The organism is Pseudomonas sp. TWR1-1-4 (assembly GCF_049897165.1).
Taxonomy (GTDB): Bacteria; Pseudomonadota; Gammaproteobacteria; order Pseudomonadales; family Pseudomonadaceae; genus Aquipseudomonas; species Aquipseudomonas canadensis.
The window spans coordinates 1-113,193 of sequence record NZ_JAFCVS010000002.1 but is presented as its reverse complement, the minus strand read 5'-3'; the positions used below and the strand labels follow the sequence as shown (position 1 = coordinate 113,193).

At 59.0% G+C, this 113,193-nt stretch carries 102 protein-coding genes and 8 pseudogenes (1 of these 110 only partly in view); 58 read left to right on the top strand and 52 right to left on the bottom strand.

The features are described 5' to 3' along the window. Positions 1-514 carry the end of an alpha/beta fold hydrolase gene (locus tag ACP7C6_RS05180; protein ID WP_122684907.1) on the top strand. 521 nt of this gene lie to the left of the window's left edge, so 514 of the gene's 1,035 nt are visible here — the last part of the coding sequence; the start codon falls outside the window, past its left edge; the stop codon is at positions 512-514. On the opposite strand, the gene ACP7C6_RS05175 is transcribed toward ACP7C6_RS05180, so the two are convergent. Both ACP7C6_RS05175 and ACP7C6_RS05170 read right to left on the bottom strand, forming a co-directional pair. Then, positions 492-1,919 carry an amino acid permease gene (locus ACP7C6_RS05175; protein ID WP_028616301.1) on the bottom strand — a complete coding sequence of 476 codons (1,428 nt, stop codon included), beginning with the start codon at positions 1,917-1,919 and terminating at the stop codon, positions 492-494. The two genes, ACP7C6_RS05180 and ACP7C6_RS05175, sit on opposite strands and share 23 nt — an antisense overlap. Positions 1,920-1,990: 71 nt before the next feature. Further along, the gene (locus tag ACP7C6_RS05170; RefSeq protein WP_426108366.1) at positions 1,991-3,025 is read right to left on the bottom strand and encodes a histone deacetylase family protein; all 1,035 of its coding nucleotides are present in this window, start codon (positions 3,023-3,025) and stop codon (positions 1,991-1,993) included. Positions 3,026-3,146: 121 nt separating this feature from the next. Between ACP7C6_RS05170 and ACP7C6_RS05165 the strand changes: the two genes are divergently transcribed. From ACP7C6_RS05165 to ACP7C6_RS05150, 4 genes are all read left to right on the top strand, one after another. Continuing rightward, on the top strand, positions 3,147-3,638 hold the full coding sequence (locus tag ACP7C6_RS05165) for an Lrp/AsnC family transcriptional regulator (protein WP_028616303.1): 492 nt from the start codon (positions 3,147-3,149) through the stop codon (positions 3,636-3,638). 183 nt (positions 3,639-3,821) lie between these two features. Further along, positions 3,822-5,975 (top strand): TonB-dependent siderophore receptor, encoded by a 2,154-nt coding sequence (locus ACP7C6_RS05160; protein ID WP_028616304.1) that lies wholly within the window; start codon positions 3,822-3,824, stop codon positions 5,973-5,975. 166 nt (positions 5,976-6,141) lie between these two features. Continuing rightward, a complete protein-coding gene (locus tag ACP7C6_RS05155; RefSeq protein WP_311892560.1) occupies positions 6,142-7,635 on the top strand; it encodes a methyl-accepting chemotaxis protein in 1,494 nt (497 codons plus the stop codon). A 185-nt stretch (positions 7,636-7,820) separates the two neighbouring features. Further along, positions 7,821-8,633, top strand: a complete 813-nt coding sequence (locus tag ACP7C6_RS05150) for a hypothetical protein (protein ID WP_426108365.1) — start codon at positions 7,821-7,823, stop codon at positions 8,631-8,633. Between the two features lie 110 nt (positions 8,634-8,743). Here the strand turns inward: ACP7C6_RS05150 and ACP7C6_RS05145 are convergent, their stop codons facing one another. Next, a complete protein-coding gene (locus tag ACP7C6_RS05145; RefSeq protein ID WP_305385556.1) occupies positions 8,744-9,409 on the bottom strand; it encodes a TIGR02466 family protein in 666 nt (221 codons plus the stop codon). 244 nt (positions 9,410-9,653) lie between these two features. On the opposite strand from ACP7C6_RS05145, the gene ACP7C6_RS05140 reads away from it, so the two are divergent. Further along, the gene (locus ACP7C6_RS05140; protein ID WP_426108364.1) at positions 9,654-11,000 is read left to right on the top strand and encodes an MFS transporter; all 1,347 of its coding nucleotides are present in this window, start codon (positions 9,654-9,656) and stop codon (positions 10,998-11,000) included. Between the two features lie 34 nt (positions 11,001-11,034). Then, complete coding sequence (locus tag ACP7C6_RS05135) at positions 11,035-11,487, top strand: thiol-disulfide oxidoreductase DCC family protein (protein WP_028616310.1); 453 nt, start codon at positions 11,035-11,037, stop codon at positions 11,485-11,487. A gap of 19 nt (positions 11,488-11,506) precedes the next feature. Here ACP7C6_RS05135 and ACP7C6_RS05130 read toward each other — a convergent pair whose 3' ends face one another. After that, positions 11,507-12,673, bottom strand: coding sequence for an MFS transporter (locus tag ACP7C6_RS05130; RefSeq protein WP_426108363.1), 1,167 nt, complete (start codon positions 12,671-12,673; stop codon positions 11,507-11,509). 94 nt (positions 12,674-12,767) lie between these two features. Here ACP7C6_RS05130 and ACP7C6_RS05125 point away from each other — a divergent pair, with 94 nt between their 5' ends. Next, positions 12,768-13,661: a LysR family transcriptional regulator gene (locus ACP7C6_RS05125; protein WP_028616312.1), complete on the top strand. Its 894-nt coding sequence runs from the start codon at positions 12,768-12,770 to the stop codon at positions 13,659-13,661. Here ACP7C6_RS05125 and ACP7C6_RS05120 read toward each other — a convergent pair. After that, the gene (locus ACP7C6_RS05120; RefSeq protein ID WP_068932887.1) at positions 13,656-14,429 is read right to left on the bottom strand and encodes an NAD(P)-binding domain-containing protein; all 774 of its coding nucleotides are present in this window, start codon (positions 14,427-14,429) and stop codon (positions 13,656-13,658) included. The two genes, ACP7C6_RS05125 and ACP7C6_RS05120, sit on opposite strands and share 6 nt — an antisense overlap. Before the next feature lie 116 nt (positions 14,430-14,545). Between ACP7C6_RS05120 and ACP7C6_RS05115 the strand changes: the two genes are divergently transcribed. The 5 genes and pseudogenes from ACP7C6_RS05115 (at position 14,546) to ACP7C6_RS05095 (ending at position 17,583) form a co-directional block, all read left to right on the top strand. Beyond that, on the top strand, positions 14,546-14,902 hold the full coding sequence (locus tag ACP7C6_RS05115) for a VOC family protein (protein ID WP_426108362.1): 357 nt from the start codon (positions 14,546-14,548) through the stop codon (positions 14,900-14,902). A gap of 77 nt (positions 14,903-14,979) precedes the next feature. Further along, entirely contained in the window at positions 14,980-15,618 is a 639-nt protein-coding gene (locus tag ACP7C6_RS05110) for a hypothetical protein (RefSeq protein WP_122684895.1), read from the top strand. A gap of 83 nt (positions 15,619-15,701) precedes the next feature. Further along, a complete protein-coding gene (locus ACP7C6_RS05105; protein WP_426108361.1) occupies positions 15,702-16,250 on the top strand; it encodes an adenylate kinase in 549 nt (182 codons plus the stop codon). 66 nt (positions 16,251-16,316) lie between these two features. Next, a pseudogene (locus ACP7C6_RS05100) lies at positions 16,317-16,685 on the top strand (LysE family translocator); the annotation flags it as partial. A 655-nt stretch (positions 16,686-17,340) separates the two neighbouring features. Next, entirely contained in the window at positions 17,341-17,583 is a 243-nt protein-coding gene (locus tag ACP7C6_RS05095; protein ID WP_426108360.1) for a hypothetical protein, read from the top strand. A gap of 536 nt (positions 17,584-18,119) precedes the next feature. Here ACP7C6_RS05095 and ACP7C6_RS05090 read toward each other — a convergent pair. The 3 genes from ACP7C6_RS05090 to ACP7C6_RS05080 all read right to left on the bottom strand — a co-directional run bounded on the left by ACP7C6_RS05090 (position 18,120) and on the right by ACP7C6_RS05080 (position 21,917). Continuing rightward, entirely contained in the window at positions 18,120-18,380 is a 261-nt protein-coding gene (locus tag ACP7C6_RS05090; RefSeq protein ID WP_426108359.1) for a hypothetical protein, read from the bottom strand. A 390-nt stretch (positions 18,381-18,770) separates the two neighbouring features. Continuing rightward, on the bottom strand, positions 18,771-20,123 hold the full coding sequence (locus tag ACP7C6_RS05085) for a hypothetical protein (protein ID WP_426108358.1): 1,353 nt from the start codon (positions 20,121-20,123) through the stop codon (positions 18,771-18,773). Between the two features lie 252 nt (positions 20,124-20,375). Continuing rightward, positions 20,376-21,917, bottom strand: coding sequence for an AAA family ATPase (locus ACP7C6_RS05080; protein WP_426108357.1), 1,542 nt, complete (start codon positions 21,915-21,917; stop codon positions 20,376-20,378). 339 nt (positions 21,918-22,256) lie between these two features. Between ACP7C6_RS05080 and ACP7C6_RS05075 the strand changes: the two are divergent. From ACP7C6_RS05075 to ACP7C6_RS05065, 3 genes and pseudogenes are all read left to right on the top strand, one after another. After that, positions 22,257-22,876: pseudogene (locus tag ACP7C6_RS05075) on the top strand (LysE family translocator). Positions 22,877-22,905: 29 nt separating this feature from the next. Continuing rightward, on the top strand, positions 22,906-23,625 hold the full coding sequence (locus tag ACP7C6_RS05070) for an SDR family NAD(P)-dependent oxidoreductase (protein WP_426108356.1): 720 nt from the start codon (positions 22,906-22,908) through the stop codon (positions 23,623-23,625). 77 nt (positions 23,626-23,702) lie between these two features. Further along, entirely contained in the window at positions 23,703-24,185 is a 483-nt protein-coding gene (locus ACP7C6_RS05065) for a VOC family protein (RefSeq protein ID WP_068932877.1), read from the top strand. On the opposite strand, the gene ACP7C6_RS05060 is transcribed toward ACP7C6_RS05065, so the two are convergent. Continuing rightward, positions 24,182-25,078 (bottom strand): SGNH/GDSL hydrolase family protein, encoded by an 897-nt coding sequence (locus ACP7C6_RS05060; protein ID WP_426108355.1) that lies wholly within the window; start codon positions 25,076-25,078, stop codon positions 24,182-24,184. The genes ACP7C6_RS05065 and ACP7C6_RS05060 overlap by 4 nt on opposite strands. 208 nt (positions 25,079-25,286) lie before the next feature. Here ACP7C6_RS05060 and ACP7C6_RS05055 point away from each other — a divergent pair, with 208 nt between their 5' ends. The 4 genes from ACP7C6_RS05055 to ACP7C6_RS05040 all read left to right on the top strand — a co-directional run bounded on the left by ACP7C6_RS05055 (position 25,287) and on the right by ACP7C6_RS05040 (position 30,490). Further along, positions 25,287-26,678 (top strand): hypothetical protein, encoded by a 1,392-nt coding sequence (locus ACP7C6_RS05055; protein ID WP_426108354.1) that lies wholly within the window; start codon positions 25,287-25,289, stop codon positions 26,676-26,678. 292 nt (positions 26,679-26,970) lie between these two features. Continuing rightward, positions 26,971-27,834, top strand: coding sequence for a 4-hydroxy-tetrahydrodipicolinate synthase (gene dapA / locus ACP7C6_RS05050; protein ID WP_236321030.1), 864 nt, complete (start codon positions 26,971-26,973; stop codon positions 27,832-27,834). Between the two features lie 116 nt (positions 27,835-27,950). Then, positions 27,951-29,327 (top strand): pyridoxal-phosphate dependent enzyme, encoded by a 1,377-nt coding sequence (locus tag ACP7C6_RS05045; RefSeq protein WP_028616323.1) that lies wholly within the window; start codon positions 27,951-27,953, stop codon positions 29,325-29,327. Continuing rightward, positions 29,324-30,490: a cystathionine gamma-synthase gene (locus tag ACP7C6_RS05040; protein ID WP_426108353.1), complete on the top strand. Its 1,167-nt coding sequence runs from the start codon at positions 29,324-29,326 to the stop codon at positions 30,488-30,490. Before ACP7C6_RS05045 ends, ACP7C6_RS05040 begins: the two co-directional genes overlap by 4 nt. A 247-nt stretch (positions 30,491-30,737) precedes the next feature. Here the strand turns inward: ACP7C6_RS05040 and ACP7C6_RS05035 are convergent, their stop codons facing one another. Beyond that, positions 30,738-32,936, bottom strand: a complete 2,199-nt coding sequence (locus ACP7C6_RS05035; RefSeq protein WP_236320888.1) for an OsmC domain/YcaO domain-containing protein — start codon at positions 32,934-32,936, stop codon at positions 30,738-30,740. Between the two features lie 162 nt (positions 32,937-33,098). On the opposite strand from ACP7C6_RS05035, the pseudogene ACP7C6_RS05030 reads away from it, so the two are divergent. The 3 pseudogenes from ACP7C6_RS05030 to ACP7C6_RS05020 form a co-directional block, all read left to right on the top strand. Further along, positions 33,099-33,371: pseudogene (locus tag ACP7C6_RS05030) on the top strand (PAS domain-containing protein); the annotation flags it as partial. A 348-nt stretch (positions 33,372-33,719) separates the two neighbouring features. Beyond that, positions 33,720-34,664 (top strand): annotated as a pseudogene (locus ACP7C6_RS05025) (methyl-accepting chemotaxis protein); the annotation flags it as partial. Between the two features lie 309 nt (positions 34,665-34,973). After that, a pseudogene (locus ACP7C6_RS05020) lies at positions 34,974-35,117 on the top strand (LysE family translocator); the annotation flags it as partial. A gap of 8 nt (positions 35,118-35,125) precedes the next feature. Here ACP7C6_RS05020 and ACP7C6_RS05015 read toward each other — a convergent pair. Beyond that, positions 35,126-35,782 carry an O-methyltransferase gene (locus ACP7C6_RS05015; protein WP_068932864.1) on the bottom strand — a complete coding sequence of 219 codons (657 nt, stop codon included), beginning with the start codon at positions 35,780-35,782 and terminating at the stop codon, positions 35,126-35,128. 111 nt (positions 35,783-35,893) lie between these two features. Between ACP7C6_RS05015 and ACP7C6_RS05010 the strand changes: the two genes are divergently transcribed. Then, positions 35,894-36,559 carry a TetR family transcriptional regulator gene (locus ACP7C6_RS05010; RefSeq protein ID WP_028616329.1) on the top strand — a complete coding sequence of 222 codons (666 nt, stop codon included), beginning with the start codon at positions 35,894-35,896 and terminating at the stop codon, positions 36,557-36,559. Here the strand turns inward: ACP7C6_RS05010 and ACP7C6_RS05005 are convergent. Continuing rightward, positions 36,513-37,034 carry a GNAT family N-acetyltransferase gene (locus ACP7C6_RS05005; RefSeq protein ID WP_028616330.1) on the bottom strand — a complete coding sequence of 174 codons (522 nt, stop codon included), beginning with the start codon at positions 37,032-37,034 and terminating at the stop codon, positions 36,513-36,515. The two genes, ACP7C6_RS05010 and ACP7C6_RS05005, sit on opposite strands and share 47 nt — an antisense overlap. Before the next feature lie 102 nt (positions 37,035-37,136). Here ACP7C6_RS05005 and ACP7C6_RS05000 point away from each other — a divergent pair, with 102 nt between their 5' ends. Then, positions 37,137-37,697 carry a cysteine hydrolase family protein gene (locus ACP7C6_RS05000; RefSeq protein ID WP_311892574.1) on the top strand — a complete coding sequence of 187 codons (561 nt, stop codon included), beginning with the start codon at positions 37,137-37,139 and terminating at the stop codon, positions 37,695-37,697. Positions 37,698-37,706: 9 nt separating this feature from the next. Here the strand turns inward: ACP7C6_RS05000 and ACP7C6_RS04995 are convergent, their stop codons facing one another. The 4 genes from ACP7C6_RS04995 to nirB form a co-directional block, all read right to left on the bottom strand. Continuing rightward, entirely contained in the window at positions 37,707-38,168 is a 462-nt protein-coding gene (locus tag ACP7C6_RS04995) for an NUDIX hydrolase (protein ID WP_426108352.1), read from the bottom strand. 16 nt (positions 38,169-38,184) lie between these two features. After that, positions 38,185-38,628, bottom strand: coding sequence for an HIT domain-containing protein (locus tag ACP7C6_RS04990; protein WP_122684871.1), 444 nt, complete (start codon positions 38,626-38,628; stop codon positions 38,185-38,187). A 256-nt stretch (positions 38,629-38,884) separates the two neighbouring features. Next, a complete protein-coding gene (gene nirD, locus ACP7C6_RS04985) occupies positions 38,885-39,247 on the bottom strand; it encodes a nitrite reductase small subunit NirD (RefSeq protein WP_028616334.1) in 363 nt (120 codons plus the stop codon). After that, positions 39,247-41,787, bottom strand: coding sequence for a nitrite reductase large subunit NirB (gene nirB / locus ACP7C6_RS04980; RefSeq protein WP_426108351.1), 2,541 nt, complete (start codon positions 41,785-41,787; stop codon positions 39,247-39,249). The genes nirD and nirB overlap by 1 nt, the downstream gene beginning before the upstream one ends. A 517-nt stretch (positions 41,788-42,304) precedes the next feature. Here nirB and ACP7C6_RS04975 point away from each other — a divergent pair. The 3 genes and pseudogenes from ACP7C6_RS04975 (at position 42,305) to ACP7C6_RS04965 (ending at position 48,368) form a co-directional block, all read left to right on the top strand. Beyond that, the gene (locus tag ACP7C6_RS04975) at positions 42,305-46,279 is read left to right on the top strand and encodes a molybdopterin-dependent oxidoreductase (RefSeq protein ID WP_426108350.1); all 3,975 of its coding nucleotides are present in this window, start codon (positions 42,305-42,307) and stop codon (positions 46,277-46,279) included. A 139-nt stretch (positions 46,280-46,418) separates the two neighbouring features. After that, a pseudogene (locus tag ACP7C6_RS04970) lies at positions 46,419-47,465 on the top strand (cache domain-containing protein); the annotation flags it as partial. 135 nt (positions 47,466-47,600) lie between these two features. After that, positions 47,601-48,368 carry a methyl-accepting chemotaxis protein gene (locus ACP7C6_RS04965; RefSeq protein WP_370468647.1) on the top strand — a complete coding sequence of 256 codons (768 nt, stop codon included), beginning with the start codon at positions 47,601-47,603 and terminating at the stop codon, positions 48,366-48,368. Here ACP7C6_RS04965 and ACP7C6_RS04960 read toward each other — a convergent pair. The 5 genes and pseudogenes from ACP7C6_RS04960 to ACP7C6_RS04940 all read right to left on the bottom strand — a co-directional run bounded on the left by ACP7C6_RS04960 (position 48,358) and on the right by ACP7C6_RS04940 (position 51,820). Next, positions 48,358-48,510: a hypothetical protein gene (locus tag ACP7C6_RS04960; RefSeq protein WP_162531429.1), complete on the bottom strand. Its 153-nt coding sequence runs from the start codon at positions 48,508-48,510 to the stop codon at positions 48,358-48,360. The two genes, ACP7C6_RS04965 and ACP7C6_RS04960, sit on opposite strands and share 11 nt — an antisense overlap. Before the next feature lie 134 nt (positions 48,511-48,644). Beyond that, positions 48,645-48,893, bottom strand: a pseudogene (locus ACP7C6_RS04955) (LysR family transcriptional regulator); the annotation flags it as partial. Positions 48,894-49,472: 579 nt separating this feature from the next. Beyond that, a complete protein-coding gene (locus ACP7C6_RS04950; protein ID WP_028616339.1) occupies positions 49,473-50,267 on the bottom strand; it encodes a nucleotidyltransferase domain-containing protein in 795 nt (264 codons plus the stop codon). Next, complete coding sequence (locus tag ACP7C6_RS04945) at positions 50,264-50,743, bottom strand: AAA family ATPase (protein WP_028616340.1); 480 nt, start codon at positions 50,741-50,743, stop codon at positions 50,264-50,266. The genes ACP7C6_RS04950 and ACP7C6_RS04945 overlap by 4 nt, the downstream gene beginning before the upstream one ends. Before the next feature lie 48 nt (positions 50,744-50,791). Beyond that, on the bottom strand, positions 50,792-51,820 hold the full coding sequence (locus ACP7C6_RS04940) for a UV damage endonuclease UvsE (RefSeq protein ID WP_028616341.1): 1,029 nt from the start codon (positions 51,818-51,820) through the stop codon (positions 50,792-50,794). Between the two features lie 250 nt (positions 51,821-52,070). Here ACP7C6_RS04940 and ACP7C6_RS04935 point away from each other — a divergent pair, with 250 nt between their 5' ends. The 4 genes from ACP7C6_RS04935 to ACP7C6_RS04920 all read left to right on the top strand — a co-directional run bounded on the left by ACP7C6_RS04935 (position 52,071) and on the right by ACP7C6_RS04920 (position 55,187). Beyond that, a complete protein-coding gene (locus tag ACP7C6_RS04935; protein ID WP_426108349.1) occupies positions 52,071-52,394 on the top strand; it encodes a hypothetical protein in 324 nt (107 codons plus the stop codon). 87 nt (positions 52,395-52,481) lie between these two features. After that, positions 52,482-52,907, top strand: coding sequence for a DUF2231 domain-containing protein (locus ACP7C6_RS04930; RefSeq protein ID WP_311892585.1), 426 nt, complete (start codon positions 52,482-52,484; stop codon positions 52,905-52,907). Next, a complete protein-coding gene (locus ACP7C6_RS04925) occupies positions 52,904-54,196 on the top strand; it encodes a PQQ-dependent sugar dehydrogenase (RefSeq protein ID WP_028616344.1) in 1,293 nt (430 codons plus the stop codon). The genes ACP7C6_RS04930 and ACP7C6_RS04925 overlap by 4 nt, the downstream gene beginning before the upstream one ends. Before the next feature lie 70 nt (positions 54,197-54,266). Further along, entirely contained in the window at positions 54,267-55,187 is a 921-nt protein-coding gene (locus ACP7C6_RS04920; RefSeq protein WP_426108348.1) for a bifunctional helix-turn-helix transcriptional regulator/GNAT family N-acetyltransferase, read from the top strand. A gap of 37 nt (positions 55,188-55,224) precedes the next feature. Here ACP7C6_RS04920 and ACP7C6_RS04915 read toward each other — a convergent pair whose 3' ends face one another. Together ACP7C6_RS04915 and ACP7C6_RS04910 are read right to left on the bottom strand one after the other, a co-directional pair. Next, entirely contained in the window at positions 55,225-56,628 is a 1,404-nt protein-coding gene (locus ACP7C6_RS04915) for an MFS transporter (protein WP_068932850.1), read from the bottom strand. 143 nt (positions 56,629-56,771) lie between these two features. Then, positions 56,772-57,302 carry a GNAT family N-acetyltransferase gene (locus ACP7C6_RS04910; RefSeq protein WP_426108347.1) on the bottom strand — a complete coding sequence of 177 codons (531 nt, stop codon included), beginning with the start codon at positions 57,300-57,302 and terminating at the stop codon, positions 56,772-56,774. Between the two features lie 307 nt (positions 57,303-57,609). On the opposite strand from ACP7C6_RS04910, the gene proP reads away from it, so the two are divergent. Both proP and ACP7C6_RS04900 read left to right on the top strand, forming a co-directional pair. Next, positions 57,610-59,112 (top strand): glycine betaine/L-proline transporter ProP, encoded by a 1,503-nt coding sequence (gene proP / locus ACP7C6_RS04905; RefSeq protein WP_038849597.1) that lies wholly within the window; start codon positions 57,610-57,612, stop codon positions 59,110-59,112. 50 nt (positions 59,113-59,162) lie between these two features. Next, on the top strand, positions 59,163-59,666 hold the full coding sequence (locus ACP7C6_RS04900; protein WP_028616349.1) for a GAF domain-containing protein: 504 nt from the start codon (positions 59,163-59,165) through the stop codon (positions 59,664-59,666). Here ACP7C6_RS04900 and ACP7C6_RS04895 read toward each other — a convergent pair. Beyond that, entirely contained in the window at positions 59,644-60,564 is a 921-nt protein-coding gene (locus ACP7C6_RS04895) for an AraC family transcriptional regulator (protein WP_028616350.1), read from the bottom strand. The genes ACP7C6_RS04900 and ACP7C6_RS04895 overlap by 23 nt on opposite strands. Positions 60,565-60,730: 166 nt before the next feature. Here ACP7C6_RS04895 and ACP7C6_RS04890 point away from each other — a divergent pair, with 166 nt between their 5' ends. Genes ACP7C6_RS04890 through ACP7C6_RS04880 form a run of 3 tightly spaced genes read left to right on the top strand, consistent with a single transcriptional unit; the run spans position 60,731 to position 65,573 of the window. Further along, a complete protein-coding gene (locus ACP7C6_RS04890; RefSeq protein WP_028616351.1) occupies positions 60,731-61,753 on the top strand; it encodes an alpha/beta hydrolase in 1,023 nt (340 codons plus the stop codon). 38 nt (positions 61,754-61,791) lie between these two features. Continuing rightward, the gene (locus ACP7C6_RS04885) at positions 61,792-62,964 is read left to right on the top strand and encodes an MFS transporter (RefSeq protein WP_426108600.1); all 1,173 of its coding nucleotides are present in this window, start codon (positions 61,792-61,794) and stop codon (positions 62,962-62,964) included. Between the two features lie 26 nt (positions 62,965-62,990). Further along, entirely contained in the window at positions 62,991-65,573 is a 2,583-nt protein-coding gene (locus tag ACP7C6_RS04880) for a bifunctional diguanylate cyclase/phosphodiesterase (protein WP_426108346.1), read from the top strand. On the opposite strand, the gene ACP7C6_RS04875 is transcribed toward ACP7C6_RS04880, so the two are convergent. Next, positions 65,566-66,387, bottom strand: a complete 822-nt coding sequence (locus tag ACP7C6_RS04875; RefSeq protein WP_028616353.1) for an AraC family transcriptional regulator — start codon at positions 66,385-66,387, stop codon at positions 65,566-65,568. The two genes, ACP7C6_RS04880 and ACP7C6_RS04875, sit on opposite strands and share 8 nt — an antisense overlap. A 98-nt stretch (positions 66,388-66,485) precedes the next feature. On the opposite strand from ACP7C6_RS04875, the gene ACP7C6_RS04870 reads away from it, so the two are divergent. The 3 genes from ACP7C6_RS04870 (at position 66,486) to ACP7C6_RS04860 (ending at position 70,204) form a co-directional block, all read left to right on the top strand. Further along, positions 66,486-67,697: an MFS transporter gene (locus ACP7C6_RS04870; protein ID WP_028616354.1), complete on the top strand. Its 1,212-nt coding sequence runs from the start codon at positions 66,486-66,488 to the stop codon at positions 67,695-67,697. Between the two features lie 114 nt (positions 67,698-67,811). Next, a complete protein-coding gene (locus ACP7C6_RS04865; RefSeq protein WP_068932837.1) occupies positions 67,812-68,936 on the top strand; it encodes a sensor histidine kinase in 1,125 nt (374 codons plus the stop codon). Between the two features lie 101 nt (positions 68,937-69,037). Continuing rightward, a complete protein-coding gene (locus ACP7C6_RS04860; RefSeq protein ID WP_122814586.1) occupies positions 69,038-70,204 on the top strand; it encodes a GGDEF domain-containing protein in 1,167 nt (388 codons plus the stop codon). Here ACP7C6_RS04860 and ACP7C6_RS04855 read toward each other — a convergent pair. After that, complete coding sequence (locus ACP7C6_RS04855; protein WP_426108345.1) at positions 70,201-70,635, bottom strand: MAPEG family protein; 435 nt, start codon at positions 70,633-70,635, stop codon at positions 70,201-70,203. The two genes, ACP7C6_RS04860 and ACP7C6_RS04855, sit on opposite strands and share 4 nt — an antisense overlap. Further along, positions 70,628-70,933, bottom strand: coding sequence for a DUF2834 domain-containing protein (locus ACP7C6_RS04850; protein ID WP_028616358.1), 306 nt, complete (start codon positions 70,931-70,933; stop codon positions 70,628-70,630). The genes ACP7C6_RS04855 and ACP7C6_RS04850 overlap by 8 nt, the downstream gene beginning before the upstream one ends. A gap of 83 nt (positions 70,934-71,016) precedes the next feature. Here ACP7C6_RS04850 and ACP7C6_RS04845 point away from each other — a divergent pair, with 83 nt between their 5' ends. Together ACP7C6_RS04845 and ACP7C6_RS04840 are read left to right on the top strand one after the other, a co-directional pair. Further along, positions 71,017-71,805: a helix-turn-helix domain-containing protein gene (locus ACP7C6_RS04845; protein WP_308907498.1), complete on the top strand. Its 789-nt coding sequence runs from the start codon at positions 71,017-71,019 to the stop codon at positions 71,803-71,805. Positions 71,806-71,859: 54 nt separating this feature from the next. Next, positions 71,860-73,569 (top strand): amidase, encoded by a 1,710-nt coding sequence (locus ACP7C6_RS04840; protein WP_068932829.1) that lies wholly within the window; start codon positions 71,860-71,862, stop codon positions 73,567-73,569. Positions 73,570-73,686: 117 nt separating this feature from the next. Here ACP7C6_RS04840 and ACP7C6_RS04835 read toward each other — a convergent pair whose 3' ends face one another. Together ACP7C6_RS04835 and ACP7C6_RS04830 are read right to left on the bottom strand one after the other, a co-directional pair. Further along, complete coding sequence (locus ACP7C6_RS04835) at positions 73,687-74,160, bottom strand: RidA family protein (RefSeq protein ID WP_426108344.1); 474 nt, start codon at positions 74,158-74,160, stop codon at positions 73,687-73,689. Beyond that, a complete protein-coding gene (locus tag ACP7C6_RS04830) occupies positions 74,157-74,375 on the bottom strand; it encodes a DUF6434 domain-containing protein (protein WP_426108343.1) in 219 nt (72 codons plus the stop codon). The genes ACP7C6_RS04835 and ACP7C6_RS04830 overlap by 4 nt, the downstream gene beginning before the upstream one ends. Positions 74,376-74,622: 247 nt before the next feature. Between ACP7C6_RS04830 and ACP7C6_RS04825 the strand changes: the two genes are divergently transcribed. Further along, entirely contained in the window at positions 74,623-75,054 is a 432-nt protein-coding gene (locus ACP7C6_RS04825) for a nuclear transport factor 2 family protein (protein WP_016979456.1), read from the top strand. A gap of 28 nt (positions 75,055-75,082) precedes the next feature. On the opposite strand, the gene ACP7C6_RS04820 is transcribed toward ACP7C6_RS04825, so the two are convergent. Further along, entirely contained in the window at positions 75,083-76,408 is a 1,326-nt protein-coding gene (locus ACP7C6_RS04820; protein ID WP_426108342.1) for a PLP-dependent aminotransferase family protein, read from the bottom strand. 90 nt (positions 76,409-76,498) lie between these two features. On the opposite strand from ACP7C6_RS04820, the gene ACP7C6_RS04815 reads away from it, so the two are divergent. Then, complete coding sequence (locus ACP7C6_RS04815) at positions 76,499-77,389, top strand: DMT family transporter (protein ID WP_426108341.1); 891 nt, start codon at positions 76,499-76,501, stop codon at positions 77,387-77,389. Here ACP7C6_RS04815 and ACP7C6_RS04810 read toward each other — a convergent pair. Continuing rightward, complete coding sequence (locus ACP7C6_RS04810) at positions 77,386-77,940, bottom strand: YceI family protein (RefSeq protein WP_426108599.1); 555 nt, start codon at positions 77,938-77,940, stop codon at positions 77,386-77,388. The two genes, ACP7C6_RS04815 and ACP7C6_RS04810, sit on opposite strands and share 4 nt — an antisense overlap. Before the next feature lie 135 nt (positions 77,941-78,075). Here ACP7C6_RS04810 and ACP7C6_RS04805 point away from each other — a divergent pair, with 135 nt between their 5' ends. Both ACP7C6_RS04805 and yghX read left to right on the top strand, forming a co-directional pair. After that, positions 78,076-78,570, top strand: a complete 495-nt coding sequence (locus ACP7C6_RS04805) for a PaaI family thioesterase (RefSeq protein WP_126571515.1) — start codon at positions 78,076-78,078, stop codon at positions 78,568-78,570. Between the two features lie 43 nt (positions 78,571-78,613). Next, positions 78,614-79,501 carry a YghX family hydrolase gene (gene yghX, locus ACP7C6_RS04800; protein WP_068932815.1) on the top strand — a complete coding sequence of 296 codons (888 nt, stop codon included), beginning with the start codon at positions 78,614-78,616 and terminating at the stop codon, positions 79,499-79,501. Here yghX and ACP7C6_RS04795 read toward each other — a convergent pair. After that, positions 79,498-80,373 carry a LysR family transcriptional regulator gene (locus ACP7C6_RS04795; RefSeq protein ID WP_426108340.1) on the bottom strand — a complete coding sequence of 292 codons (876 nt, stop codon included), beginning with the start codon at positions 80,371-80,373 and terminating at the stop codon, positions 79,498-79,500. The genes yghX and ACP7C6_RS04795 overlap by 4 nt on opposite strands. Positions 80,374-80,501: 128 nt before the next feature. Between ACP7C6_RS04795 and ampC the strand changes: the two genes are divergently transcribed. Further along, the gene (gene ampC / locus ACP7C6_RS04790; RefSeq protein WP_426108339.1) at positions 80,502-81,656 is read left to right on the top strand and encodes a class C beta-lactamase; all 1,155 of its coding nucleotides are present in this window, start codon (positions 80,502-80,504) and stop codon (positions 81,654-81,656) included. A gap of 109 nt (positions 81,657-81,765) precedes the next feature. Here the strand turns inward: ampC and dctM are convergent, their stop codons facing one another. The 8 genes from dctM to ACP7C6_RS04750 all read right to left on the bottom strand — a co-directional run bounded on the left by dctM (position 81,766) and on the right by ACP7C6_RS04750 (position 90,452). Further along, positions 81,766-83,046: a C4-dicarboxylate TRAP transporter large permease protein DctM gene (gene dctM, locus ACP7C6_RS04785; RefSeq protein ID WP_068932811.1), complete on the bottom strand. Its 1,281-nt coding sequence runs from the start codon at positions 83,044-83,046 to the stop codon at positions 81,766-81,768. Further along, on the bottom strand, positions 83,046-83,678 hold the full coding sequence (locus ACP7C6_RS04780; RefSeq protein WP_122684826.1) for a TRAP transporter small permease: 633 nt from the start codon (positions 83,676-83,678) through the stop codon (positions 83,046-83,048). Before ACP7C6_RS04780 ends, dctM begins: the two co-directional genes overlap by 1 nt. Positions 83,679-83,853: 175 nt before the next feature. Further along, positions 83,854-84,837, bottom strand: coding sequence for a TRAP transporter substrate-binding protein (locus ACP7C6_RS04775; protein ID WP_068932806.1), 984 nt, complete (start codon positions 84,835-84,837; stop codon positions 83,854-83,856). Between the two features lie 102 nt (positions 84,838-84,939). Beyond that, positions 84,940-85,755 (bottom strand): HpcH/HpaI aldolase/citrate lyase family protein, encoded by an 816-nt coding sequence (locus tag ACP7C6_RS04770; protein WP_426108338.1) that lies wholly within the window; start codon positions 85,753-85,755, stop codon positions 84,940-84,942. 123 nt (positions 85,756-85,878) lie between these two features. Continuing rightward, entirely contained in the window at positions 85,879-87,072 is a 1,194-nt protein-coding gene (locus tag ACP7C6_RS04765; RefSeq protein WP_426108337.1) for a CaiB/BaiF CoA transferase family protein, read from the bottom strand. Between the two features lie 9 nt (positions 87,073-87,081). Beyond that, entirely contained in the window at positions 87,082-88,431 is a 1,350-nt protein-coding gene (locus ACP7C6_RS04760) for an MmgE/PrpD family protein (RefSeq protein ID WP_426108336.1), read from the bottom strand. A gap of 10 nt (positions 88,432-88,441) precedes the next feature. Further along, positions 88,442-89,605 (bottom strand): acyl-CoA dehydrogenase family protein, encoded by a 1,164-nt coding sequence (locus ACP7C6_RS04755; RefSeq protein WP_426108335.1) that lies wholly within the window; start codon positions 89,603-89,605, stop codon positions 88,442-88,444. Positions 89,606-89,633: 28 nt separating this feature from the next. Further along, the gene (locus ACP7C6_RS04750) at positions 89,634-90,452 is read right to left on the bottom strand and encodes an FAS1-like dehydratase domain-containing protein (protein ID WP_426108334.1); all 819 of its coding nucleotides are present in this window, start codon (positions 90,450-90,452) and stop codon (positions 89,634-89,636) included. A 131-nt stretch (positions 90,453-90,583) separates the two neighbouring features. Between ACP7C6_RS04750 and ACP7C6_RS04745 the strand changes: the two genes are divergently transcribed. The 4 genes from ACP7C6_RS04745 to ACP7C6_RS04730 all read left to right on the top strand — a co-directional run bounded on the left by ACP7C6_RS04745 (position 90,584) and on the right by ACP7C6_RS04730 (position 94,714). Beyond that, positions 90,584-91,474 (top strand): LysR family transcriptional regulator, encoded by an 891-nt coding sequence (locus ACP7C6_RS04745; RefSeq protein ID WP_028616378.1) that lies wholly within the window; start codon positions 90,584-90,586, stop codon positions 91,472-91,474. A 33-nt stretch (positions 91,475-91,507) separates the two neighbouring features. Continuing rightward, on the top strand, positions 91,508-91,996 hold the full coding sequence (locus ACP7C6_RS04740) for a GFA family protein (protein WP_426108333.1): 489 nt from the start codon (positions 91,508-91,510) through the stop codon (positions 91,994-91,996). Between the two features lie 94 nt (positions 91,997-92,090). Next, on the top strand, positions 92,091-93,905 hold the full coding sequence (locus tag ACP7C6_RS04735; protein ID WP_305381172.1) for a serine hydrolase domain-containing protein: 1,815 nt from the start codon (positions 92,091-92,093) through the stop codon (positions 93,903-93,905). Between the two features lie 5 nt (positions 93,906-93,910). Further along, entirely contained in the window at positions 93,911-94,714 is an 804-nt protein-coding gene (locus ACP7C6_RS04730) for a MipA/OmpV family protein (RefSeq protein WP_426108332.1), read from the top strand. 181 nt (positions 94,715-94,895) lie between these two features. Here the strand turns inward: ACP7C6_RS04730 and ACP7C6_RS04725 are convergent, their stop codons facing one another. Continuing rightward, the gene (locus ACP7C6_RS04725) at positions 94,896-96,173 is read right to left on the bottom strand and encodes an ATP-binding protein (RefSeq protein ID WP_068932796.1); all 1,278 of its coding nucleotides are present in this window, start codon (positions 96,171-96,173) and stop codon (positions 94,896-94,898) included. Next, the gene (locus ACP7C6_RS04720; RefSeq protein WP_028616383.1) at positions 96,174-96,881 is read right to left on the bottom strand and encodes a winged helix-turn-helix domain-containing protein; all 708 of its coding nucleotides are present in this window, start codon (positions 96,879-96,881) and stop codon (positions 96,174-96,176) included. A gap of 157 nt (positions 96,882-97,038) precedes the next feature. On the opposite strand from ACP7C6_RS04720, the gene ACP7C6_RS04715 reads away from it, so the two are divergent. Then, a complete protein-coding gene (locus ACP7C6_RS04715) occupies positions 97,039-98,238 on the top strand; it encodes an MFS transporter (RefSeq protein ID WP_068932794.1) in 1,200 nt (399 codons plus the stop codon). On the opposite strand, the pseudogene ACP7C6_RS04710 reads toward ACP7C6_RS04715, so the two are convergent. Further along, positions 98,194-98,688: pseudogene (locus ACP7C6_RS04710) on the bottom strand (tRNA-(ms[2]io[6]A)-hydroxylase); the annotation flags it as partial. The gene ACP7C6_RS04715 and the pseudogene ACP7C6_RS04710 overlap by 45 nt on opposite strands. 200 nt (positions 98,689-98,888) lie before the next feature. Between ACP7C6_RS04710 and ACP7C6_RS04705 the strand changes: the two are divergent. Beyond that, positions 98,889-100,496 (top strand): recombinase family protein, encoded by a 1,608-nt coding sequence (locus ACP7C6_RS04705; RefSeq protein ID WP_426108331.1) that lies wholly within the window; start codon positions 98,889-98,891, stop codon positions 100,494-100,496. Between the two features lie 216 nt (positions 100,497-100,712). Beyond that, the gene (locus tag ACP7C6_RS04700) at positions 100,713-101,324 is read left to right on the top strand and encodes a hypothetical protein (protein WP_149414669.1); all 612 of its coding nucleotides are present in this window, start codon (positions 100,713-100,715) and stop codon (positions 101,322-101,324) included. A gap of 87 nt (positions 101,325-101,411) precedes the next feature. Here ACP7C6_RS04700 and ACP7C6_RS04695 read toward each other — a convergent pair whose 3' ends face one another. Together ACP7C6_RS04695 and ACP7C6_RS04690 are read right to left on the bottom strand one after the other, a co-directional pair. Next, positions 101,412-102,242, bottom strand: coding sequence for a TonB family protein (locus tag ACP7C6_RS04695; protein WP_426108330.1), 831 nt, complete (start codon positions 102,240-102,242; stop codon positions 101,412-101,414). Between the two features lie 299 nt (positions 102,243-102,541). Further along, positions 102,542-102,766 carry a hypothetical protein gene (locus ACP7C6_RS04690; RefSeq protein WP_409832509.1) on the bottom strand — a complete coding sequence of 75 codons (225 nt, stop codon included), beginning with the start codon at positions 102,764-102,766 and terminating at the stop codon, positions 102,542-102,544. 107 nt (positions 102,767-102,873) lie between these two features. Between ACP7C6_RS04690 and ACP7C6_RS04685 the strand changes: the two genes are divergently transcribed. After that, a complete protein-coding gene (locus tag ACP7C6_RS04685; RefSeq protein WP_426108329.1) occupies positions 102,874-103,104 on the top strand; it encodes a helix-turn-helix domain-containing protein in 231 nt (76 codons plus the stop codon). 106 nt (positions 103,105-103,210) lie between these two features. Here the strand turns inward: ACP7C6_RS04685 and ACP7C6_RS04680 are convergent, their stop codons facing one another. After that, positions 103,211-104,116, bottom strand: a complete 906-nt coding sequence (locus tag ACP7C6_RS04680) for a hypothetical protein (protein WP_426108328.1) — start codon at positions 104,114-104,116, stop codon at positions 103,211-103,213. Between the two features lie 253 nt (positions 104,117-104,369). Between ACP7C6_RS04680 and ACP7C6_RS04675 the strand changes: the two genes are divergently transcribed. Next, positions 104,370-104,939, top strand: coding sequence for a recombinase family protein (locus ACP7C6_RS04675; protein ID WP_426108327.1), 570 nt, complete (start codon positions 104,370-104,372; stop codon positions 104,937-104,939). 80 nt (positions 104,940-105,019) lie between these two features. Here the strand turns inward: ACP7C6_RS04675 and ACP7C6_RS04670 are convergent, their stop codons facing one another. From ACP7C6_RS04670 to miaE, 5 genes are all read right to left on the bottom strand, one after another. Next, positions 105,020-105,631: a hypothetical protein gene (locus ACP7C6_RS04670; protein ID WP_426108326.1), complete on the bottom strand. Its 612-nt coding sequence runs from the start codon at positions 105,629-105,631 to the stop codon at positions 105,020-105,022. After that, positions 105,615-106,037, bottom strand: a complete 423-nt coding sequence (locus tag ACP7C6_RS04665; RefSeq protein WP_426108325.1) for a hypothetical protein — start codon at positions 106,035-106,037, stop codon at positions 105,615-105,617. The genes ACP7C6_RS04670 and ACP7C6_RS04665 overlap by 17 nt, the downstream gene beginning before the upstream one ends. Beyond that, positions 106,034-107,296 (bottom strand): hypothetical protein, encoded by a 1,263-nt coding sequence (locus ACP7C6_RS04660; RefSeq protein ID WP_426108324.1) that lies wholly within the window; start codon positions 107,294-107,296, stop codon positions 106,034-106,036. The genes ACP7C6_RS04665 and ACP7C6_RS04660 overlap by 4 nt, the downstream gene beginning before the upstream one ends. Positions 107,297-107,532: 236 nt before the next feature. After that, the gene (locus ACP7C6_RS04655) at positions 107,533-108,138 is read right to left on the bottom strand and encodes a tRNA-(ms[2]io[6]A)-hydroxylase (protein WP_426108323.1); all 606 of its coding nucleotides are present in this window, start codon (positions 108,136-108,138) and stop codon (positions 107,533-107,535) included. Beyond that, on the bottom strand, positions 108,128-108,289 hold the full coding sequence (miaE, locus tag ACP7C6_RS04650) for a tRNA isopentenyl-2-thiomethyl-A-37 hydroxylase MiaE (RefSeq protein WP_414887131.1): 162 nt from the start codon (positions 108,287-108,289) through the stop codon (positions 108,128-108,130). The genes ACP7C6_RS04655 and miaE overlap by 11 nt, the downstream gene beginning before the upstream one ends. 151 nt (positions 108,290-108,440) lie before the next feature. On the opposite strand from miaE, the gene ACP7C6_RS04645 reads away from it, so the two are divergent. Then, positions 108,441-109,304: a universal stress protein gene (locus ACP7C6_RS04645; protein ID WP_049713014.1), complete on the top strand. Its 864-nt coding sequence runs from the start codon at positions 108,441-108,443 to the stop codon at positions 109,302-109,304. A gap of 129 nt (positions 109,305-109,433) precedes the next feature. Here the strand turns inward: ACP7C6_RS04645 and ACP7C6_RS04640 are convergent, their stop codons facing one another. Next, positions 109,434-109,904 carry a DUF1289 domain-containing protein gene (locus ACP7C6_RS04640; RefSeq protein ID WP_426108322.1) on the bottom strand — a complete coding sequence of 157 codons (471 nt, stop codon included), beginning with the start codon at positions 109,902-109,904 and terminating at the stop codon, positions 109,434-109,436. 397 nt (positions 109,905-110,301) lie between these two features. Here ACP7C6_RS04640 and acnB point away from each other — a divergent pair, with 397 nt between their 5' ends. Next, a complete protein-coding gene (gene acnB, locus ACP7C6_RS04635; RefSeq protein ID WP_028616386.1) occupies positions 110,302-112,911 on the top strand; it encodes a bifunctional aconitate hydratase 2/2-methylisocitrate dehydratase in 2,610 nt (869 codons plus the stop codon). Positions 112,912-113,193 lie beyond the last annotated feature (282 nt).

Below are 113,193 nucleotides of genomic sequence, written 5' to 3'. Positions count from 1 at the left end.
TGGTTACCTGATCGGCAACCAGGCGGCGGGCAAGAACCCTTTGCCGCCTAAAGCTGAACTGCAATGGTGGTATCAGTTCTACTTCGCCACCGAGCGCGGTGCAGCCGGCTACCAGAAAAACACCCACGATTTCGCCAAGCTGATCTGGCAACTGGCTTCGCCGCAATGGAAGTTCGATGACGCCACCTTTGACCGCAGCGCCAAGGGCCTGGAGAACCCGGATCACGTCGCGATCAGCGTGTTCAACTACCGCTGGCGCCTGGGCCTGGTCCAAGGTGAGACGAAGTACGATCCCCTGGAGCAGAAACTCGCCCAGGCGCCTTCGATTGGCGTGCCGACCATCACCCTCGAAGGCGATGCCAACGGCGCACCGCATCCGCAGCCCGAGGACTACGCCAAACGTTTTACCGGCAAGTATGAGTTTCGCCTGATCAACGGCGGCGTGGGCCACAACCTGCCTCAGGAAGCGCCCGAAGCGTTTGCCAAGGCGGTCATTGATGCGGATCACTTGTGACCGAATGCGGCGCCTTCATCCAATGGCCTCCCTTAAAGCGTGAAAACTGATAAGCAACCCCCAGCCAGATAAACCAGGCCGGCATCACGCACAGCGCCAAGCGTGTATCCGGCCGCAACGCCAACAGGCCCAGCACAAACGCGAGAAACCCCAGGGAAAACCAGGCCATCGGCACACCGCCAGGCATTTTGTAGAGGGATTTGGCGTGCAAGTCCGGACGCTTCTTGCGGTAGGCGATGTAGGACGCCAGGATCGTCGACCAGGTAAAAATCACCAGGATTGCCGACACTGTCGACACGATGGTGAAGGCGGTCATCACCTCTGGCACCACAAACAGCAACACCAGCCCCAGCAACATCAGCAGTGTCGTAAACGCCAGGCTGATAAACGGCACGCTGCTCTTCGACAAACGCCGGAAGATCCCCGGCGCATCCCCCAGGTCAGCCAGGCCGAACAACATACGGCTGGCGGAAAACACGCCGCTATTGGCCGACGACGCCGCGGAGGTCAGCACCACGAAATTGACGATGCCCGCCGCTGCCGGAAAACCCGCCACCAGGAACAACTCAACAAACGGGCTTTTGCTCGGCGAGACTTGCTGCCATGAGGTCACCGCAATGATGCACGCCAGAGCCAGCACGTAGAACAGGATGATGCGCAACGGGATCGAATTAATCGCCTTGGGCAAGGTTTTTTCCGGCGCACGGGTTTCGGCGGCGGCAGTGCCGATCAGTTCGGTGCCGGCAAAGGAGAAAATTGCCATCTGGAACCCGGCAAAAAAGCCGAACAAACCATTGGGAAACGCGGCCTGTTTATCCAGCAAGTGCATCAGCGAAGCGGTGACGCCCGTCGGCGAGACAAACGAGCTGGCGATCAACACCACGCTCACCCCAATCAAGGTCACTACGGCGATGATCTTGATGATCGCGAACCAGAATTCCACTTCGCCAAACAGCTTCACCGTCAGCACATTCAACGCAAACAGCGTAAGCAACATACCTACCGCCGGCATCCAGGCCGGCACATGGGGAAACCAGTACTGGAAGAAGCCACCGACCACCACCGCATCCCCCACTACCGCCACGCTCCAGCTCAACCAATACGACCAGCCGAGAAAGAACGCCGCACGCGGCCCCAGATAGGCGCCGGCAAAGTCAGCGAAACTCTTGAAGTTCAGGTTCGACAGCAGCAGCTCGCCCATGGCGCGCATCACGAAATACACGAAGAGCCCGATGATCATATAGATCAGGATGATCGAGGTGCCGGACAGCGCAATGATCTTGCCGGAGCCCATGAACAGGCCGGTGCCGATTGCACCACCCATGGCCATCAATTGGATATGGCGGTTGCTCAGGGTGCGTTGCAACGCTGGCTTTTCACAAAGCCCGGACGTGGTTGTTTTCATCACAAAACCTCTTGTTATGTTTTTGAGTTTTGGCAGAAGAAAAGACGACGGGTTGTTGTTATCGGTTGTTGTTATCGGGTGCTGCTTTCAAAACCGTGCAGCACGTTGACGGCGTTGATGCCGATTTCATCGACCATGTAGCCGCCTTCCATCACGAACAGGGTGGGCACGCCGACGCTGGCGATGATTTCGCCCATGCTGAGGAAGTCCTGGCTGTCGAGCAGGAAGTGGCTGATGGGATCGTCCTTGAAGGTGTCAACGCCGAGGGAGATCACCAGCACCTCGGGCGCGAAGTCGCGCAGTTGCTGGCACGCATTGATCAAAGCGGTCTGGTAGTGCGCCCACGTGGTGTTTTTCGGCAACGGATAATTCAGGTTGAAGCCCTCCCCTGCGCCCGCGCCGCGCTCACTGGCTGCGCCGGAAAAGTACGGGTAAGAGACTGCCGGATCGCCATGCAGGGAAATGAACAACACGTCCGGGCGGTCGTAGAAAATATTTTGCGTGCCGTTACCGTGGTGGAAATCCACATCCAGCACCGCCACGCGCTTGGCGCCTTGAGTAATAGCCTGCTGCGCGGCAATCGCTGCGTTGTTGAGGTAGCAATAACCGCCCATGTATTCGCGGGCTGCGTGGTGACCTGGTGGGCGGCACAGGGCGAATGCACTGTGATGGCCTTCGTCGATCAGCGCCAGGCCGGTCAAGGCGATATCGGCGCTGGTTCTGACCGCATCCCAGGTGGTGGGGGTAATCGGCGAGCCGGCGTCCATGGCGAAGAAACCGAGCTTGCCGTCGATGAAGTCCGGGACTTGATGGTTGGCCAGGTCACGCACCGGCCACACCAGGGGCAATGCATCATGGCTACGGCCAATGGCGGTCCATTCGGCCCAGGCCGACTCGAGGAATGCCACGTAGCGTTCGCTGTGGGCGTTGACGTAACAGGTCCGGTCAAAGCGGCGCGGCGTGATGATATCGCCCAGGCCCACCTGCCTGACGCGATCGCGCACGGTGTCGGCGCGGCTGGGTTGTTCGAACGACGGTTTGAGCACGCCGTCCTTCAGTTCAGTGCCGTGGTGCAAACGGTGGGCTTCGCTAAAAACAGTCAACATGAGTGGGCATCCGCCAGTAAAAGACAGGGTCTATTTTGTTCTGGCAGCCTCGGGCTTTCTTTGCTTTTATTTGCGGCACTGTTAGTTTTATCGGGAATATTTACCCCTACAGCGCCTAGTTATGAAAAATAAAACCAAGCAGGTCGTTCTTGACGACACCGATCTCGCCATCCTCGCGCTACTGCAGGAAGATGCGAGTATTTCCAACGCGCAGTTGAGCGAGCGTCTATCCCTGAGCCTCACGCCCTGCTGGCGTCGGCGTAAACGCCTGGAAGAGGAAGGTGTAATCAAAGACTACCAGGCCAATCTCGATCGCAAGCTGCTCGGGCTGAACATCATGGCGTTCGTGCATGTGCGTTTCGCGATCCACACCGATCATGCACCGGATGCGTTCGAAGCGGTGGTGAAGGAGCTGCCGCAGGTGCTGTCGTGCCACAAGATCACCGGTGATGCGGATTACCTGTTGCAGGTCCTCGCGGAAGATCTGGACAGCTACAGCGAGTTTGTCGAGAGCGTGTTGCGGCGCCAGTTGGGGATTGCGTCGATTCAATCGAGTCTGGCGCTGAGGGAAGTCAAGGCGACGAGTCGGGTGGCCATTCCAAGGCATGAATAGTCATCCATGAGATCGCGTTTGCTGGGGCCGATTTAGCAAATCGCTGCCAGTCAATTGTGAAAAAAACGTTAACTAATTCTCTCCGAAGGCTTTTTCCTTCGAACTCAATCTGCCACACTGATGCGAATAATTATCAACATCTTTATTATTCGCCATGGAAGGCATTCGGGGAGAGTCAGTTCCATGTCTGTGCAACAACACGGCGGCAAAGGTTTTTCACCCAGTCTGATGGCGTTGGCCGTCTGTCTTGCAAGTTCAACGGCGGCCTTTGCCGCTGAGGCGGAAAAAACCGCCCCGCTCGAATTGGGTGCCACCCAGATCAGCACTGAACAGCTGGGCCAGACCACCGAAGGCACCCAGTCCTACACCACCGGCGAGATGGCGACCGCCACCAAACTCCCGCTGACCATGCGTGAAACACCCCAGGCCGTCACGGTCATCACCCGCCAACGCATGGACGACCAGGCCATGACCAGCGTCAACGACGTGGTCAAGAACACGCCCGGCCTGTTCCTCAGCCAGTCCAGCGGTCCTGGCCGGCAGACGTACAGATCACGTGGCTTCGACATCGACAACATGATGTTTGACGGCATCCCCAGCTCCTATTCCGGCTACGCCAACAGCGTGCAGCCCAACCTGGCGATGTTCGACCGTGTAGAAGTGATCCGTGGCGCCACCGGCCTGGTCACCGGCGCCGGCAACCCTTCGGCGGCGATCAACTTTGTGCGCAAGCGCCCGACCGCCACGCCGCAGGTATCGATCACCGGTGCCGCCGGCAGTTGGGACGATTATCGCGGCGAATTCGACGCTTCCAGCGCCTTGAATGACAGCGGCACCCTGCGTGGCCGCGTCGTAGGCTCCTACCGCGACGCCAACAGCTTCCGCAAAGGCGAAGAAAGCGACCACGGCCTGTTCTACGCCATCGGTGAAGCTGACCTCAGCGAAAACACCACCGCCACCCTGGGTTTCTCGCGCCAGGAAGACCAGACCAACTTCTTCTGGGGCGGCCTGCCCATCGGCACCGACGGCCATCACCTGAACCTGCCCCGCTCCACCAACCCCGGCTCCGACTGGGAAAACAAGAAGCTGACCATCGACACTGTCTTCGGTGATATCGAACATCGCTTCGCCAACGACTGGAAGCTCCACATCGCAGGTTCCTCCTCTCAGTTGGACGGTGTGTTCACCGGCACCTACCAGTCGCGCTACCAGACCACACTAGCGCGCACCGCCTATCAATCGCACCAGGACGACAAGCAGTACGGCCTGGACACGTTCCTCAGCGGCCCGGTCGAAGCGTTCGGGCGCACCCATGAAGTGGTGGTCGGCACCAGCAAGCGCATCTACGACGCCACGTCAAAGGAATACAGCCCCTACGACACCAATTACCCGCTCAATGGGGCAAAACCGGACTTCGTACGTGACGGCAAAGGCCACAGCATCACCACCCAGGACGGCGTTTACCTGACCACCCGCCTGAACCTCGCAGACCCGCTCAAGGTGATCCTCGGCGCGCGCGTGGACTGGTATGACTACGATGACCGCCAAGGCGACGGCGACTACAAAGTCACCCGTAACCTCACGCGCTACGCCGGTGTGATCTACGACCTGAACGACCAATACTCCGTCTACGCGAGCTACACCGACATCTTCACACCGCAGACAAGCCGCGACTTCTCGGACAAGCCACTGAAGCCTATCGTCGGCGAAAACTATGAAGTCGGTATCAAGGGCGAATACTTCAACGGCGCGCTCAACGCCAGCCTGGCGGTGTTCCAGATCGACCAGAAAAACCGTGCGACCCTGCCCGAGAGCCAAGCCGGTTGCCCGATCATGGCCTGCTACGAAGCCTCCGGCCTGGTACGTAGCCAAGGTATAGACCTTGAGCTGCAAGGTGCACTCACCGAAAACTGGCAGGTCGGCGGCGGTTTCACCTACACCCGTGCGCATTACATCAAGGACACCAATGCGGCCAACAACAACCAGCGTTTCGACACCGACACCCCGGAACGTTTGTTCAAACTCACCACCTCCTACCGCTTCCAGGGCCCACTGGAAAAACTGCGCATCGGTGGCAATGTCTACTGGCAGAGCCGCATGTACAACGACGTGGTGCTCGCCAACAGCAATACCTATCGCCTGGAACAAGGCAGTTATGCCGTTGCCGACGTGATGGCCGGTTACCAGGTGAACAAACACCTGGACCTGCAGTTGAACGTGAACAACATTTTCGACCGCACCTATTACTCGGCCATCGCCACCAGCCCGATCTGGGGTTCGACCGACACTTACGGTAACCCGCGCAGCTTTGGCGTCACGGCCAAATACAGCTTCTGATCGTGATCCGATCAACGGCTACCCGCCCGGGTAGCCGTTCCTCAAGTCCCGCCGCCGGATGCCGATAACCGTTGGCATCACTGAATCCAATAAAAACTAAAAACACCTGATTCGCTCCACCCTGCCCCTCACTTTGATTCGGCCAGACCACAGGGAGTAAGTGTGAATGCCCACCCGCGCGCGTTTTTTCGAGCACTACCGTAAAGCCGACCGCATCATGCTGGCGTTGATCTGGTTGATGTTCCTGTTCTCTCTAGGCTTGGCGTTCTGGCATGACACCTTGATGCAAGCCGCCATCATCGGCGGCGGCACCAGCGTGGTGCTCACGGCGCTGTACCGTGCGATAGGCAGCACCCGCGTGATGCGTTGTGCCCTCGGCGCGGGCCTGATGGTCATGGCGGCACTGCACATCAACCAGGCCCAGGGCGTGATCGAATCGCACTTCGGGATCTTCGCGCTTTTGGCGGTGCTGACGTTTTATCGTGACTGGCTGCCGATCCTGGTCGCCGCCGCCACCATCGCCGTGCATCACGTGGTCTTCCATGCCCTGCAACACCAAGGGTTCCCGGTGTTTGTGATGGAGCATCACGGTGGCTGGACCATGGTGTTCGTCCACGCCTTCTACGTGGTGATGGAAACCGTCGCCCTGCTCTACCTCGCCGTGCACAGCCAAGCCGAAGCGGTCGAGAGCCAGGAAATGCTGGAGAAGATGCTCGCAGTCACGTCCCAATTCAGCGCGCAAACCACCCATGGCGAAGGCAAGGTGCATGTGTCGTTGGCCAAGCGCTTCGACCACTTCCTGCAACAGATCACGCACCTGATCGACGGCGTCGCCCGCGACTCCCACGGCCTCGGCCAACTCGGCCAGGAACTGGCCAGCGCCAGCGGTACCCTGGAAAAAGGCGCTCGGCATCAATTGGCGCAGATCACCCAGATGACCGGCTCGATGCAGCGCATGGAAGACGCCATGGGCCATATCGCCGTGCACGTCGAGCAAGCGGTGGACCACGCCGGCAAGGCCAGTCAACAGATCCAGCGCGGCCAGGAAAGCGTCAGCCGTGCCCAACAGGAAATCACCCAACTGGCCACACGCCTCAACGGCACCCACGAAACGGTGCAGGGCCTGGCCGTGCAAGCCGAGCAGATCGGCACCGTGCTCGAAGTGATCAACAGCATCGCCAACCAGACCAACCTGCTCGCCCTCAACGCGGCCATCGAGGCCGCCCGCGCCGGCGAGCAAGGCCGCGGCTTTGCCGTGGTCGCCGACGAAGTGCGCAACCTAGCGCAGCGCACGGCGGTGTCCACCCAGGAAATCAAGACCATCATCGAAGGCCTGCAACACGGCAGCCGCCAGGCCGTGGAAGCCATGCACGACAGCCGCCAAGGCGTGGAGCGTTGCGTTGAAGACAGTCAGGTAGCCGTCGACATGCTGCGCGCGGTGGGAAGCGACATTGCGCACATCGACGATCTGAATGGACGGATCGTGACCACCACCCGCGAACAGACCACGGCGAACCTGGAGATTGTCGGGCGGTTGCAGTCGGTGCAGAGCATTGCGCAAAGCACCGCCGACGATGTGGAAACCCTGGCGCGCAGCAGCGAGCGATTACCGCCGATTGCAGTGCGGCTGGATGCGTTGGGACGCAGGTTTCATCCATGATGCTTAAGCATCACAGAACGTAGCACAGTCCACTTTGCTGCTCGAAGCGTGGGTTGGCAAATTAGTTACTGGACCAACACTGTACTGCAATGAATCAGTACACGATGCGTAAAGTCAGCTAGACATCATTTCGGTGACACGCTTTGCGTACACTTAACTTGAGCTTATTTTTAAGGAGCTGAAACATGAACGTGGCCGAAATGGAAGTGGCTGAGGCATTGGTTTACGAAATCATCTTGGCTGGCAACCCGGCCAAATCGTGGAAACTCCCACAGGGCCAACAAGAAGTAGTGAATTTTTATACCCATCACTCCACAGTCCCGAGCAACCTGGGGCCCCAAGAAAAATTATATTTTCGCAGTTACGACGTACAGCCTTCGAGCAAGGATGACAGGCTAGGTAACATCCATCAGGCCACGGGTTATCATGCCTCGCTGATCAATTACCACGCAATAGAAGCAGGTGATTATGTAAGCGGCTTCCCGATCGAGTACAAAGAGGGTGACGTTCGAGGGATATTGGATTTCGGTCAGCTGAATGGTTTACAGATGAACGCAGGCATGGGGCCCAGAATAATTTTTTCTGAAAAAAGCAGCTTTGAAGTACTAGGTGATCCAAACGCCCAATCAGACGAAATTTATACACCCAATGCCTACGAGCCGCTTGAGCTGGCGACTTTTCCTGACCGTTTCCTACCACTCATTAAGACTGGCCATCAGCTGTTTTTTTTTGGTGGCATTGGCAATCATTTTTCACCCTTCAAAATTCAGTATGCCTATAACACTAAGCTCTACTTCAGCCAGATCCGTGATAACGCTATATTCAGGTATCGTGTGCTGTACTTTCTGAATCCCGTGATAAATATTCCTAATGCCCAGTCGGACAGCCGTATGGTTGTCGCATTTGGGATAAGCCATACCACCGGTAAAAAATTACGAGGATTTGGCAGCATGGGTGTCTTTAGCGCGAGCGACGTGAATTTCGAAGCATCCACTTAAAATGCTAACTCAAAGGGCATAGGTTTTTTCTTCAAATACCCTTGCCCTTTCCACGCGGGGTTACGAGTAGCGAAGCGCAACCGCCAATGCATATCTAAAACTGAAAGCAATTACGTACCGAAATTAAATGCGATGGAGATCCGCGGCCGCGCCCCCTCAAAGCGTCGTACCGAGTGCATCAACCAGGACGGAAACATGATCAATGTCCCGCTGCTGGCAACGCAGGTGCTGCTGAACCCGGCGGTCAGGCAATCCTCGACCCGCATGCGCAAGGCGGGATTGTAGGTCGAGGCCACCATGCCTCGCGGATCAACGAATTCCAGGTCGCCGCCGACGGTGGCGTCCTCTTCACGGCCTCCTGCATCAACCCAATACACCCCCGACCAGAATGCTCCCGGATGCCCATGCAGCGCATTGCTGTGGCCGGCCTGGCTCACATTGGCCCACGCGTTGAGCTTCCACTCGAAACCGGGCACGGTTAATCCGAAGCCTTCGTGATGAACCGCAGTCAGTTCGGTGGCGAACTGCGTGGCGAAGGCCACCAACGCGCCGCAGGCGTCCCCACCCCACGCTTGAAAATCGTTCGCGGATTGCCAGCCGCCATCGTTGCTGCGCTGGGCGCCGCACTGATCCTGGGCCATGCGGTGGGTGACGAGCGCCTTGAGCTCGGCGTTGAGCGTGTCGGCGTTCGGGTATTGGATGCTGGCCAAGGGCGTTGTGAACAGCCGCCGGATATTGATCAGCTCCGGATTCAAAAGTTTGTCGCTCGACTGCATCGGGTACTCTTCATGTTTGCCAGTAGCCACAAACCATAACGGCATCAAAGGTTCAGTGATGTAAACCATTGTTAAAGTCTTAACCAAAGTTGCGCACACGCTCCTTGCCTCACCTGGCCCAATTCCTGCCTGCCCCAACTCGACCAAGTCGCTACTGACTACGCGGACGACTCTTTTGGGCCCCGCCGCCCAACCGCCTGCCCCGATAATCAGCCATCCCGCACCTATCCCGAGGCCTCACCCCATGACGAGCCCATCCACCGAACAGGTCAGCCCCCAGACCTTGCGAAAGGTCATTATCGCCGCCGGCATCGGTAACTTTGTCGAGTGGTTCGACTTCGCCGTCTACGGTTTCCTCGCCACCACCATCGCCCAGCAATTCTTCCCCAGCGGCGACGCCAGCGCGGCATTACTCAAGACCTTCGCCGTGTTTGCCGTGGCGTTTGCCTTCCGGCCGTTGGGCGGGATTTTCTTCGGCATGCTCGGCGACCGTATCGGCCGCAAACGCACGCTGGCCATGACGATCCTGTTGATGGCCGGCGCCACCACCCTGATCGGCCTGCTGCCGACCTACGCAGCCATCGGCGTAGCGGCGCCGATCCTGTTGTCGCTGATTCGCTGCGCCCAAGGGTTCTCCGCCGGGGGCGAATATGCCGGGGCCTGTGCCTATCTGATGGAGCACGCGCCCAGTGACAAGCGCGCCTGGTACGGCAGCTTCGTGCCGGTGTCGACGTTTTCCGCCTTCGCTGCCGCCGCGGTGGTGGCGTATGCACTGGAAGCGTCGTTATCCGCCGAGGCGATGGGCAGTTGGGGCTGGCGCTTGCCGTTCCTGATCGCCGCGCCGCTCGGCCTGGTGGGGCTTTACCTGCGCTGGAAGCTGGACGAGACGCCCGCCTTCCAGGCCGTGAAGGAAGAACACACGGTGGCCCACTCCCCGCTCAAGGAAACCCTGCGCAACCATGGTGCGGCGATCTGCTGCCTGGGCGCTTTTGTGTCACTGACGGCGCTGTCGTTTTATATGTTCACCACGTATTTCGCGACCTATCTGCAAGTGGCGGGCGGCTTGAGTCGGGCGATGGCGTTGCTGGTGTCGCTGATTGCGTTGATCTTCGCGGCGGCGATTTGCCCGCTGGCGGGGCTGTATTCGGATCGGGTCGGGCGTCGTGTCACCGTGATGACCGCCTGCGTGCTGTTGATGGTCGTGGTGTATCCGTCATTCCTGATGGCCAGCTCCGGTTCGTTCGCGGCGTCCATTGTCGGCGTGATGCTGCTGGCGGTGGGGGCCGTGCTGTGTGGGGTGGTCACGGCAGCCTTGCTGTCGGAAACGTTTCCGACCCGCACGCGCTACACCGCCTCGGCGATCACCTACAACCTGGCCTATACGATCTTCGGCGGCACCGCGCCGTTGATGGCGACCTGGTTGATCAGCACCACCGGCAGCAATCTGTCACCGGCGTTTTACCTGATTGCCGTGGCGTTGCTGGCGTTGGCGGGCGGGTTGGCGTTGCCGGAGACATCGCGGATTTCCTTGCATGACGTGGGTTCGGAGGAAAAAGACGCGGCGCCCTTGCTTTCGCGAACACGGGTATGATCCAGGCTCACACGGCACGACTGGACCCACGCTTATGCCCGCCTCCCAAACCCGCCCGTCCCTCGCGCCGTTGCTCAAGCCTGGCGAAACCGTAGTGCTGTTCGACGGCGTGTGCAAGCTGTGCAACGGTTGGGCGAGGTTCCTGATCCGTCACGACCGCCAACGGCGCGTGCGCTTGGCGGCGGTGCAATCCCCCGAAGGCCAGGCGTTGCTGGCCTGGGCGGGTTTGCCCCTGGATCAGTTCGACACCCTGGCGGTCATTCGTAACCACCATTACTGGGTGCGTTCGGACGCCGTGTTCGAAATCGTTGCGCAACTGCCTGCCGTGTGGCGTCCATTGCTGCTGTTGCGCATCATCCCACGCGCGCTTCGGGACTGGGCTTACGACCGCGTCGCACGCAATCGCTATCGGATTTTTGGGCAGTACGACACCTGCCTGTTGCCGCATCCAGACCATGAACAGCGTTTTCTGAAGGCGCCGCAGTGAACCCTTTGGTGCGCACCTGCTAAACCGCCGCAGCCATGCGCGCTCGAGAACCCCAGGCGAACGTCACGACCATCAGCAACCCCAAGCCCGCCATCGCGGCGCCGGCCAGGGAAATCGCCGGGTAGCCCAGCCCTGCGTTGATCACTGCGCCACCCACTGCTGCGCCAATCGCGTTGCCGAAGTTGAAGGCGCCGATGTTCACGGCCGAGGCCAGGTTCGGCGCATCGTTGGCCGCTTCCATCACACGCATCTGCAACGGCGGCACGACGGCGAAGCTGGCGATACCCCAGATGAGGATGCTCACCGCTGCCGGTATCGGCCAACGCATCAGGAATGCAAAGGCCAGCAGGACCAGAATCAGTGCGCTCAGCGAGGCGATCAGGGTCCGGTCGATCGAGCGATCTGCCGCCTTGCCCCCCCATATATTGCCCAGGGTCAACCCGACGCCGAACAGCACCAGCATGGCCGTGATAAAGGGAGTAGACGCATGGGTCTGGTTGCTCAGGATCGGCGCGATATAGGTAAACACGGTGAACATAGCACTGGAACCCACCACGGTCAGGGCCAGTGCCGCCAGTACCGAACCGCGCCCCAGCACCTTGATTTCGGCCAGCACACCGTCGCTTTTCGGCAGCGGCAGGTTAGGCAGCGCGAACCACAGCGCGACCATGGTTACCAGGCCCAGTCCGCCAATGCCCCAGAACGCCGTACGCCAGCCAAGCAGTTCACCAAACCAGGTCGCCAGTGGCACGCCACCAATGGTCGCCAGGGTCAGGCCCATAAACATCGCGGCGACAGCTCCGGCGCGCTTGTCCGGCGCGACCACACTGGCCGCGACGATGGAACCGACGCCAAAAAACGCACCGTGGTTGAGCGAAGTGATGACGCGGGCAATCAACAGGTCGTAATAGCCGGTTGCAAGCGCCGACATCACGTTACCCAGGGTGAAAATGGCCATAAGCCCGACCAGCAAGTGACGACGGGGGATCTTGCCAGTGGTCAAGATCATCAGTGGCGCGCCGAGCAATACCCCCAGGGCGTAGGCGCTGACCAACAGCCCCGCAGTGGGAATCGAAACGCCAAGGTCATTGGCGATGGTGGGCAACATGCCCATGGGCGCGAACTCAGTGACGCCAATGCCGAAGGCACCGACAGCAAGGGCTACAAGGGGTGGATTGATACGCATGGAAGACTCCTCATTTATGCCGCAAATGCTACGATCAACGCTTTAACGGCACTAGACCGTTTAATTGGCAATCACCTTTGCGCGCGAGGCAAAAATGGATTTCAACGGCAGGTCGGGTGAGATGGCGGTATTTGCAATGGTGGCGCAGGAAGGCAGCCTGTCGGCAGCAGCGCGGGCATTACGATTGACGCCCTCGGCCGTCAGCCGCGTCATCGCACGCACAGAACAACGCCTGGGCACCCGCCTGTTGATTCGTACGACCCGCGCCCTCGCCTTCACAGCCGAAGGCGAGGCGTACCTTCGCGGCGCCCGGCGCATCCTGGCTGACATGGCGGAAGTCGAAGAAGCCATCGCCGACCAAGGCGCGCCCAAAGGCCGGCTGCGGGTCAGTGCGGCCCTGGGCCACGGCCGCATGGCCATCGTGCCGTTGGTGGCGGCGTTCAGCGCCCGCTACCCGAACATTGTGGTGGACCTGACCTTGGGCGACGAAGTGGTCGACATCCTCGGCGGCCAGGCTGACGTCGCGATCCGCTTTGGCGACCTGCCAGACAGCCCGCTGACAGCCCGGCGCATCGGCGACACCGGCCAGGTCCTGGTGGCGTCGCCGGAGTACCTCGCGCAACACGGCACACCTTTGGAACCCAACGACTTGCTGCGCCACAACTGCCTGCGCTTCAACTTCCGCCGTGCGCAATCCGACTGGCCCTTCGCCCGTGACGGCCGGGAGTTTTCCCTGAAGATAAACGGCAATATCGAATGCAGCAGTGGCGAAGCACTCGCTCAACTGGCGCGGTTAGGCGCCGGTATCGCACGCATCGGCGAGTTCACGGTTGCAGAAGACCTGCAACGCGGTCACCTGGTGCCCCTGCTGGAATCCTGGAACCCCGGCGACCGGGAGCCGATCCACGTGGTGTTTGTCGGCGGTGCGAGCATGCCCGCGCGGATCCGCGTGTTTGTGGATTTCTTGCTGGAACATCACCGGCTATAAACGTGCAGGCTTGTGCAGCCGCTCAAGCACCTCGTCAGCCGCCTCGCGCCATGCCTGTGTCGCGCCTTTGTTTCTCAACACCTCCAACCCAGCCGCGGTAAAGGTGCCCGGTGTCGCAATCGCGCTACCCAACGCTTCCAGACTCGCGGACGGCTGGTGACGGGCGCTGGCCAAGCAGTCTTGCAGGTTGCCCATCACCAGTTGGGCAGCCTGATCCTTGGACAGGCCTTTGTCGGTAAACCACTGCTGAAGATCACTCAGGAAGAAATAGAACCAACCGTTCATGCAGGCCGCGACAGTGGCCAGTTCGAACGCCTCTTCCTCGTCCAGCACCACCAATGAACCGAGCGCGCCCAGCAGTGTTGCATAGGGTTCGCCACCGGGCGTGATCACCACAGTCGTCTGGTTGATCTGGGCGGCATAGGACAGCATGGCGCGCACGACACGCGCCTGCGGGAACCGGCGTTGAAGCTCGGCCAGCTTCAATCCTGCTACCAACGACACCAGCGTTTGCTCAGGTCTAAGCTGCACTTCATTCGAAAGCTGATCGACCACCTCCGGGCGCACGCCCAAGACTAACAAGTCCGCCCCATCGACAACCTGTTGATTGTCAGCCATCACCTCACAGTCCCACTGTTCAGCGAGCTGCTGCGCACGTTCGTGGTTACGCGCGGACAGCAACACCCGCCCGCCAAACCCACTGCGCCGCAGGCCGATCACCACCTTTTCCGTCAGCTCACCGACGCCCAGGATTCCAATCTTCAGCACGCTGTCCGCTCCGATTAATTCTGTAGTCGGGTGCATCATAGGCACGATTGCTGTCTTCATGCAGGCAAGCGTTCACGCTACACTCGCCGCTCTTAACATCGGCCAGGAAGGCACGCATGAGCGCTCAAGGTAAAGATCGGCAAATCGACAACATCGAATTCAACGTCAGCGATATTGCCCGCAGCAAAGCCTTCTACGGCGGCGCGTTCGGCTGGACGTTTGTCGATTACGGCCCCCTCTACACGGAGTTCAGCGATGGGCGTCTGAAAGGCGGGTTCACCACGGGGGAGCCGGTTCGGCCGGGTGGCCCGTTAGTTATTTTGTACGCCGATGATCTCGATGCCACGCAGCAGCGACTCAAAGCCCTGGGGGCTGTCATCACCCGCGAGACATTTTCGTTCCCTGGTGGACGCAGGTTTCACTTCACCGATCCGGATGGCTATGAACTGGCGGTTTGGAACGCTGATCAATAGGCCTCAACCCGACGCCTAGGCGAAGGCATCAATCGCTGCCTCTCAAGCCCCACTCTTACAGAATATGAAGGTTAACCATGCGTTTTCTCTTTCCCCTGGCGTTCAGCTTGACGCTTATCGGCTGCGCCACCACCAAAACCGACGTTCGCAACGAAACCCAGATCAGCCAATACGACCCGGCCAACTCAGCCCGCGTCCGTTTCATCACGGGGGACACCACCAACGCGGGCTTCCTCAGCGGCCAAACTTGCGAGGCGTTTTACAACGGGTCCCTGCTGACCAAAACGCCTGAAGAAGCTGGATGGCAAACAGCCCATGTCGACTCGGCGGGCCTCTACCCTTTCAGGGCCACTGACAGTCAGAACAGCGTGATTGGCATGCCTGCCAGCAAGGCAAGCAAAGCCATCAACCAGTCACCCAAAGTGTTTGACGAGCACGTCATTCCGGCGGGTAAACCCTTTATTGCAGGGTTCGCCATGGGCGGTTCGCAAATGTCCTGCTTTCCCGCGCCTGTCACACTCATTCCCGCGCCCGGCAAAGACTATGAAATGGAACTTCAGATGGTCAAAATCAGCACGTTCAAGGCAGGTTGCGTGATTGCCGTTCGCCAACTTTCCGCTCAAGGCAACAACACCGTTGAAACACCGCTCAGGCCGCAGATATGTGCCAAAACCCCGTCGGGTTGGTACACCGTCAACCCGAAACCTTTGCCCTGAAATGCCTGGGCAGGACGACAGAGTCGTCCTGCTTATCGGACATATCCCTGACCTGGGACCCGGCTTGTATTCATGGAGGAAAAATGCGGATCTACATCACAGGAGCATCGTGCGCGGGCGTCACCACGCTGGGTCACAACCTCGCCGCGCGGCTCGGTATACGACACGTCGACGTCGATGACTTTTACTGGATGCCCACCAACCCTCCTTTCACAACCAAGCGACCTCCCAGCGACCGCGTTTCCCTGATGCAACAAGCACTCGGTGACGACGGCTGGGTGCTGAGCGGTTCTTGCATGGTCTGGGGCGATGCGTTGATTGCCGATGCTGACTTGATCGTGTTCATCGCCACCCCCACGCCCATTCGCCTCGAACGCCTGGCTGCCCGCGAGAAAGCGCGTTTTGGCGAGCGGATCGCACCCGGTGGTGATATGTACGCGATACACGTGGCTTTTCGGGAATGGGCTTCGCAGTACGATGATCCGAATTTCTCGGGGCGCAACCGTGGGTGGCATGAGGCATGGCTATCACAGCAGACGGTACCGCTCTTACGGATTGACGGGATGCGCAGTGCTGAACAGATGGCCGCTGATGTCGCAAATGCCACGATAGCTCAAAACAAGAACGGCTGAGGCTGTCCAACGACTTCCACTCCCCTTATCCTCACACCTCCCCGCCCCCGCGAACCCGGAGCCGCCATGGACCTCGCCACCCTCGCCCTTTTCCTCCCCGCCTGCTTCGCCCTCAACATGGCGCCGGGCCCGAACAACCTGCTGTCCGTGAGCAATTCCACACGCTACGGCTACCGCACATCATGCCTGGCCGGCATCGGCCGCTTGCTGGCCTTCGCCGGCATGATCGCCCTCGCATCCGCCGGGTTGGCGGTGGTGTTGCAAACGTCGGAGCTGCTGTTCTACGGGATCAAGATCCTGGGCGCGGCATATCTATTTTATCTGGCGTTTCAGTTGTGGCGGGCCAATCCGGAGGCAGAGGCGCAGTCCGCGACGGCCAAGGTGGGATTGTGGGCGTTGGCGCGGCAGGAGTTTTTGGTGGCGGCGGGCAAGCCTAATGATGGGCAATATGAAATCCCTCAACGCAGGAATTTTTTCACTGGCGAAACTCTAAATAAAAGAGAATCCATCACTCTTACCACCATCAGAACTTCAAGAGTACCCGATGCAACATCTAATCCTTCATTTCACTCATGCAATCGAGGACATCATTCCTTGGTGCAACTTTATTGAAGAGCTCAAGCCACAGCTTGCTCGAAGTGGCGTAGGCGAATTCGATAGCGATGACATGGCAATCGATTGTGGCGACTGTGAGGCTGTCTTTCGAGGTTTGGATGCCAATGAGCCATTTTCTGTACTCCTACCCCAAATTCAAAGCCTGGCACTCTTACAAAATCCAGCGACTAAAGTGGAGCTTGTCTTCGGAGGGCTTGACAGTTCTTCTGAGCGGCAGATTATCTGCATCGCCGATTGGAAGCAGGTACCGCGCACGTAAGATCGGAAGCTACCTCACCAGATGCGGACGCATCAAGCTAGGCTCCAGCAAGCCTGATGATGATCAATATGATTCATTTTGAACGACTGCTTTCGGCCAGAGGAGGAAGTCCAGCCCACCACTTTTCTTCAAGGAAGTTGCTGAAAGGAAGACAGTTTGAAAAGGATTTAAACTCGCCTGGCGGTGTCTCAAACGTCAACATACGGAATTAGATTCGTGCAGATTCATATTATCTACACCCGAACAGTCATTCTGCTCTCCAAGCATTCTTACCAATCATGGAGAGAAATTCAAAATCAGTGCCCTGACTACATGACTTCGCTCGGCCCTTGGGAAGAAGATGCGGTCACCGAATACCTTGCGGATGTATACCCAGAGCTTTCCCCACATCCGAAAGAGCAAGTCAATGCGTTCATCGCGGATACTCAAGAGGCAAGAGTGCTTACCTTTTCCACGTAAATCGTCTTAGCGACCATTCTCAGAAGCTCGCCCTCGACGTCTGCTTTGGTTCAAAAGCGGCCATTCAGCAGCTCAGAATCAAGCTAGTCACAAGAAAGCCAAGCGATGGTCAATATTAATTTGTATGACGGACTGCTCTAGGCCAGAAGTGGACATTAGAGTGGAGAAAAATCTGTTCTCATACCGTCAGGCAGCATCTCGGCATGGAGCACCCAGAGGGAGTTGACCAAAAGCCCAAGTAATCTGCGATCCGTGGAATGCAACTCCATCGTTATGGGGGAAATCTTGCGTCAGATCTGGGCGGTTATCAAAGTCCCATGTTCTCAAATCTTCGGCACACAACAACCCGAATTCCGTTACTGAGCGGATACAAAGCAACCAGGATATTTCATCGCGCGTGAAACCCACGAGCGGGAACTCACGAGCAGCATCTCGATGTATTGCCCAGTCGCTGGGCTGAGACAGAAACAACCAACGATCCCGGGCCTAAGGCTCAGATTTTTGGATCACACCAACCATGTGATCAAAAGAGTTCTTCACCCGCAACGCCAACCAACAGAAGCAAGCAAATCCTCTTTTTGCTTTCGAACTCGCATCTTTTCGTGCTGATAAGGAATCAACCACGCTGCAATAATTGCTGCCATAGAGCCGATAGCCTGAACCCATGCAGGAGCATTCGGGCTGTCCCACGGCAAGTAAAACAAGAGACAAATGGGCAACGCCACTGCGGGCGAGAGAAATAAAACCTTCGCTACACTTACCCATGTGAGTCTGATGACGATTTTCGTTCCGAGCATTCCTTGTTCCCAATCTATAGTCCAGGAAAGGAGTAGCATAAACAACCTCAAGGTTTAGTGGCAGGTTGCGTCGAAGTAATCTATTACCGCCGCAGCCGCCCTCCCCACCGCGTCCGATGATGAATTGGGCGTAGGGCTTCTCCAACCCCTGTTTTGTTTGGCCGGAAAGCTCTTACGCATCGTTCCATGTAGCAATTTATAAGCGCCTGCTCTCTACCGCCTTGCTGCTGGGCGCGTTGAGATCGCGAACCAAAATAGAGGACTACTGAATTGCCTGAGCTTTCGTAGACATATCGAATGACTACTTCTGGCCGATTTCTGCCTGTCGCGAATGACAGAAACCGGTCAAAGCTGCCGCTTTAAATGGCAAGTCATACGATCCTCGCTTAGTCAGACATTGCCAGAGTCAACTTGACTAGCCTGATAGGCTGTAAAATAAAAGTAAACCCTCAATAGAAATCCAGTCCACTCATGTATATTATAGTAATAGTCTGGAGCTCCTGTGATATAGTTTTTCCCCTCAAGTATTAATGGTCGGTTTGGGCGCAGCGCGTTAGAGGCATGAAGCTCCATACCAGTATGAACAAACTTCGAACGATGACCGTATAGCTCTTTGAACTTCCTATTCATAGGCTCGCTTCCGCCACCGTAAACATTGACAAAATCATTAAATCTCTGACTTATCTTATAATCTTCAACAACTGTCGCCGCACCGCAATTTTCGCAGTTTGTTTTACTTTCAATTTTTGAATGATCAAGAAGTGCTTCAACGGCAGCAACATATGCAACAATCTCATAGGAAACTCCAAAATCACCATCTGAGTATTGTCCATGAATGTCCCTGAAGCGCAATGCGTCATGAAATCTCTTAGACGCCTGACGGAACTTTAAATCACTATTAATGTGATCTATCAACTCCCCAAGCCTTGCTGGAAAACATAGATATCCATCTACTCTGAAATGTTTGGACTCCATCATAATTACTTCATGAATATTTGCCACACCATCTGACCCAGAAGGCATACCTAACTTTGCTCCATGAAGACCGAACAACGCAGTGTCGTCTATATACTTACCAGAAAACTCAGTGCTTTCAACTAGATCTTCAAAGTCTTCGAGAGAAATCATATCGACATCATCGACCTCTGAGACCAAAAAGAGATGCTGAGACAATGCCGTCAATGCAGAAACATATCTGGTCGCATCTTTTTTTATCTCATAGTTAAACTCGGACTTTGCTTTTCTGTACTTTGCCGGATAAACAAGCTCATATCCCCGAGACGAGGCAATCAAAAGCATTCCCAGCCTATCTATGTGATAATTTCCAGATAAAACAGAGCCACATAGAATTCTAACTCTCGCAAAACAATCGAATTCCGCACCATATCCACCTAAACGCACTCTGTCTCCAGCAAACTTTACTGCATCAGCTATTTTTCTTGCGTAAGTCCCGAAAGGCATGTTTGTTTCGCGATCAAACAATCTCAACTCCAAAGTCTTCAAACCTTGGGAAGTATGATTGTAAAAATCCAAGACCGCTTCAAATTTATTTGAAACCCATCGCACCCTGTAGTTATATACCTGCGGATCCCCAGTACCACTATATCCATGTTGGCAAGTTACAGCCCCTATAGTATCTCCAAACACATCCCATAGAATCCCGAGAAAAAGATTGACCTGTTGCTTTTTTACATTCAGCGGTATCACTACAGGCGGAAGTAGGTAAACATTTGTAGGTGACATAGATTGCTCGCTGCGCTCTGTTCGATGATGGATGCTAAATTCAGAAAATATTTTGCCCCTAAGTTTCAGCGACGAATTACTCCGAGTTTCGACGCCATATCTGATCCCTCGCCAAGAAGGTGATCAGGTTACGCCCCGAGTACCAGCGCTATATCAACTGGCTGCTTCGAGTCTGAATCCGCATGTCTGAAACGGCAGCAGTCGGCCAATAGCGGACGTATTGCCAATCGACTTTTTTCGAGCTCCGCAAAGTTAAGGCAACATGCGTGATATCGTATTTTTCAAGTCGTCGAACTCTTCAGGGAAATTCTTATAAACGATACCACACACAAGTATTAAACACCGTTCAGGATCCAGATTTACTTGCTCACCCACTTCGACAAATTCTTCATGCTTGCCTGCCTGTAATGCGTATTCGACGATTTCGGTAGCGCGCTGAGGTTCAACGCCCAGTTCAACTCCTAGTTCGTGCGGAATTTCGCTGCACTTTTGCAAAAGCCAGGCTTCTGGCCATGTGTCGCCTGGAAGATAACTTGAGCGTGCAAGTAACCAATTATTAATTTCACCATCTTTCCTTTCTGCCATGTTTTTGGCGTGCTCTATATTCTTCGCCTGCAGTTTTCTCTGATCAGCATCGTATACAGCTAATATATTCGCATGCTCATCTCTCAAAAAATTTGCTGCTAACTGGCGAGCTACTGCGGCGGCGGAGCCTATACGAGTTATATTTATTCGACTGCGCACACTTCCATTTAGAACGGTTTCAATGATAACTTTTGCGACTGGATCTTCAACGAATATCTCAAGCTCCTTCTCGCCAATAGCTCCCATTTTTGAGAAGGCAAACTCTGCTGACACACCTGGAGTTATTTTTGTCTTAGATCCGGTTCTCTCAATAAAAAACCTTGCATCGTCAGGCAAACATTGAAATATTTGTTTTGAATGTGTCGTGCATACAACCTGAGTCCCCGTACTCATGCATACTTCTTTAAGTCGCTCCATAAATAACCTTTGCGCTCTTGCATGCAGACCAAGCTCAATTTCATCGAGAACCAACAAAGCTCCCTCGCCAGAAGCATATATGGTAGAGAAAATATCAAATAGCGCGTTTTCACCCGCCCCCATATTGAAACCCGAGTAAATTACATCACCAACTTTAACAATCGGAAGACCGTACTTTCTGTATTCTAGTTGCCGATAATCATCGTAACGTTTACCAAGGACATAACCAACAGCGTCCTTAACTTTCTGCTCCCAGCCGTGAACTCTCAAGTCTTTGAAGGCTCGTGAATAAGATCTTGATTGACTGCGTTCAGCGTGAGGGACAATACGCTCAATCCCCAAAAAAACCACCGTCCGTTTTATTCTGGTGTCATAGTCATTCCACTTTCCACCTGCCTTTTTTTTCCTTACTTGCGACGCAATTCCTTCAGGTGCACTTTTCCAATAGTTGTGAGCAAAGCTATACCAAATCTCTACTCCAGGAGGAGCAATTTCCTCCGAGTGCTGCACAAAAAAATCAGAAAAAGTGTAATAACTCCGAGTACGTTTTGGAAGTTTGAATCCATTTAACTTATTATGATAGGCACAAGCGGCGAGCGCCAGCATAGTTGACTTTCCGGACCCATTAACTCCAGCAAACGCAGTTATCGGATAGTTGAGATTTACCTTGAATGAAGTTAGTCCGCGAATGCCGCCCGTTGATATTTGGATGCTCCGAAGTAAGGCTTTGGTGTTATCCTTGCAGAACCAGTTCCGTAATTTCTTATCTAAATTACTTTCCCTGTACTTCATTGGTTCTCCCCATAATTAATTCACACCGGCTTAAGTGCTACGTGGCCATTTGCTATTCCTAGCACAAATTTTGGAGACTATCGAGCCAGCGACGAAATTTTCTACGACGTATATGGGGTGGCAAAGGTAGACATATCGAATGGCCGCTATTGGGCAGCAGCAGTCTCAGATGAGCGTCAGCTATTGGCCGAAAGCTGCAGCTACCGAAGAAGCACCTGCAAGCCAGAGCTAAGCTGAGCCGCGCGCGTTGGTGTCGTCTTAGACCCAACGCGCACATTGTCCAACCGCCCCGCTCCCCTTATCCTCACACCTCCCCGCCCCCGCGAACCCGGAGCCGCCATGGACCTCACCACCCTCGCCCTTTTCCTCCCCGCCTGCTTCGCCCTGAACATGGCGCCGGGCCCGAACAATTTGCTCTCCGTGAGCAACTCCACCCGCTACGGCTACCGCACCTCATGCCTGGCGGGCATCGGCCGCTTGCTGGCCTTCGCCGGCATGATCGCCCTCGCCTCTGCGGGTTTGGCAGTGGTGCTGCAAACGTCGGAGTTGTTGTTCTACGGGATCAAGATTCTGGGGGCGGCGTATCTGTTTTATCTGGCGTTTCAGTTGTGGCGGGCCAATCCGGAGGCGGAGTCGCAGTCCGCGACGGCCAAGTGGGATTGTGGGCGTTGGCGCGGCAGGAGTTTTTGGTGGCGGCGGGCAATCCGAAGGCAATCCTGATCTTCACCGCCTTCCTCCCGCAATTCGTGGTGCCCGGCGAGCCCATCACCCCGCAATTCGCGCTGCTCGGCGCAATGTTCCTGGCGCTGGAGTGGATCGCCATCAGCGCCTACGCCTATATGGGCTTGCACATGCGCCGCTGGTTTGCCGAGCCGCGGGGCAAGCGGATTTTCAATCGGTGCTGCGCAGGCTTGCTGTCGGCGGCTGCGACGGTGTTGTTGATGGCGCGCAGGGCTTAAATCACGTTTTACAGTCAAGGAGACACGCAATGAAAACCCTGGTGGTAGGCGCAAGCAAAGGATTGGGCAAAGCCCTGATCGAAGGGCTCGGTGAGCCTGGGGATACGCTGATCGGCGTGTCCCGCAGCCGCCCTGAGCAGTTGGCTCACAAGGACGGCGTCGAGGTGCAGTGGATCGAGGCCAATCTCGCCAGACCCACCCAGGCTGCGCACGTCATCGCCGAGGCGATTGCCGATAACGGCTTGGACACGCTGATCTACAACCTAGGCATCTGGGAAGAGTTTGCTTTCGACCCGGCCTACAACTTCCTGGCCGACGATGATGAGCAGATCGAGGCCATCGTCACCTGCAACATCACCTCTACCCTGCTGCTGATCAAGCGCCTGTTGCCGATGCTGCTTAAAAGCCAAAACCCGAGGATCATCCTGACCGGCTCCACTTCCGGCCTGCCGCAAAGTGGCCGTCCGGAGGTCGCCTTCGGGGCCTCCAAGTTTGCCTTGCGCGGGATTGCCGATGCGTTGCGTGAAGGCTATCGCCAGCAGCGCCTGGCTATCACCTGTCTGAATCTGGGGTACTTGAACACTGAGGATCCCCTTGGCACGCCGCGCGAGCAAGCCGCGCAGCGGGATGAAGGCCACTCGATTCCTGTGCACGATGTGGTGCAGGTGGTGCGCATGGCGTTGAGCCTGTCCTCGGCGAGCTTCGTCAAGGACATCACTTTGCCGGCGATACTGGACGAGCGCTTTTGACCCAGGAGTATGCGACATGACCCGAGACGAACTCGCCGTCTAGACTCCACACAGCCATTTTCCTGTGGAGACCGACCATGAAAAGCAAAAACACCCTCTGCCTCTGGTACAACGGCACCGCCCTGGAGGCTGCCACCTTCTACGCCATGACCTTCCCGGACAGCAAAGTCAACGCCGTGCACCTGGCGCCCGGCGATTATCCGTCCGGCAAACAGGGCGACGTGTTGACCGTGGACTTCACCGTCTTGGGCATCCCCTGCATCGGCCTCAACGGCGGGCCGATCTTTCCCCATACCGAGGCGTTTTCGTTTCAGGTGGCCACTGATGACCAGGCCGAGACGGATCGTTACTGGAACGCCATCGTCGGTAACGGTGGCCAGGAAAGCGCCTGTGGCTGGTGCAAGGACAAGTGGGGGTTGTCATGGCAGATCTCACCGCGCGTGCTGACGGACGCCGTCACCCACCCGGACCCGGCCGTCGCCAAGCGCGCCTTTGACGCAATGATGACCATGAAGAAGATCGACATCGCTGCCATTGAAGCGGCGGTAGCCGCCGGCTAAGGCAATGCCTTGAGCATGGCCTTTGCCGCCAGGGCGTGGACCTTGCGGGTGGGGTGCCATTCGTCCCAGTAGTAATGCGCATCGGCATCGGCGCACACCGGTTTCACGTCCGGGTAGGTGGCCTGGCACGGTGTGTCCAGGTCCGTGAATCGATTGGCTTGCGGATTGGCGCGTAGCGCGTCGCTGAACGCCACGTGATCGAAGTAGGTGACCTTCGCCACGCCAATCTGCGCCAATATGGCCGGGAGCTTCTGTGCGAGCAATTGCTGGTAGTGCTTCGCGTTGTCGACCTGGTTGCCCTGCACCACGGCGGGCACGTGACTGAGGTCCGTCGTGCCCACCACCATTACATGCCTGGCCCCCGCGGCCACCAGTTGCTCGGTGGCGTTGCGGATGTTGGCCAGGCTCGACTCGCTCAAGGCCTCGATGGTTTCAGGATGGGAGAAGTCGGCCCATTCAAAAAAATCGTTGGCCGAGATGAAGATGAAATACAGCGCCTTGGGGTCGGCCTTGTGGGACTTGGCGGCCTGCAAGTGCTCGGCGACTTGGCCGAGTACGCCTGTGTCCTGGGTCGGCATCAGCCACGTGTAGTAGTTGCCGTGGCCGCTTTTGGCGCCGCCCACGGCGTAGTCGGTCAGCGGTGTCTTCAACGCCTGGGCCAGGCCTTCGACGGCGGTTGGGCCGTTGCTCCAGCGTCCCTGCCAGTACAGCGGGCCAGGCAGTGCCTGGGCGTCCTTGACCTGCTGCGCGGCAAGCCGGGAGGTAAGTGCTTCGCCCGCGCCATTGTCGGAATAGCTGTCGCCAAAGGCATAAAAATGATCGTAGGTCGAGGCGCCAAAGGCGGTCGACACAGACAGGGTCAGCAAAGCGGCCAAACACGCGCGTCGGATCATCGAGGTTCTCCCGGAATGTCCGAATAGACTATCGGCTGGCAGAAAGTACGGCTGGACGATTGCGACCCGCACATATCCGGCGGCGGCCATGCTAGCGCTGTACAGATGCCGTCATGCTCGTTAGGCTTTTGTCTCGCAACATCCGGCTACAGATTCGGCTCAATCGGCCGCCACTCTTATCTCCCTGAATGGACTCAACGAGGCTCTCGTGCGCGTTATTACTTCTCTCTTGCTCATCGGTAGCCTCGCTACCCTGGCCGGTTGTGCCACCCAGAAAAACCAAGTCGACCGCATGTTCGCCGACACCCTCACCCAGCCCCTGGTTGAAAACAGCATCGTGCGCGAGGGCGACTCGCTCAGCTTCGAGCTGCTGATGCCGGGCGGCCCGAGTGGTCTGCGGCGCACCATGCAATTCGAGGCCGCTTGCTCATCGCCGCAACTGCACTTGCTGTACCTGGACGGCTCACAACGGGTCTACCCGGCCAGCGCTGGCCGTTACAGCGCGGCGCGCAAGTTGTCGCCGCAATTGCGCGCGACCTTGGCTGCCAACCAGACGTTCATACGCGCCTGTGCCGAAACGCCAAAGCCAGACTGGCGCCTGGTGCAGGCCAACGCGCACGATAGCCAGGTATTGATTGACGCCAACAGCATCAAGACGGTGAATGGCGAAACGCGCTTTTGGGCCGCCTTCGACGAACCGGCGGTGCTCAACGACATGCCCTACAACGCCCCCTATGCCCAGAAGCGTGAACACTTTGCGGTGTCTTGCACGGGCGGGACCTATAAGGAACTGGCCGGCTACGACATGGACGCCGACAATCGCGTCAGCGACGGCCGTGTCGACAGCTTTCCCACGCCGCAGAAGATCGCCGGCAGCAATGCCGACTATGAGTTGTTGTTCAATAAAGTCTGCGCGACGCCACAGACAATCGCCGCGCTGCCGGTGTTCAAACCACGCCTGAAGGCGCCGATGGACATCGCACTGACCTCGGTGCAACCACAGGTGCTGGCCGCAATCACGCAGTTGAACCTGGACAAACCCGCGCGCGCCTTCAAATACGTGCATATGACCGGCACGTCGACGCTCAAGGGCGAAACCAGCCAGATTCAGAGTGCGGACTTCATCAGCCAAGACGCGGCGAGCGAGCAATTGGCCATCGCCACCCGCGGGCAGGGTTATGAAAGCCACACGGTGAGCTGGCGTAACCTCATCCCGCTGGTGGCAAAAAACACCTACAGCTCCTCGGGCATGGCAGAAAGCGAGGCGCTGACGCAATTGAGCTTCACCGGCAATTGGAAGGCCCTGCCAGTTGGCGATACCGTGGTCTACCAAACCACCCGCGCCAGCCTCAACAGCCTGATTGGCAGCCGTACCAAAGTCCAGACTACCCGCTGCTTAGTTGAACGCGAACTGCAAGCCAGCGAGCTCAACCCTGGCCTGCTCGGGGCGGCCAAGGCCCTTAAGTGCAGCTTCGACAACGATGAATACAACCGGGTGAACCACCTGTACTACCTGACCGACTACGCCTACTTCTACGAGTCGAGCACGGACAAGAACGCGTTCTACTACTCCGACACGCGTATCGATAAATTCGAATAAGCCCCGTTGACACACTCTGCAATATTCCATGAAGATGGAAGCCTTATTCAGGGTGTGTCAGCCAATGTCCGCAATGTCCTCCGTTAACCTTTCCGTCATTGGCTCCCCTGCCAAGGCGCAAGGTTGCGTTGCGCACGCCCTCAAATCGAAGAAACAGTCGCTCATGTGACCGGGGCGCGCTGTCCCGTCAGATGAGCTGACAGGACATTGAGCGCGACGGCCTTCCTCCCTTGCACAATTCCCTCTGCCCTTCTGACGGTGACTCCAGCGGTCAATCATCAGGAGAAAGTGCATGTCATCGTTTCAAGGTATCTGGGTTCCCGTGGTCACACCGTTCCATGACGGCGCCATTGATTTCATTGGCCTGCACCGCCTGGTCAGCCACTTGCTGGAAAAACACGTGGCCGGGATCATGGTGTGCACCACCACCGGGGAAGCGGCGTCGCTGAGTCGTCAGGAACAATTGGCGGTGCTCGATGCGGTGTTGCAATGGGTGCCGGCGCACCGCGTGGTGATGGGCCTGGCGGGCTATAACCAGATTGAGCTGCTGCACTTCCAGCGTGAAATCCTGCAACGCCCGGTGGCTGGGCTTTTGGTGCCGGCGCCGAGTTACATCCGCCCTTCCCAAGCGGGTTTGGAGGCGTTTTTCCGCACGGTGGCCGATGCCTCCAGCGTGCCGATCATTCTTTACGACATTCCCTACCGCACTGGCGCTACTTTCGAGCAGGCGACCCTGCTCAACATCGTCGCCCATGAGCGCATCGTGGCGATCAAGGATTGTGGTGGCAACCTGGGCAACACCCTTGCACTGCTGGCCAGCGGTGACGTGGACGTGTTGTGTGGCGAAGACGTACAGATTTTCAACGCACTGTGCCTCGGCGCGACCGGTGCGATTGCGGCCTCGGCCCACCTGCACACCGAGCAATTTGTGGCGCTTTTCCAGCAAGTGCGCGACAACCAACTGGCTGAAGCGCGAGCGACATTCTTCCAGTTGCTGCCACTGATCAACACGCTGTTCATGGAGCCCAATCCAGCACCGGTAAAAGCCGCGCTGGCCCTGCAAGGCTTGATCGGCAGCGAATTGCGCGCACCCATGCAGGCCGCCAGTAGCGCCGTCGTCACGCGCTTGCAGCAGGTACTGAACCCGACCGGCTAATGCGCCAAAAACAGACAGCCAACGGACCGTCCGGTTGCGACCGGACCGATCCCGGCCTATCGTCGAACCCATGCTTTGCCTTTTGCTGTCCAACCCATTCGTATTCAGGTGACGACATGCCCACGCTTTCCCGCCCCGCCGTCCTCGAACTGATCGGCAACACGCCGCTGGTTCGGGTCAGCCGGTTCGATACCGGCCCCTGCACGTTGTTTCTCAAGCTTGAATCCCAGAACCCCGGTGGTTCCATCAAGGACCGCATCGGCCTGGCCATGATCGACGCCGCCGAACGCGACGGCCGCTTGCGCCCCGGCGGCACGATTATCGAAGCCACCGCCGGCAACACCGGCCTGGGCCTGGCACTGGTCGGTCGGGCCAAGGGCTACCGGGTGGTCCTGGTGGTACCCGACAAGATGTCCACGGAAAAGGTGCTGCACCTCAAGGCCATGGGCGCCGAGGTGCACATCACCCGCTCCGATGTGGGCAAGGGCCACCCCGAGTATTACCAGGACGTGGCCGCGCGCCTGGCCAAGGATATTCCGGGGTCGTTCTTCGCTGACCAATTCAACAACCCGGCCAACCCCCTGGCCCATGAAACCAGCACCGCGCCGGAAATCTGGGCGCAGACCCAGCATGATGTCGACGCGATCGTCGTCGGCGTCGGCTCTGCCGGCACCCTCACCGGCCTGACGCGCTTCTTCAAGCGCGTGCAACCCGAACTGGCCATGGTGCTGGCCGACCCGGTGGGCTCGGTGATGGCCGAATACAGCCGCAGTGGCAAAATGGAAACGCCGGGCTCCTGGGCGGTGGAAGGCATTGGCGAAGACTTCATTCCGTCGATTGCCGACCTGTCCAGCGTGCGTCACGCCTATTCGATCAGCGACGAAGAAAGTTTCGACCATGCCCGGCAGTTGCTCAAGGCCGAAGGCATTCTCGGCGGTTCCTCCACCGGCACCCTGCTCGCGGCCGCCCTGCGTTACTGCCGCGAACAGACCGAGCCCAAGCGCGTGGTGACTTTTGTCTGCGACACCGGCACCCGTTACCTGTCGAAGGTCTACAACGACCAATGGATGAATGACGCCGGCCTGCTGCACTACAAGCACTACGGCGACCTGCGCGACCTGATCGCGCGGCGCTTCGAAGACGGCCGCGTGATCAGCGTAAGCCCCGACGACACGCTGCTCACCGCCTTCCAGCGCATGCGCCTGGCGGATGTCTCGCAGTTGCCGGTGCTGGTGGACGGTCAAAAACTGGTCGGTGTGATCGATGAATCCGACATCCTGCTGGGCCTGCACCAGGACGCCACGCACTTTTCCATGATCGTCTCCAGCGCCATGACCGACACCCTGCAAACCCTGGCCCCCAGCGCTAGCCTGGCCGAACTGCAGGCGGAGCTGGATCGCGGCCTGGTCGCCATCATTGCCGACGCGTCAGGCTTCCACGGCCTGATCACCCGCGTCGACCTGCTCAACCACCTACGGAGATCCCTTGCATGAGTCAGTCCGATAAAAGCGCGTTTGCCACCCGTGTGATCCATGCTGGACAGTCCCCCGACCCGACCACGGGCGCGCTGATGCCGCCGATCTACGCCAACTCTACCTACCTGCAAGACAGCCCCGGCGTGCACAAAGGCTTCGACTACGGCCGCTCCCACAACCCCACGCGGTTTGCCCTGGAACGCTGCGTGGCCGACCTGGAGGGCGGCAGCCAGGCGTTTGCTTTCGCGTCCGGGCTGGCGGCGATTTCGACAGTCTTGGAGTTGCTGGATGCCGGCGCCCATATCGTGTCCGGCAATGACCTGTACGGCGGCACCTTCCGGCTATTCGACAAAGTGCGCCAACGCAGCGCCGGGCACCGTTTCAGCTTTGTCGACCTGAGCGATTTGTCGGCGTTTGAAGCGAGCCTGCAGGACGACACGCGCATGGTCTGGGTCGAGACCCCCAGCAACCCGCTGTTGAGCCTGACCGACCTGAGCGCCATCGCACGTATCTGCCGTGATCGCGGCATCATCTGTGTGGCCGACAACACCTTTGCCAGCCCTTGGATCCAGCGTCCTCTGGAGCTGGGCTTTGATGTCGTGGTGCATTCCACCACCAAATACCTCAACGGCCACTCCGATGTGATCGGCGGCATCGCCATTGTCGGCGACAACCCCGAACTGGCGGAGCGCCTGGGCTTCCTGCAAAACTCGGTCGGCGCCATCGCCGGGCCCTTCGACGCGTTCCTCACCCTGCGCGGCGTGAAAACCCTGGCGCTGCGCATGGAACGCCATTGCAGCAACGCCCTGGACCTCGCCACCTGGCTGGAGCGGCAACCGCAAGTGGCACGGGTTTATTACCCGGGCCTCACGTCCCATCCCCAGCATGAACTGGCGCGCGAACAAATGCGTGGGTTTGGCGGGATGATTTCGATTGACCTGAACAGCGACCTGGCCGGCGCCACGCGTTTCCTGGAAAACGTCAAGATCTTCGCCCTGGCCGAAAGCCTTGGCGGCGTGGAAAGCCTAATCGAACACCCGGCGATCATGACCCATGCAAGCATCCCGGCGGTAACGCGGGCGCAGCTGGGGATTGGGGATGGGTTGGTACGGTTGTCGGTGGGGGTTGAGGATGTGGAGGATCTTCGCGCGGATTTGGCGCAGGCCTTGGCACTTATCTAAATAGGTTGGCTTAGCCTGTGTGATGGGCTGGCTTGCTGTGGTGAGCGGGCTTGCCCCGCGCTGGGCTGCGAAGCAGCCCTAAAACCAGACGCCGCATTCTGCCTGACAGAATGCGGCGTTTTTATTGGGGCGGCTTCGCCACCCAGCGCGGGCGGTGCGACGATTCGACAAGCCCGCTCACCACAAAAGCCCGCTCACCATACCAAAGCCAATCACCACACCAGGCCAGCTCCCACAGAAAGTTGTGTCAGGCTGAGGTGACGTTGGCACGCGCCGCATGCAGCTTCTTGTAGCTGTCGATCAAGCGCAAATGCCGATCCAGCCCTTCCAGCTTCATGCTGGTCGGCGTCAAACCATAGAAGCGCACATCGCCCTGTACCGAACCGATCACCGCATCCATCCGCTCATTACCAAACATGCGACGGAAGTTGGCTTCGTAGTCCGCCAGTTCCAGGTCATCGTCCAGTTCCATCTCCAGCACCGCATTCATCGCCTGGTAGAACAGGCCACGCTCAGCGGTGTTGTCGTTGTACTGCAGGAACATCTCCACGCACTCCTTGGCCTCTTCATATTGCTGCAAGGCCAGGAAGATCAGCAGTTTCAACTCCAGGATGGTCAGCTGACCCCAGGCAGTGTTGTCATCGAATTCGATGCCGATCAGGGTGGTGATATCGGTGTAGTCGTCCAGCTCGCTTTCGATCAGGCGCTCGACCAACGCTTGCAACTCTTCCTCGTTGAGGCGGTGCAGGTTGAGAATATCCTCGCGGAAAAACAGCGCCTTGTTGGTGTTGTCCCAGATCAGGTCGTCCACCGGGTAGATTTCCGAGTAGTCCGGCACCAGGATGCGGCACGCGGTGGCGCCGAGGTGTTCGTACACGGCCATGTACGACTCTTTACCCATGCCTTCTAGAATGCCGAACAGGGTCGCAGCTTCCTGGGCGTTGGAATCTTCACCTTTGCCTGAGAAGTCCCACTCGACGAATTCGTAATCCGATTGGGCACTGAAGAAACGCCACGACACCACACCGCTGGAGTCGATGAAGTGCTCGACGAAGTTATTCGGCTCGGTCACCGCCTGACCTTCGAAGGTCGGCTGCGGCAAGTCGTTGAGGCCTTCGAAACTGCGGCCTTGCAGCAGTTCGGTGAGGCTGCGTTCCAGCGCCACTTCCAGGCTTGGATGCGCACCGAACGAGGCGAACACGCCACCCGTGCGCGGGTTCATCAGGGTCACGCACATTACCGGGAATTCACCGCCCAGGGACGCGTCTTTCACCAGCACCGGGAAGCCTTGGGCTTCAAGGCCCTGGATACCGGCGAGAATGCCTGGGTACTTGGCCAGCACCTCGGCCGGCACGTCCGGCAAGGCGAACTCGCCTTCGATGATTTCACGCTTCACCGCGCGTTCGAAGATCTCCGACAGGCACTGCACCTGGGCTTCCGCCAGGGTGTTGCCGGCGCTCATGCCGTTGCTGAGGTAGAGGTTTTCGATCAGGTTGGACGGGAAGTACACCACTTCACCGTCCGATTGGCGCACGAACGGCAGCGACACAATCCCGCGCGCTTCGTTGCCGGAGTTGGTATCGAACAGGTGCGAACCACGCAGTTCGCCCTCGCGGTTGTAGACCTTCAGGCAGTAGGCGTCGAGGATTTCGCCTGGCAGCTCGTCGTTAGGGCCCGGCTGAAACCAGCGCTCATCCGGGTAATGCACGAACGGCGCATTCGCCAGTTCCTCACCCCAGAACTGATCGTTATAGAAGAAGTTGCAGTTGAGCCGCTCGATGAACTCGCCCAGTGCCGACGCCAAGGCGCCCTCTTTGGTCGCGCCCTTACCGTTGGTGAAGCACATCGGCGAATGTGCATCGCGGATATGCAGCGACCACACGTTGGGCACGATATTGCGCCACGACGCGATTTCAATCTTCATGCCCAGGCCGGCCAGGAGGCCGGACATGTTGGCAATGGTCTGTTCCAGCGGCAGGTCTTTGCCGGCGATATAAGTGCCACCCTCTGACGTCGAGTTGGGCATCAACAACGCCTGGGCGTCGGCGTCCAGGTTTTCGACTTCTTCGATGACGAACTCAGGCCCGGCCTGCACCACTTTCTTGACCGTGCAACGGTCGATGGAACGCAGGATGCCTTGGCGGTCTTTGTCGGAAATGTCGGCCGGCAGCTCGACCTGGATCTTGAAGATCTGGTTGTAGCGGTTTTCCGGGTCGACGATGTTGTTCTGCGACAGGCGAATATTCTCAGTGGGGATATTGCGCGTCTGACAGTACAGCTTCACGAAGTACGCCGCGCACAACGCCGACGACGCCAGGAAGTAATCGAACGGCCCCGGTGCCGAACCATCGCCTTTGTAGCGGATGGGCTGGTCGGCAATCACCGTGAAGTCGTCGAACTTGGCTTCAAGCCGGAGGTTGTCGAGAAAATTGACCTTGATTTCCATGGGGGCACACCAGAATAACGGCTAAACAAAAATGGCCGCCATTATGAGGTTTTTCGGCAGGAAGTTTCAGGCTTTTGACCAGTGGCTGGCGAATTGACCAATGTGGATTAACCTTTTCGCAGATGGCGCCGATGGACTGAGGGCAACCAGGGAGTAGTCGGAATGCGCAATAACCAGCCCGTAACACAGCGTGAGATTTCCCTCGCGCCTTCGCAAAAACTCATCTCCGCCACGGATGTCCGAGGTGTCATCACTTACTGCAACGACGCGTTTGTCGACATCAGCGGCTTTGAACGCGCTGACTTGATTGGCGCGCCGCAGAACATCGTCCGTCACCCCGATGTGCCCCCCGCCGTGTTTGCGCACATGTGGAGTGCACTCAAACAAGGCCTGCCCTGGATGGGCATCGTCAAGAACCGCTCGAAAAACGGCGATCATTATTGGGTCAACGCCTACGTCACCCCCATATTCGATGGCAGCAAAGTCGTTGGTTTCGAGTCCGTGCGGGTCAAGCCCACGGCGGATGAAATCCGTCGGGCCCAGGCCCTGTACCGCCGCATCAGCCAAGGTAAACCGGCCGTTCCGCGGCAGGATGCCTGGCTGCCGGCGGCCATCAGTTGTGTGCCGTATGTGGCAACCGGGCTTACCGGCTGCCTCGCCGGTTTGTTCCTCAGCGCGCCCGTCGCCATTGCTGTGACCGTTGCAGTCGCAATCCCGGTGGGCGTGCTCTGCTCACGCTGGCGTCAAGGCAGCACGTTGCGTCTGTTGCACGGTGTGGAGCCCTCGACCTCGGATGCCTTGATCGCGCAGATGTACAGCGACGCCAGCGGGCCACAGGCACGTCTCGAAACGGCGTTCCTCAGCCAGAACGCACGCCTGAAGACCTGCCTCACCCGCTTGCAGGACAGCGCCGAGCAACTCAGTGCCTTGGCCGGGCAATCCGATCAGTTGGCCACCGCTAGTTCCAAAGGCCTGGACCGCCAGCGTGTCGAAACCGAACAGGTCTCGGCCGCCGTCAACCAGATGGCCGCCACCACCCAGGAAGTCGCCAGCCACGTGCAACGCACCGCCGACGCCACCCAGCAAGCCAACGTCCTGACCGGGCGCGGGCGCGAAGTGGCACGCGACACCCGTGAGGCGATCGAACGCCTGTCTGCGGTGGTCAGCGAAACCGGCGCGACCGTGGCGCAACTGGCCAAGGACAGCGACGAAATCGGCAGCGTGGTGGACGTGATCAAGGGCATTGCCGACCAGACCAACCTGCTGGCCCTCAACGCAGCCATCGAAGCGGCGCGTGCCGGCGAGCAAGGCCGTGGTTTTGCCGTGGTGGCCGACGAAGTGCGGCAGCTGGCACAACGCACGTCCCAGTCCACCACCCAGATCCATGGGTTGATCACCCAGCTGCAGGCGTCCTCCAACAATGCCGTGCAAAGCATGGAGCACGGCCAGCGCCAGGCCCAGGAAGGTGTGGCTTGGGTGCTGGAGGCGGACCAGGCGCTGGTCGGCATCAGCGAAGCGGTGTCCCATATCACTGACATGACCACCCAGATCGCCGCCGCCACCGAGGAACAGAGCGCGGTCGCCGAGGAAATCAGCCGCAACATCACCACCATCGCCGAACTGGCCGACCAGACGTCGATACAAGCCCACCAATCCACAGACCTGAGCAAGGAGCTGACGAACAACGCGTCCACCCAATATGCGTTGGTTGAGCGGTTCAATCGCTGAGCCTACGTTTACAGTAGCAAGCCCGCTTTCTGTAGTGAGCGGGCTTGTCGTGGTGAGCAGGCTTGTTGTGGTGAGCGGGCTTGCCCCGCGCTGGGCTGCGAAGCAGCCCCATAGCCAGACACACCACGTCGCTCATCGATGGGGCCGCTTCGCAGCCCAGCGCAGGGCAAGCCTGCTCACCACAGGAAAATCGCTCATCCCAGGATAATGGAGATTTGCTTAGGCACACCTCCACCCATCATGAATCCCCCCATGCCCATCACCAATAACCTCCTCGCCGCTGCCACGCTGGGGATCAACCCCGGTTGTCTGCTGTGGTCTCCAATATTGATCGGCGCCACGCAGTCGCTTTCCGGTTTCCTGCGTCGCGAAAAGGTCATCCAGTGGATGGACAGCACCACCGGTATGATCTTTGTGTTGTTCGCTGCAAGGCTGGCGGCCAGCAAGCGCTGAATACTCGCTTACCCCAGGCGCATTGAAAGTTCGATGTCATCGGTAAACGGCACCGACAAGTAACCGTTCTCCGGGGCGCGCACATAGGCCAGGTATTCAGGGCAATAATCGGTGTTGTCCGCGACTACCAGTGCGCCAGGACGCAGGTTGTTTTCCACCAGGTTCAGCACGTCGCCGTACAGCGTCTTGGCGCCGTCCAGCAGCAACAGATCGACAACATCCGGCAAGTCGCTGGCCAGGGTCACCAGCGCGTCACCTTCGCGAATGTGGATCAGGTCGCTCACGCCGCCTTCGATGAAATGCTCGCGCGCCAGGGCGATCTTCGACGCTTCGAATTCGCTGCCGATCAGCACACCGCCGCCGTTGTCACGCAGCGCGGCAGCCAGGAACAAGGTCGACAGCCCAAATGAAGTGCCAAACTCCACAATCGCCCGCGCCTTGTTGCTGCGCGCCAGCATGTAGAGCAGCTTGCCGGTGTCCTGCGACACGGGCAGCCACAGGTCCTTGAGCATCGAATACAGCGCCATGTATTCGGTTTTGCTGTGCATTAGCCGTTCGCGTTCTTCTTTGGATACCGAGTTCACCAGCGGGCTGGTGGCCGCATTGGCCTGGGCATAAAGACGTTCGATAAGGGGCGCCAGAGGCGCGGTGGTCAGGCTCGACATAATTGATTTCCAGTGAGGTGGGACTAAGATGCGACTAATTCGTCGCATTAAAAGTATGCGAGTCATTCGCATCCTTCGCTATTCGCATTAGCCCTGCTTCAGGAGCCCCGTATGACCAGCCGCCAGACCCCACGTATTTCCACGCGCAAACACCCGCAACAGGCCCGTTCCACCGAGTTGGTGGCGGCGATTCTGCAAGCGGCTATTCAGGTTTTGGCCAAGGAAGGCGCCACCCGCTTCACCACTGCACGGGTCGCGGAAAAGGCCGGCGTGAGCGTGGGGTCGGTGTACCAGTACTTCCCCAACAAAGCGGCGATTCTGTTCCGGTTGCAGAGTGATGAGTGGCAGCAGACCACCCAGATGCTGCGCGACATCCTGGAGAAACGCGACGAAACGCCACTGGATCGCCTGCGAACGTTGGTGCACGCCTTTATCCAATCGGAATGCGAAGAAGCGCAGATGCGCGGTGCGCTGAGTGACGCGGCGCCGCTCTATCGTGATGCGCCGGAGGCCCTGGAGGTGCGCGCGGCGGGACGGCAGGCGTTCAAGGGGTTCATGCTGGAGTTGTTGCCTGAGGTGTCGGTTGACACGCGTACGGTAGCCAGTGATTTGATCCTGACCACGCTCAGTTCAGTGGGGAAGGAGTTCTCCAACAGTCCGCGAACGGCTGAAGAGATCGCGGTTTATGCCGAGGGGATGGCTGAAATGTTTCGTGCGTATGTGAATGTGCTCAACCTGGTCCAAAGGGCAACCGATACCTCATTTCTACCAGAGTGACACCTCCCCTCTGAAGATTACGTTCACTCCCCGCGTCCTCGACACAGCCCATCCTGCGATAAAACCGGATAGCCCTTTCATTTCGGCTCAAGACCCAAAGCGTCAAACCCTGAAACCCCTCCTCCCTCAGGAACTGCAGGCCCGCATTCCACAACGCCAGCCCAACGCCGGCTTGCCAATACTTGGCTAAAACATAAATGGCCATGACCTCACCGGTGTTTGCTCCGGCAGCTTCTTCGTCACGACTGGCACCGACCGATATCCAGCCCACAACGTGCCCGTCCAGCTCCGCGACCCACACGTCGGACTCGCCCGACTCAATCGAGCGAACCCAAAAGGATTCGCGCCGAGCCAGCGTTGCATCCAGCCCATTCAAGAACTCGGCAGGCATCATGTCACGATAGGCTTCCTGCCAACTGCGGATATGCACCTGGGCGATGGCGTTGGCGTCGCCAGGTAATGCTTTGCGGATCATTGATCTATTCCTTATTCAGTCAATGTCCTTCAAGTAAACCCAACCTTCATGACCGTTTACCCTCGTGGTATGTTTCGAGCCCAACCCGCAAAAGGAGGTGCCATGCAATCGTTAGCCATCAACGCCGCACTGCTGATCATCGACATGCAGCAAGGCATGAACCGACCAAAGCTGGGACGACGCAACAACCCCGACGCCGAAGTGCAGATACAGCGTCTGCTGACTGCCTGGCGTCAATCCGACCGCCCTGTTGTTCACATCCGGCACATGTCCCGCTCTCCCGACTCGGTGTTCTGGCCGGGCCAGCCGGGCTGCGAATTCCAGCCGGCGCTGCAACCGCTGGCGCATGAGCATGTGACCGAAAAGAACGTTCCGGACGCCTTCGTCGCCTCAGGACTGGAACGCTGGCTGCACGCGCGCGGGATCCGGCAACTGGTGATCGCCGGCGTGATCACCAACAACTCGGTCGAGGCCACGGCACGCTCAGGCGGCAACCTGGGTTTTGCGGTGACGGTGGTTTCGGATGCCTGCTACACCTTCGACCAAACCGATTTGTCCGGGCGCCTGTGGCCCGCTGAAGACGTGCATGCGCTGTCGCTGAGCAACCTGGCGATGGATTATGCCGCCGTGATGGAGACCGACGAAATCCTGGTACATTGTTGACCACGACGGTCAGGTAGCGGGTTGAAACACGCCCTCTTTCACAAGCATATCGATCAGTGATTGCGGCCAGACCGTCTCTTCGGTAGAGCGCAGCGCATTGACAGACCACCAACGATGATCCGCCATGACCTGAGTCTCAGGGGCGGTCCATTCCGCTTTTGACAGTGCCTCATCGGGTACGTGAACCACGTAATACTGCTCAATCGCTAACACCGTTTCCCCGCAAGGCAGCATCAACGGGACCTTGCGGTCCGCGATGGACGCCGCAAGAGTGTCAACCTTGATTCCCGTTTCCTCACGCAGCTCGCGTATTGCAGCCACCTCGAAGGTTTCACCGGCCTCTACACCACCGCCAGGCGTAGCCCAATAATTTTGCCCGGCCAATGGTCCGTCGTTATGGACGAACCTGAACAGAAGCACCTCCTGCGAGGGGTTGATCACCAGCAGGCGTGACGCCTTTCGTTCGCGCATTGATTCCATCCCATCCTTAGGCCGATGTCGTCGCTTCCAACAATCGCGCAATCGCCTTGCGCATCTCCCCGTGGTCGACCTCCGCATACGGCTGTGCGTTTTTCCAATCATAAAACCACGCCGGCATCGTGCGTTTGTCGTCCGGTTCCGAGGCATAGCGCGGGAAGAGATGGCAATGCAGCTCCGGCTCGGAATTGCCCAGGATCTCGTAGTTCATGCGCAACGCACCGGTAGCCTGCAACACCGCATCGCCAAGGCGGGCCATGTCCAACAGATAGGCTGTGCGGGCCTCGGTGTCCAGGTCGTTCAGGCTGGCAACGACCGGGTCAGGCAGCAGCAGGCAGTAACCGGGTAGAAACTGTACATCACCCATGACCGCCCAGCCTGAAGCCATGCGGCAAATGACTTTTTCGTTGGCGCCATTGCGGGCGAGCGCGACGCGCTCCGTGATAAGCGGCATACAGTGTCCTTGATCTGAGTGAGGTCCAGGCGGCATCTTAACTCGACTTCAGCAACTGGCGGGCTTGTTGTAGTGAGCGGGCTTGCCTCGCGCTGGGGTGCGAAGCAGCCCTAGAACCAAACCCCGCGGTTTGTCTGAATAAACACGGTGATCTTACTGGGGCTGCTTCGCACCCCAGCGCGAGGCAAGCCCGCTCACCACAAGCAAGCCCGCTCACCGCAGTAAGTCGGCTCGACGCAAGACCCTGCACACAGCATCAATCCAATGCCAATTCCACCACCCCAGCGTTCAACCGCACCGGCCAAACCCGCAGCCTCTGGTCAGGCGCTTCCAGGCACTGCCCGTCCTCGAGCCGGTAATGCTGCTTGTAGATCGGCGCCGCCACCACCAGGTCACCCTTGATGCTGCCGATCAAGCCGCGTCCGATCACATTCGCGCCGGATTCCGGGTCATGGTTGTCGATGGCGAACAACGTCTGGTCCTGCGCACCCGGCAGGTAGAACAGCGCCACTTGCGCACCGTCCAGCCACACCACCACGCCGGAATTGCTCACCAGGTCGGTCTCGCTGCACACACCTTTCCAGGTGGTCAGGTTGCGTTGCGGGTTGGCTTGGCTCATCAGGCAATCTCCTCGGTGACGGGAATCAGGTTGAGTTCGGCGGCCATGATCGGCCGGCGTTGGCCGCGCTCCTGGACGAAGTGGATGTCCGGGTCGGGGCGTTTGTCGTTGACGAAGGTGCGGAAGCGCTTGAGTTTTTCCGGGTCTGCGAGGGCGTTGGCCCATTCGCATTCGTAGCGGTCGACCACCAGCTGCATCTGCGCTTCCAGCTCTGCGCCGAGGCCCAGGCTGTCGTGCAGGATCACGTCCTTGAGGAAATCCAGGCCGCCTTCGAGGCTTTCGCGCCAGACCGAGGTGCGTTGCAGCTTGTCGGCGGTGCGGATGTAGAACATCAGGAAGCGGTCGATGTAGCGGATCAGCGTGGCGTCATCCAGGTCGGTGGCGAACAGCTCCGCATGGCGTGGGCGCATGCCGCCGTTGCCGGCGATGTAGAGGTTCCAGCCCTTCTCGGTGGCGATCACGCCGACGTCTTTGCTCTGGGCTTCGGCGCATTCGCGGGTACAGCCGGACACTGCGAATTTGAGCTTGTGCGGCGAGCGCAGACCCTTGTAACGGTCCTCGATCAACAGCGCCATTTTCACGCTGTCCTGCACGCCGTAACGGCACCAGGTGCTGCCCACGCAGGACTTCACCGTACGCGTGGATTTGCCGTAGGCGTGCCCGGTTTCAAACCCGGCGGCGATCAGTTCGCTCCAGATATCCGGCAGTTCGTGCAGTTGTGCACCAAACAGGTCGATGCGCTGGCCGCCGGTGATTTTGGTATAGAGGTCATATTTCTTCGCGACCTCGCCGATCACGATGAGTTTATCCGCGGTGATTTCGCCGCCTGGAATACGCGGCACCACCGAGTAGGTGCCGTTTTTCTGCATGTTGGCCATGAACGTATCGTTGGTGTCCTGCAACGGCACCAGGGACGCATCCATGATCGGCTGGTTCCAGCACGACGCCAGGATCGAGCCCACCGCCGGCTTGCACACGTCGCAGCCGGTGTGACCACGGCCGTGTTTGGCCAGCAGTTCGTCAAAGGTGAGGATGCCTTCCACGCGCACCAGGGCGTACAACTCCTGCCGGGTGTAGGCGAAGTGTTCGCACAGGCTCTTGTCGACGCTGACGCCACGGGCGATCAGTTCATGTTCGAACACCTGCTTCAGCAAACCGGCGCAGCCGCCGCAACCGGTGCAGGCCTTGGTCTGGGCTTTGAGCAGGCCGAGGTCGCTGCAGCCGCCGTCGATGGCCGAGCAAATCGCGCCCTTGGTCACGTTGTGGCAGGAGCAGACGGTGGCCGATTCCGGCAGCGCACCGGGGCCGAGGGTCGGTGCGCCGTTGGACGACGGCAGGATCAGGCTGGCCGGCTCGGACGGCAGCGCGATGCTGTTTTGCATGTATTGCAGCAGGGTGTCGTAGTAGCTGTTGTCGCCCACCAACACCGCGCCGATCACATGTTTGCCCGACGCATCCACCACCAGGCGCCGGTAGCTGGCGCTGGCTTCGTCGATGAACTGGTAGCTGCGCGCGCCCGGCGTGTGGGCATGGGCGTCGCCGATGGAGCCCACGTCGACGCCGAGCAACTTGAGTTTGGTCGACATGTCGGCACCCACAAACGGCTCGGCGGTTTGCGCGCACAGCAGTGCGGCAACGCCACGGGCCATCTGATAGCCCGGCGCGACAAGGCCGAACAGGCTGCCATTCCAGGACGCGCATTCGCCAATCGCGTAGATGTTCGGGTCGATGCTCAGGCATTCGTCATTGATCACCACTCCGCCACGCGGGCCGATGTCCAGGCCGGCCTGGCGGGCCAGTGCATCCTGGGCGCGGATACCGGCGGAGAATACGATCAGGTCGGTTTCAAGGAACTCGTCATTGGCAAAATTCATGCGGTAGCGGTACTGCTCACCCGTGCTGATGGATTGGGTGGCGCGCGACAAATGCACGCCCACGCCTAGCCGTTCGATCTGCGCCTTGAGTGCCAGGCCGCCAAAGTCGTCGAGTTGCACCGGCATCAAGCGCGGCGCGAACTCCACCACATGGGCCTCAAGGCCGAGGCTTTTCAGGGCGTTGGCGGCTTCCAGGCCCAACAGGCCACCGCCCACTACCACGCCGCGTCGTGCACTGGCGGCTGCCTTGCGAATCGCGTCCAGGTCTTCAAGGGTGCGATACACCAGCCGTGAATCGCCTTCGGCGCCTTCGATAGGCGGCACAAACGGATAGGAGCCGGTGGCCAACACCAGCTTGTCATAGGCGACGCAGCCGTCAGCGGTGATCACCTCGCAGCGGGCGCGGTCGATCTCCAGCACCGGTACGCCGAGATGCAGGGTGACACCCGGCGTCTGGTACAGCGAGGCGTCGGACAAGGCCAGCGACTCGGCGTCGCGGCCAGTGAAATACTCGGACAGGTGCACCCGGTCATAGGCGCGCATCGGCTCTTCGCTGAACACATGCAAACGGTAGTGATCCAGCGCGCCGCGCTCGATCAATTGCGCCACACAGTGGTGGCCGACCATGCCATTGCCGACGACGATCAAGGTTTTGAGATGGTTCATAGTAAGCACCCGACAAAGCTCATCACGGTTTTAAAAAAGCAAAAAAAACGCCTGAAACCTTGCGGTTCCAGGCGTCTTTGCCTGTTCTTATGCGGGTTCGGATCGGACGACTGCGCCGGATTCTCCGCTATTGCCCCTGGTGTCGATCGTCGTTGACCGAAGTGGGTTGAGGGGGAGCTTGCAGGGTCTGTGCCAAGCGGATGCAAGGCCTGTGTTCACGGCTCAACAGGGGAGTCGGCGATGCCAAGCACCACCTCCAGCGCCTCCAACTGGTGCATCTCGCGTCATAAAAGTGCATGACTCGCCATGAATGAATGGTTTTCTGTGGTGAGCGGGCTTGCCCCGCGCCGTCGGCGCGTCGGTATCAAGGGGCAGTTCAAAAACCTGGCGCGTGACTTGCTAGGAACACCCCAACCAAGCAGTCAACGCTGACTGCCCTCTCACGACAAAGGCGCCGTGTAATCCCCGTTCTGAACGGAGGGTTGCAAGGCGCCTTTTTTGTTTACGCAGGTTTCAGATGGCCAACCAAAGCATACGCAGTGTGTGTCCCTATTGTGGCGTGGGCTGTGGCATCGTCATGCAGGTGCAAGACAACAAAGTGGTCAAGGTGATCGGCGATAAGGACCACCCCACCAACTTTGGCCGCCTGTGCACCAAGGGCACCACCTGCGGGCAAGCCATCGCCGAGTCCGGGCGCATGGAAAACGCCTATGTACGCCAGGCCCGGGAGCATGACCCGGTGCGTATCGACATGGACAACGCCATCCGCGAAACCGCGCACCGCCTGCGTCACACCCTCGACACGCACGGCCCGGACGCCTTGGCATTCTACGTGTCAGGGCAGATGTCGCTGGAGTCCCAGTACCTGATCAACAAATTGGCCAAGGGCTTCGTCCGCACCCCCAACATCGAGTCCAACTCGCGGCTGTGCATGGCCAGCGCCGGCAGTGGCTACAAACTCTCCCTTGGCTCCGACGGCCCGCCGGGGTCATATGAAGACTTCGATCGCGCCGACCTGTTCTTCGTGATCGGCGCGAACATGGCTGACTGTCACCCGATCCTGTTCTTGCGCATGATGGACCGGGTCAAGGCCGGGGCGAAGCTGATCGTGGTCGATCCCCGGCGCAGTGCCACGGCCGACAAGGCCCACCTGTTCCTGCCGATCAAACCCGGCACCGACCTGGCGTTGCTCAATGGTCTGCTGCATCTGCTGGTCAAAAACGGCCACACCGACCCTGCCTTTATCGCCACCTTTACCGAAGGCTGGGAGGCGCTGCCGGAATTCCTTGAGGACTATTCGCCAGATCAAGTCGCCGCCATCACCGGCCTGGCCGAAGCCGATATCCGCCAAGCCGCCGACTGGATCGGCCAGGCCGCCGAGTGGATGAGCTGCTGGACCATGGGCCTCAACCAGAGCACCCACGGCACCTGGCACACCAACGCGCTGTGCAACCTGCACCTGGCCACTGGTGCCATCTGCCGTCCGGGCAGCGGGCCGTTTTCCCTCACGGGTCAACCCAACGCCATGGGCGGGCGCGAAATGGGTTACATGGGCCCTGGACTGCCGGGGCAACGTTCGGTGCTGGTCGAGGCCGACCGCGCCTTTATCGAAGACCTGTGGCAGATCCCCCACGACAGCCTGCCGCGCCAGGCTGGCAGCGGCACCGTGGCGATGTTCGAACAGATGGCCGCCGGGCAGATCAAGGCCTGCTGGATCATCTGCACCAACCCGGTCGCCAGCGTGCCTAACCGGCAGACCGTGATCGAAGGCCTGCAAACCGCCGAACTGGTGATCACCCAGGATGCTTTTCTCGACACCGAGACCAACCGCTACGCCGACATCCTGTTGCCCGGCGCGCTGTGGGCCGAGGCCGAAGGGGTGATGATCAACTCCGAGCGCAACCTGACCCTGATGCAAAAGGCCGTGGATGCGCCCGGCGAGACCCTGCCCGACTGGCAGATCATTGCCAGGGTCGCTTGCGAAATGGGCTTTGCCGATGCGTTCACCTATGCATCCGCCGCCGACGTGTTTGAAGAAATCAAACGCGCCTGGAACCCCAAGACCGGCTACGACCTGCGTGGTGCGAGCTACCCGCGCCTGCGTGAGAAGCCGCTGCAATGGCCTTGCGCGGCGGAGGGTGGCGCGGACCGCAACCCGATCCGCTACCTGGACACAGGCACCCTCGCCTTCGCCACCGAAAACGGCAAAGCCCAGTTCTTCGCCCGCCCCCATATGCCACCCGCAGAAATGCCGGACGACGCATTCCCCTTCGTGCTTAACACCGGCCGCGTGCAGCACCAATGGCACACCCTGACCAAGACCGGCAAGGTTGCAACCCTGAATAAACTCAACCCCGGCCCCTTTGTGGAATTACACCCCGAAGACGCGAGCCGATTGGGTATCAAGGACAAGGATCGAGTCGAGATACGCTCCCAGCGCGGCCGCGCCGTGCTGCCCGCCGTGGTCACCGACCGTGTGCGGCCAGGCAATTGTTTTGCGCCGTTCCACTGGAACGATGTATTCGGTGAAAACCTGGCAATCAACGCGGTGACCAACGACGCGGTGGACCCGATTTCCTTACAGCCGGAGTTCAAGTACTGCGCCGTCGCCCTGGCCCGCGTCGAGCTGATCGAACACCAATTCCTGGACCGCCCTTCCCCCGTAGCAGAGGACACCGCCATGTCGCGCCTCGACGCCTTCGCCGAAATCGCCGGCATCCGCAACCTACCCGCGCCCCCCTTGAGCGAGAATGAGCGCACCTACCTCGCCGGCTTTCTCAGCGGCCTGCAGTCCAACGCCGCACACCAGGCGGTCGGCGTGCCGACCATGCCCGCCAATGCACCGCTGGCCGATGCCGCGCGGCTGTGGTTGAACGGCTTGCTCGGCGGTTTGTTCAGCCATACGCAATCCCTCGCAGCGCCCTCCCCAGCCGTCACCTTGTTGTGGGCCTCGCAAACCGGCAACGCCGAAGCTTTGGCCGAGCGTTTTGCCAAACGGCTGCGCGACGCGGGCATTGCCGTGGAACTGAGCGCGATGTCGGATTTCCCGGCGAGCAAACTGGCAAGCACCCACACCCTGGCGCTGATCAGCAGCACCTTTGGCGACGGCGACCCACCGGACAATGGCGAAGGTTTCTGGCACAGCCTCAGCACTGCCGAGACGCGCCTGGAGTCCTTGCGCTTTGCAGTGCTGGCCCTGGGTGATCCGAACTATGACCAGTTCTGCAACCACGGCAAGCAACTCGACCAACGCCTGTTGGAACTGGGCGCCACCCGCCTGCTGGAACGCGTCGACTGCGACACCGAATTCGAAGCGTTGGCCGATGCGTGGCTGGTGCGTTTCCAGCAAACCCTCGCCCCGACAAAGCCCGTCGCGCCCGCCACCCCCGCCGGTAAAACCAAATTGTACGGCTCACGCCTGCTGCTCAACCGGCACCTGAACCCGCTAAGTCCCCACAAGGAAACCCGTCAGTTCGCCCTCGACCTGGCCGGCTCCGGGCTGACCTACGAAGCCGGCGATGCGCTGGGCGTACGGCCGCGCAACTGCCCCGAACTGGTCAACGAACTGCTCGACCTCACCCGCCTGAACGCCCATACCAGCGTGAACATCGAGACCTTCGGCGATGTGCCGCTGCAACAGGCCTTGACCCAACACTTCGAAATCGCCCGGCCCAGCAGCGACACCTTGGCCTTCATCGCCGAGCGCAGCGCCAACCCTAGCCTCAAGCACTTGCTCAACCCCGAACACAAGGCAGAACTGAATGACTGGCTGTGGGGCCGGCAACTGGCGGATGTGCTGCAGGCATACCCCATCGAGTGCTCGGCGGATGAATTGCTGGGCACCCTCAAGCGCTTGCAACCACGCTTGTATTCAATCGCTTCGAGTGCCAAGGCCTATCCGCAGGAAGTGCATCTCACCGTGGCTGCCGTGCGCTATGGCAAGCGCAAGGGTGTGTCCTCGACGTTCCTGGCTGACCGGGTCGGCGACGGCGAAGTGCCGCTGTTCGTGCAGCCGTCCAAGCACTTTCGCACGCCCACTGACGGCGACGTACCCATGATCATGATCGGGCCCGGCACCGGTATCGCGCCCTTTCGCGCGTTCTTGCAGGAACGTCGCGCGCTGGGTCATCAGGGGCGCAACTGGCTGTTCTTCGGCGAACAGCACGCCGCCAGCGATTTCTACTATCAGGACGAACTGCAAGGCATGCAGCGCGACGGCCTGCTCAACCACTTGAGCCTGGCGTTCTCGCGCGACCAGGCGCAAAAGGTCTACGTGCAGGACCGCATCCGCGAGCAGGGGGCCGAGCTGTGGCGCTGGTTACAGGATGGCGCCAAGCTGTACATCTGCGGTGACGCTAGCCATATGGCCAAAGATGTCGACCAGGCCCTGCGCCAAGTCGCGCAAACCCACGGCGGGCTTGGCGTCGAGGGTGCCGTGGAGTACTGGCGGCAGTTAAGTGAGCAGAAGCGTTATCTGCGTGATGTGTATTGATTGGATACAGAACAATAAGCACTTTGTATTGTGTACAAAAAACCCTAAAGATTTACCGGGGCCGGGCCGAAACATCAGTGATAGCAAATCGCCGTAATCCTGATCGAGGTGCGCGACGATTTGGCCGCCCTTCACGCTGATGGTCGTCTCGATGAAAATAAAAAATAAGCTGGTACTCGCATTTGTCTCCGTTGCTTTCATCCCGGTAAGCCTGGTGGCCGTGATTTCGGTCATGAACACGCGGACCCAGGCGGTGGATCAGTTTATCGACGGCAGCACCCGGGAAATCCGTCAGATCGACGGCAATATCCGCCAGTTCTTCGACGGTACGCTGCAAAACGTCGATCAAATGGCCACTGATCCTGTATACACCTCCGTGAACACGCTGAAGAACTACCAGCCTGCCGACGCGGCCAGCCAGCCCATGCCCGCCGAGGCGCAAGCGGTGATCGACCGCTTCGCGCGCTTTGGCGCCACACACCCAGCGGCGGCCATCCTGTCCATCGGCCTGGAAGACGGCACCTACGCCAAATGGCCGGATGACCCGCAACTGGCCAAGTACGACCCGCGCACCCGCCCCTGGTACAAGGCGGCCATGGCCAGCCCCGGCAAGACCGTGCGCACCCCCGCGTATTACTACGACAAAGATGACGTCGCCCTGGTGGGTACCGCGCGCGCCCTGCTGGAAAACGGCAAGGCCAAGGGCGTGTTCGTGGTCAGCGTCTCACTGAAAAACCTCACCGAACTGCTCAAGAGCATCAAACTGGGCGAAAGCGGCTACGTGATGCTGATTGAGGACGGCGTGGTGCTGGTCGACCCGCGCAACGCCGCCCACAACTTCAAGCCGCTCAAAGACCTGGGCACAGCCTATGCACAGTTGGCCGACACCGCACAGGGCTCCACTGAAGTGGTGATCGATGGCGTGCGCTACATGGCCAACGTGTGGACCTCCCCCGGCCTCGGCTGGCGCTACATCGGGCTGATCGAACACCGTGAAGTCATGGCCGAAGCCACGCGCATGACCTACCTCACCGCCATCATCGTCGCGGTGCTGGTGCTGATCTTCGGGCTGATCGCGGCAGCGTTTTCCAAGGTCATCGTCAAACCCATCGGCCAGGTCAGTACCGGCTTGCAGTCCATCGCCCAGGGCGAAGGCGACTTGCGCCACGAACTGCAGGTCCAGGGCAAGGATGAAACCGCCGAACTGGCCGGCTGGTTCAACAAGTTTCTCGCGGCGATCCGCCAACTGATCCAACACATCGGCGCCGCCTCGGCCAATTTGCAGAACGCCTCCAAGGTCAACAGCGAAGTGGCGCACAACATGAACGAGGCGGCCGGGCGCCAGCGTGAGGCGGTAGAACTTGTCTCTACGGCGTTCAACGAAATGGTCGCCACGGCCAACGAAGTCGCACGCTCCTGCAGTGGCGCGGCGGAATCCGCCGAGAACGGGCACCGGCGCGTGGCCGAGGGCAAGCAGCAGATCGAAGTCACCACCGACAACGTCAACCGCCTGGGGCGCCGCCTGACCGAGTCATCCCAGGCCATGGTCGAACTGGAAGCCGGCAGCCGCAGCATCAACCAGATCCTCGGCACCATCCGTGCGATTGCCGAACAGACCAACTTGTTGGCGCTCAACGCCGCCATCGAAGCCGCCCGTGCGGGTGATCAAGGCCGTGGTTTTGCGGTGGTAGCCGACGAAGTGCGCGCACTGGCCAAGCGCACATCCGACTCCACTGGAGAGATCGAGCAACTGCTCGGCACCCTGGAAAACAAGACCCAGGAAGTCACGCAAAAGATGGGTAGCTGCCTGGACCTGTCGAAGGCCAGTGTGTCGTCCATCGAAAACGCGCGGGACAGCTTTGAAGGGATCCAGACCTCGGTCAACGAAATCCGCGATCAGAACCTGCAGATCTCCGCCGCCGCCGAGGAACAACACAGCGTGGCCGAGGAGATCAACCGGCATATCCAGCAGATCTACGACGAGGCGCGGCTGGTGGAAAGCCTGGCCAACTCGGCGCAGGACGACTCTGGGCGGTTGTCGAATTTGTCGGATGAGCTAAATGGCTTGGTGGGGCGATTCAAGTCCTGAGAAAGTCAGCGATTTGCTGCCACATCGCGCCAGGGTTGGAATACATCGGGAAGCGCCCGCACTCGACAATCGGCGCCAGCCGCACGCCGTGGGCCTGGATGTGCGGCAGGTAGGACAGCCCGGCGTTCTGCTCGCCGTACATGAACAGCTTCGGGCAGGGCAGCCCAGGAACTTGCCCATCAGGTCGGCGTTATCGGAAAGCTCGACCATCGACTGGAAGATTCAGCGCACGGCGCCCGCCCGTACCTTATGGCGCAGGCTCGCCGAATACAGCGCGCTGGCCAAGCTCGACAGGCTGGTGCGCGTACGCGCGGCCAAAGCATGGTGGCTGGGCAAAGCCACCATCAAGCGGTCTTCCCGCAACGGCAGCGACTGAACCGTCGGGCCCAGGTCGCCGTCCAGCCGGGCAAAGGCCAGGTCGATATTCCCTGCTTCCCCCCGCCGCGAACGCTCGAACAGCGTGACCTCGAGCGCCTGCTCCAGCACCTGGATCTGCTCGCTCAGCGGCGGCTGCGACATCCCCAGGTACTATCCCCCCACGCTAACCACGAGGCGAAGCGAGCCGCTCTTGCTCTTGCTCTTGCTCTTGCTCTTGCTCTTGCTCTTGCTCTTGCTCTTGATCTTGATCTTGATCTTAGGCGCCCCGTCAAACACGCTGGCCGGAATTCGACAGGGATTTGGGGGGTAAACCGGCAGGGATGCCGGTTTAGCCGCCCCGCGCCATGGATGGCGCGTGGCGGCGGCCCCCCAAATACCTGGCGGATTACGGGCACACCGAGCCTAGGCGAGGTGCCGAGTGTTGGGGCAAGAGCCCTTTGCTTACTTTGGGGCTTTTCCAAAGTGAGCCGCCGTAAGGGCGGAACCAATAGAAGCTTTTACCTAAATAACGGATATGTACCCGATCAGATCCAGCATCCAGGTCGGCTGTCAGGCCGTCTTCGCGGGCAAGCCAGCTCCCACAGTTTTGAATCGCGGGGCAACAGTCAGAGCGTGGTCGGCTGTTAGGCCGTCTTCGCAGGCAAGCCAGCTCCCACAGTTTTGAATCGCGGGGGGACAGTTAGATTGTGGTCGGCTGTCAGGTCGCCATCGCGGGCAAGCCAGCTCCTACAGAGGAACGGCCGTATGACTTCGCTGTAAAACCATCCACCCCAGAAACGCTTGAAGCCGGGCCAAGAACCTTTCACTGTCAGCACCCGGGTTTCGAGCCTCAAACAGAAAAAACGCCACCTGCGTCACCCGCATCGGATACCTCTGCACGAACAGCGCCACATACTCCTCCAATGTCTGCGGCCAAGTCGCCCCCTCTACCCCGCACACTATCTGGGTCGCCCTGATCAGCTTGCGTGACGCTTCGCGCTGCAGGCGAAGCCGCTCGTGTTCGGTGTCGGCACGCGCAATGCGGCTGAGGTAGGCGCTCAGCACCGCTTCAAAGTCACCATTCACAGCCAAGGCGATGTCCAGTGATGGCCGAAACCGCTCGAACTGCACCGCCAGATCATTGCCCCATACGCACCGGCAATGGTGCTTGAGCCAGAACCCCCAACGATGTTTATTCTCAACAGCCAGTACCTGCGCGCGGCTGCCGATATCGAAATCGACCTTGGTGACTGACGGGTGCCGCAGCGCCAGGTCGCACCGAATCCGTTCCAACCGCTCCAGGCTCGCAGCGGTAGGCGGCTCGCTCAGCACCAACGTGAGATCAAGATCGGATACACCCGGCAGCGCATCGCCGCGTGCAACACTGCCATAGACATAAATGCCGTCAACCCCCAAGCCTGGCTGCGAGAGCAGGCCGCAGGCATCCTCGAGCAAAGGCTGAAACTCACGCTGCACGGGGGCGTCGGGAACCGTGAGGATAAAACCCTCGGCGTCCACACCCATGGGTTGCGATGCACTCATGGGCGATGCCTCTCGATCACCAGGCCTTCTGCTTCAGTCGGCACGCAGAAATGGCGGGTAATCAGATCGAACTCGGCATCAGTGGCGGCGAAGTCATGCTCACCCTGGGCATTGCGCGCGTGCAGCCGGGCCCGGCAGGTGGCGTCGTCCAGTTCAAGGTAATGCAGGCAGTGCCGGACCTTGGCGACCTGTGCCAAGCCCAGCAGCCATTCGCGGTTAGCCAAGGTGTTGGCAGGGAAATCCAGCACCACGTTGGTACCCGACTGCAGCACATTGATCACCAATGGGCCCAGTACGCCGCGTATTCGCTGGGCACAACGGATGTAGTCGGCAATGGAGCGGATTTCACCGGGGTAAAGCGTGGCAAGCCAGTGGTCTTCGCTGAGTACAATGGCCGCGTGCTCGGTGGCCAGGGTCTTTGCGAGCGTGGACTTGCCGGAGGCGATCTTGCCGCAGAGCAAATGCAGGGTTGGCATGGCAAGGTTCCTTATGTGAGGCCAGCCAGCATGCACGCTGGGGGTTGATCACACAACGCGCCGCTGCCAGTGCGCGTAGAACGCGAGGGCCGCGACGTTCTTGTCCTTGGCTTCGAGCATGATGTCGAAGCGGTCGAGAAACTGCAGCGCGTAATCGTTGGTCCAGCGGTTCCACATTTGCGCGCTGTGGGCGTAGAGGTCGCGCTTGGAAACCACCTGCAACAGCGCGTCCATTTCCAGCTTGTGCTCGGCGTCGAACCCCAGCTCCTGCAGGCTCTCCTGCGGTTGGGAGTAGTGCATGGTCGGGCGAACGCCGCGCCAGCTTTCGATCACACGGGCGACCCGTTCCGAGTGGGGGTCGATGTAGTCGTTTTCATTGATCCAGCAGTGGTGGATGTCCAGCACCACTGGCGCCAGGTCCGCGACTTGCAGGCAGTGGTCCAGGCCGTAGGTCTTCTCGTCGTTCTCGAAGGTAATGCAGTTGCGCGCCACTTCCGACAGGCGCGCCCACACCGCGCGGGTACCCGCCACACCAAGGCGACCGGCGATATGCACGTTGCACTTGAGGTCCTGGAAGCGTCGGCCGTAGCCCATCATGCGGATCATGTCGGCGTGGTATTCGAATTCGGCCAGGCTGTTTTCCACCACGCCAGGGTTCTCCGAACCCAGCACACAGTACTGGCCGGGGTGGAACGACAGGCGGATATCCGCAGCGCGCGCCAAGTCACCGATCGCGGCAAACCCCTCGACCAACTGATGCTCGATGGCCGGGTCCTTGTACACCGCGGCGATTTTCGGATGGCTGTAGAACGGCAACAGATCGCTGCTCAGGCGCAGCATGCGCAAGGTTGGCGGCAATTCGGCGACATACGCCAACAGGCGCAATTGAGCCGCCAGGTTGTGGGTGACCACCTCCACCAATTTGTCGCGGGCCACTTGGGGCGTGACACTGTCCATCCAGCGCAACGTGGTGGTGCGCGGGTTGAAGGGGCCTTCGATCAACTTCAAGGCGCTGGCCGACAGCAGGCGTTCGGGGTGCTTGTACTGGCACGCGAAGCCGATTCGAGGGTGGGTCATGGAGAGGCCTGGAGGTGAACAATCGTGGGAATTATAAGAGCTTAGGTGGGTAACACCGCCAGGGGTTCACTCTGGAAAATAAGTTGAATCCTGGTTTTCGCAGGCAGTCACCTATAAGGACAACAGCGAGACGACAACGCAACGGAGGTGGCTATGAACCTTGCAATGACACTCTTCAGCCTGTTTGCCGGATGGATGGCGATTGTGTTTTCGATGATGTGGGGCGTACTGCGGGTGGTACGCTGGCACCATGATTAGCACGCCGGATGGGCGCTATTTTGTGGTCAAGGGCCAACTCTGGCGCTGCACCAACCCGGCGCTGGACGAAGACACCCGCCAGCGCCTGGTCAGTGCATTGATGGACGCGCGCCGTGCCGTCAAGGCGGCCAAGGCCTCGGGTGACCCGCAACAACTGAGGGTGGCGCGACACCAGGTGCACGGTGCCAAGGTCGACCTTGGCGAACGCGGCCCCGTCTGGTGGAGCGATGGCAGCCCGGACTTCAATCGCTGTCAGGTTGCCAATACGCCTTATGCCCAATGGTTTGAAAAACATCTGGACATGAAACCCCAGTGAACTTTCCCGCGAACGCCACGCTCCTTTCCTATGCGAAGTCATTGCGCCCTGAATCCAGGAGCGCTGAACGATAAGGAGCCGCCCCCCATGACTACCCTCCCCGCCTACTACGCAACACGGCCAGGCCCGCTGCATGCACTCTTGCTGGCTGGCAGCGTACCGTTGTTTCTGGGTGCCCTGCTCAGCGACGTTGCCTACGGCCAGACCTACCAGATTCAATGGGCCAACTTCGCTTCCTGGCTGATTGCCGGCGCCTTGGTGTTCAGTGGGTTCGCGCTGTTGTTCGCGCTGGTCAACCTGCTTCGTGCGCGGCGCAAATCCGGACGACCTGCCACTTACTTCCTGTTGCTGCTGGCGGCCTGGGTACTGGGTTTGATCAATGCTTTCCAGCATGCCAAGGATGCATACGCCATGATGCCCGCCGGCCTGGTGCTGTCGGTGATCGTTACGCTGCTGGCACTGGTGGCTGCGTGGATCGGCCTGTCTGACCTGCGTTCGGGAGATGCCAAATGAAAACGTCCAGCACCCTGACCCTGTTGAGCGCCGCCCTGTTGCTGACCGCCTGCGGTGGCGAAGGCGACAAGACCCAGGCCCGCGGCCCTGACCCCAAACTGCCGGAGCAGCAAAGCAGCCTGCTGCCGAGCATGAAGATTGCCGAACCAGTGCCGTGGGGCGAGCAAAAACCCAAGGTCCCGGAAGGCTACAGCGTGACCGCTATCGCCACCGACCTGGCCATACCGCGCCAGACCCTGGTGCTTCCCAACGGCGACATCCTCGTCGCTGAAGGCCGTGGCGGCAGTGCGGCCAAGCTCAAGCCCAAGGATGTGATCGCCAGCCTGATCAAGGCCGAAGGCAACACCAAGGTCAAAGGCGGCAACCGCCTGACCTTGCTGCGTGACGCCGACGGTGACGGCACCTATGAACTCAAGACCGTGTTCGCCGAAAACCTCAACGCGCCGTACGGCCTGGCGTTTGCCAACGGCAAGCTCTACGTGGCCAACCAGGATGCGCTGGTGAGTTTCGACTACGCCGACGGCCAGACCAAGGCATCTGGCCCGCCCACCAAGGTCACCGACCTGCCGGCGCAGATCAACCACCACTGGACAAAATCCCTGGCGGTGAGTGCAGATGGCAGTCAGCTTTACGTGGGTATCGGCTCCAACAGCAACGTTACCGAACGTGGCATGGAAGTGGAGATCGATCGCGCAATGGTCTGGCAGATCGACGCCGCCACTGGCGCGCACAAGCCTTATGCAACAGGCCTGCGCAACCCGACGGCACTGACGATCCAGCCGGACACCGGGCAACTCTGGACCGTGGTCAACGAACGCGACGAACTGGGCCCCGACTTGGTGCCGGACTACCTGACCTCGGTGCGTGAAGGCGCGTTCTATGGCTGGCCCTACAGCTACTGGGGCCAGAATGTCGACCCACGTGCCCAGCCGCAGAACCCGGCCAAGGTCGCCGCCGCGATCAAGCCGGATTACAGCCTGGGCTCCCATGTGGCAGCGCTCGGCGTGGACTTCTCCATCCCGCAAATGGGCGAGCAGTTCGCTGACGGCGTGTTTGTCGGTGAGCACGGCAGTTGGAACCGCGACAACCCGGTGGGCTACAAAGTGATCTTCGTGCCGTTCAGCAACGGCAAGCCGTCCGGCGAACCGATCGACTTTGCCACCGGCTTTCGCGGAGACGACGGCAAGACCCGTGGCCGCCCCGTCGGTGTGACGGTGGACCCCAAAGGTGCGCTGATCATTGCCGATGACTTGGCCAACACCCTTTGGCGGGTGACGCGTAACCGCTAAGCAAAGTGTTTGACATGGTTGCCTGAAGCAACAATATAATTGCTTTAGGCAACCATTCGAGCATTCCCGCATGTCCACTCCCCTGCTTGTCGAACGCGCCGGCATCGTGCGCGGCTTCAATCGCTTCTACACCCACCAGATCGGCGTGCTGCAGGAACATCTGCTGCAGAGCGACTATTCGCTCACCGAAATCCGCGTGATGTACGAATTGTCCACCCGTGGTGATCTCACCAGCGCCGACCTGTGCCAGATGCTCAGCCTCGACGCGGGTTACCTGAGCCGATTGACCAGTGGTTTCGAAAAGAAGGGCCTGATCCAGAAAGTCCGCTCCGCCACCGATGCCCGAGCGGTGCAACTGCACCTCACCGACCACGGCCGTGCGGTGCTGGCGCCGCTGGAACAGCAGACCCAAAGCGAAGTCATCGCCCTGCTCGACAACCTGCCGGAAGCCCAACAGCGGCAACTCACCGACGCGATGAAGCGCATCCAGGCCCTGCTGCAAGGCACGGCGCCCAGCTATCTGCTACGCGACCCACAGCCAGGCGACATGGGCGTGGTGGTGCAACAACAGACCGCATTGTATGCCCGTGAATACGGTTGGAACTGGGAGTTCGAAGCATTAGTGGCGGAGACGGTCGCCAAGTACCTGAGGGCATTTGATCCAACCTGCGAGCGTTGCTGGATCGCGGAAAAGGACGGCGAAGTGGTGGGTTCGGTGTTCGTTATCCGCCACGGCGAAACCACAGCCCAACTGCGCATGCTCTACGTGGACGCCAGTGCGCGCGGCATGGGCATCGGCCAACGGCTGGTGGATGAGTGTGTGCGCTTTGCCCGGCAGGTCGGCTACCGACGCATGCAACTGTGGACGGTGGACATCCTCGGCGATGCACGCAAGCTGTATCAGAAGGCCGGGTTCGCGTTGGTCGAGGAAGAAACGATAGACAGCTTCGGCAAATCCCTGGTCAGCCAGACCTGGGCGCTCACGCTGTAAAGTGGTCCCGCGCCGTTGCGGCGCGGGACATAAGACCTTACAGGTCAGTGATTTCCTTGTGACGTGGCACCAGCGTCTTCATCACGCTCCAGGCCACCAGGTAGGCCAGTGCGCAGATGGCGAACATGATCATGTAGCCGGTATGGATGTCGCCGACGGACTTGTAGTAGTCGAACACCCAACCGCCGATCTTGGTCATTACCACGCCACCCAGGCCGCCGGCCATGCCGCCGATACCGACCACCGAGGCCACGGTTTTCTGCGGGAACATGTCCGACACCGTGGTGAAGATGTTGCATGACCACGCCTGGTGCGCCGAGGCGCCCACGCCAATCAGCAATACCGGCACCCAGAAGCTGATATAGCCCAATGGCTGCGCCAGCAACACCACCAGCGGGAACAGCGCGATCACCAACATGGCTTTCATACGGCCATCGTAGGGCGCATCGCCGCGTGCCATGAAGTAGCTCGGGAACCAGCCTCCGCCGATACTGCCGACCATGGTCATGCTGTACAGCACCGCCAGCGGCATGACGATATCAGCGCCTTTCATGCCGTACTGCGCCGACAGGTAGGTGGGCAACCAGAACAGGAAGAACCACCACACGCCATCGGTCATGAACTTGCCGAAGGCAAAGGCCCAGGTCTGGCGATAAGTGAGCAGCTTGAACCACGAAACTTTCTTCTCCACGGCGCCGGCCGGTGCCGGGGTGAAGGGTTGCACGGTCTGGTCGCTGCGGATGTAAGCCAGCTCCGCCGCCGACAGGCGCTTCTGTTCATCCGGCTTTTGGTAGAGCGCGATCCACACCGCCACCCACACAAAACCCAACGCGCCAATCACGATGAACGCGGCTTCCCAGCCCCAGAGACCGGCGATCAACGGCACGCAAATCGGCGCCAGGATCGCGCCCACGTTGGCGCCGGAGTTGAAGATGCCGGTGGCCAGCGAGCGTTCTTTCTTGGGGAAGTACTCGGCGGTGGCCTTGATCGCAATCGGGAAGTTGCCCGCCTCGCCAATCGCCAGCACCGCACGGGACAGCATGAAGCCCGCAATCGACACCGGGATCACCGCCAGGCCTATCGCCCCGCTGATGGCAGCGATGCCCTCGCCCATCGGCACCGAGAACGCATGCATGACGGCGCCCGTGGACCAGATACCAATCGCCACCACATAAGCCGCCTTGGTGCCGATCTTGTCGACAAAGCGCCCGGCGAACAGCATGGAGATCGCGTAGACAAACTGGAACACCGCCGCGATATTGGCGTAATCGGTGTTACTCCAGCCAAATTGCGTGGACAACTGAGGGGCCAAGAGACTGAGCACCTGGCGGTCGAGGTAGTTGACGGTAGTCGCGAAGAACAGCATCGCGCAGATGGTCCAGCGATAGTTGCCTACAGCTTGGCCAACGCGGTGAGCGTTGATGGGCTCGTTCAAGTTCATGGCATCACTTTTTATTTTTGTTAGGTAGGACACATGTAACGTCATATGTCGTCGTACAACTGCGACTTTTATATCGGGACGCCTGAACGCTGTCAATCTGAAAAATTGCCGTTTATCGAGGTATTGCTCGGGTATGCGAAATGTCAGGCAAAAGCAGTTGTAGGATGACGAACGCGTAGTACCAGGCTGGGTGCCTTGCCCGGCACATCATCGAGCGTACCGCAAGGCTGCATGCCGATCTTTTCCAGTACACGGATGGATGCCGCGTGATCCGGACGTACCAACCCGAACACTTCGGGCAATCCAAGTGTTTCGAAGGCCAGCTTTAATGCATCACGGCCCAACTCGGTGGCGTAGCCCTGCCCCCAGGCTTGCACCGCAAACCGGTAACCCAGGTTGATGCGTCTTTCGGTCAGGTAATCCATTGGCGCGATTCCACCAAAGCCGATGATGTGATCCGGCGCTTCGACGCGTGCAATCGCCCACCAGCCGTAGCCTTGGGTAGCCCACTGTTTGAGCCAGTGATCGAGCAGGCGTTGTGCAACCTCCAGGCTGGCCATGGGGCCGGCGGGGTTGAACAGGTTGGTCTGCGGATCGCCGTAGATCGCGAACAATCGCTGCACGTCACCGGGTTGTGGGCGACGGTAGGTCAGGCGCGAGGCGGCAGCAGGCATTCGGATTCCTCTCCTTTAGTTGTAGTGAGCGGGCTTGCCCCGCGCTGGGTGGCGCAGCCACCCCAATGTAATCACCGCATTTCTTCAGACAAAAATGCGGTGCCTGGATTTAGGGCCGCTTCGCACCCCAGCGCGGGGCAAGCCCGCTCACCACAGCAAGCCCGATCACCACTAAGCCTGCTCACCACAAAGAATGCAAAAAAAGCAAAATAGTGGTGAATTATTTCATGTCCGCTTGTATCTGAACTGACAGAGCGGTGCCATCGCAACGATGGCACCTCCCCTGTTCTGCTTTAGAGTGTCCCGCATGAAATTACGTAAGAAAAGCGTCAAGCCCATCGGATTGAAAGACATCACCATCGTCGACGACACCAAGGTGCGCAAGGCAATCACCGCCGCTGCCCTGGGTAACGCCATGGAATGGTTCGACTTTGGCGTCTACGGCTTCGTCGCCTATGTGCTCGGCAAAGTGTTCTTCCCCGACGCCTCACCCAGCGTACAAATGATCGCTGCACTCGGCACGTTCTCGGTGCCGTTCCTGATCCGTCCCCTGGGTGGCCTGTTCTTCGGCGCTCTGGGCGATAAATACGGACGGCAAAAGGTCCTCGCCGCGACCATCGTGATCATGTCCCTGAGCACCTTTGCCATCGGCCTGATCCCCTCCTACGCCTCCATCGGTATCTGGGCGCCGATTTTGCTGTTGCTGTGCAAAATGGCCCAGGGCTTCTCGGTGGGTGGTGAATACACCGGCGCCTCGATCTTCGTCGCCGAGTATGCCCCGGACCGCAAGCGTGGCTTCCTCGGCAGTTGGCTGGACTTCGGATCCATCGCCGGTTTCGTGCTGGGCGCGGGCGTTGTCGTGCTGATCTCAAGCATATTGGGCGAAGCTGACTTTGAGTCATGGGGCTGGCGCCTGCCGTTCTTCCTTGCCCTGCCCCTGGGCATTATCGGCCTGTACCTGCGTCATGCGCTGGAAGAGACCCCAGCCTTCCAGCAGCACATGGACAAAATGGAGCAAGGCGACCGCGAAGGCTTGACCCACGGCCCCAAAGTCTCGTTCAAGGAAGTGGCGACCAAGCACTGGCGCAGCCTGCTGACCTGCATCGGCATCGTGGCGGCGACCAACGTGACCTACTACATGTTGCTCACCTACATGCCGAGCTACCTGTCGCACAACCTGCACTACAAAGAAAACAGCGGCGTGCTGATCATCATCGCGATCATGGTCGGCATGCTGTTCGTACAGCCGTTCATTGGTTTCATCAGTGACAAGATCGGCCGCAAGCCCTTCATCATCGCCGGCAGTATCGGCCTGTTGTTCCTGTCCATCCCGGCGTTCATGTTGATCACCAGCGGCAAGATCGGCCTGATCTTCGCGGGCTTGCTGATCCTCGCCGTGATCCTCAACTTCTTCATCGGCGTGATGGCCTCGACGCTGCCCGCAATGTTCCCGACTCACCTGCGCTACAGCGCGTTGGCCAGTGCATTCAACGTGTCGGTGCTGATCGCTGGCGTGACCCCGACCGCCGTAGCCTGGTTGGTGGAAAGCACCAACGATCTGTTTATGCCTGCTTACTACCTGATGGTGTTTGCCGTGGTCGGCCTGATCACCGGCCTGACCATGAAGGAAACCGCCAACAAGCCACTGCGTGGCGCAGCGCCGGCCGCTTCGGACATGGAAGAAGCCAAGGAACTGCTGCAGGAGCATCACGACAATATCGAGCAGAAGATCGAAGACATCGATGCCGAAATTGCCGAACTGGAGGCCAAGCGCAAGAACCTGGTCGAGCAACATCCGCGTATCAACTAACACCTGAAAGCGCGTGGCGGCTCGGGCCGCCACGCTACTGGAGTATCCCCATGGTTCCAAGCGTCACCGCACCACAGTCCCTGCTCAGCGCCGATGAGCGTGCTGCCATCGCCGAAATAGAAGCCACCACCAGCATCTTGCAACTGGTCACCCGCCTGACGGGGATGCGCTTTGCCGGCATCGCCAAGTTCACCGACCTGGAATGGGTAGTCTGCTCGGTGCACGACACCGGGGACATGGGCATCCATGTCGACGATGTGCTCGATCTGGAAACCACCCTGTGCAGCGAGTTCTGCATCAACCCGCAAACCCTGTTCATCCCGCAGATCAGCCAGAACGGCCGCTTCGCAGCCCGCCCGGTGGTCAAGCAATTCGCCATTGAGAGCTATGCCGGCGCGCCGATTTTCCTGCCCGATGGCCGCCTGTTTGGCGCTCTGTGCGCGCTCGATTCAAGAGCGATGCTGTTTGAGGACCCCAACCTGCCGGAAACCCTGAACCTGTTTGCGCGGCTGATCGGGTGCATATTCTTTGCTAATTTGACGTCCGATCATTGACCTCGGTCCTGCCACGCAGCGCCGCGATATCACGTTTGGGTGGCACCCCAAACAACCGGCCGTATTCGCGACTGAACTGAGAGGGGCTTTCATAGCCCACCTTGAACGCCGCGCTGGACACGTCCTGATGCTCGTTCAACATCAAGCGCCGCGCCTCGTTAAGGCGTAGCCACTTCTGATACTGCAACGGGCTCATTGCCGTCAGTTGGCGAAAGTGATGGTGAAACGTCGCTGCGCTCATTTGCACGCGCGCGGCCAACTCGTCTACGCGCAAGGCCGCGGTGTAATTGAGCTTCAGCCAATCGATGGCCTTGGCAATCCGATACCCCTGGCCGTCGACGGAGCAGATCTGGCGCAATCGGTTCGCCTGGTCGCTTTTCAGTAGCCGGTAATGGATTTCGCGCTGAATCAACGGCGCTAGCACCGGGATGGCTTCAGGTTCATCGAGCAGCGCCACCAGGCGCGCAAACGATGCCAGCATGCCCTCGGTCACCGTGCCGATACCCACGCCCTTCAACACTGCCCGCTCCCGCGTTGGCGGAAGCTCACTCTGGGCGATCAGCTCGGCCAATATGCGCAAGTCCAGCTTCAACGTGAGCCCCAGGCACGGTTGCTCTGGGCTGGCCGCCAGCACTTCGGAGTTGGCGGGAATGTCCAGGGAGGTCACCAGGAAGCGTGACGTGTCATACGGGTAGCCCTCGCCACCGACCCACAACTGCTTTTCACCCTGGGCGACCAGCACGATGCACGGTTCCACCATGCACACGACGGGTGTTGCAGGCTGATCACGGTGATAAAAACCCAGGCCCGGAATCGGCATGGGGTAGTCACCGGGCGCGTGCACGCGCGAGCCGATGGCCTGGATCAGCGCATTCAAGGATGTTTGATGAGTGGTCATTACAGGCTCTTTCCTCTCTTCATCGGACTTTACCCCGTCGCGCCCATGGCCGTCCCCGGCAAACTACAAGACTCAGAGGATCAGGCAAGTATTCCAGTCAAACGCACTACAGAACCCTGCTCTCACTCGGGAAAATGCGCGGACCAACCTTCTCGAGGAACCCCCGATGAAAAGCCTCTTGCTCACCCTGAGTTTGCTGGTGACCTCAATGTCGACACTGGGAGCCGATATGTCCAATGGTGCTAACAACTTCTACCAAAGCGAGCGGGTGACCGTCGAAAAAGTCACCTTCAACAATCAATATGGCATGACGGTCGCAGGCAACTTGTTTGTGCCCAAGCACCTTGCCCCCTCTTCAAAAAATGCGGCAATCATCGTGGGCCACCCGATGGGCGCCGTCAAAGAACAGAGCGCGAATCTGTACGCCACCAAAATGGCCGAGCAGGGCTTTGTCACCCTTTCCTTGGACTTGTCGTTCTGGGGCGCAAGCGCTGGCGAGCCGCGCAATGCCGTGTTGCCCGATCTTTACAGTGAAGCGTTCAGCGCCGCCGTGGATTACCTCGGCACCCGCCCGATGGTCGACCGCGAGCGCATCGGCGTGATTGGCATTTGCGGCAGCGGCAGCTTTGCCATCGCAGCGGCAAAGATCGACCCGCGCCTCAAAGCCATCGCTACGGTGAGTATGTACGACATGGGCGCAGCCAACCGTAACGGCCTTAAACGCGGCGTGACCTTGGCGCAGCGCCAGCAAGTACTGCTGCAAGCCGCCAACCAGCGTTATGTAGAGTTCCAGGGTGGCAACACCGTCTACACCGGCGGCACGCCTCAGACCCTGACCGGCGATGCCGTGGGCGATGAGTTCTACGACTTCTATCGCACGCCGCGTGGTGCGTTCACCCCGGCGGGTGCCTCGCCGCAAAACACCACGCGGCCGACGCTGACCAGCAACGTTAAGTTCATGAATTTCTACCCGTTCAACGACATCGAGACGCTTTCCCCACGACCACTGCTGCTGATTGCCGGTGCCAATGCACATTCCCTTGAGTTCAGCGAGGACGCCTACCAGCGTGCTGCCGAGCCCAAGGAACTGGTGATCATCCCGGATGCCGGCCATGTGGACCTGTACGACCGAGTCGGCCTGATCCCGTTCGACAAGCTGACCAGCTTTTTCAGGAGCAACTTGAAGTGATCTCCGACACCCCGAAAAACTGGGGCGCTGTGCTCGCGATGTCCCTCGCCGCCTTTGCCCTGGTGGCGTCCGAGTTCATGCCCGTAAGCCTGCTCACGCCCCTGGCGGCCGACTTGCAGATTACCGAGGGGCAAGCCGGCCAGGGCATTTCGGTGTCTGGTCTGTTTGCGTTGCTTACCAGCCTGCTGATCGCAGGCGTAGCGGCGCGGGTCGAGCGCAAGCGCCTCTTGCTGGCCTTGACCGTGCTGATGATTGTTTCTGGCACCGTGGTGGCGCTGGCACCGAATTACCCGGTGTTCATGCTTGGCCGTGCGTTAATCGGCGTGGCCATCGGCGGCTTTTGGTCATTGTCGGCCGCCACGGCCATGCGCCTGGTGCCTGAGCCCCAGGTGCCGCGTGCGCTGGCGATCGTCAATGGTGGCAACGCTTTGGCGACGGTGATCGCCGCGCCATTGGGCAGTTTTGTCGGCGGCTTGATCGGCTGGCGCGGGGCGTTCTTTTGCGTCGTCCCCATCGCGACGTTGGCAGCGGCCTGGTTGATGATCAGCCTGCCTTCAATCAAGGCTCAAGGCGTCGCCAAAAACAGCAGCCTGCTGCACTTGATGAAGCGCACGCCGGTGGCCTTGGGCATGCTGGCGGTGAGTGTGTTTTTCATGGGCCAGTTTATGTTGTTCACCTACCTGCGGCCGTTTCTGGAGGCCGTCACCCAGGTAAGTGCGTCCGGGCTGTCGTTGATCTTGCTGGTGCTGGGATTGGCTGGTTTTGCGGGGACGTTGGTGATTGAGCGTTTCCTGAAAAAAAGCCTGTTCCTGACGCTGGGCATTATTCCGCTGGTGATGGCCGGGATTGCGCTGGCGCTGGTCATGTTTGGCAGTTCCACAGCGATAACCACGCTATTACTGGGGCTCTGGGGCCTGGTCGCCACCGCCGCCCCCGTGGGTTGGTGGACCTGGCTGTCAAAAACCCTGCCCGACGACGCCGAGACAGGGGGTGGCTTGATGGTGGCGATCATCCAACTGGCGATCGCTTCCGGCGCTATCGTGGGCGGCCTGATGTTCGACCTGAGCGGGTATCAGGCGACATTCGAGTTGAGTGCTGCGGTGCTGAGCGTCGCGGCCCTATTGACGTGGTTGGCAACGCGCGCCAGCAGCCACCCTCCCCGGCGGTCTAAATGTTTTGCCAGAGCTGCCGATAGCAAGGGATACCCCTGACAAGCAGCGACGCCCTGCGGGAAACTATGCCGAACGCTCTCGCCCCTATCGTCCGCTCGCTTTCCGATCGCACCAGTCTGTCGCTGGCGCGCACCTCACTCTTCAGGTTCATGGCCTTGCTGGCTGTGGTGTTTGCCGCCGCGGCCTACTCGTTGGTCTATCTGGCCCATGAACTGGACCGCTCCGAGCAGGCTGAAAGTGCGTTCTATACCCGCAAAGCCGTGCAGTCGCTGGAAAAGTCCCTGCGGGTGACGGTCAAGGACTACGCCTTCTGGAGTGACGCCTACAAGCATTTGCATATGACGGTAGACGCTGATTGGGCCTTTATCCGGGGCAACATCGGCGCCACACTGTTCGATGATTTCGGCTTTCAAGGCCTGTTCGTGGTCGACGACGCCAACCGCACGGTGTATGCCGTCGTTGACGGCCAGTTACAGACCGTCGAACTCAACCAGTGGCTCGGTGGGCCCATCACCGAGATTCTTGAGCAGGCTCGCGCGGGCGCAGACAATGAGACACCCGCCACGGCCTTTATCAACGTGCACGGCAGCCCTGCACTGGTAGCTGCCGCCGCCATCACCCCCGGTACCGACCCCACGGTATTTCCCGACGGCCGGACAGCGTCGGTGCTGATCTTTATCGATATCCTCGACAGCGCCAAACTGGCGGTGATCGGCGATGAATTCGGCGTGGACAAACTGCACGTCGCCACCGCCGATGAAATCGGCAAGACCTTGCTCTTCCCCCTCGGCGACAACGGCTCGGCCGGCAGCCTCCACTGGGAGCCGGCTCGTCCCGGCTTGCGCCTGATGGGCGTAGGCCTGCCGCTGCTGGGCCTGGCTGCGCTGCTGGTGTGCGTGATGACCTGGGTCATTTCGCGGCGCACCACCGCCGCCGCACTCGCCCTGGACGCCAGTCATTCATCGCTGCAGAACAGTCAGAACGCCCTGGCCACCAGCGAAGCCCGCTTTCGCGATGTGGTGGAAGCCAGTTCCGATTGGGTATGGGAAATCGACGCCGGCTGGCGCTTTACCTACCTGTCGGAACGCTTTGAAGGCGTGACCGGGCTGGTGCGCAACGCTTGGATCGGCGCCACAATGAACGATTTGCTGGAGACCGAAAGCGGCCTGCTCTCCCAGTGGCTCAGCGCCCCCGAACGTCGCCCGGATATCAGCGTGCAGTGTCGTTACGTCGATGCATTGGGGCTGGAACGCAGCACTCGACTGTCCGCACGGCAGATGCCATGTGGCGGGTTTCGCGGAACGGCCACCGATGTAACGGAAGAAGTCGAGGCCCGTCGACGCATCGAGTTCCTGTCCCAGCATGACGCCCTCACCGGGCTGCCCAATCGCACGCGCCTGCAGGCGTTTCTGGAGGGCAAGTTCAAGGCCTTGTCGTCGTTGGAGCAGCCGTTGGTCATGCTCAGCCTGGACCTCGACCGGTTCAAACCGGTCAACGACTTGCTTGGGCACGCTGCCGGTGATCGGGTGCTCAACGAAGTGTCGGCCCGCCTGGCGGACTGTGTTCGCCATGGGGATCTGGTCGCGCGAATCGGCGGTGATGAATTTGTACTGATCCTGACCGATGCAGGCACTCAAGACGAAGTCGAAGCCCTGTGCAAGCGCTTGATCGAATCCATCGAGCGTACGATCAGAATCGACGAGCAGGAGGTGTTTGTCAGCGCCAGCATCGGAATCGCCATCGCCCCCACCGATACCCGTGAAGCCACGGAACTTCTGCGCTACGCCGACATTGCCTTGTACGAAGCAAAGGCTGCGGGGCGCAATACCTGGCGGTTCTACTCCGGCGACATGAACGCGCGGATTATCGAACGCCGCCGCTTGGAGAGCGACCTGCGCTATGCGATCAAACACGGCGAGCTGCGCCTGCATTTCCAGCCGCGCTATCGCATCGCCGACGGGCAAATGGTCGGCGCCGAAGCCCTGGTGCGCTGGCAACATCCCGTGCGTGGTCTGATCGCGCCTGACACCTTCATCCCGATTGCCGAGGAGTCCGGGCTGATCCTGGCGTTGAGCGACTGGGTACTCGAAACCGCCTGCGCGCGTGCCGCCCAATGGCCAGAGCATCTGTTTGTGTCGGTGAACCTGTCACCCACCGAATTCAAGCGCGGCAACCTGGTCGAGCGCGCACGCCAGGCATTGGCGACGTCGGGTATCAACCCGGCACGGGTGGAACTGGAAATCACCGAAAGCGTCATGCTCGATGATACCGACGGTGCACTTGAGGTCATGCATACGCTAAAGCACTTGGGCCTGCGTATCGCCATGGATGACTTCGGCACCGGTTACTCATCCCTGAGCTACCTGCGGGCGTTCCCATTCGATGGTTTGAAGATCGACCGCAGCTTCCTGACCCGCCTGGAAGAAAGCGACGATGACAAGGCGATCATCCAGGCGATTGTCGGCCTGGGCCGGGCCCTGGCACTGACGGTGACAGCCGAAGGCATCGAAACCGCCGAGCACTTGGCATTACTCAAGAGCGTGGCCTGTGAGGAGGGCCAAGGCTATTTCCTCAGCCGACCGCTGGACATTGAGGCGTTCAACGGTCTGTTGGACCTGCACGCCAACCTCACGCAGGCGCCTACCTGAAGAAATGACTCGGCGTCTTGCCGAACTGTTTCTTGAACATGCTGGTAAAAGCGCTCGGACTTTCGTAACCCAGTTCCAGGGCGATATCGATCACCTTCTCCCCCACCGCAATCCTCTCCAATGCCAGCAGCAGCCGCGCCTGCTGGCGCCACTGGCCGAAGGTCATGCCGGTTTCCTTGCGGAACAGGCGCTGGATGGTTTTCTGATCCAGGTTCAGGCGCTCACTCCAGTGGGCGACCGTGGAGGCGTCGCCGGGCTCTTCCTGCAACGCGAGGCAAATGCGCTGCAGGCGCGGGTCGGCGGGCTGCGGCAAGGACAGTGGCAAGGCCGGCAGGATGGCGAGCTCGTCGAGGATCAGGTGCATGATCCGCGCATCCCGCGAGTCCTCGGCATACGGCGGTTTCAGGCTCACCGAGGCCTTGATCAGTTCACTCAGCAGCGGTGAGATACTCACCGTCTTCGGCTCGCCGGGCATGTTCGGGAAACGATCCGGGCGCACAAACACGCTGCGCATTTTCAGGGTGCCCACGCAACGCAGGGAATGCACCTGCCCGGCGGGCATCCAGATCCCGCGATTGGGCGGCACAGTCCATTGGTTGAGCGCCGAGTACACCACCATCACGCCTTCGATGGCGTAGAGCAGTTGGTGCTTCTCGTGGCTGTGGTCGGGGATCACCCAGTTTTCCGGATAATCCGTGGCGGAACTGATGACCGCCCAGGCGCCTTCGTTGATTTCCTGGAGGAATTCGTTCAGTGGTTTGATGATTTCGCCCTTTTTGCGATGGTTGTCGCCCGAATTACGCGAGACAGGCATTCCTGACGAATCTAGCATGAACGCCGAATCATTTTGTAATGGATGGCGACCTTAAGAAGTTGCCGCCTCTGATTAGCTGCCTTGTATGGAATGCCTGCATGTCGACCCTCACCGCGTCACCCGCCGCTGCAACCACCACACCCCAAGCCAGCCCTTTGGTCATGCGTGTTCTCGGCGCCTGCGCCCTGGCGCATTTGATCAATGACCTGATCCAGGCTGTGCTGCCGTCGATCTACCCAATGCTCAAGGCCAACTACGGCCTGTCGTTTACCCAGGTGGGCCTGATCACCCTGACGTTCCAGCTGACCGCATCCCTGCTGCAGCCGTGGATCGGCTACCACACCGATCGCCACCCGAAACCCTGGCTGCTGCCGGCGGGCATGGTCTGCACCTTGATCGGCATTCTGATGCTGGCGTTTGTCGGCACGTTCCCGGCGATTCTGCTTGCAGCAGGCCTGGTGGGCGTCGGCTCGTCGACCTTCCACCCGGAAACCTCCCGCGTTGCGCGCCTGGCGTCCGGCGGTCGCTACGGCCTGGCGCAGTCGACGTTCCAGGTCGGTGGCAACACCGGCAGTGCTTTCGGCCCGTTGCTGGCGGCCGCGATCATCATTCCTTACGGCCAGGGCAATATCGCCTGGTTCGGGTTGTTTGCAGTGTTCGCCATCTTGGTGCTTTACGGTTTGAGCCGCTGGTACCGCAACCACCTCAACCTGTTCAAGCTCAAGCAAGGCGGCAAAGCGACCCACGGCTTGTCCAAGGGCCGCGTGACCTTCGCCCTGGTGGTGCTGGCCGTGCTGGTGTTCTCCAAATACTGGTACATGACCAGCCTGACCAGCTACTTCACGTTCTACCTGATCGAAAAATTCCAGCTGTCGGTCGCAAGCTCCCAAATGTACCTGTTCCTGTTCCTCGGCGCCGTGGCCGTCGGCACCTTCGCCGGCGGCCCGATCGGCGACAAGATCGGGCGCAAGAAAGTCATCTGGTTCTCCATCCTCGGCGCCGCGCCGTTCACCCTGGCCCTGCCCTACGTCGACCTGTTCTGGACGGCGGTGTTGAGCGTGGTGATCGGGTTCATCATCGCGTCGGCCTTCTCGGCCATCGTGGTGTATGCCCAGGAACTGGTGCCGGGTAACGTGGGCATGATCGCCGGGATCTTCTTCGGCCTGATGTTCGGGTTTAGCGGGATTGGCGCAGCCTTGCTCGGTTTGCTCGCTGATACCCACGGTATCGAGTACGTCTACAAGCTGTGTTCGTTCCTGCCGCTGGTGGGCATTCTGACGGTCTTGTTACCCTCCACCAAAGGCATTTGATCGCGCCTACGCCCACGACTGACGCAGGCAAGGACGCCTGCGTATAGCCATTCCGTGCTTAAATCCTTGTTTGGCAGTTTCCCGTGAGCTTCTGCCCATCCAAGGACCTCCCGTATGCGCCTGCCTGACTTCATTCTCGCGAACCTCGAGCCGATCCTTCAGGCGTGGGAAGACTTTGCCCGCACCATCCAGACACCTGGGGCCGACCTCGACCGTGGAGGCTTGCGCGATCATGCCGAGCAGATGCTTCGCGCCATCGTGAGTGACCTGCGCACCACCCAGACCGTGCAGGAGCAAACTGACAAGGCGCAAGGGCTGGCGCCGCAGAATGACGAAGAAAGCCCGGCTGAAACCCACGCGGTGACACGCTTGATGGCGGGTTTCTCCATCGACCAGATGGTGTCTGAATACCGCGCGTTGCGCACCAGCGTGCTCAGCCAGTGGCTTGATCAGGTCAAACACGGTACGGCGCTGGAAGTCGACGACATGAACCGCTTCCATGAAGCCATCGACCAGGCACTGGCAGAATCCATCGCCAGTTACTCACGTGCCGTAGAAGCGTCGCGCAATGTTTTCCTGGGCATCCTCGGCCACGACCTGCGCACGCCGTTGGGCGCGATTCTGCTGGGCGCCGACATGCTCCGGCGCTCGCCGACTGTGGACGAGCGCGGCAGCCGTGTGGCCACGCAGATCTATACCAGTGTGCAACGTGCCAGCCAGATCGTCGGTGATCTGCTGGATTTGACACGTTGTCAGATGGGGCCAGGCATTCCGGTCAAGCGTACTGAGGTCGATCTTGCACCGATCTGTGAACGCATTGTCGAGGAGATCCGAGCCTTTCACCCGGCTTCGAACATCGTCTTCGAAGCAAAAGCCCAGGCGACTGGCAGCTTTGATGGCCCGCGCATGGAGCAGGTATTTTCCAACATCATCAGTAATGCCGTGCAACACGGCGATGCACAGTTACCCATCACAGTCGAGTTGGCGACTCGCGCAGAGACGGTGGTGTTCACTGTGCGCAACGGTGGCAACCCCATTTCTGCCGATGTCCTGCCGTTCATCTTCAATCCCATGGGGCGCTTTTCCCAACGGTCGGTCATTGAACACGGCCCAGCGGAAGGTCTTGGATTGGGCTTGTTCATCGCCTCTGAAATTGTCACCTCCCATCAAGGTTTAATTGAGGTCGAGTCAGATCTGGCGTCGGGAACGGTGTTCCGCGCGACGTTGCCAGTGCGTTAAATTGAATGCGTTGATAGCCGTTCGCCAGTAAGCCTCCGAAAACCTCGCGCGAACGCTTACAATCGCGGTTTTCAACGCAACCCTGGCAGACCCGGCAGCACATGACGCTCGACCCTCCTACGATTTTGGCACTCACCGTTGCCCTGGCAGCCGCTGCCGCCCTGTACCTGGCCGTTGAATGGCGCAGCGTGCGCGAACCTTCGCTGCTGTGCTGGAGCGCCGGTTTTGCCACCATCAGCATCGGCTCCACCCTCGCCCTGCTGCGCATCAACGGCTATTTGATGATCGGCATCTGGTTCGCCAACGGCTTGCTGGTGACCGCGCATTTCCTGTTCTTGCTCGGTGTGGCGCGATTCACGCAAACACGCTTGTCGCCCGTGTGGCTGCTGATGCTGGTGGCCTGGTTTTGCATGCTGATGCTGCCGAGTGATCCTTCATGGTCTAAAGCCATGCTAGCGGTACAGTCGCTGTTGGTGGCGTTGCCGACCCTGCGCGCCAGCTTTTTACTGCGGCCCCATGGCAAATCCCTGAGCATCGGCGCCGTGCAACTACGCTATGTGCTGTTGATCCACGGCGCGTTTTATGTGGTCAAGGCGCTGTCGGTGCTGATCCCCGGCACCTTGATCGACCTCGCCGCGTTCAAGGGCGAGATCATCCAGATTTCCCTGGTGGAAGGCGCCATGGCGATCATGCTGATCGCGTTGTCGATGACCGGCTCCGAACGCTACCGACGCGAACAACAGATTGCCCGCCTCGCCGCCCGCGACCCACTGACCGCCCTGTACAACCGCCGCGCCCTCGACCTGCGCGCACCGCGCCTGCTGGCCCAGGTCTCGCCGGCGCAACCCGGCGCGTTACTGCTGATCGACATCGACAACTTCAAGTCGGTCAACGACCTCTACGGCCACACCGCCGGCGACCGTTTGCTGATCGCCTTGAGCGAGATGATTCGCAGCGTGGTGCCCCAAGGAGCATTGGCCGCACGCCTGGGCGGGGATGAGTTCGTGATCCTGCTGAACCCGGCGTCCACCGAGCAGATCGTCGAACTGGGCAGCAGCCTGCGCGACCAGTTCCAAAAGCTGGCCGCGCAGACCTTCACCACGCCGGCGCCGGTAACCCTGAGCATCGGCGCCAACCTGTTCGACCAGCCGCCACCGAGCCTCACGGCGTTGATCGAGCAAGGCGACACCACGCTGTATGAAACCAAGCGTGGCGGGCGCGATAGTATCCGGTTGGTGGATAGAACGGGAACCGCACCCTATGGTTAAGTGGAAATCACCATCAGCCTGGCAACCACAGTGGCGCCCTGCCCGAGCAGGCAGATTGCGCCCAGCCCATACGCGAGCGTCCGCCAGGGCTGGCACCCCACCAGATACATCACCGTATGCGCAACCCGTGCAAGGGTAAAACAGACAAATAACCCTGCCGTCACAGCGCCGCTCGCCCCCAACGCAATACACAGCCCGCCCAACACGAAAAACAGTGGAATATTCTCCAAGTCGTTCGCCCAGGCCTTGGTCGCCCTCATCACTTGCGGCAGTTCCGCTGAATGCGCAGCACGCTTGAAGAACGCTGCATCCTCCAGGTTGGTAAACGCCTGGTGCCGTATCCGAAAGATCCCCTGATAACAGGAAATCGCAAACATCTTCAGGCACAGCACCAGCACACAGAGTGCGTAGACGTGCAAAAGCTCATTCATCACGGCCCCCGTACACCACCAGATAAAGCAACGGCCCCACCGACACAAACACTGCCGTCAGCACAAAATACGGCAGCAACGAAACCACCGAGCGCCCGCGACGTCGTGCGTCCTGGTACATCCATACACACGCCAGCACCGCCATCAAATACAGGTCGATCACCACCTGCGCGGTGTCCGGCCGTGACATCAGTTCACGGCCAAAGGCCCACAGCGACTGTTCGGCTGTCAGCATCGTCGCCAGGGTGTAGAACGAAAATCCCAGCAAACCGGCCAGGGCGATAAAGCGACTGCTCATGGTCTCTTCCTTGAAGTGATGGAAGCCCACGTTAGTGATAAGGTTCGGACCCTCGCAATGACCTCGGAGGTCATGATTCCGCCATGGACAACCTTGTTACTGCCGGCGAACAGCTGCGCCAATTGCGCCGGCACGCCAAGCTGAGCCAACTCGACCTGGCCCTGATCACCGGCATTTCCCAGCGTCACCTCAGTTGCATCGAGACCGGTCGCGCCAAACCAGGCACCGCCACATTGCATAATCTGTTGACGGCACTGGAGGCACCGCTGGAGCAGTGCAACCGCGTATTCCTCGCCGCCGGCTATGCACCGCGCTACACCGCCACCCCGCTCGCCTCGCCGGCCATGGCAGCAATCCGCGAAGCCGTCAGCCATGTGCTGCACGCCAACAATCCGGCCCCTGCCATCCTGTTGGGCAGCCAGTGGGAAGTGCTGGCGGCGAATGCCAGTACCGGCCTGCTGTTTGAATTAGTGGGCATCCGGGCGGATGCCGCTGAGGGCGTGAACTTGCTGTCGACGCTGCTGCAGCCGGGCGGCCTGGGCGATCACCTGATCAATGCCAAGGAGATCCGCGCGCTGGCCTGGCAGCGCGCCACCCGTGAAGCGCTGGGCAATCCCGAACTGGCCGCATTACTGGCGAGTTTGCCGACACCGGCCAACACCGAACTGCCCGCGCACATGCCGCCGCTGGTACTGACCCGCGTGCGCTCACGCCAGGGTGAACTGAGTTTTTTGTCCACCTTCACCACGTTTGGCATGCCCCAGGACATTACCCTCACCTCCCTGCGGATCGAACATCTGATTCCCGCTGACGAGGCCACCTGGCAGGTGATGCGTGGCGCCTATGCGGAGTATGCGGCGCTGGTTTTGTGAAATATCTGTACGTAGACTGCCGCCATACCCCCACTTGAAGGCGGCGAAAAAAACGTGATGCAAGTTACCGAAGTCTCCATTGCCCAATTGCGCGCTGCGCTTGAATCCGGCCAGACCACGGCCGTTGAACTGGTCAAGGCCTACCTGGCGCGGATCGAGGCCTATGACGGCCCGCAGACCGCCACCGCCTTGAACGCCGTGGTGGTGCGCAACCCCGACGCCCTGAAAGAAGCCGAGGCGTCCGATGCACGCCGGGCCAAAGGCGAAATCTTGGGGCCCTTGGATGGCATTCCCTACACCGCCAAAGACAGCTACCTGGTCAAGGGCCTGACCGCCGCCTCCGGCAGCCCGGCGTTTGCCCGCCTGGTCGCCCAGCGTGATGCATTCACCATCGAACGCCTGCGCGGCGGCGGCGCCATCTGCCTGGGCAAGACCAACATGCCGCCGATGGCCAATGGCGGCATGCAGCGTGGTGTGTATGGCCGGGCGGAAAGCCCGTATAACGCCGACTACCTGACGGCGCCGTTTGCCTCCGGTTCGTCCAACGGCGCCGGCACCGCGACGGCGGCCAGTTTTGCCGCGTTTGGCGTGGCCGAAGAAACCTGGTCCAGCGGACGCGGCCCGGCGTCCAACAATGGCCTGTGCGCCTACACCCCGTCCCGTGGCGTGATTTCGGTGCGCGGCAACTGGCCGCTCACACCGACCATGGACGTGGTCGTGCCTTACGCCCGCACCATGGCTGACCTGTTGGAAGTGCTCGATGTGGTGGTGGCCGAAGACCCGGACACCCGTGGCGACCTGTGGCGTTTGCAGCCGTGGGTGCCGATCCCGAGCGTCGCCTCGGTGCGCCCGGCGTCCTACGCTGAACTGGCCGTGAGTTGCGAATCCCTCGCCGGCAAACGCTTTGGTGTGCCGCGCATGTACATCAACGCCGACCCTGACGCAGGCACCAGTGAAAAACCCGGCATCGGCGGTCCTACCGGGCAGAAGATCAACACCCGCGCCAGCGTGATCGACCTGTGGAACGACGCGCGCCAGGCGCTGGTTGCGGCCGGTGCCGAAGTCATCGACGTGGACTTCCCGCTGGTGTCCAACTGCGAAGGCGACCGCCCTGGCGCACCCACCGTGTTCACCCGTGGACTGGTCTCCAAGGAGTTCCTGCACGATGAACTGTGGGAACTGTCGGCCTGGGCCTTTGATGACTTCCTGCGTGCCAACAATGACCCGGCCCTCAACCGCCTGGCGGATGTGGACGGCCCGAAAATCTTCCCCCACGACCCCGGCACCTTGCCCAACCGTGAGGACGATTTGGCCGCCGGCATGGACGAATACGTGCGCATGGCCGAACGCGGCATCACCCCGTGGAACGAGATCAGCACGGTCCCCGATGGCCTGCGCGGTTTGGAACAGACCCGCCGCATCGACCTGGAAGACTGGATGGACACGCTCGGGCTCGACGCCGTGCTGTTCCCGACCGTGGCTGACGTAGGCCCGGCGGATGCTGACGTGAATGAAGCGTCGGCTGACATCGCCTGGAGCAACGGCGTGTGGGTCGCCAACGGCAACCTCGCGATTCGCCACCTCGGCGTGCCGACCGTCACCGTGCCGATGGGCGTGATGGCGGATATCGGCATGCCAGTGGGGCTGACGTTTGCCGGACGGGCATATGACGATTCGGCGTTGCTGCGGTTTGCTTCGGCGTACGAGTCAACCGGCAGCAAACGCCTGATTCCACCGCGCACACCCCCGCTGGCAACTGACTAAACACCCTCCCTGTAGGAGCCGGCTTGCCGGCGATAGCGGTCTAACTGTGATGGTTGCGCAGCCTGGACCAACGCCATCGCCGGCAAGCCGGGTCCTACAGTTGAATCGCGTGTCACATCAAGCGCTGTGGGCGACGGCAATCATATCGATCTCCACTGCCGCCGACTTCGGCAGTTGCATCACCCCCACCGACGTACGCGTATGCACCCCGGCGCTGCCAAGGATCTCGTGCAACAGATCCGAGGCGCCGTTGGCCACTTCACTCTGCTGGTCAAAATCTTCGGCACTGCGCACATACACGGTGATGCGCAGGATTGCCTTGACCTGGTCCAGCGAACCCAAGGCCTGCTTGAGCAAACCCAGGCAGCGCAATGCACTGATACCGGCGGCGATTTGCGCCTGCGCCAAGGTCAAGGTGCCTCCGACCTTGCCCGGCAGCACGATGGCATCGCCGACCCGGGGAATCTGGCCGCTGATGTACAGGTGGTTGGCGTCCCGGACCAGTGGCGTGTAGTTGCCACCGACTTTGAATTCATCCAACTGATAGCCGAGGCGTTGCTGGGCGGCCTGGTATTTTTCGTCGGGTGTCATGGGCGTGAATCCTCGTTTCGGCGTTGCCACTCATCCACCATGTCGCCCAGGGTCTTGGGCACCTCGTTGCGAATCCAGGCCATGAACGGCCGGTCGAATTTAAACCCTGGGCCGCAGTGTTCACGCATGAAGCGGCGGACGTTTTGAGTGTTTTTGTAGTGTGGGGTTACCGGAGTGGCGCGGGTGAGCGTGTCGCTGTGCCAGTCAAAATCCATTTTGTCTCTCGGGCAGTGTCAGGTTTCGGCAGTAGCATAGCGATGTGCTACTTGCACAGGAAGCGAGGCATGATTAGATCAGCGTGTTGGGACATCGTATAAGTTTGCGTGTGTTTTATATCGCCTTAAAGCCTAATCTTTTCAAGATATTTCGAAATTTCACTTTCCTTGCCCACCCGAAATATTGCATGGTTGTACGACGACCTAAGCTGTCGTGCCAGCCCCCAACAACAATAAGGAAACACCCATGCAAAACGTCAAAGTGCTGATCGGATTTCTCTGCCTGTTCACCGGTTATGTCGCAGCCGCGCCTGCCCCTGCCGAAAAGGATGTGGCACAAGCGGTCGACCAACTGACCCAAGCCATGCTGCACCTGGACCTCAAGCAACTTCACGCGTTGACGGCCGACAAACTCACCTACGGCCACTCCAGCGGCAAGGTGCAGAACAAAGACCAATTCATCGCTGACCTGGAAACCCATACCAGCGCCTTCAAGACCCTGGAAATGCAGAACCAGACCATCACCCTGCAAGGCGATACCGCGCTGGTACGCAACCACTTCCATGCCCTGGCCGTGAACAGCGGCGTTGAAGTGCCTACCGACATCGACAACTTCCAGGTCTGGCAGAAACAGAAAGGCAAATGGTTGCTGATCGGGCGCCAGGCTTACAAGTACTGATGTCCAGCGGTGAGCCGCGGAAACCGGCTCACCACGCCACCACCTTGCGCACCTTCAGCAACGCTTCGCGCAGTGCCGACATCGGCACCGAACCCAAGGCCAACCGCAACGCGTGCGGGACATGTCCCGAGACGGCAAACGGCTCGGCGGTGGACACTGAAATATTGTCGCGCTGCAAGGTCATGGCGACCTGATCGGCCCGGGCATCTTCCGCCAACGGCAGCCATAAAAAATACGACGAGGGATGGCTGATGGTGGTCAGCCCTTTGAACACCTGAGCGGCCAAAGCCTGGCGTGCCTGGGCGTCCTCGCGCTTTTGCGCCTCAAGCTGTGCCACGGTGCCATCCTCCAGCCATGCCACCGCCATGGCGCTCATCACGCCGGGTACATTCCAGGTGGTGGCCATGAGGGTGCGCTCCAGCGTCTTTACCCATTCCATCGGCGCCGCGACAAACCCCACGCGTAGGCCCGTCGCCACACTTTTTGACAGCCCACCCACATACACCGTGCGTTCCGGCGCCAGCGTCGCCACCGGGGGCGGTGGGTCTTCAGCGAGGAACGCGTAGGCCGCGTCTTCGATGATCATCAGATTGTGCTGACGGGCGATGGACACCAGCCGTTCGCGTTGGACCAGATCCATCACCCAACCGAGGGGATTGTGCAGGGTCGGCATGCTGTATACGGCGCGCACCGGGCGCTTGCGACACAGGTTTTGCAAGGCTTCCAGGTCCGGGCCGGTCGGCGTCACCGGGATCGCTACAATTTCCAGGTGCAGGGTTTCGGCCAGTACCTTGAAGCCCGAATAGGTCAACGCATCGACCGCAATCACATCACCGGGTTTGAGCAACGCCATCATCGTTACCGCCAAGCCATGTTGCGCGCCACTGACCAGCAGCACTTGGTCGGGCTCCACGGTAAGCCCACGGTTCAATAAGTGCCGCGCAAAGGCCGCGCGCTCATGCAGACGCCCGGCGTGGGGCTGGTAACGCAACAGCGCTTCAAGGTCGCCGGACAGCGCCAGTTGGCGCAATGCTGTGCGCAACAGCTCTGCCTGGCCCGGCAACGAGGGATAGTTGAAATTGAGGTCGAGCATGCCCGCCGTCACCGTCATCTGACCACTGCCCTGCCCTGGCGGCAACGAGATTTCGCGCACGAAGGTGCCACGCCCGGGTTCGCCGCTGACCAGGCCCATGGCCTCAAGCTCGGTGTACACGCGGCTAGCGGTGACCAGTGCCAGGCCATGCTCGGCGGCCAATTGACGATGCGTCGGCAGACGCGTGCCAGGCGGCATTTGGCCGCTGCGGATGGCTCCAGCAAAGGTGTCGACCAAGGACTTGTAGCGAGCGCGCGGCATTGGGATGTATCCATGACAATTTTTTGATTGTCTTAATGCTCGCCCCTAGGATGGCCTGAACGCAACACCTCCGGCTTCGGGCACTCCCTCATGGAACGTACATCCCCTCTCAACACCCTGGACACCAGTACCCAGGGCTGGATCAACGGTTTTATCGGCGTGGTGATTTTCAGCGGTTCATTACCTGCCACACGATTGGCCGTGATGGAATTCGACCCAGTGTTTCTCACCATGGTCCGTGCCGCGATCGCCGCCGTCCTCGGCGTGTCTTTGCTGTGGCTATTCAAGGAAAAACGCCCCGCGCGCAATCAGTGGGTGCCGCTGGCGATTGTCGCCCTTGGCGTGGTGATTGGCTTCCCCTTGCTCACCGCCCTGGCGTTGCAATACGTGACCTCGGCCCACTCCATCGTATTCATCGGCCTGCTGCCCCTCGCCACCGCCGTGTTTGGCGTGTTGCGCGGCGGCGAGCGACCGCGGCCGGTGTTCTGGCTGTTCTCGGTGCTGGGCAGTGTGCTGGTGATGGGTTATGCCGTCGCCCAAGGCTTGAGCGCCGCACCGGCCGGCGATCTGCTGATGCTGCTGGCAGTGCTGGTGTGCGGCCTGGGTTACGCCGAAGGCGCCAAGCTGTCGCGCAGCCTGGGCGGTTGGCAGGTGATCTGCTGGGCGCTGGTGGTGTCGATGCCGGTGGTGGTGCCGTTGAGCCTGATGCTTGCGCCGTCGAGTTTCCGCGGCATCAGTCTGCCCGCCTGGTTGAGCCTGGCTTATGTGTCACTGTTCAGCATGCTGATCGGCTTTGTGTTCTGGTATCGCGGCCTGGCCCAGGGTGGCATTGCCGCCGTCGGCCAGTTGCAGTTGCTGCAACCATTTTTCGGCCTGGCGCTGGCGGCAGGCCTGCTGCATGAGCAGGTCAGCCTGGGCATGGTGCTGGTGACGGTCGCGGTGATCGGCTGCGTGGCCGGCGCAAAGAAGTTCGCGCGTTAACGCTGCGGCACGACCATCTTGAACTTGATGTTGATTTCATTGGATACCACGCTGTTGCCGGCCCACTCACCCTCGCCGATCTTGAAGTCGCCACGTTTGAGGACGAACTCACCGTCGAACACGCCAATGCCGCTCTGCTCCTTGAGCACCACGTCCACGTCCACCGGGCGCGTGGTGCCCTTGATGGTCAGATTGCCGCTGATCGTGTAGCGGTTGTCGCCCAAGGCTTTGACGCCGGTGGATTCGTACACGCCCACCGGAAACGTCGCGGTATCAAACCAGGACGCGCGTTGCAGCTCGCCGTTGGCGTCCGGGCTGCCCGCGTCGATACTGGCCAGCTGGATCTTGAGCAAGGCATGCCCGGCCTCCGGTTTTTGCGTGTCGAAGGTCAAGGCGCCTTCAAACTCGCTGAACGTGCCATACACCCGCTGCCCCAATTGCTTGTAGGTGAAGCTGATCTGGCTGGCGGTGCGGTTGACGTCCTTGTACTCCACCGCCTGGGCGCTGGCACCATAAGCAAGGATCAAGGCCAGTACGGCGACCGGGGACATAAGACGTTTCATGCAACGCTCCGCTAGAGGTAAGGACACAGGTACTGAGCTAACACGCCACACCAGGGATTTATTCCCATCCGGCGCCTGTCCTGCTAAACAGAGTAGTCGCACACGCACATATAAGGACTCTGCATGCACGCCCCTTCACTCCAGGACATTACCGCGCCGGAAGGCATCTGCTACGGCTGCGGCGGCAGCAACCCCCACGGCCTGCACATCAAGAGCCGCTGGGACGCGGACGGCATCCACCTCGTCGCCGAGCACCTGCCCGAAGCCCACTACAGCGGCTGGCCCGACCTGGTCTACGGCGGCCTGATCGCCATGCTGGTGGACTGCCACTCCAACTGGACCGCCATGGCCTACCACTACCGCGCCGAAGGGCGCGAACCCGGCAGTCTGCCGCGCATCGACTGCGTCACCGGCAACCTGGGGATCAAATTCATCAAGCCGACGCCCATGGGCATCACCCTCACCCTGCGCGCGCGAGTCGACGGTGACGTGGGACGCAAGACCCACGTGATCTGCGAGGTGTACGCCGGTGACGTACTGACCGCCATCGGCGATTCGATCTTCGTGCGCGTCGACACCGGTCAATTGGCCGCCGTCGCCCATGGTCGCGAGGGCTGATCCTGGGCTACATTGACCGCCACCGCTAATCGAGGATGCACCGATGACTCGTCTGACCGCGAAAGACTTTGCCCCCGAACTGCTGGAACTCTACGACGGCTATGCCCACGGCAAGATCAACCGCCGCGAATTTCTCGACCGCGCTGCGCTGTTCACCTTTGGCGGCCTCACCGCTTCGGCCTTGCTGGCGGCCCTGAGCCCCAACTACGCGCTGGCCGAACAAGTGAAATTCACCGACCCGGACATCGTCGCCGACTACATCACCTACCCCTCGCCCAAAGGTAACGGCACGGTGCGCGGCTATCTGGTGCGCCCAGCCAAAGCCACGGGCAAGCTGCCAGCGGTGGTGGTGGTCCACGAAAACCGCGGCCTCAACCCCTACATCGAAGACGTCGCCCGGCGCCTGGCCAAGGCCGGCTTCATCGCCCTGGCCCCGGATGGCCTGACCTCGGTGGGCGGTTACCCCGGCAACGATGAAAAAGGCGTGGCCCTGCAACAGACCGTCGACCCGACCAAGCTGATGAACGACTTCTTCGCCGCCATCGAATGGCTGATGCACCACGACAGCAGCACGGGCAAGGTCGGGATTACCGGCTTCTGTTATGGCGGCGGCGTGACCAACGCGGCAGCGGTGGCCTACCCGGAACTAGGCGCGGCCGTGTCGTTTTATGGGCGCCAGCCGCAAGCCAAGGACGTGCCACGGATCAAGGCGCCGATCATGTTGCATTTCGGTGAGCTGGATACGCGGATCAACGAGGGTTGGCCGGCGTATGAGCAGGCGCTGAAGGCAGCCGGCACCACGTATGAGGCGTATATCTACAAGGGCGCCAACCACGGCTTCCATAATGATTCGACGCCACGCTATGACGAGGCGGCGGCGAATCTGGCGTGGGAAAGAACGTTGGGTTGGTTCAACAAGTACCTGGTTTAAGCGTTTACGCTTTCACACATCCACCTTTTAAACGCCAGCATCGCTGGCGTTTCAGCGCGCGACTGCAAACGCGTCAACCAATAGCTGCCCGTGCTGATGCCGACGTTGAAGGGCTGGCGGATCACGTCGCTCTCCAGTTGCCGCGAAAACATCATCGCCGGCGCCAGTGCCACTCCGATGCCTTGCAAGGCGGCTTCCATCATCGCCAACGAAGAATCGAACACGATGCTGCGCGGCACTAAAGTATCAGCGGGTAGACCGGCGGCCTGAAACCACAGGTTCCATTCATCGGTGCGATAGGAGCGCAGCAAGGTGTGTTTGAGCAAGTCTTCCGGTGCGTGCAGTTGCTCGGCCAATGGCGGCACGCAGAGTACGGTGAGAGGCGCTGCCAGTAGCTCACAGGCGTCGGTGCCGTGCCAGGCACCCGCGCCGAAGCGGATGGCATAATCCAGGCCTTCGGCCGCCACGTCGACACGGTTGTTGTGGGTGGACAGGCGCAGGTCGATAAACGGGTAACGCGCCTGAAACTCGGGCAGCCGTGGCAGCAACCAGCCCACAGCAAAGGTGCCGACCGCGCCCACCGTGAGCACTTCGCGGTAATGCCCGCCTTGGAATTGGCTCAAGGTCTGGGCGATGCGGTCAAACGAGTCGCGCACCACCGGCAACAGGGTTTCGCCTTCGCTGGTGAGCATCAGGCCACGGGGCAGGCGCTTGAACAAGGTCACGTTCAACTGCGTTTCCAGGCTTTTGACTTGATGGCTGACCGCCGCCTGGGTCACGCATAACTCGATGGCGGCGCGGGTAAAACTCAAATGCCGGGCCGAGGCTTCAAAGGCACGCAGGGCATTGAGGGGAAGATGGGAGCGCAGCATGCTTGACCCCAATTAATCTAATGGCAGGTGCGAGATATCATCGTTTGCCCAACGCCCGCGAACTGCCTACATTGGCCACGCCCGCGCAGGCTCTTCATTCAATCGATCACTCTCATGGAAGCGATATCATGCCTCAACTCTCCCTGTCCGGAGTGCGTAACTTGGGCGCCCTGGCGTTATTTCTCGCCACCGGCCACTGCCTGGCCGCCGACGACCTGCGCGCCGTGGTGGACGCCAGCGTCAAGCCGCTGATGCAGCAACAGTCTATTCCAGGTCTCGTTGTCGGTGTCGTCAAGGACGGCAAGGCGCAATACTTTAACTACGGCGTTGCCAGTAAAGACGCCAAACAGCCTGTCAGTGAGAACACCCTGTTTGAAATCGGCTCGGTCAGCAAGACCTTCACCGCCACCCTCACCGGCTATGCCGTGGCGAGCGGCAAACTGACCCTCACCGACCCGGCCAGCCAGTACCTGCCAGCGTTGCGCGGCGGCAAGTTCGACCACATCAGCCTACTCAACCTGGGCACCTACACCGCCGGTGGCCTGCCGCTGCAATTTCCCCGCGCGGCGGACAACACCCAGCACATGATCAGCTACTTCCAGCAGTGGAAACCCGACTTCGCCCCGGGTACCCAACGCCTGTATTCCAACCCGAGCCTGGGCCTGTTCGGCTACCTGGCGGCGCAGAGCCTGAAGCAGCCGTTTGATCAACTGATGGAGAAAACCCTGCTTGCGAAACTGGGGCTCAAGCACACCTTCGTCACTGTTCCCAAGAGCCAGATGAACCTGTACGCCCAGGGCTATGGCAAGGACGGACAACCCGTGCGAGTCGGCCCCGGCGCGATGGACAGCGAGGCCTATGGCATCAAGACCAGCGCTTCGGACCTGTTGCATTACGTAGAGGTCAATATGCGCCCGGCGACACTGGACCCAGTGCTGCAACAAGCCATCACCACCACACACACCGGCTACTACACTGTCGAGGGCATGACCCAGGGGCTGGGCTGGGAGATGTACCCTTACCCGATCAAGCTGGACGCCCTGGTGGAGGGCAACTCGACAAAAATGGCGATGGAACCGCATCCGGTGAACTGGCTGACCCCGCCACAAGCGCCGCGCGCCGACACGCTGGTGAACAAAACCGGCTCGACCAATGGGTTCGGTGCGTACGTGGCGTATGTGCCAAGCAAGGGGATGGGGGTGGTGATCCTGGCAAACAAGAACTACCCGAACGGGGAGCGAGTGAAAGTGGCCCATGCGATCTTGAGTTCGCTGGACCATTAAAGGACCCAGCGCCCTTTGCAGGAGCCGGCTTGCCGGCGATGGCGTCCTTGATTGCTGTACCGAATTCAAGGGCCTCATCGCCGGCAAGCCGGCTCCTACAGGGGGGCGACTACATACCGAGCCAGTGCGGTAACGCCAGGGAGATAAACGGCAGGTACGTGACCATGATCAGGAACACCAACAAGATCATCAGCCACGGCAACGCCGCCCGGATAGTCTGCCCCAGGGTCAGCCCGGTCACCGCCGAGGTCACAAACAGGTTCAACCCCACCGGCGGGTGAACCAGGCCAATCTCCATGTTCACCACCATCACGATGCCCAGGTGAATCGGGTCGATGCCCAGCTTCATGGCAATCGGGAAGAAGATTGGCGCCAGGATCAGCACAATGGCTGACGGCTCCATGAAACTGCCGGCAATCAGCAACACCACGTTGACCATGATCAAAAAGCCAATCGGCGTCAGACCTTCAGACAGCACCCACGCAGTGATTTCCTGGGGAATCTGTTCGGTGGTCAGCACATGGGCAAAGAGCATGGCATTAGCGATGATGAACATCAGCATGATCGCCAGGCGCCCGGACTCCAGCAGCACCTTGGGGCAATCGCGCAGCTTCATATCTTTGTAGACGAACAGCGCGACAAACGCCGAGTACACCGCCGCCACCGCCGCGGCTTCGGTCGGGGTGAACATGCCGCTGTAGATGCCGCCGAGGATGATCACCAGCAGCAACAGGCCCCAAAAGGCACGGCGCGCGCAGGTCAGCCACTCGCGCAAGGTCGCACGTGGCTGGGCCGGCAGCTTCTTGATGCGCGCAACAATGTAGATCGCGATCATCAGCATCAGGCCCAGCAGCAACCCTGGAATCACGCCGGCCATGAACAGCTTGCCGACCGAGGTTTCAGTGGCCGCCGAATACACCACCATCACAATCGACGGCGGAATCAGGATGCCCAAGGTGCCGGCGTTACAGATGATCCCGGCGCCAAACTCCTTCGGGTAACCGGAACGCACCATGCCCGCCACGGCAATCGAGCCCACCGCCGCCACCGTTGCCGGAGACGAACCGGACAGCGCGGCAAACAACATGCACGCCAGCACCGCCGCAATCGCCAGGCCACCACGGATGTGGCCGACACAGGCGTTGGCAAAGTCGATCAGGCGTTGCGCCACGCCGCCGGTGGTCATGAACGCACCGGAGAGCAGGAAGAACGGAATCGCCAGGAAGGTATAGGCGTCGGAGGTCTCGAACAGCTTGATCGCCAGGGAGCTCACCGAGTCCTGGCTGAACATCAGGATCGACACGGCGCCGGACAGGCCCAGGGAAATCGCGATGGGCACGCCGAGGAACATGAACACGAACAACAACAGGAATAGACAGAGCACGGCCATCAGTGACGCTCCTCATGGCTGCCGGCCAACTTGCTGGCCTCACCAGCCTCATCGGCCAGCCCCAACCCGACCTGACGGTGGGTAAAGATGCGGTAGAAAATTTCCAGGTAGCGGATGAACACCATGGCAAAACCGATGGGCACGATGATCACGATATCGCCCACATCAATGCCGTACTGATCGAGGTCCTCGGCGCCGATATGCGCGCCCATCACGGCGCTCACCCACTTGTAGCTGGCGACCATGAACAGCCCGGCGTAGGCCAGGCAGCACAGGCAGGCGAGCATGCCGAGCACGCGTTGCACCGGGCGCCTGGTCAACTTCACCAGTGCGTCCACGCCAAGGTGGCCCGCAGTGCGCACGCCATAGGAAATACCGAAGAAGATCAGCCAGCCGAACATGGCCTTGGTCAGCGCCACGCTCCAGGTCATGTCCTGGGCCCAGGTCATGGTGTGGTCACCCAGGGCATTGAAGAAGTTGCTGCTGAAGGCCCACTTGTCGGCCAGGGCAAAAAACAGCGTGTAGATGTTGTTGAGCATGACGTAGACGAATGTCACCAGGGTCATGGCGGCCAGCAGGAAGGCGATAAAACCTTCCTCCAGGTGCTCCCAGACGCGCCTTAGCGTTTGCATGGCAAAACCTCGCGAAACTGGACGGGGGTATTCACAACAAGTCACTGACGAAACCGGATCAATGTGGGAGCTGGCTTGCCTGCGATGCGGGCGACTCGGTCTTTAAGGAACACCGAGGCGGTGCCATCGCGGGCAAGCCCGCTCCCACAGGAGTCGGGTTTGTTTCAGCAATCGATCACTGGTTGGACGCGTCGGCGGCCTTGATCAGGTCAGCCCCGATCTCACCCTCGAACTTCTGCCACACCGGGCGCATGGCTTCGCGCCACAACTGGCGTTGCTCCGGGGTCAGTTCGATGATTTCGCTGGTCTTGGAATCGACGATCTTCTGCTTGGCTGACTGGTTCAGCGCTTCGGCCTGCTTGTTCACCTCGACGGTAACCTCGACCATGATCTGCTCCAGCGTGCTGCGGATGTCCGGTGGCAGGCCGTTCCAGAACTTGGCGTTGGTGATCACCATGTAGTCGATCAGGCCATGGTTGGACTCGGTGAAGTATTTCTGCACCTCGTTGACCTTCTGGCTTTCATAGTTCGACCAAGTGTTCTCGGTGCCATTCACGGTGCCGGTCTGCAGGCCCTGATACACCTCGGCAAAACTCATCTTGCGCGGGTTGGCGCGGATCGCCTTGAACTGCTCTTCCAACACGCTTGAAGCCTGCACACGGAATTTCAGGCCACGGGCGTCCTTGGGCTCATGCAGCGCCTTGTTCGACGAGAGTTGCTTGAGACCGTTGTGCCAATAGGCCAGGCCGAGGATGTTCTTGTCCTGCATGGAGGTCAGCAGTTCCTTGCCCTGGGCGGCCTGGAAACGGTCGACGGCGGCCAGGTCGTTGAACAGGAACGGCAGGTCGTAGATCTGCACTTGCTTGGTGTACTGCTCGAACTTGGCCAGGGACGGCGCCAGCATCTGTACATCGCCCAGCAGCAGCGCTTCCATTTCCTTGCCGTCGCCGAACAGCGACGAGTTCGGATACACCTCGACCTTGACCTTACCGGGCAGGCGTTCTTCGGCGAGTTTCTTGAACAGCAGCGCGCCCTGGCCCTTGGGGGTGTTTTCGGCGACCACGTGGGCGAACTTGATGACAATCGGTTCTGCCGCCTGGGCCAGGCCCGCGGCAAACAAGGTGGCGGCGCACAGCAGCGCCCGGGAAAGCTTGAGCATGGGAAATCACCTTCTTATTGTTGTGTTGTAGGGCAAGGTGCCTGATGTCACGCGTGTAGTGAATTTCGATTTTTTGATACCTGCGTTCGGTCTGGACGAACGCTAGATCTGAGCCGCCAACAGTCGTTGCGCGCGCAGCAACACCGGCGCATCCACCATCTGCCCATCGATCTGATAGGCCCCTGCCCCATGGGCGCCGGCATCCACCACGCGCTGGGCCCAGGCCAGGTCTTCGGCGCTTGGCGCCAGCGCCTGGTGAATCACGGCCACCTGCTTGGGGTGGATACACAGCGCCCCGGCAAACCCCATCTCATAGGCATGCCGGATCGAGCGGCGCAGGCCTTCAGGGTCATGGATGGCCGGGTGCACGCCATCCAGCGGTGCGACCAGGCCGGCGGCACGGGAATGCACGATCAGCGCCAGGCGCGCCTGGTCCAGGGCGAACTGGGCGGCCGCAGAATTGCTGCTCAGGTTCAAGTCCAGCGCCAGGTCCAACCCGCCGAATGACAGGCGCTCCACCTGCGGTGCATGGGCGATCTCGGCCACCGCCAGCAAACCCCGCGCACTCTCGATGATCGGCCAGATGAGTTTGCCGGTGGCCGCCACTACGGCGACCTGGGCTGCGCTTTCGACCTTCGGCAACAGGACACCCGCCACATTCGGATGCGCCTTGCAGAACGCCACATCCTCAAAATGCTCGGCATGTTCCGGCGCGTTGATCCGCACCCACACCTGGGCGGCGGGATTGGCCGTCAAAAACGCCCCAAGGTTATCCCGCGCCTGGCGCTTGAGCGGCTCTTCCACCGCATCCTCGAAATCCACGATCACCGCGTCGGCACCGCTGGCCAAGGCTTTGGAAAATCGCTCCGGTCGGCTACCGGGTACAAACAACGCAGAGCGCACAAGAGGGTTTGGCATCACACAATTCCTTATTGTCACGCCCGATGTAGAAGCTGGCTTGCCAGTGATGAGGCCCTTGAAATCAGTGCATGCTCAAGGCCGCCATCGCCGGCAAGCCGGCGCCTACAACGGGGCGCGGGGTCAGATGACGCCGCGGGTTTTCAGGGTTTCGATGGCGTCGGCGCTGAAACCGAGCTGGTCGAGAATGGCTTGGCTGTGCTGCCCCAACGCGGGCACGGCGTCCATGCGCGGGGTAAACGCGGCATTGCGTCCCGGTGGCAGCAGCGACGGCAACGGCCCCGCCGGGCTATCGACTTCGCGCCAGCTGTCGCGGGCCTTGAGTTGCGGGTGGTCCCACACGCCTTGCATATCGTTGACCCGGGCGCTGGCGATCTGCGCGTCTTCCAGGCGCAGGATCACCGCCTCCGCATCCAACTGCGTGAAGCTGTCGACGATGATCTGGCGCAGCACGTCGCGATTGGCCGAGCGCTTGAAGTTGGCGGAGAAACGCTCGTCGGTCGCCAATGCCGGGGTGAGCAACACCTTGTCGCAGAACGCCGCCCATTCGCGCTCATTTTGTAGGCCGAGCATCACGGTGCCGCCGTCGCCGGTGGGAAACGGTCCATAGGGATAGATCGTCGAATGCGCTGCCCCGGCACGCGGTGGCTGCGGTGCACCGTCGAACGCGTAGTACATCGGGTAGCCCATCCATTCCACCAGGCTTTCCAGCATGCTCACGTCGATGCGGCTGCCCTTTCCCGTCTTGCCGCGCAGCAGCAGCGCCGAGAGGATGCCGCTGTAGGCGTACATGCCCGCCGAGATATCGGCGATGGAGCAACCGGCCTTGGCCATCTGGTCTTCACCGGGGCCACCGGTCACCGACAGAAAGCCACCTTCGCTCTGGATCAGCAGGTCGTAGGCCTTTTTCTTTTCATACGGTCCACCTTCGCCGTAGCCAGAAATATCGCAGACGATCAGGCGCGGAAAGCGCGCATGCAATGCCTCGAACGACAGGCCCATGCGCGCGGCGGCGCCGGGCGCCAGGTTCTGCACCAGTACATCGGCGTCAGCCAGCAGGGCGTCGAGAATATCGCCGGCCTCGTCCTGCTTGAGGTCCAGGGTCAGGCTTTCCTTGGAGCGGTTGGTCCACACGAAGTGTGAAGCCAGGCCGCGCACGCGCTCGTCGTAGCCACGGGCAAAATCGCCGGCACCGGGGCGCTCGACCTTGATCACGCGAGCGCCCAGGTCGGCCAGTTGACGGGTGCAGAACGGCGCGGCAATCGCGTGTTCCAGGCTGACAACGGTGATGCCGTCCAGCGGTCTTGGGTTAGTCATGACAGTTCCTCAAAGCCAGTCGGCCATGGATACGGCGTTGCGCAGGTCCCAGACCTTGTCGATCAGGGCATTGGCCTGGGCCGGTGTGCGGGCGTTGCTGAATTGGCTGAGGCGCTGGAATTTATCGGCCAGCTCCGCACGGCTCAGGGTGTTACCCGGATCGCCCTTGGGCTCGTCGATGGCGCCGTGCAGCGTGCGGCCATCCAGCGTGGTGACGGTAACGCGACCGAGCCAGCGCTGCGGGTAAGCGCGGTCGACTTCGGCGTCGAGGGTCATGCTGACCTTGTCGCGAAACGCCGAGACCGCTGGATCGGTCAACGCCAGCTCATGGAACTCCGTAAGACCGGCCTTGCCATGCACGGCAATCAGGCCGAGCACGGTGCCCATGGAGAACTTGGCCTGGTGCACGCTGGTCGGTACTTTCACGCGGCCCAATACATCGATGGCGCCCTGGTGCACCCGGGTTTCCACGTGGGCGATCTGTTCGGCCTGCAGGCCTTCGCGCTGCATCAAATGCAACAGCGCATCGGCGGCCGGATGGGTATGGCGGCATGAGGCGTGGAACTTGAACGAGGTTTCCAGCAACGCCCAGCGACTGCCGAGATCGGCGGACAATTTGGCCGGCTCGGCATCACTGGACATACCGGCAGCCAGACCTTGATCGCCTTCAAGAATATTGCGCGCACCGGTCAGCCCATCCGCCGTCAGGTAAGCGGCGAGCAAGCCGTCCGCTGCGGCTTTCGCCGTGTGCAGTTGCTTGGAATCAGCGGCATCACGCAGGAACTCCCACAAGCCGGCCGCCTGGGTACCCGCGCTGCCGAGCAGGTTGATGAATTGTTCTTCGCTGAAATCCAGCAACTTGCCTACGGCTACCGCCGCCGCCAACGTGCCGACGGTGGCCGTGGTGTGGAAGATGCGGTAGTGGGAACGGCCCATGAATTCGCCGATGCGGATACCCGCTTCATAACCGGCCACCGAGGCCAGCAGCAAATCGCGACCGGATTTGCCGAGGTCCTGGGCCGCCGCCAGCGCGGCCGGAAACACCACGGTCGCCGGGTGCAGGACGGAGCTGTTGTGCAGATCGTCCTGCTCTACCAGATGGGATGAAGCCGCGTTGACCAGCGCGGCGAAATACGCGCTGGTGCTGCCGCCATTGACGATCACCTGCGCCGGGCCGCTGCTCGGGCCCATTTTCTGCGCGTAACGCTCGAACAACGCAATTGGGTGCGCGCTCTGGCTCGCCAGTGCCGAGGCCAACCAGTCCAGGTACAAATCTTCGGTGCGCGCGAGGACGTCTTCCGGCAGTTGCGCGTAATCCAGTTCGGCCAGGAACCGACACAAAGCTTGGGTATGGCTCATGGTCAGGCCCTCAGAAGCTGCGTGGCAGTTCGAGCAAATGCTCGGCCACGTAGGACAGGATCAAGTTGGTGGAGATCGGCGCCACCTGGTACAGGCGCGTCTCGCGGAATTTGCGCTCCACATCGTATTCGCAGGCAAACCCGAAACCGCCGTGGGTTTGCAGGCAGGCGTTGGCCGCCTCCCAGGACGCCTTGGCCGCGAGGTACTTGGCCATGTTGGCACTGGCCCCGGCATTGGCGCCGCTGTCGTATTCCTCACAGGCGCGCCAACGCATCAAGTCGGCCGCCTCGATCTCGATATGCGCTTCAGCAATCGGGAACTGCACGCCTTGGTTCTGCCCGATGGGCCGGCCAAACACCACGCGATCACGCGCATAGGCGCTGGCCTTTTCGATAAACCAGCGGCCATCACCGATGCATTCGGCGGCGATCAGCGTGCGCTCGGCGTTGAGGCCGTCGAGGATGTACTTAAAGCCCTTGCCCTCTTCACCAAGGAGGCTGTCCAGCGGCAACTCCAGGTTGTCGAAGAACAGCTCGTTGGTTTCGTGGTTGACCATATTGGCGATGGGCTGCACGGTCAGGCCGTTGCCGATGGCTTCGCGCAGATCCACCAGAAAAATCGACATGCCCTCGGAGTTTTTCTTCACCTCGGCCAAGGGCGTGGTGCGCGCCAGCAGGATCATCAGATCGGAATGCTGGACCCGCGAGATCCACACCTTCTGGCCGTTGATCACATACTTGTCGCCACGCTTGATCGCCGTGGTCTTGATCTTGGTGGTGTCGGTGCCAGTGGTGGGCTCGGTCACGCCCATGGATTGCAGGCGCAATTCGCCGCTGGCGAGCTTGGGCAGGTAGAAGCGTTTCTGTGCGTCGCTGCCGTGCCGCAGCAAGGTGAACATGTTGTACATCTGGCCATGTACGGTGCCGGAGTTGCCGCCGCAGCGATTCACTTCTTCAAGGATCACTGAGGCTTCAGCCAGGCCCAGTCCGGAGCCGCCGTATTCTTCGGGGATCATCGCCGACAGCCAGCCAGCGTCGGTCAGCGCCTTGACGAAGGCTTCGGGGAAACCCTTTTCCTCGTCAATCCTGCGCCAGTAAGCGGCATCGAATTCAGCGCACAAGGCGCGCACGCCTTCGCGGATGGCATTGAGTTCTTCATTGTCATTCGGGTTCATTAACGGCTCTCCGCCTGTTGTTCTTGGATTATTCGAAATGCACGCTGGCTTGCTGCGCCAGGCCATCGACGTTGCCGGCCCACAGCTGTGCCACACCGGCTTCGGTCACGCGGCCGCCCACTTCAAACGGCTGCGGCGCAATCAACGGGCGCACGCCGCGATAGGCAAAACGGCGCAAGGTTGCGCCAGGGTTGGCGCGGCAGAATGCGCGCAGGCTCAGGGTGGCGATCAGCGGCCCATGCACCACCAGGCCTGAGTAACCTTCGGTGCCGGTGACATAGGGGTAGTCGTAGTGAATGCGGTGACCGTTGAAGGTCACTGCGCTGTAGCGAAACAGCAGGGTGGGCGTGGGATCGACGGTTTCAGACCATTCACCCTGCTCCAGCGCGTCACCGCTGCCGGATTTGGGCGGCGTGGGTTCGCGGTAGACGATGTCCTGTTCCTCGCGGATCGCCAGGCAGCCGTCCTGGGAATAGTCGTGGCGCACGGTGACAAACAGCAGCGAACCGGTGCGACCGGTTTTTTCTTCGACCTGGGTAATGGTCGACACGCGCGTCGCCGCCTCACCGGCGCGCAGTGCCTGCAGGAACTCGATGCGCCCACCGGCCCACATGCGATTGCGGTTGTCGGCCGGCGGCAAGAACCCGCCACGGGCCGGGTGACCGTCGCTGCCCAACGCAGTTTCCGGCAACGGGTCCTGGAAGAAACACCACTGCCACAACGGCGGGATGTCCGCGCCGTCTTCGGGCACTTCTTCACCGAACGTAGCGGCGATACGCTTGAGCAGGTTATGGCTAAGGTGGTCGTGGGCGGTTTCGCTTCGGCCGATCCAATCGGTGGCGCTCATCGGGTGCAGGTCCTCGGGCAGTGAGTGTCTGCCCCGGATCATGCAAGCCTATCGCCGTTCTGAGAATTTGCATTTCAATAAACCGGCGTTCGGTTATGCTGAACGCCGCCATCCTGTACCGGGAGCCTTGCATGCACTTCGATCTGGCCGACCTGCGCCTGTTTATCCATATCGCCGAATCCCCCAGCCTGACCCAGGGCGCCAAGCGTGCGTTCCTCTCGCCGGCTGCCGCCAGCGCAAGGATCAAAGCCCTGGAAGGCCAACTCGACACCCGCCTGCTCTACCGCGACAGCCGTGGCGTGGAGATCACCCCGGCGGGCGAACGCTTGCTGCACCATGCGCGGCTGATCATGCGCCAGGTGGACTACCTCAAGAGCGAATTCACCCAATACGGCGTGGATTCCGCCGGGCATATCCGCATCTTTGCCAACACCACGGCCGTCACCGAATTCCTACCCGAAGTGCTGGCAGGTTTTCTGTCACAGCGCCCCGGCGTGACCGTCGACCTGCAGGAACGCCTGTCCCGCGACATCGTGCGCGGCGTGCTCGATGGCACCAGCGACATGGGCATCATCGCCGGCCCCGTGGAAGCGGCAGGTTTGCAGGTGCTGCATTTCAGCACCGATGAGTTGGTGCTGATGGTGCCGGTCGGCCATCCACTGGCGGACCAACCCTCAGTCACACTGGAACAGACCCTCGCCTACCAGCATATCGGCCTGCACGAAGGCAGTACCTTGTTGAGCTTCCTGCGCGAACACGTCGAGCGGCTGGGCAAACATCTCTCGCTGCGTATCCAGGTGTCGAGTTTCGAGGCGATCTGCCGGATGGTCGAGGCCGGTGTGGGGATCGGCATCATTCCGGAGTCGGCCGCCGTGCGACACAGCCGCACCATGCAATTGGTCGCCGTAAAACTGGATGAGCCCTGGGCGATCCGCGAGCGCAGCATCCTGGTGCGGGAGCTGGAAGCGTTGCCCGGCACCATTCGTGCGCTGATTGCCACGTTGATGCCGCAAAGCGCCTAAGCTGAACAGTCACCTTGCCAAAGGAGTCAGCCCATGCAGCTTGAAGGATCCTGCCATTGCGGCGCCGTCACGTTCAGCCTTGCCAGTGCCCATCCCTACCCTTATCAGCGTTGCTATTGCTCGATCTGCCGCAAGACCCAGGGCGGTGGCGGCTATGCGATCAACCTGGCCGGCGACACCCAGAGCCTGAAGGTGCGCGGGCGCAAATTCATTTCGGTCTACCACGCCAAGCTCAAGTCCGAAGGCGCCAGCCGCGCCCATGCGAGTACGGCCGAGCGGCATTTCTGCTCGCAATGCGGCAGCGCGTTGTGGCTGTTCAGCCCGGAATGGCCGGAGCTGATCCATCCGTTTGCCTCGGCCGTCGATACGCCATTGCCGGTGCCACCGGAGCATACGCACTTGATGCTGGGGTCCAAGGCGCCCTGGGTAGAGGTCACGCTACGCAAGGGCGACCTGCAGTTCGATGAGTACCCCGAAGAGTCGATCGCTCAATGGCATGAGCGTCACGGCGTGGCCCGTTAACAGTCTTTGACAGTTTCTCGACAAAGCTGTCAAAGACCCTCGGGCGCCGCAGCCCTAGCATTCGAGCATCCAAACCACCTGTCGGGTGCTCGTCATGCTTCGCACATTGCGCGGTCTTCCGTTGCTCGGTTGCCTGTTGGGCAGCATTGGCTGCCAGGGGCAGTCACCTGCCCCGCCGCCGATTCCCAAGGGCGACTACAGCGCGATCATCCGCTACCTGCAAACCCGGATTCCCCGCGACATGGCCCAGGCCAATGTGCCCGGCTTGTCGATTGCACTGGTCAACGGCCAGGAGTTGATCTGGACTCGCGGGTTCGGCATGGCCGACAAAACCAAGGGCTTGCCAGTGACGCCGAACACCGCCTTCCGGGCCGGTGCGATCTCCAAACTGCTCACCGCCAGCGCGGCCCTGCAACTGGTTGAACAACAGCGACTGGCGCTGGATGCACCGATCCAGCAGACCCTGCGCGAGTTCTATGTGCGCTCGCGCTTCCATACCGACCAGCAGGCCGCCGACCGCGACATCACCTTGCGTCGCCTGCTCAGCCATCAGTCCGGCTTGCCCAGTGAACACCTGCGTGACCTGCGCAACAACTACGCCATGGGGCAGATGCCAATGCGCCTGTCCGGCGTCTGGTTGAGCACACCGCCCGGTACGCAAGTGGCCTATTCCAACCTGGGTTATGCGCTGGTGGGCGCTGCCATCGAGCGCAGCAGCGGCAAGGAGTTTGAAGCCCAGCTGCAACACAGCCTGCTCAAACCGCTGGAGATGGACCACGCGAGCTTTGTCGGGACGGCTGCGCAAATCGGCTATCGCGCCCAGGGCTATCAGGAAGGCGTCGCCAGCACCGATGCGCAACTGCGCGACATCGCCGCCGGCGGTTTGTGGGCCAGCTCCAGGGACCTCAGCCATTACGTGCAGATGCTGTTTGCCGAAGGCCTCTACAAGGGCAACCGGGTAATGACCAGCCGCTCCATCGATGAAATGTTCACCCAGCAAAATACCGGCAACGCCCTGGACTTCGATTGCCAGATCGGCCTGGCGTGGTTTCTGGCGCCCTGCGGTGACGAGCCGATCGGCCCAGGGGTGCGCACCTACCAGCACAGTGGTGGTGGCGATGATTTCGCCGCACAGCTGACCCTGCTGCCGGACCATCAACTGGCCGTGATCATCATGGCCAACGACAGCAATGCCGAAGATCTGGTCGCCACACTGGCAACCGACACCCTGCGCCTGATGCTCCAGGCGCAAACCGGCGAGCAGGTCTGCAGCGAAGACTGCCAGGCACCCCGCCACGGACTCAAGCTGCGCCAGGTGCCAGCCGCCATCGACCGCAAGCGCCTGGCCGGGTTCTACGCCACCGCCTGGGGCGTGTTCCGGATCAAAGATGATGACCAGCGGCTGCTTGGCGAACTGGCCGGTTTCAACTTCGAACTATTGCGCGACGATCACGGCTGGCTGCGCGCCCAGAAGAAAGTCTTCGGTTTCTGGCTCAAGGATCTCGGTGAGCTAGGCCAGGTCCAACTCGACGTCATCACCGTGCAAGGCCGGCAGATGCTCACCGCGCGCAGCCACGGCCAGCGCATCGCCATTGGCGAACGCATCGACCCGCCGCCGCTGCCTTTGGCCTGGGCCGACACCGTCGGCACCTACCAAGTACTCAACACCCACGAACCCGACGCGCCATTGAGCGGCATCAGCGTGCGCCTCGAAGAAGGCTTTCTGGTGATTCGCGGCCAACTGCACGACGAACCGCTGACCGACTACATCCTGCTGCCCGTGGACAACGCCCACGCCGTACTGGCCGGCAACGGCTATGGCCTGGGTGACACCGTGAGCCGCCAGATCAACGGCCTGAGCGCGTCGGGCTACTCCTTCAAACGTACCCATCCACCCTTGAGTTTCTAACCGACATGAAAACCCTGATGAGCCCGAAAAACCTCTGTCTGTCCATTACCTCACTGTGTTTACTCGCGGGCGCCAACAGCGCACTGGCCGAGGACTGGACCTACAGCCTCAAGGCCGGTGTGGCCAATCTTCCGCGCTACAGCGGCAGCGATGAACGCATGACCGCCCCAGTGTTCGGCGGTGCCATCGTCAGCCCTTGGGGGATTTTCCTCGACACCGACAAGGGCCTCGGCTGGGGCTACGAAGGCAATGCCTTGAGCTTCAGTGCCTACGTCGGTGCCAGCGCTTCGCGCAAGGACAAAAGCGAGTCCATGCACCTCGGCTCCAAGCGCCTCAAGGGTATGGGCGAGATCAAGTCACGCCCGCAGCTGGGTGTGAGTGCCAGCTACAACCTGGGCGGCGTGATTATGGGTGCCACGCTGGAACATGCCCTCAAGGAAGATGATCACAAGGACAGCGGCAAGGCGTTCACCCACTTGGAATTGAGTCTGGGCACCAACCTGTATGAAGGTCGTTTCGGCTCCGTCGACGCCAGCCTCAGCAGCCATTTCGGTGACCGTGACTACTTGCAGACCTGGTACGGCGTGACCACCGGCCAAGCCGCCCGCAGCCGCTTCAAAGCCTATAAAGCCGGTGCGGGCAATATCAGTAATGGCATGAACTTGGTGTGGAGCCTGCCGATCAGCGAGCACACCCAGTTCTCGACCTTGCTGGATGTGCAGTACCTGGCGGATGAAGCGGGCAAGAGCCCGATTGTGGAGCGGCGGTTGCAGACGTCGGTGATGGGGGTGCTGGAATACAGCTTCTAACAGGTCGTTAACTGTGGTGAGCGGGCTTGCCCGCGCGGGGCTGCGGAGCAGCGCCAAAACCAGACCCCGCATTTTGTCTGAAAAAATGCGGTGGTTTTATTGGGGTGGCTGCGCCACCCAGCGCGGGGCAAGCCCGCTCACCACAACAGGCCGGCTCACCACAATAATCCCGGCTGCCCCCTTATTCGGCATACGCCCACGTCATTCGGAATGAGGCGCCGCCCCATTCCGAGTCCAGCACCTGCACCTGGCCACCGTGCCATTGCGACACCCGCTGCACCAACGCGAGGCCAAGGCCGAAGCCGCCAGTGCGGCGGTCGCGGCTGGCGTCCAGGCGCATGAAGGGCTGGAAGATCTTCGAGCGGCCTTCTTCCGGTACCCCGGGGCCGTCGTCACACACCCGCACTTCGTAGCCGCTGCCGAACTTGACCAGAGACACTTCCACACGGCGTTCGGCGTAACGGATGGCGTTGCGCAACAGGTTGATTACCGCGCGCGCCATAAAGCGCGGCTCAATCTGGATAAAGTCTACCTCGCACGTGCGCAACGACAGTTGGATGCCCGCCGCTTCAGCCTCCAGCGCCACGCTGCCGATCACGCTGTCGAGCCAGCTGTGGGCCTCGATGCTTTCGCGGGTGACTTGGGTGGCACCACGCTCCAGGCTGGCGTAGGTGAGCAGTTCGGAGACCATTTCTTCCAACTCGCCAAGGTCGGCATACATGTCGGTGATCAATTCGCCGCGCTGGCGTGGATCGGTCTGTTGTTTGAGCTGGTCGAGTTCGAACGACAGCCGCGCAATTGGCGTGCGCAGTTCGTGGGACACGGCGTTGGTGAGTTCACGCTGGTTGGCGATCAGGCTTTCGATACGCTCAGCCATCTGGTTGAAGTGCCCGGCCAGCTCGCGCACGGTGGAACGGCGTGGCAGCAGGATGCGCGAACTGAGATCGTTATCGCCGAAACGCTGGGCCGCCAGGCGTATATGCTCCAGGTCGCGCCAGTGCGGGCGCACCCAGAAATACAGCACGATCGCCAGGCTCAGCCCCAGCAGGCTGTAGGCCCACAAGTACAGCCATTTCGGCTCGTCGGGCAGCTTGATATTGAGCAATTGCGGGCCGCCGTCGATATTGGCGATGAACTCCATGAAGTCGCCCCGCACCACCAACTGCCCGGCCGCCAGCAACTGTTGCTCACGCTGATCCAGCGCCAGTTCATCGCGCTGCACCAGCTTGAGGTGCAGGCCGTAATGGGGTTGCAGCTCGGCCAGGCGTGCCTGACGGGCGTCACCCCGCAAGGGCCGCAACTGCTCGACCAAACCATAGGCCGGCCCGCGCAAGGCTTCGCGGTTATAGGTTTCATTGGCTTCGGGCAGCAGCTCGTCGAAGGTGTAGTTGACCAGCCAGATCGCCCCCGCCAGGCCCAGCGCCAGGATGATGTACAGGCGGATATAGAGCCGCAGCATCTAAGCCTCCCACGCGAACGGGTTGAACAGGTAGCCCTTGCCCCAGATGGTCTTGATGCACACCGGTTCGCGCGGATTGTCGTTAAGCTTGCCACGCAGTTTGCTGATGTACACATCGACACTGCGGTTGAGACCGTCGAACGCAATGCCACGCATACGGTTGAGGATGTCATCGCGGGACAGGATCGTCCCCGAGTTGCTGGCCAACAACCACAACAGCTCGAACTCCATGGTGGTCAGGTCGATCTTGTCATCGCCCAGGCTGACCACCCGGCAACTGCGATCGATGGCCAGCCGTCCGAAGGCCAGCGAGCCTCGTACGGTCGGCTCCGGCGCCTGGCGTCGTTGCAGCGCACGCAGGCGCGCCAGCAGCACAGGGGGTTTGATCGGCTTGATCACGTAATCGTCGGCACCGGACTCCAGCCCAAGGATGTGGTCCAGGTCATCTTCCTTGGCCGTGAGGATCACGATCGGCGTGTCGGACACGGTGCGGATCCCGCGACACACATGCAGGCCGCTCTGGCCGGGGAGCATCAGGTCGAGTACGACGATCTTCGGCTTGAACTCCAGGAACGCGGCCAGGGCCTCGTCGCCCCGGTGCTCCACGCGCACCTCAAAGCCATGCTGCGCGAGAAAGTGCGCGATCAGCCCTGCCAGTTTTTCGTCGTCCTCAACGAGCAAGACCTTGCCCAGCCCCAGGTTTTCCATAAGTTCTCAGTATGCAGACACAGATTGAAGAGCGGGCATTATAGGTGGCAAGCTGGGCAACTGAAGAAGCGGGCCAGCATTGGCCGACGAAGCTTCATGCTTTTAAGAGTTTTTAACAAATAACCTGCAATCTTTAACGCCATCCACAGGGAGTTGTATGCGCAAGGATTACTTGGCGTTCTTTGTTTCGTTGTTCTTGTCGCGACTGGCGGACCAGATTCTGCTGTTTATCGTGCCCTTGATCGTGTTCCAGACGACCCAGAGCGTGGCCTGGGCCGGACTGGCCTTTTTCGTCGAGTCGCTGCCGCGTTATCTCGCGTTCCCGGTGTGTGGCGCATTGTGCGACAAGTTCGCACCGGTGCGCATCCTGCATATCAGCCAGGTTTGCCGGGCGCTGGCTTGCGGGGTGGCCGTGATGTTGTACGGGGTATTCGACGGTATCCTCTGGATCGTCCTGCTCTCGGCGCTCTGCGGTGTGCTGACCACCCAGGGCATCATGGCGCGAGAAGTGCTGATGCCTCATGTCTTCCCCCACTACAGCTATGCCAAGACACTTTCCTATTCGCAGATTGCCGACCAGAGCGGGCTGGTGCTCGGGCCATTGGTAGCGGCGCTGATGCTGGAAGTATGGGCCTGGCACTGGGTCGTACTCGGGGTGGCCGGGCTGTTCTTATTGGCTGACCTGGCGATGCGGGCGTGGCAACGCTCCAGCACCACACGCCTGGAAACCTTCGAGCAGCATCGGGATATCTGGCTGCGGCCACTGAAGATTGCCTTCGGGCATATCCGCCGACTGCCGGAATTGAAGCGAGTCATCACGCTGGCCGTGGGTGTGAACCTGATCATCGGCGTCACGCTGGCCACGTCTGCGGCGATGGTGACCGGCCAATTTGCGCAGGATAAGGACACCTATGCCCTGCTGCAGGCAGCCGGCGCCTTGGTGACCATCGGGATTCTGTTTTATTTGGCGCGGGCCGGGCTGCCGCTGAAGGTGCTGGGCGGGTTGTCGTATTCAATGATTGCAGTCGGAGCGGTGATCATGGCAGTCAGCCCTGACGTGTGGCTCTACGCCGTGGGCTTCCTGCTGGTCACCGGTTTCGACAAGATGTTCAACGTCTACCTGCGCAGCACCCGTCAGCGGGTGATTCCCGTGCAGGACTTCGGCAAGACCGTGGGCGTGATCACCCTGCTCAACAACCTGCCGCAACCCTTGGCGGGACTGGCGATTGCAGTGTTGGCGGCGCCTCTGGGCACGCAGGCGGTGATCCTGCTGCTCGCCGGAATCACCGCGCTGATCGGCGTGGCCGTGGCCTCAGGCTGGCACGCCACTGTGAAAGCGGAACTCGATGTCGGGTGATTCGATCAGTTCCTGCTCGGCCGCCCTCACCCGCTCGATCACCTGGGCGACGTCCTTGGCGTCGCCGTATTGGTACGCCAGCTTCAGGTAACCCTGGAAGTGCCGCGCTTCGCTTTTCAGCAAACCGAAGTAAAACTTGCCGAGTTCTTCGTCCAAATGTGGCACCAATGCTTCGAAACGCTCACAACTGCGCGCTTCGATAAACGCGCCCACTACCAAGGTATCCACCAGTTTGACCGGCTCATGGGTGCGCACCACTTTGCGCAAACCCGAGGCGTAGCGACCGGCATTCAATTGGCGCAACTCGACTTTGCGCTTTTTCATCAGGCGCATGACCTGTTCATGGTGCACCAGTTCTTCGCGGGCCAGGCGCGACATCATGTTGATCAGGTCCACATGACTGTAGTACTTGGCGATCAGGCTCAGGGCGGTGCTGGCCGCTTTGAATTCGCTAATATCTGCATTACCGCTACGAACCTGTGCATGCCACCCGACACAAAAGCAGCCCCTTATATTTTCAGCCAATGTTTATCCTGTGATATTCGCATGTTATAAATTATTCATCTGAACGAAAAGCCCCGCCAGTGCAGCATACCTAGCACCAGAACATCGGCGGCACCCAAACTTAATTAACATAACGAAGGTCAATAATGCCCTACGCGGTAGGTTATGCTCGTTTTTCGAGTACAAAACAAGGAAAAGGCACTAGTTTAGCTAGACAACAAGAACTAATAGCCGAATGGATTGAAAACAATCCAAGCTACAAGTTATACCCAAAAAAGTTTGAAGACCTAGGGCGATCAGCATCCAAAGGTGACCATCTAAAACATGGTTTCGGACAACTACTGGAAGCCATAAACCAAGGCGAAATAAAAGAAGGTGATGTAATACTCGTGGAAGCAATCGACCGCATTGGTAGATTGCAAGAAATGGAAATGATCTCCTTAATCAATCAGATCGTTAGCGCAAAGGTACAAATAATAACATTACAAGACAACTGTACATATGGCCCAATCATAAAATCCGAGCAGATATGGTCTTTAGTCGGAAAGGTACAGCAGGCATATATGTACAGCGCCTCACTGTCAGAACGAATCAAGAAAAGTTACAGGGCACGTGAAAAGCTTGCCGCAAATGGCATCATCCCAAAACGTAGGACACCAATCTGGCTTGATTCAAATGGAATAATAAAAGATGAAATCGCCCTGGCGATGAAAGGAGCCTTTGAGGATGCACTAGCCGGAATCGGGGAAAGAAGAATCCTGAAACGGTTAATTAGCATGCATATAACTTTTGCAAAAATCAACCCAAGCACAATTAGACGTTGGCTTACCAACAGAATAGCAATCGGGTACTGGAAGGAATGGAAAATCTACCCTCCCATTGTTTCAGAAGAACTATTCTACCAAGTGCAGCAGCGATTTTCAGACGAGTACAAGCCTGCAACAGCACCACGCACACACTTCCTATCCGGGCTTATCAAATGTGGTGAATGCGGCGCAAACATGCAGGTAAAAATCAACAAACACAGCCCATTCACTATGCGCTGTACAACTCGTTGTGCTTACGGCGACTTAAGGTGCCAGAACAACAAATCTTTTCCAGTGCCTATTTTGCTACACATCTGCAACGACACTGCAACACTGGCTGTTGAAACGGCCATGAAAAACCTGGAGCTTTCTACAAGCAGGAAAAAACTTATCGTCATTGAAGGGCAGTTACGCAATATCAGTGAAAAGATACAAACCCTTGTGACATCCCTGATGAAGTACGGGCAGGTCCCAGAGATAGATGTGCAAATTGCCGCACTGACAAAGGAGAGAAAAAACCTGGAACGCGATAAGCTTTTCATTATAGATGACAGCACAGAAAAAAACTCCACATACAACATGGCATGGGATTATCAATACGAACTGATTGCAGACCACCCGATGAGACTAAATGCTTTACTTCAATCCGCCGCATTCAATATAAAGTGCTACACCAATGGTGGCATTGAGGCAAGCACCAAGGGCAACGAGTTTAGCAAGTGCACATACGAAGGATATGACAGAAAAAAACAAGCATATCGCATTTCAACTACCGCCCAAATTCACCACATAACAAACCGAGAAGGAACATTAACAAAAGAGCGCCTGGAACTTTTCAAAAACATGCTTGCTATACAACATTCAAAAGGCAATAACACGTTAACACCAGTTGAAACCTCCCCCGAAGAAAAAGAGATGTATGTTTTTTATACATCCATCGGCAACTGACCGGACAGAGCACCACCTGATCAGAAAATTGATGACTTACAAACACAAATTTCGCCTAAACCCAGCAGCGGGCTTGGCCCAGCGGGATATCGAAACACAGGATATTTAATTCTCTATTGTCAAACCAACAACCATCAAAGGAATCAGCTACGCCATACGCCTAAGCTAGAAAACATGACCACTTCACCGAAGCAACGGTACATCCAAGACAATTACATGGGAGTACCAATCAAATGCAATGCTGGATACCCATCATTTGAAAACATAATTCAAGCGCTTTACGTACTGGTATATGGTGCGACAGAAACGCTACGACACCCCAGAGGCTATCACGTCAGAACACGATTCACAGACAAAATGTCCCCAGCCGAATACAGCGCCAATATCAACAACTATTACAGAAAAAAATCCAAGTATTTACCATTAAGGGTTACCGTCATTGAAAATGATGAAACTGGTGTACACCATCATCACGCTGTGATTCTCAATGACAAAAAAGATAAAAGATCAAGTCTTCAACATATACATGCCAAACTCAAACGCGAAGGAAAACTAGCAGACTATTCGATCATTGGCCCGGATCATGACCCATACGGCCACCACTTAAAAAGTCTGGAAGACTTAGACAGCTTTTTCAAGTGGATGACATATCTAGCCAAGATCAAATCGAAACCAAATAGGCACCAACTTTGGAGTGGAAGTAGGAAGGTCACGTCATTACTGAAACAATGGCGTAAGAATGGCAAACCAAACTTACGCCTTGCCAAACAACAAACGCTTACAGAAAAGCCCCTGAAAGGCGATCTAGGAGCTTTTGTCGGTCTCTAGCTGGGCAGCTAGCGACCAGGAGCTAAAGCAGCCCAAAGAGGCTCACGGACCGCCAGAAGCCGCATCAAGGCCAAGTCGCACAATTAATCAAAGTATCAAATCAGCTGGCTTTAATTTCATAGTGAATAACCTATAACGATTAACGTCAGATGGTTTCATTTCTTGCATCTCTGCCAAGCGCCCAATATTTTTCAATGCAGCTACGGCAGACTTGTCAAACAATGTGTCACCACTGCTCTTAGTCACAATAACCGAATCAACCACGCCGTCCATTTTCAGCGCAATTTGCAATTCAACCTCTAACCCGCTCTGTAACGATGGTGGCCTAGACCAGCCTTCAGAGGCTCTTGCCTTGATCATATCCTCAAAAGCTGCGCCAATATCCATTTCATTAATTAATTCAGGAGCAAACTTTGTTGCCGCGACCACAGGCGGAAAAACCAAGCAGTTTCTCAAGTATATTCCCAGACCAAATTCGACACGCCGACATTGGAAAAACAACTCTTGTCCTGCATCAAAATTCGCGGCAAACTCAATGAAAGGTTGAATTCCTAAAATTTCTGATTTGCTTCCAGACGTTTTCCATGGCCAAGCCTGATAACCAGCCAAATGCACAGTAGCAGCGGTACTCTTCCCTTGATCAATAACCAAGAAGGCCCCTTGGTCATCCATCATGACCTTACTGACCCTCCCACGGTATATACCAGGTTTACTGAATATAATCTGGGCTCTTGCTTGGTTAGATTGAAATTCCTTTGCAATTTGCTTCGTATCCATCGCCTGATCAAAATGCCACCCAGTGGTGTCCAACATTTCATGCATACGCGTATTGAATTGCCCCCATGCAGTAGGGTTAGTTGTGGCGGCATATGTTACAGACGCCATAGTTGACAAAAGCATGAACAACGAAAATCTCATAAACGTACCTTTTTAGTGCTAGGAGTTGTTTCGTGCTTTCAACAAGCACATATCAATCATCATAATAAAATTAGCAAACATCCAAACAAGCAGTAAGTGCTCCCATGGGCTACGTATGAAGATTGCGACAACTAGCGCGCCACCGAGAATACCCGCGACCCAACGTTCCATGTACAAGTAGCCAGCCCCTGGAAGCAATGTATTCAACGCGATTGCCGCCAACAGGCTTTTCGATCTTACTTTGACCACAGTAGATTCATGACTGGCTGATATTTTTCGCATCACGGCCCCTTACTGAATCAGTTGCTGGCGCTTCGCTGAACACGTAGGCGCCGCAGTGTCGATGGGATACCGCAAATGAACAGGATGACCGAAAGGATAAGCGTCACAGCCGCAACGACCACCCCCACGCCAAGGGCCTGCCGGATGCTGGAGACGTATCCAAACTCCAGCGAACAGATACCGATCAGGCTTGCCAAGGGCATGCTGATTGCTGCGATGAAAATAGATGCGTATAGCTTCATACCGACCTCAGTTACTGTGAATTTGAACTCAATATTCACAGTATACTGTGAGGACGTACGAACAGCCATCACCGACAGTGACCCGTCTTTGAGATGGGGCTGCAAACGTGGATATCGGCTTAGCTTTCGGAAAGGTACTGCGGCAAAAACGCAAGGAAACCGGACTGACCCAGGAACAGCTTGCACATGATGCTGATGTACAGCGTAACTACGTTAGCCTGATAGAACGGGGGATTCATCTTCCCACGATTGCCGTGGTTTTCAAGCTAGCGCAAGCACTGCAGTGCGCACCATCCGAGCTGATATCAGATTTGGAAAAAGAGCTGAATCCGCATTAGTCATGACCGGCCCCGCTCTATTCGAACCTAAAGCAAAATATCAGGCGAGCCTGCCGTGGACACGCCTAAAAGCATTTAGTGAAACGGTGAATTTTCATCCCGACTTTCAGCGCAATGAATTAAATAACGCGTGTGCGGACAAAGGAAGACGATCAATTTGCCCCGATTCAAGAATCCTTACCGTCATATGCGATTCACTGCCTTCAACCAAGCCGTAGAAAATGTAGTAATGACTGCGTTCAAAGACTTTCCACCCCCGCTTCTCGAATATACGAGGATCGCAGTGGCCGCTTAGCTGATGTACATTCGATTGAAAATTGAAGAAGACGCGATGGGTGCCGTGACGAATTGATGTAGGCTGACCAAAAAAGAGAAAGCTCTTTCCAATGTATTGATTTGGATTTTTTTCAACCTTTTCAGTCCAAACGATCAAATCACGGAGCCGTGTAGCATCTTGATTATCAAATTGAACTGATATATCGAGTGATTTTTGAGCGAGAAGCACAAGCCTTCGTACAGTATGGAACTCACCCGCATTTAGTAACACACCATTTGCATCAAAAACGATTTCGGTCCCACGCCCATTTCCAGCGGAGCCCCCCTGAACCAAGCGCTTTTGCCCAGAGGGTTGTTCAGACGGTTCGTCTTCGGTTAGCTCGTCGTCCAAGCTCTTCCAGCCAGCAAACGTTACAAGGTTCACTGCCTTCTTTTCTTTACCAACGCCATCCGCACTACTACTGCCACCAGGTTTGCGATGTATACACGCCACCTCGTCGAACCCCTTAATGTGGGCATAGAATGCATCTACGTTGTCTATCCGTTTGGCTTTCTTACGTGGTTTACGGTTGCACATAACGCCACAATCTGGGCAATAGATTGCACCATGATGCTCGTCATCCAAGTAATTTTCCGGTGGCATGCGGACCGCATTCACCAACAAATTCGGATCAACCCTGGATGGTTGATCCTCTAGTGGATAATGCACAACTGATGGGATCGATACCTGGGCCATACATTCCTTTGCTGATTCAGTAGTGTCAGTTAATCGTATACCCGATTTTGCAGTCAGTGGTAGCAAAATGCTATCCGCATTCAATAACTAATTTCTGAAATATTCATATCGACATGACCGCACGGTTCATAAACGACCATTTTTGAACCTCTCAAAAATTCACTAATTTCAGGGATCAAAAAATAGGCATTTACATTTTGACACCAGCGCCTATTATAGACCCACCTATTTGACACCACCAAAGGAATCAAGAATGTCCAGAACGTTTTTATATGCGCGAGTCAGTACGGCAGAACAAACCACAGATAATCAAATTCAGGAAATAAAGTCACACGGCTTTGACGTCTTGGAAAATAGAGTTGTAGCAGAAACCGTATCAGGCAGCGTCCCTGCGAGTGAACGCAAGGGATTTCAAAAATTGTTAGAACGTATGGAGCCTACAGATATCCTGCTTGTGACCAAGCTCGACAGATTGGGGCGTAATGCAATGGATGTCCGAAGCACAGTCGAACTTCTGGCTGCTCGAGATATAAAAGTTCATTGTTTGGCACTAGGTGGAGCAGATCTAACAAGCCCGGCAGGAAAAATGACAATGGGTGTAATTACTGCTGTCGCAGAATTTGAAAGAGATTTGTTGATTGAGCGCACCAATGCTGGGATTGATAGAGCAAGGAGTGAAGGGATCCGGTTAGGTAGACCAAAGGCGACGTCGGCGCGCGAAGTCCAAATGCTTAAATCTGCTGACTTGAGCCAATCAACTGTAGCTTCCACACTGGGTGTAAGCCTAAGTACAATCAAACGATTGTGGAATAAGAGTACATAGCTTATGCATGATGCGTTGAAGGGGCCATTAAGTTTCTAACGAAACAAAAAACCGCCCCCGAATCAAAATCATGAATATGTTCAATCAGTTGGCTGATGAAACATGCTTACCGGAAAATGACGCACCTTAAATTCCAACCCCGTCGCTGCATGTATATGCTGCGTCTTACCAGTCAATGTGTTCCGACAAATAGGATACAACGTCACTGGACGCTCATAATCTTTGACAATTCTCTGCAACCAGACGTCTAGGACTTTCAGCTTATTTCTTTTCCTAGTGTACACAATTAATCCGCCTCTATTTGTGGTCGACCCACCTGGCGAATATCGGTCACACAATTGACGAAAACCCTTCATTACGTAGCCAGGACCGTCGTCAAGTTTAGCCTCGCCATACCACTCAAAGATGCCCTTTCGCACTACGATATCGCAATGGCCGTTTCGATATGCATCATGAGAAACATCAAAACCATCCTTGCTTAAAGCAAACACGATCATCAAGGTGATCGGGTCCTCACCCAGTTTGACATACAGACTTTTCAGCTTTTCAAGATGATCAATTGCCGAAAGCACTGCCCCCTCCAACTTTTCACAGAAAAAATCGTAATCTGAGAATATTCCCGCAGCAATTAATGCTTGCTTGATTGGATTGTCATCAGGCCACGATTGAGCATCTTCAATAGTTGGATTCATGGACAACCACCGTGCGATCCGCCGAGAAAATCACGTAAACCTTGGATTTGAAATCCCGATCTGGATAACCCCGCAGTTCTAAATTCAAAGCCCCATCCTGCATAGCCACTTGTAGCTCTTCCGTGGATAAGTCGTATATTACATCTTCATCAATATATCGATAAACCTCTCGCAGAAGCCTAACTTGGGAACCCTTCAAAACATTTATTGCATACTGAACATCTGAAATCTCATAAGCTACGCCAGAGTTAGCCCCAGCACTAACCAGGAGGTCACCATATGTATAAAATACTCGACTATCATGCAAAACTGCTGACGCGATATTTTTGCAGCAGTGCACATCTCTATCATCACCAAAAAGGTAACATTGTTCAATATAGTGATGCAACTGCAACAAGGTCATCATGTTCGGTAGCTGTTAATTTTAGAGACAATGAAATTAGCATCGGCAAATGTTCTCACACCTTTGACTACAATGTAGTCTGTGCGAGGATTCAGGTTCACATAGTCGCGATAAGTTCCGGGAATGTGAATTTCTGGCTTACTGCCTTTAACTCCGCCAACTACTTCGTCACCGTGCCACTGTATTGCGACCTCAAAAATAGACATTTTGTGATCGATCGCACTCGCACCACTCTTATGAAATAACTCGTCTCGAAGATCGACCCCGGCCTTCATCGTCTCCCGCTTGACCGAATCTGTGTCCGTGACAAAACCTAGCCTTTTAATTGCACCAGATTTGTCCGCGTACACTTTCGTAGTCAATGGAAACATATTAATTGGCGCATCTAACAATAAGCCGCTGACCATTCCTGACAGCAACCGACTTGAATATATTTTCAAATCCGTATTTGATTTGTCCATCTGTTTTGATGTTTGAACCACTGTCGCATCACGCATTATATCCGCGCGCATTTCCAACAGACCAGCCTCACGATTAAAATATAGTGTATCGAAGGTTTGCCTGGCTACAGATTTAACTGCGACGATCTTATCCGCATCGGGAAACTGCTCTTTCAAAGCGGAATTGAAATTCTCGCTTCCAATATCCTGACTTATCGTGAACACCCTTTTTCGAGATAATACGATCCCACACCCATATTCATCCTGAAACACCCTAACAGGCTTCAACTCGCCGTTATCTTGCTTCAGCTGTTCTTCATTGATACGTAACGGGTAAGCAACTGCTATTTCGGAATCAGGAACGCGTACAGAGGATATTGCAAGCTCTACTAACTTAACGAAGCTAGCAGGAACAACGTGATACGATACCGCCTTCAGATCACAGGCTTGCTGCATGACCAGTGCGTCAATCAGCTTTTCTTTTAATTCTGGCTTTTGCTGAATGCCCGACTTAACGACGGCCTTTAACTCGGACCAACTACGCGCTGATATCAAACTCAGACTACGAAGTATCTGCTGGACGGAATGTAATCCCAGATAGTTTTCTAAATTATCCACCAGCTTTTCAGTTGTGATGTCCTGCAAAGGCGACTTCGTAATCGCAAGAGCCTTACCAACATCTATCCGGTCTGTCAGTGAGGCTAGCGAGGTGGGTGTATCACGCAGATAGCGGAGGGCCTGCGTCAATTCAGAATCCAAATTTTGGGGTACTGGTAGGCTGGCCCCAGGCACGATTACTAGGTTCTTACCGTCTGTCGTCATTTCCAATGCTTCGTCAAAGTGGACGTAAACCACCCAGCTGGTGTCAGTGTGTAACAGAAATAAGCTGGGCGAGTAAGCAAGGAAGCTAACGTACGATTTGTGCAACGCGGATATCAGGGCCTTACAAAAGGCATATTGATACGTAATCCCTACGCTGAAAGCATTCCTTGGTTCAGGACAGAATAGTTGCAAAATGCCACACTGTCACCCCTCATTACTTGTCAACAGAACCTACGCTATTCCGACGTCGGAATACCACTATGAAACCGGAACTCGCTATCCGGGCTATCAATCAGAGCAGCCTCAACCACCCTAACTTTTTCGATCACTCGATCCACATCACCCACGTCCCCGTACTGATACGCTAGCTTCAGATAGCCCTGAAAGTGCCGTGCCTCGCTCTTCAACAGCCCGTAATAGAACCGACCCAACTCTTCGTCCAAATGCGGCACAAGCGCTTCAAAACGCTCACAGCTACGCGCCTCGATGATCGCACCCACCACTAGCGTATCGACCAGCTTCACCGGCTCATGGCTTCTTACCACCGAACGTAGTCCAGATGCATAACGACTAGCCGACAACGGTCGCCATTCGACCTTACGCTTCTTCATCAATCGCAAAACCTGCTCATGATGCACAAGCTCTTCACGGGCGAGCCGGGACATCATGATGACCAAATCAGAATACGCACCGTACTTGGCAATCATGCTAAGCGCAGTGCTAGCGGCTTTGAATTCACAGTTTTTGTGATCAATCAGCATCACGTCTTGCTGGCGCAGAGCCGCCTCAACCCAGGCATCAGGGGTCCGGCATCCTAGGAATTCATGGACTTCAGGCAGCATCGAGATTTCTCACATTTCGTAGTTGTATTGCCGCCTTTTTCTCGCAGTTCTTGTGGTCGATCAGCAGGGTGTCCTGATCGGCCAGCGCGGCCTGGACCCAGGCGTCAGGGGTGCGGCAACCGAGGAATTCGTGGATTTCTGGCAGGTTCATCGGGCTCACGGGCAAAAGGATCACAAAAGGCCGGCGATTATACCGACCCCGCCGCAGACCACCAGCCACCGGCCTTGATGTGCATCAACATGACGTCTGGCGGGCAGCAACTATAGTTGTTCCAGCCCCCGCCTCTTTTGGAGATCCGACCATGCAAGCCATCCGCAGCATCCTGGTGGTCATCGAACCCGAGCATTCGGAAAGCTTGGCCCTCAAGCGCGCCAAGCTGATCGCCGGGGTCACTGGCGCTCACTTGCATTTGCTGGTCTGCGACAAAAAACACGAGCACTCGGCGCTTCTGGCGCTGCTGAAGTCGGGTTTGCAGGAAGACGGCTACAGCGTCAGCACCGAGCAGGCCTGGAATGACAGCCTGCATGAAACCATTATTGGTGTGCAGCAAGCCGAGGGTTGTGGCTTGGTAATCAAGCAGCATTTCCCTGACAGCCCGTTGAAAAAAGCCCTGCTGACGCCTGCGGATTGGAAGTTGCTGCGCTACTGCCCGTCGGCGGTCCTGCTGGTCAAGACCGCAACCCCCTGGGCCGGTAAAGTCGTGCTGGCGGCGATCGATGTAGGCAACACAGACAGCGAACACCAGGCGTTGCACAACACAATTGTCGACCACGGCTTTGATATCGCCAGCCTGGCAAAGGCCGAGTTGCACGTGATCAGCGCCCACCCGTCGCCGATGTTGTCGGCGGCAGACCCGACGTTTCAGCTCAAGGAAACCATCGAGGCGCGTTATCGCGAGCAGTGCAAAGCGTTTCAGGCGGAATTTGATATCGACGACGCCCGCTTGCATATCGAAGAAGGGCCTGCCGATGTATTGATTCCGCATGCTGCGCACAAATGGCAGGCAGCCGTGACGATCATCGGCACCGTGGCGCGCACCGGGATTACCGGGGCGCTGATCGGCAATACGGCGGAGGTGATACTGGATGCAGTGGAAAGTGATGTTTTGGTGCTCAAGCCCGACACGCTGATGGATCAGTTGGAAGAACTGGCCAGCAAGGCCTGACGGGGTCTTCTGGCAACAAAAATCAACTGTGGGAGCTGGCTTGCCTGCGATAGCAACCTTTCAGTCGACCAGACTTTGGCTGATCCACCGCTATCGCAGGCAAGCCAGCTCCCACCTTGACCTGTCCAGTCAGTGCCCCAGTGCATCCTTCAAAAAACCCGGCGCGATATAGCGCTGGTAGTGCGCCTCCGACAGGATAAAAAACTCCCGATCAATGGCGTCACGCAGGTCCGGCAAGGGCCAATCGCGAAATTCCGGCAAAAGCACCATGCCGTACGCCTCCAGGTTTGAAATCACCCGTGCACCACGGGCGATCAACTGGTACGCCCAGCAATATTCGGATTGATGCGGCACGAAGCGAATCTTGCGCTGTTCCAACTGCCCACGCAGGGTCTTGGGGTCGAATACCTCGAGCTTGCCGGCCATTACCTGCACCAACAGCTGCTCCAACCGCAGCCAGACCGCGCGCTTTTCTTCTTCGTTATAGCCGTTCCACTGGATCACTTCATGGTGAAAGCGCTTGCAGCCACGGCACACGAGATCGCCGTAGACCGTGGAACACAGGCCGACGCAGGGGGTCTTGATGGTTTGGTTGGACATGGGCAACGGCACGCAAATCAGCGAAACAATGCGCCATGTTAGCCCTTTGTCTAACCTTCATCACCCTGCAAACTTGGCGAGGCAACTTACCTTTAGAAATTTTTTGCCGTAGAATCATCCGGCCTTGTAAGGCGCCAATAATCCGCTGGAAGCTGTTTTCAAAGCGTCACGAGCACAGTCGTTCCTTCAGAACGGTGTTGGCGATGGTCAATGACTCGGTAGGTCAATGCCCTCGCCAACCCTCATCAGCTCCGTTCTGCAGGCGTAAAACTTTGAAAGCAGCTTCTGTGAGGAATGCCGGCAGCGCTGGCTTTGCGGCCCAAAAAGCCCCCGAGCGCATGCGTGCCGTTCATTTCTGGATGAGCGTCCCGTGGGACCACTGATGAGGGTAATAACTGTGCTTGAAGCCTACCGCAAACATATCGAAGAGCGTGCAGCCCTGGGTATTGTTCCCCAGCCGCTTAACGCCGAACAAACCGCAGGCCTGGTCGAGCTGCTGAAAAATCCTCCGGCTGGCGAAGAAGAATTCCTCGTTGACCTGATCACCAACCGCATTCCACCAGGCGTTGACGAAGCTGCCTACGTCAAGGCCGGTTTCCTTTCTGCCCTGGCCAAGGGCGAAGCCACTTCCCCCCTGATCAGCAAGCAACGCGCCGTTGAACTGCTTGGCACCATGCAAGGCGGCTACAACATCGTGACCCTGGTCGAGCTGCTGGACGACGCCACACTGGCACCGGTCGCCGCCGCCCAACTCAAGCACACCCTGCTGATGTTCGACGCGTTCCACGACGTGGCTGAAAAAGCCCGTAACGGCAACGAGCACGCCAAAGCCGTGATCCAGTCCTGGGCTGACGGCGAGTGGTTCAGCAACCGCCCTACCCTGGCCGACAAGATCAGCCTGCGCGTCTTCAAGGTGACCGGCGAAACCAACACCGACGACCTGTCCCCTGCTCCAGATGCCTGGTCCCGCCCTGACATCCCGCTGCACGCCCTGGCCATGCTGAAAATGGCCCGTGAAGGCATCGTGCCGGACGAGCAAGGCAAGACCGGCCCGATGAAGCAGATCGAAGAAATGCGCGGCCAAGGCTTCCCGATCGCCTACGTCGGCGACGTGGTCGGTACTGGCTCCTCGCGTAAATCCGCGACCAACTCTGTGCTGTGGTTCTTCGGCGACGACGTTCCGTACGTGCCGAACAAGCGCGCCGGTGGCTTCTGCTTCGGCAGCAAGATTGCTCCGATCTTCTACAACACCATGGAAGATGCGGGCGCACTGCCAATCGAGTTTGACGTTACCAACATGAACATGGGCGACGTGATCGACCTGTACCCGCATGCTGGCAAGGTCTGCAAACACGGCACCGACGAAGTCATCACCACCTTCGAAATGAAGACCCCGGTACTGTTGGACGAAGTCCGCGCCGGCGGCCGTATCCCGCTGATCATCGGCCGTGGCCTGACCGACAAGGCGCGTGCCGAACTGGGCCTGGGCCCAACCGACCTGTTCAAGCTGCCAGAAGCGCCTGTCGACACCGGCAAAGGCTTCACCCTGGCACAGAAAATGGTCGGCAAGGCCTGCGGTCTGCCAGAAGGCAAAGGCGTTCGTCCTGGCACCTACTGCGAACCGAAGATGACCACCGTCGGTTCCCAGGACACCACCGGTCCGATGACCCGTGATGAACTGAAAGACTTGGCGTGCCTGGGCTTCTCGACCGATCTGGTCATGCAGTCGTTCTGCCACACCGCGGCCTATCCAAAGCCGATCGACGTGACCACCCACCACACCCTGCCTGACTTCATCATGACTCGCGGCGGTGTTTCGCTGCGTCCAGGCGACGGCATCATCCACAGCTGGCTGAACCGCATGCTGCTGCCGGACACCGTCGGCACCGGTGGTGACTCCCACACCCGTTTCCCGATGGGCATCTCGTTCCCGGCCGGTTCCGGTCTGGTCGCGTTCGCCGCAGCCACTGGCGTTATGCCACTGGACATGCCGGAATCGATCCTGGTGCGCTTCAAAGGCAAAATGAAACCTGGCATCACCCTGCGTGACCTGGTTCATGCCATTCCTTACTACGCGATCCAATCGGGTCTGCTGACTGTAGAGAAGAAAGGCAAGAAGAACGCCTTCTCCGGCCGCATCCTGGAAATCGAAGGCCTGAACGACCTGACGTTGGAACAGGCTTTCGAGCTGTCCGACGCCTCGGCTGAACGTTCGGCTGCCGGTTGCACCATCAAGCTGTCGAAAGAGTCGATCACTGAGTACCTGAACTCCAACATCACCCTGCTGCGCTGGATGATCGGTGAAGGTTACGGCGACCCACGCACCCTGGAACGTCGCGCCCAAGCGATGGAAGCCTGGGTCAAGAATCCTGAGCTGATGGAAGCCGATGCCGACGCGGAATACGCTGAAATCATCGAGATCGACCTGGCCGAGATCAACGAGCCGATCCTCTGCGCACCGAACGATCCGGACGATGCCCGTCTGCTGTCGAGCGTTGCCGGCGAGAAGATCGACGAAGTGTTCATCGGTTCGTGCATGACCAACATCGGTCACTTCCGCGCGGCCGGTAAGCTGCTGGAGCAGGTCAAGGGCCAGCTGCCAACTCGTCTGTGGCTGTCGCCGCCGACCAAGATGGACGCTCACCAACTGACCGAAGAAGGCTACTACGGCATCTACGGCAAGGCTGGCGCGCGCATGGAAATGCCGGGCTGCTCGCTGTGCATGGGTAACCAGGCACGAGTAGAGCCGAACTCGACCGTTGTGTCGACGTCGACCCGTAACTTCCCGAACCGCCTGGGTGACGGCGCAAACGTCTACCTGGCTTCGGCCGAGCTGGCGGCAGTGGCTTCTACCCTGGGTCGCCTGCCGACCGTCGAAGAGTACATGGGCTACGCGGCGAAACTGGACACCATGGCCAGTGACGTTTATCGCTACCTGAACTTCGACCAGATTGCTGAGTTCCGCAAGATCGCAGCTAGCGCCAACATTCCGGTGATTCAAGCCTAAGGTGTTGATGTGAAGAGGCGCCGCGTATCGTGAGGTACGCGGCGTTTTTTTATGCCTGGGATATGGGTGAGACCGGGTGCATATCCGTTATTTGGGTAACGGCTGGTATTGGTTCCGCCCTTACGGCGGGTCACTTTGGAAAAGAGCCGGAATGCCGGCCCAGCCCAAAGTAACCAAAGGGCTCTTGCCCCAACACTCGGTACCTCGCCTAGGCTCGGTATGCCCGTAATCCGACAGTGATTTGGGGGGCCGCCGCCACGCGCCATCCATGGCGCGGGGCGG

Bases quoted from the DNA above. Each gene is read 5' to 3' on its own strand.
- ACP7C6_RS05175 (WP_028616301.1), bottom strand. From the start codon at position 1,919: ATGAAAACAACCACGTCCGGGCTTTGTGAAAAGCCAGCGTTGCAACGC.
- ACP7C6_RS05170 (WP_426108366.1), bottom strand. From the start codon at position 3,025: ATGTTGACTGTTTTTAGCGAAGCCCACCGTTTGCACCACGGCACTGAA.
- ACP7C6_RS05165 (WP_028616303.1), top strand. From the start codon at position 3,147: ATGAAAAATAAAACCAAGCAGGTCGTTCTTGACGACACCGATCTCGCC.
- ACP7C6_RS05160 (WP_028616304.1), top strand. From the start codon at position 3,822: ATGTCTGTGCAACAACACGGCGGCAAAGGTTTTTCACCCAGTCTGATG.
- ACP7C6_RS05155 (WP_311892560.1), top strand. From the start codon at position 6,142: ATGCCCACCCGCGCGCGTTTTTTCGAGCACTACCGTAAAGCCGACCGC.
- ACP7C6_RS05150 (WP_426108365.1), top strand. From the start codon at position 7,821: ATGAACGTGGCCGAAATGGAAGTGGCTGAGGCATTGGTTTACGAAATC.
- ACP7C6_RS05145 (WP_305385556.1), bottom strand. From the start codon at position 9,409: ATGCAGTCGAGCGACAAACTTTTGAATCCGGAGCTGATCAATATCCGG.
- ACP7C6_RS05140 (WP_426108364.1), top strand. From the start codon at position 9,654: ATGACGAGCCCATCCACCGAACAGGTCAGCCCCCAGACCTTGCGAAAG.
- ACP7C6_RS05135 (WP_028616310.1), top strand. From the start codon at position 11,035: ATGCCCGCCTCCCAAACCCGCCCGTCCCTCGCGCCGTTGCTCAAGCCT.
- ACP7C6_RS05130 (WP_426108363.1), bottom strand. From the start codon at position 12,673: ATGCGTATCAATCCACCCCTTGTAGCCCTTGCTGTCGGTGCCTTCGGC.
- ACP7C6_RS05125 (WP_028616312.1), top strand. From the start codon at position 12,768: ATGGATTTCAACGGCAGGTCGGGTGAGATGGCGGTATTTGCAATGGTG.
- ACP7C6_RS05115 (WP_426108362.1), top strand. From the start codon at position 14,546: ATGAGCGCTCAAGGTAAAGATCGGCAAATCGACAACATCGAATTCAAC.
- ACP7C6_RS05110 (WP_122684895.1), top strand. From the start codon at position 14,980: ATGCGTTTTCTCTTTCCCCTGGCGTTCAGCTTGACGCTTATCGGCTGC.
- ACP7C6_RS05105 (WP_426108361.1), top strand. From the start codon at position 15,702: ATGCGGATCTACATCACAGGAGCATCGTGCGCGGGCGTCACCACGCTG.
- ACP7C6_RS05090 (WP_426108359.1), bottom strand. From the start codon at position 18,380: ATGCTCGGAACGAAAATCGTCATCAGACTCACATGGGTAAGTGTAGCG.
- ACP7C6_RS05085 (WP_426108358.1), bottom strand. From the start codon at position 20,123: ATGTCACCTACAAATGTTTACCTACTTCCGCCTGTAGTGATACCGCTG.
- ACP7C6_RS05080 (WP_426108357.1), bottom strand. From the start codon at position 21,917: ATGAAGTACAGGGAAAGTAATTTAGATAAGAAATTACGGAACTGGTTC.
- ACP7C6_RS05070 (WP_426108356.1), top strand. From the start codon at position 22,906: ATGAAAACCCTGGTGGTAGGCGCAAGCAAAGGATTGGGCAAAGCCCTG.
- ACP7C6_RS05065 (WP_068932877.1), top strand. From the start codon at position 23,703: ATGAAAAGCAAAAACACCCTCTGCCTCTGGTACAACGGCACCGCCCTG.
- ACP7C6_RS05060 (WP_426108355.1), bottom strand. From the start codon at position 25,078: ATGATCCGACGCGCGTGTTTGGCCGCTTTGCTGACCCTGTCTGTGTCG.
- dapA (WP_236321030.1), top strand. From the start codon at position 26,971: ATGTCATCGTTTCAAGGTATCTGGGTTCCCGTGGTCACACCGTTCCAT.
- ACP7C6_RS05045 (WP_028616323.1), top strand. From the start codon at position 27,951: ATGCCCACGCTTTCCCGCCCCGCCGTCCTCGAACTGATCGGCAACACG.
- ACP7C6_RS05040 (WP_426108353.1), top strand. From the start codon at position 29,324: ATGAGTCAGTCCGATAAAAGCGCGTTTGCCACCCGTGTGATCCATGCT.
- ACP7C6_RS05035 (WP_236320888.1), bottom strand. From the start codon at position 32,936: ATGGAAATCAAGGTCAATTTTCTCGACAACCTCCGGCTTGAAGCCAAG.
- ACP7C6_RS05015 (WP_068932864.1), bottom strand. From the start codon at position 35,782: ATGTCGAGCCTGACCACCGCGCCTCTGGCGCCCCTTATCGAACGTCTT.
- ACP7C6_RS05010 (WP_028616329.1), top strand. From the start codon at position 35,894: ATGACCAGCCGCCAGACCCCACGTATTTCCACGCGCAAACACCCGCAA.
- ACP7C6_RS05005 (WP_028616330.1), bottom strand. From the start codon at position 37,034: ATGATCCGCAAAGCATTACCTGGCGACGCCAACGCCATCGCCCAGGTG.
- ACP7C6_RS05000 (WP_311892574.1), top strand. From the start codon at position 37,137: ATGCAATCGTTAGCCATCAACGCCGCACTGCTGATCATCGACATGCAG.
- ACP7C6_RS04995 (WP_426108352.1), bottom strand. From the start codon at position 38,168: ATGCGCGAACGAAAGGCGTCACGCCTGCTGGTGATCAACCCCTCGCAG.
- ACP7C6_RS04990 (WP_122684871.1), bottom strand. From the start codon at position 38,628: ATGCCGCTTATCACGGAGCGCGTCGCGCTCGCCCGCAATGGCGCCAAC.
- nirD (WP_028616334.1), bottom strand. From the start codon at position 39,247: ATGAGCCAAGCCAACCCGCAACGCAACCTGACCACCTGGAAAGGTGTG.
- nirB (WP_426108351.1), bottom strand. From the start codon at position 41,787: ATGAACCATCTCAAAACCTTGATCGTCGTCGGCAATGGCATGGTCGGC.
- ACP7C6_RS04975 (WP_426108350.1), top strand. From the start codon at position 42,305: ATGGCCAACCAAAGCATACGCAGTGTGTGTCCCTATTGTGGCGTGGGC.
- ACP7C6_RS04965 (WP_370468647.1), top strand. From the start codon at position 47,601: ATGAACGAGGCGGCCGGGCGCCAGCGTGAGGCGGTAGAACTTGTCTCT.
- ACP7C6_RS04960 (WP_162531429.1), bottom strand. From the start codon at position 48,510: ATGTACGGCGAGCAGAACGCCGGGCTGTCCTACCTGCCGCACATCCAG.
- ACP7C6_RS04950 (WP_028616339.1), bottom strand. From the start codon at position 50,267: ATGAGTGCATCGCAACCCATGGGTGTGGACGCCGAGGGTTTTATCCTC.
- ACP7C6_RS04945 (WP_028616340.1), bottom strand. From the start codon at position 50,743: ATGCCAACCCTGCATTTGCTCTGCGGCAAGATCGCCTCCGGCAAGTCC.
- ACP7C6_RS04940 (WP_028616341.1), bottom strand. From the start codon at position 51,820: ATGACCCACCCTCGAATCGGCTTCGCGTGCCAGTACAAGCACCCCGAA.
- ACP7C6_RS04935 (WP_426108349.1), top strand. From the start codon at position 52,071: ATGATTAGCACGCCGGATGGGCGCTATTTTGTGGTCAAGGGCCAACTC.
- ACP7C6_RS04930 (WP_311892585.1), top strand. From the start codon at position 52,482: ATGACTACCCTCCCCGCCTACTACGCAACACGGCCAGGCCCGCTGCAT.
- ACP7C6_RS04925 (WP_028616344.1), top strand. From the start codon at position 52,904: ATGAAAACGTCCAGCACCCTGACCCTGTTGAGCGCCGCCCTGTTGCTG.
- ACP7C6_RS04920 (WP_426108348.1), top strand. From the start codon at position 54,267: ATGTCCACTCCCCTGCTTGTCGAACGCGCCGGCATCGTGCGCGGCTTC.
- ACP7C6_RS04915 (WP_068932850.1), bottom strand. From the start codon at position 56,628: ATGAACTTGAACGAGCCCATCAACGCTCACCGCGTTGGCCAAGCTGTA.
- ACP7C6_RS04910 (WP_426108347.1), bottom strand. From the start codon at position 57,302: ATGCCTGCTGCCGCCTCGCGCCTGACCTACCGTCGCCCACAACCCGGT.
- proP (WP_038849597.1), top strand. From the start codon at position 57,610: ATGAAATTACGTAAGAAAAGCGTCAAGCCCATCGGATTGAAAGACATC.
- ACP7C6_RS04900 (WP_028616349.1), top strand. From the start codon at position 59,163: ATGGTTCCAAGCGTCACCGCACCACAGTCCCTGCTCAGCGCCGATGAG.
- ACP7C6_RS04895 (WP_028616350.1), bottom strand. From the start codon at position 60,564: ATGACCACTCATCAAACATCCTTGAATGCGCTGATCCAGGCCATCGGC.
- ACP7C6_RS04890 (WP_028616351.1), top strand. From the start codon at position 60,731: ATGAAAAGCCTCTTGCTCACCCTGAGTTTGCTGGTGACCTCAATGTCG.
- ACP7C6_RS04885 (WP_426108600.1), top strand. From the start codon at position 61,792: ATGTCCCTCGCCGCCTTTGCCCTGGTGGCGTCCGAGTTCATGCCCGTA.
- ACP7C6_RS04880 (WP_426108346.1), top strand. From the start codon at position 62,991: ATGCCGAACGCTCTCGCCCCTATCGTCCGCTCGCTTTCCGATCGCACC.
- ACP7C6_RS04875 (WP_028616353.1), bottom strand. From the start codon at position 66,387: ATGCCTGTCTCGCGTAATTCGGGCGACAACCATCGCAAAAAGGGCGAA.
- ACP7C6_RS04870 (WP_028616354.1), top strand. From the start codon at position 66,486: ATGTCGACCCTCACCGCGTCACCCGCCGCTGCAACCACCACACCCCAA.
- ACP7C6_RS04865 (WP_068932837.1), top strand. From the start codon at position 67,812: ATGCGCCTGCCTGACTTCATTCTCGCGAACCTCGAGCCGATCCTTCAG.
- ACP7C6_RS04860 (WP_122814586.1), top strand. From the start codon at position 69,038: ATGACGCTCGACCCTCCTACGATTTTGGCACTCACCGTTGCCCTGGCA.
- ACP7C6_RS04855 (WP_426108345.1), bottom strand. From the start codon at position 70,635: ATGAATGAGCTTTTGCACGTCTACGCACTCTGTGTGCTGGTGCTGTGC.
- ACP7C6_RS04850 (WP_028616358.1), bottom strand. From the start codon at position 70,933: ATGAGCAGTCGCTTTATCGCCCTGGCCGGTTTGCTGGGATTTTCGTTC.
- ACP7C6_RS04845 (WP_308907498.1), top strand. From the start codon at position 71,017: ATGGACAACCTTGTTACTGCCGGCGAACAGCTGCGCCAATTGCGCCGG.
- ACP7C6_RS04835 (WP_426108344.1), bottom strand. From the start codon at position 74,160: ATGACACCCGACGAAAAATACCAGGCCGCCCAGCAACGCCTCGGCTAT.
- ACP7C6_RS04830 (WP_426108343.1), bottom strand. From the start codon at position 74,375: ATGGATTTTGACTGGCACAGCGACACGCTCACCCGCGCCACTCCGGTA.
- ACP7C6_RS04825 (WP_016979456.1), top strand. From the start codon at position 74,623: ATGCAAAACGTCAAAGTGCTGATCGGATTTCTCTGCCTGTTCACCGGT.
- ACP7C6_RS04820 (WP_426108342.1), bottom strand. From the start codon at position 76,408: ATGCCGCGCGCTCGCTACAAGTCCTTGGTCGACACCTTTGCTGGAGCC.
- ACP7C6_RS04815 (WP_426108341.1), top strand. From the start codon at position 76,499: ATGGAACGTACATCCCCTCTCAACACCCTGGACACCAGTACCCAGGGC.
- ACP7C6_RS04810 (WP_426108599.1), bottom strand. From the start codon at position 77,940: ATGTCCCCGGTCGCCGTACTGGCCTTGATCCTTGCTTATGGTGCCAGC.
- ACP7C6_RS04805 (WP_126571515.1), top strand. From the start codon at position 78,076: ATGCACGCCCCTTCACTCCAGGACATTACCGCGCCGGAAGGCATCTGC.
- yghX (WP_068932815.1), top strand. From the start codon at position 78,614: ATGACTCGTCTGACCGCGAAAGACTTTGCCCCCGAACTGCTGGAACTC.
- ACP7C6_RS04795 (WP_426108340.1), bottom strand. From the start codon at position 80,373: ATGCTGCGCTCCCATCTTCCCCTCAATGCCCTGCGTGCCTTTGAAGCC.
- ampC (WP_426108339.1), top strand. From the start codon at position 80,502: ATGCCTCAACTCTCCCTGTCCGGAGTGCGTAACTTGGGCGCCCTGGCG.
- dctM (WP_068932811.1), bottom strand. From the start codon at position 83,046: ATGGCCGTGCTCTGTCTATTCCTGTTGTTGTTCGTGTTCATGTTCCTC.
- ACP7C6_RS04780 (WP_122684826.1), bottom strand. From the start codon at position 83,678: ATGCAAACGCTAAGGCGCGTCTGGGAGCACCTGGAGGAAGGTTTTATC.
- ACP7C6_RS04775 (WP_068932806.1), bottom strand. From the start codon at position 84,837: ATGCTCAAGCTTTCCCGGGCGCTGCTGTGCGCCGCCACCTTGTTTGCC.
- ACP7C6_RS04770 (WP_426108338.1), bottom strand. From the start codon at position 85,755: ATGCCAAACCCTCTTGTGCGCTCTGCGTTGTTTGTACCCGGTAGCCGA.
- ACP7C6_RS04765 (WP_426108337.1), bottom strand. From the start codon at position 87,072: ATGACTAACCCAAGACCGCTGGACGGCATCACCGTTGTCAGCCTGGAA.
- ACP7C6_RS04760 (WP_426108336.1), bottom strand. From the start codon at position 88,431: ATGAGCCATACCCAAGCTTTGTGTCGGTTCCTGGCCGAACTGGATTAC.
- ACP7C6_RS04755 (WP_426108335.1), bottom strand. From the start codon at position 89,605: ATGAACCCGAATGACAATGAAGAACTCAATGCCATCCGCGAAGGCGTG.
- ACP7C6_RS04750 (WP_426108334.1), bottom strand. From the start codon at position 90,452: ATGAGCGCCACCGATTGGATCGGCCGAAGCGAAACCGCCCACGACCAC.
- ACP7C6_RS04745 (WP_028616378.1), top strand. From the start codon at position 90,584: ATGCACTTCGATCTGGCCGACCTGCGCCTGTTTATCCATATCGCCGAA.
- ACP7C6_RS04740 (WP_426108333.1), top strand. From the start codon at position 91,508: ATGCAGCTTGAAGGATCCTGCCATTGCGGCGCCGTCACGTTCAGCCTT.
- ACP7C6_RS04735 (WP_305381172.1), top strand. From the start codon at position 92,091: ATGCTTCGCACATTGCGCGGTCTTCCGTTGCTCGGTTGCCTGTTGGGC.
- ACP7C6_RS04730 (WP_426108332.1), top strand. From the start codon at position 93,911: ATGAAAACCCTGATGAGCCCGAAAAACCTCTGTCTGTCCATTACCTCA.
- ACP7C6_RS04725 (WP_068932796.1), bottom strand. From the start codon at position 96,173: ATGCTGCGGCTCTATATCCGCCTGTACATCATCCTGGCGCTGGGCCTG.
- ACP7C6_RS04720 (WP_028616383.1), bottom strand. From the start codon at position 96,881: ATGGAAAACCTGGGGCTGGGCAAGGTCTTGCTCGTTGAGGACGACGAA.
- ACP7C6_RS04715 (WP_068932794.1), top strand. From the start codon at position 97,039: ATGCGCAAGGATTACTTGGCGTTCTTTGTTTCGTTGTTCTTGTCGCGA.
- ACP7C6_RS04705 (WP_426108331.1), top strand. From the start codon at position 98,889: ATGCCCTACGCGGTAGGTTATGCTCGTTTTTCGAGTACAAAACAAGGA.
- ACP7C6_RS04700 (WP_149414669.1), top strand. From the start codon at position 100,713: ATGGGAGTACCAATCAAATGCAATGCTGGATACCCATCATTTGAAAAC.
- ACP7C6_RS04695 (WP_426108330.1), bottom strand. From the start codon at position 102,242: ATGAGATTTTCGTTGTTCATGCTTTTGTCAACTATGGCGTCTGTAACA.
- ACP7C6_RS04690 (WP_409832509.1), bottom strand. From the start codon at position 102,766: ATGAAGCTATACGCATCTATTTTCATCGCAGCAATCAGCATGCCCTTG.
- ACP7C6_RS04680 (WP_426108328.1), bottom strand. From the start codon at position 104,116: ATGGCCCAGGTATCGATCCCATCAGTTGTGCATTATCCACTAGAGGAT.
- ACP7C6_RS04675 (WP_426108327.1), top strand. From the start codon at position 104,370: ATGTCCAGAACGTTTTTATATGCGCGAGTCAGTACGGCAGAACAAACC.
- ACP7C6_RS04670 (WP_426108326.1), bottom strand. From the start codon at position 105,631: ATGAATCCAACTATTGAAGATGCTCAATCGTGGCCTGATGACAATCCA.
- ACP7C6_RS04665 (WP_426108325.1), bottom strand. From the start codon at position 106,037: ATGATGACCTTGTTGCAGTTGCATCACTATATTGAACAATGTTACCTT.
- ACP7C6_RS04660 (WP_426108324.1), bottom strand. From the start codon at position 107,296: ATGACGACAGACGGTAAGAACCTAGTAATCGTGCCTGGGGCCAGCCTA.
- ACP7C6_RS04655 (WP_426108323.1), bottom strand. From the start codon at position 108,138: ATGCTGCCTGAAGTCCATGAATTCCTAGGATGCCGGACCCCTGATGCC.
- miaE (WP_414887131.1), bottom strand. From the start codon at position 108,289: ATGAACCTGCCAGAAATCCACGAATTCCTCGGTTGCCGCACCCCTGAC.
- ACP7C6_RS04645 (WP_049713014.1), top strand. From the start codon at position 108,441: ATGCAAGCCATCCGCAGCATCCTGGTGGTCATCGAACCCGAGCATTCG.
- ACP7C6_RS04640 (WP_426108322.1), bottom strand. From the start codon at position 109,904: ATGTCCAACCAAACCATCAAGACCCCCTGCGTCGGCCTGTGTTCCACG.